Raw genomic sequence first — 115343 nt, 5'->3', positions numbered from 1 at the left:
ATTTTTGAAAATAAATAATTTATTATAAAAAGGCATCATTCCCTCCAATTTTTAAGGGAATGATGCCTTTTTCAACTTATATATAGTAGATATACATTCTATCTTCCACAACACCCTCCACGCTTAGTGTTTTTAACTACTTTTTTTCCATCTGCTAAAGTGTTTATTACGGTAGGCGTTTGGGTAGTGTTCGTAGAGGCTTTTTTAATATATTGAATACTTGCCTTATTCTTTTTCAATGTAATTCACCTCCATCGCTATGGTGTAGTATATTAAAACTAGTAAATAAAGGTAGGGCTAATATTATGTTTCGATTAAAAAAGGACATTTTGAATACGTAGGGTGTAAAATGTGGTAGCACTTTGCTTCGGGAGGTTCTGACTTAAAAGAGACAATTAGCATTTTAATATCAGAATCTGGGTGGTTTATAATATCATAACTAGAAGGTATGGCTGCAGTTGTTGGGTGGGAGTGATAGATAGCTATCACATTTTCTTTCCGCTCTGCAATTTGCTTAAGCGTTTTTTCCACCATTGTCTTTGAAACAAAAAAACGCCTATCCGATTTTAGTTCATTTTCTAATACCCAAAATGAATTTACTTTTCCATTAATACCGGCAAGTAACCCACACGATTCATACGGAAGATGATTACGTGCATGGTCTATCATTTCTTTTAAAAGAAATTCTGAAATAATCACTTGTTTTATTTTCACCTTAACTTTTCTTTAGGAAAAAATTAAAAAATGATAAAAAATCCCTATTTTTCGCTTTATTTTCTGATTGTTCCATTACAATTGATTTATCCACTATTTCATTTACCATCTCATCTTTATCTTCTGTTATCATCTCGACCGTATCTTCTATTTTTACCGCGACTTCATCCTCTACTTTTATCTCGTCTGTATCTTCTACCTTTGCCTCTACTTTCATCTCGTCTGTATCCTCTACTTTCATCTCATCTGTATCTTCTACTATAATTTCACCTATATCTTCTACTATCACTTTACCTGCATCTGTTACTTCCATCTCACTTACATCTTCTACTACCATTTCAACTGTATTTTCTATCTCTTCAATTTTCGCTTCGTTCTGTACTATATCGAAAGATTTTCCAACATTTGTATTTTCTTCAAATTGAATATCATTTGCTATAAATGAAATAGAAGGGTTTACATTTACTTTTAATGGAATAGCTTGTTTTATTACAACTCTATTTAAAGTATTCGCGGTTCTCGTATGAGAACTCCTATACTGACTATTACTTATCTGAGTAGAGTTAACTCCTAGAGATGGAAAACTTCTTCTACCAATAGTTTGTTGTTTTTCACGATTATTCCCTAAACTTAAGCTTACTATAGGTTCCTGACTAACCGAAACTTCTTGGATATCGTTTGCATTATTAAAAAAGCTCTTGAATTGTTTGTAAGATAGAGGAAGAGCCGATGTTGGGATCGGAGAAGTTAATATCTCGGTATGATTCATTTCGGTTTCAATCTCACTCTCCTCGTTTTCGTTGATGATATTTATCGAATCGTGTAAATCGACTAGCGTATTTATACTTTCAATCAGATTGTTCACTTCATTAGATTTTAGTAAATCCATAATTACAGAAATGTCTTGACTTAATACCTCTACAGTTTGATTGATAGATTCAATCTGAACTGTAATATTCTTCACTCGTTCCCCATACTCCTCTTTTGGAATTTTTTCTGTTCCATTTTTAACTTCTGCTGAATTTCCAGCTTTTAATGAATTTAATGTGTCTCTATAAATCGCGATTTTCTGCTTTAGGTTTTCGATGTCTTGAGTAGAGTATAGCTTAGAATCTTCCATTATTTTCACCCCTTTGCGATATACGACTATACTATTAAGGACGATTGCATTGGGTGACAAATTTTAATAGTTGGTATAAAGCCTTTTGGGGTTGCAAATCTACCCATACCATCCCTCCATCAATAGTTGCTTCCATATTAAGATGTGCACAGAAGTACATGCACTAGGATTTAGATGTAAATCGATTTGCCAAAAAATCATTAAAACAGTCAATTTAAATAATGCCTTGGTAAGCACTTTACCTATACGCTTGAGCACTAACTCCATATGATACTTGTGTAAGCAAAAAAATAATGGAGGTTTTCGCAAATATGCAAGCAAAAAATTTAAGTGGTGGTCAAGAACTAATATGTATAAATGTCGATAAGGTTTATGACTGGATTGTGAAAGAAAGATCGTTTGATTATGTTCTACCAACAGGTAATATTGTATTCCTTCCAACAGCTTCTGTACCTACATCCACAGCTCCACTGACACTCTCTGGTGCCGTCGTAAAATGTGAAGTGACTCCTAGTCCTGTTAGTCCGATTGTCATTGTAGATCGTGAGGATCGTCCATTTGTCATTGATGGAACACCAGTTACGCTACAACAACTTAATATTCGTAAAAACTTTGTTATAACGCTTTGTATTACTTTAGCAGACGGAACAGTTTTGACTAGTGCACCTCCAACTGCAACTGTAAATCCAAGTCTCCTACTTTCTCGTTGTGAAGTAGTAACTATGTGTGCTCCTGATGGAACGGATGTTGAAATAACGTACACAGATCTAGACTGCTTCATCTGTACACCTGGAGTACTCACAGTAGGAACTGGAGCGACACCAACTATTCCTGCTGGTTCTATCAATATTGCAGGTTTAACCCTTTCCATAGTAACTTGCCAAAGCATCCAATCAACATTCCCTGTAACGGTTGAATTCTTGGCTGAGTTCTGTGAACCTAGAGATGATTTACCAACTGAATGCCCTGCACCAGTTCGTCCTCTACAATGCCCAGTTGTTTTTCCTTAATGCCGACAATGGTGATATTAGGTATGCACCAAACATATTATGAAGAGAGGATATTTCTCTCTTCATTTTTTTGATAAAAGGAGTGCGAAGTAGTGAAATACGATACGAATGATGTTGAAGCAAAAATAGCAAAGCTACAACAACAAAAGAAATCATACTTAGATGAAATAAAAAAGTTAGTAGTTGAGCTTAATAATTCTGGTAAACCGAATATAATAAGCTATTTTACTTATTCATTGGATATATCCCATGATCCTACACAGGAAAGCTTATGCCTTGGGTCTTACCATGTAATGAATACAGGCAATAAGTCGATTACAAATCCGTATTTATGCATTAAAATCTCAAATGAATCGCCTTTTTCTTTTTCTGGGAAGTACGTTTATGAAGATTTTAAACAATCACTAAAGGGTCCAGGAGGATGGCAACGCATAAATGAAAAAACGAATAAAGAGGAATTTTGGTTGAAACCTTTAGGTAAATCTTCCATTGAACCTAATGAAATCATTACTTTTTCCAATTTCCAGATTACTTGGACTTCTGAAAAGTCTTATGGAGGCAGTATTATGGGGTTTACATATAGTGACCAAACAAAAGAAGGAGTAACTGCGATTAATCCCATCAGTTTGAACGGGACTATCCTTAAACAGGAGGATGAAAAATGAGAGACCTGAATGGAAATGAACACGAAACTTCAATAAAAAATTTAATACGTCGATTAATGAAGGAACAACTAGACGAGCAACAAGAAGAAAAAAAGGAAAATGACAATAGTTTTATCTTTTTAGAAAGCAATACATTGAATAACCTTATTAATTATCTGTTAATAAACCAAAATAATCGAAAGAATACAGAAATGGTAGACGATAAAAGTATGCTTTCTCAAGAGAAAATTTTGGAGGAACTGGACCGTATCATTGTAGATAACCAACAGGAATTTGAAGAAGTCATCACTCTACTAAAAGAAAAGTTATAATTTTTCTTTCTTCAGGAACATTTGTGATGGGAGGTACTGACATGAACAGTGAAGACATCCAAAGTTACGATACGAAACAACTTCAACAAACGATTATTTACTTAAAAGCAGAACTAGCTAAATCTACTGATCGACTAAAAAAATATGATGATACGCCTGAATATGTATTAATAGAAAAACTAGAGCAAGAAATTTTTCAATTATCAAATGAAAAAGATGCACTATCTGATGAGTTGAATAAATTACAGGAAGAAATGGAAAAGCAGACGCTGGATTATAAAGATCGTATACATTTATACGATATGCAAAGAAAAACATCACTGACTACTATTAATCACTTAGAGAAAACTGCCACTGATTTACGGCAAATGAACAAGCAGTTGACGGAAGTTATTAAAGTATTAAAAGACGGTTTCAATAACGATAAATATAGAATGCAAAAGTATGACAAGCAAGTCTCTTCCCTTCATCAAAAGCTCGCGGAATACAAGCCGACCATTGAGCTGCTAGAGCATAACATTATTCATTTCGTGGAAGATGCAAATAAACAAGTATACTCCCAAATAGAAAAATTAGATACTACCGTCAAAGACTATACTCAATACCAAAAAGAAAGGCTGCACTTAATACGTGAAATAGAACAGAAAGATATAACTATAGAAGAACTCCAACAGGAACTATTGACTATAAAAAAACAAAATGAAAATGAGTTGGACCAAAAACCTATTACTCCAGCGGTTATAGATGAAGACTCCCTTTCTTCCACAAGTATTTCTACTACAGCCCCTGAAACATTTGTGCAATTAGAACATCAAATAAAAGAAGTATTAGGTAAATCGTTAGATTTCGAAGAAAAGTTGGATGCCAAGTTGATCATTATTAATGATTTAGAGCATAAACTAAATCAACTTGCTACAGAAATTGACAACAGAACAAATCCTCGTCTCTAGTATTCAAAAAACACTTCAATAAAAGAGGACTGCCCTCAAAAGACATTTTTCAATGTCTTTTGAGGGCAGTCCTTTTTCTGTTACTAAAAATAAATTATTTCACTTTCTTGTAACGATTCATTTGCTGTGTTAAAAATAAGAAAACACCAAGCAAAACAAGCAATCCACCTACAATTTGCCAGCCAACAAGACGTTCACCTAAGAAGATAGCTGCAAGAATGGTTGCTCCGACTGGTTCTCCTAAAATACTCATGGAAATGGTAGTAGCATTTACATAGTTTAACAACCAATTATTAATCACATGGGAAATGGTTGGTACAATGGCAAGCAGAACAAAGATTCCCCATTCTTTCGCATCATAGCCACCCATCGCTACATTTGTTACTAGGTTATAGACGACTAATGCAATAGCTGCAAACCCAAAAACACAAAAACTATAAATCCAGTGAGATACTTTTTTCACTGCATTTTGCCCGATTAACAAGTATCCGACAACGGCAATAACACTTAAAAAGGAAAGAATGTCTCCAATAATTGCATTTTTACTTAAACCGAAATCACCCCAACCAACCATTACGGCTCCTACAACAGCAATACCCATCGTTGTCAATGCTGCAGTCGTTGTTCTCTCTTTGAATAATATTGCACCACCAACTAACGCTATTATCGGTTGCAATGCAAGAATAATCGTTGAACTTGCGACTGTTGTTAGCTTGAGCGAACCAAACCAAAGTGCAAAATGTAAGGCTAAAAAGAGTCCCGAAAAAAGTAACAAACTCCACTCTCTTTTTCCTATGTTTCTAAATTCCTCTCGCTTAATCCATACAACCGGCACTAATAATAAGCACGCTAAAATCATCCGATACATACTTAAAATAGTCGCTGGTGCGCTAGACCATTTCACAAAAATTGCCGCAAACGATATTGCAATAATGGAAATGATTAAGGGTAACACTATAGACTTTGATGTATTTCCTTCGTTCACTTTTAGACCCGTCCTTTAACTTCCGTTATTTCTATATGTTTTATACTCATATAAATATACTGTATATGAGCAAGAATAGGAAATAGAAGTTATTTAAAGTGAGCCCGCTTCCGCTTTTTATATCGATTCAAAATTCCTTTTACTCCTGTGGATACAAGTAGAGCTACAGATAATCCTATTCCTGTTATGGCCGTTACGAGAGTAATCCACTCAAAAAAGGTATAACTGGCCATTTGAGACCAACTAAAATCTTCTTTCCAGTCTTCTATTACTAAGTTCATCCCGTAAATCCCCGAGACAACCGTGTAAACAGTTAATATGAACAACAGCATATTTTGGCGTTTACCTGCTTGCTTATCTTGCGAACGGTATAAATCATCGACCGTTCGTTTCACCTCTTCAAAAAGCGGATTTAGATGAAAAGCTTCACGCAACATATTTGTAAACTCTTTCCCTTCCGATCGAACCGATACTTCTTCAAAATAATAACGTGAATCAAATTTAGAAATAAGTTGGATTAACTCCTCTACATATCCCCTATCTTTCGCCCAACTCACTTCACTATGTTCAAAAGACAATCTTAACAGCATAATTTTATAATAAAAATGGAGCAACAAATTATAATAATGAATACTCATAAACTTGGCAATATCCTTCTTTAAGAAGTCTTTACTTTTTATCGAAATAGTCGTTTGCGTATGCAAAGAAGTAATTGTATAAGTATTAGGTGCCCATCTGTCATGTAACCACTTCTTCAAATAGCGCTCAATATATATGGGGTTAGTACTTGATATAAATTCCTCTCCATCAGAATTTTTTCCATCCAATTGTCCCATTCGGAATAATTGATCATTCGTGATAGATTGACCCTCATCACCTATTAAAAATGCGGATGAAAGCATGCGCTCATCTTCAAAAAACGGTAGACTCCCATAATAACCTTCCATCTTTTTATTTTCTCTTATAAACGGTTTTAAAAAAGGACATAGGTACTCTAAAATAAGTTCACTTGTTGTTCCGAATCTCTTATGACCCTGATGAATATTAGTTCCTTTTTCTTCTTCCAGTTTAGGCTCCAATACGCGAAAATGACTCATAAAATCTAGCACGTTCGTTAAGCTTTCTTGCTCTTCAGTCATTTCTGTTCGAACGGTGACAAGTCCAATACCAAAAGGACATAATATGATATCCAGACTATTTAGGATAAATCCAAATTCATATGTTTTCGCTTCTAAAGTAAATGGTTTCTTTATTTCTTTTGAGTACCGCAGAAAGCCTCTTTCGTTCACAGAGTGTGGAAATAATTTATCTTCTATAAAAGGTAAAAAAAATTGATCTAATTCTTCATGATTTATTTGAATATCTTCCCCATAATAAAGGTCTTGAAGCTCATGATTATCTAAATCGAAAAATACAAAATGATGTTTTTTCAATTGTTCCATTAGTTCTTTCCGTTCCTTCTCACGAAATGAAAAGGGGAATAAGAAATTCATGAAAGCACCGGTTATGTCTAAATGCTGAATATCTTCCTTTTTCACCACTTGGATACCTCCATATACTTCAAGTTAGCTCTATATACCACCAAGGAATAGACTTTAAACAAAAATACAGTCCTCCCTAATATTTAACTTAGGAAGGACTGGACGTAAGATTATTTAATATTATTTTGATTGTTTTGGTTATTACGATTGCTATTGCGGTTATTTTGGTTATTGTTATTATTTTTTTCTTTACGTTGTGGATTATTTAGATTTTCAAAGTTGAAATCCTCTCCGAACTCGACCTCATTGTTTGGGTTGTTTTGGTTGTTATTACGGTTATTATTGTTTCCCATGGCTGTTCACCTCCTTGACCATATTAGAATGGTCAGAACGATTTGGATTATACTCATTCAGTTGAAAAGTTTTTTATCTTTGTTTCACTTCTTTTTGTTTACTTTTTCTATATCCACTTCTTCTGCAAACTCAGTTTGTAAATTTGTGCGCTGGTAATATCCGGTTTTTTCTTCCGGATTTTTTTTTCGTGGTTCAAAAATATGGTTAGACATATATCGATGCAAAAATAATTCACCCATCATGATGACTAAAGCAGATACAAAGGCAGCTGTTAATAATGCAATCGGTACATCATATACATTGGCCGCAAACAGCCAGACTACGACCAAGGCAAGGAAGAAATCAACAATCGCTGCTAGAACATTTCCAATTCGAGGTAAAACGAACATATCTCCAATAAAACCAACAACAGTCAATACGACGCTTGTCATAAGTATGTCGGTGAATTTTATCTCATAAAAAACACCTAAGATAATCCATAAAACCGCAGTCGTCATCCCAAATTTCATTAAAAAAGCTTTAATATGCAATTGCCTCTACACCTCTCGCTCTTTGTTTGGATCAAACTTATTACTAGGAACATCTTTCATACCTTCACGCTTATACTTTTCGGCAAACCACTCATTTAGTTCGTTATAGCTCATACCTGAATTGGCATTAAGTCTTTTTACTTCGTCAATATCTGTCCCGACAACTGTCAAATTTGCATGTCTATTTTCCATATAAACCATTTCCTTTCTATTATTTGAAGTTTGTATATCAGTCCATTTCACACTAGATCGAGTGCTTCTAAACCATTGGTAACAGAGGATACAAACTAGTCCTACTTCTATAGCATCTCCACCATAATACATAATCATCCCACCGGATTTCGCTTGAGTGGCCAATACGTTCCCTGGAGGATGCGCATAAATATATTTAGACAATATAGAGTGCGCTGCTAAAGCAGTTAATAATACAAGAGACCGATAAACAAAGGATTTTTGAAAAGGAATAGGATCAATATAGATTATTGATATTGTAAAAAGATAACCTGCTAGGAAAATGTGAAGATGAATGAATATATGTAGTACAACATGCTCATGCATGATAGAAAATAATTCAGTTGTATAGAGTAGCCATAAGCCTCCGACATTTATAATAGAAGTGAAAATAGGATGATGTAAAACATTTACTAGACGATTACGCAAAAAACGCGTAAGATTTCTTGCCAACCGAACAGGAAGCGCGCGTAAGAGAAGCGTCATAGGAGCACCTAATGCCATAAGTAGCGGGGCAAGCATACCAAGAAGCACATGACCCACCATATGTGCAGAAAAATCTGCATGAGAACGATCCGCTATTGGTCCAATAACCGATAAAGATGCACATACTACACCCATTGTCCATAAAAGTATGCGGTAAAAGGGCCATTGTTTTTTCTTCTGATTAGATGTATTTACTGCAATGAAATAAAAAATAAGAGCTAGAACAAACGGTGCTACTAGTATCAGTTGGCTAAGAAAAATTTCATTGGAATCATCATGAATATGCATATATAACAGCTTCCTTCATTTAACTTTGTGTTCGATACAATAGAACAATGCCAATGACAATCATAATAACAGCTGTAATATTCCACACTAAATCATATGGAAATACATCGACATGATAGCGAATTTGATGCAGCCTCATTAGTTTATGTTGGATAATACCATCATAAAGTTGAAACACTCCGGCCCCTAAAAATATACCGCCAATCCATCTCTTGAGCCAAAATGCATGCCGTCTATGCAGGTCAGCCAACAAAAAAGAAGATCCAATCGTTGCAAAAAAGCTAAAAGCATGGAATAGACCATCAGAAACTAGTCCTATTTCAGTTGTAGATTTATCATAAAAATGATGCCAATGTAAAAGCTGATGAAATACTGCCTCATCGATAAAAGCCACTATCCCAAAACCAAATAAAATACCTGTCCACATATTACGCTTTGCGTATATCAATTGATTATTAGCCTTGGTAGTATCTTTAACATTGCTCATTGTGGTATTCATTAGAACCTCCGTGTAGTAACTATTTAAATTTTTGTTTAGTTTTCCCTTGAATAGTCCTGTTTAAACGTTTACCAACTAAAACCTAATTTCTGAATTAAACATCTAAAAAAGAAAAGTGAACGGAATATTACTCCGTCCACTTTTCTGAGTTATTCTATACTGCCTTTGTATTTTAATTCTTCAACAGACAGATGATCCATTTTTCTGTCTAAAATAGACTCTACATCCTTAAGTGTTTGTGACATAGAAACTGCTTTTCCCTCTTGGCCAGTGAATGCTTCTGCAACAAAGAATGGTTGTGAAAAATAGGCTTCCAAACGCTCTCCTCTTTCGTATATTCCCAATTCTGTATCTGGAATTTTATTAATCCCATGAACAATAACAATTGAGCGCAATTCACGATAGCGGCGTAGAAGCTTCTGTGCCCGTTGCCTTAAGTTGAAATGGCGTTCATCTAAGTCCACACCTTCAATTATAGAGGATGTTGAATACAGTGGATGGATAGCTGGATAAAGATGACGTGTTGCAAGATCTGCATCCAATTGCCAGACAGTTTCTAAAGGCCCATAAGGCATATCTTCATCGACCACTTCGCCAGAAAGGTCTAATAAAATGGTTGTGATGTTATGAATACTTTCTGCTACCAACTTTTCTTGTAAATCTAAAAGCTCCCCAGATACTATAAAACTCTTATCAGTAATAAAAATAATATTCCCCGTTAGCTCTGCTAATTTTGCAAACGTCTCATCTATGGAGACCGTAATAAAGTCGGCTAACTCTGTAGTACCATCTAACTCACTATGCTCAGTAGTTGGCAATAAAAAAACAGTTGTATAATCACTTTCTTTAAAACGATGCATTAGCTCAGCCAGAATAACAAGTTGCCCCATTCCTGGACGAGCCACTAATCCTGTTGTACCTCCTTTTACTAGTGGTGCAAAAAAATCCAATGTTTTAATTTGCGTTTCAATCATATTTAACTTCTCCCCCCGTATGATTAATTCATCCACTGTACAATTAGCAAGCGTTGCCAGACCAACAAGCGTTCTTACTTCTGCTTTACCTAAATCAATTTTTCCTGTACACAGATTGGATACTGTTGCAGGTCGAATTCCAATCGATTTTGCGGCAGTCGTTAAATTTGGTACTTTTCTTCTAAGTAAAGCGACATTTAAACGAATATCGTCCATTACTCCCCCTCCTTAAGTTACTTTTATAGTAATTTATTTTACCATTAAACGCAATATATTTTACCTTAAAAAGTAATTATTTTTACGTTATAGATAATTAAAAGCACCCGGTTCATCTACAATTAATAAATTGTAGATGAACCGGGTGCTCCATATGATTATCTAATTATTATATTGTAATCGCACTCAACGATTTATTTAGTAAGTATAATACTTTTTCATTAAATTGTGATGGTGCTACTCTAGACATCTCTTCTATTGATTTATATTGGATTTGATGAAACTCCGGATGATTTTCGATACCTCTTAAAACACTATTCATCGCTTGGCGTGCCTTTGGATTCATCATTATATCAGAAAAAGTACTGTTTATAGAAAAAGCGCCGCTAGCTATAGTGAGCTCTTCTACTGTTACATTTTGAAGGTCAGGCATTGTAAACCAATTTGAAACCGAGTAGATGTCTACTATAACCGGTTCTGGTGGAGCACTGGCAACTGGTTCTTCTACAGTAGGTTCCGTAGATTGAATTGATTCCGGATTTGTCTCTTTGATTGGAGCTTGCTCAACATTTTCCCCACTTCCATGTACAGGTGTAATTTCCGGATTTGGTGTTGGTGTCGATACAACTGGTTCTTCCGTTTGTGACATTTCTGGGATTGGTATAGGAATTAGTTTTAACTCAGCTGCTTGTTCGTCCATTTGTGCTTTTGCTTGATTTATTATTGCATCTAAGTTGGCTAACACCGCTGCTTCTTGCTCACTGTTATCGATTTTCATGTTTGATTTTAAGTTGTTGGCGTATGCTTGTAGTGCTTCTAGGCGGCTTTGTTTTTGACTAGCAGTGAAATTTGCAAGTTCATTTTGTGCATTTTTCATTTCTTCTTGTAGGTCTATCTCCAAACTTTTCATAAGACGATCGGTTTCTGAAGCAACTGCACCATCAATTTCTTGAACGGATTCCGCTTTTTTATTATTAAACCAATTAGTGAGTAATCCTTGGATATCTTGATCAGCTAAGGCAGTTTTCACACCAGTTCCCAGGCTAATACTTAAAAATAGGGCTCCAACTATAATTGTTATTTTTTTATAAGGACGTAGTTTTTTATATTTTTCCACTCTACTTAGCATTCTGATTCCTCCAATCTAAAGAATAAGAACCTCTTAACAGAGGTCCCTATAGAATAATGAATAAACTTATATTCCGTTAACTGCATCCTGCATCGCTTGTTTCGCTTCACCCTCTATCTTTTTTGCAGCAGCGGTAATAGCCTCTGTTTGTTCTTGCACCATATAGTTAGTCATAAATTGAGTCCAAATTAGTAAATCAGATACTTCTTTATCCACTATTTTCTTAAGATCTTCAGTTTTTGTTGATACATTGCTATCCAACTTTTCTTCTAATCCTGATTTAGCAACTCTTATCGCTTCTTCCAAATCTGCAACAGCCTTATTTGTCGTTTCTTGAAGTTCCATATTTAATGTTCCTAGGGCAGCTTTTCCTTCTGCTGAGGTATGAGCACTCATATCTGCATCTGCCTGTCTTGCAGCCTCTACACCTAGGTCATGGAGTTTTTTCTTTTCAGCTTCAAACAGTTTGTTAAATTCCGTATCCGCATAACCTTCTAGTTCTTTTCTTTTCTTTGCAAGGGCTGCTTTATGGTCTTTAAGCTCCTTTTCAATGTTACTGTTTGCAACAGCTGTAGAGGTTTCTCTCCCAATGTCAATACTATTACTAGCCCCTGTTTTCATTTTATTATATTCTACCATTGCAACAGTTGTTTTCTCACCTACGTAATTATCTACATTAGTACTCAATTCAGATTTCGATAAGTTAAGTTGCCCAGTGAACCAATTCCCTAGTTTAGTCCCTGCATCAGAAGCTCCAAATGCTATACCAGAACCTGCTATTAATGTTACCGCTACTGTTCCTGCTACTACTTTACCTTTTAGTGTTTTAATCATTTTAATGTCATCCTTTGTTTTCATAGTTTTTTAGAATATCTCTATATTGTTACTGCTAAATTATTTTTCGTTTAGCAATTCTTTTACACGATTTTCTAATTTTAACTTAGAAGCCACTTCTAGTTCTGCCGCTTTATTGCTGATAGCTGTTTGATGCGAAGCTACTAATTGCTCTGTTTTAGTAGTGATTAAACCAAGAATTCTTGTAATCTCATCGTCTACAGCTTTATTAATTTTTTCAACCGTCGCTCCACTCTTGTTATTCAAAAGACCTTGCAAATAGGACTTAGTACTACGAATTTCCGTTTCTAGTTCCGATATTGCCGCATTTGTAGTTTCCTCAATTTCTGTATTTACATGAGCTAATGCTGCTTTTCCATCTTTATCAGTTTGATTCTTCAAATCAGCTTCTGCCAAATTCTTTGCAATAAAACTTGCACCATTTAGTGCTCTATTAGCGTCTTTTTCAATTTTATTAAACTGACTGTCTATTTTATTTTCAATATCCGTTTTTGTAGATTGTACAGAAGCTATATATTTATCCTTTTCAGCTTTAATACCATCTGTTGCAGTACCAGTTGCAGTATCTCTTGTTTTATTAATGTCATCAGTAGCATCTCTTTTCAGCTGATTCTTTCCATCGTTAAACTCGATAAACTTTTGAGCAGAATGTTGTGCTGTTTCCAAAGCAACCTCAGTACTTGCTTTTCTGAACTTTGCATCATACCAATTCTTTATACCAGCACCTGCGTCTGTTGCTCCAAAAGCTACCCCTGTACTCGATAAAAGTCCTACTACAACTGTTCCTGCGATTACTTTACGTTTTACTGTTTTTTTCATATTAATTTCTCCCTCGTCTTATAGTTTTAGATGAATAACTAGATTTAATAACTGAATGAGTGCTTATTTACTTAGTACATCTGCCAATATTTTTTCAACATCTCGGAGAACTTCTTCTTCGATTTCTACTTTGTCCACATATTCATCAAAGTTAACTTTCTCCAACTCGTTAACGGTCTCATCTATACGATTTTTTATATCGCTCGATTTAGCGTCAATGTTTGAATTTACTTCTTTGACTTGGCCATTCAAAAACTGTGTAATGGCGCCAGTAAAATTCTCTTTCGAGTCTGTTAGAAAGCCCTTCATTTCATTTAGTACTTCTAGTACGCCTGACGAAGTAGCATCCTTAAACTTTTCACTCTCCTTATGAAATGATTGTCCATACCATTTAGAAAGGGAGGTTTGTGGTAGACCACTAGCATAAATAGTACTGGATCCTAATAGAACACAAAAAACTAAAATAATTCCTGCAACTTTTTTCAACGTTAGCACCCCTTTCACGTTGCTCTCAACCACTATACCCATATACCTATTCTTTTATAACTAAATTTTTAGAAATAAAAACCTCCTTTTTGATTCTTTTATTGATTTTCTCATTACTTCTCATTCACATTTAGTTAGTTAGTGACAGAAGATTAACATAACTATACTTCTGCTAATTTTGCGGGCAACATTTTCTTCATAACTTCTACTTTTTCTACAAACAAAGTCACAAGTTTTAAGTATATGACCATTTTTAGGGGTATAAAGTTACAATTAACACACTTTTTTTCTTCATATTATTCCAACAACCACAACTAATTACTCACTAATAGACAAATAACAAATTAAAATATCCAATTATAGTTCTTTGTACCTTATTTTATATATTTCTTTTCTCTCACTAATTTTCAACATAACAAATGCCTGGAGCATATCTCAGTTTAAAGAAATAGGATGGTATCTACATCTATACAAGTGCAATTCTATTGAAAGTATTAGAAAAACGATAAAAAAAAACTCCTCATCTAGTTAGATGAAGAGTCCACTTTTTATACAATTTGATCAATTATCCCATAATTCATCGCTTCTTCTGCTGTCATGAAATAATCACGATCGGAGTCTTTTGCAATTTTGTCAATTGACTGGCCGGTTCTCTCAGAGAAAATGCGATTTATGCGTTCTTTTATTAAAAGAATACGCCTAGCACTAATTTCGATATCACTCGCTTGGCCTTGTGCCCCTCCTAGTGGCTGATGTATCATAATTTCACTGTTCGGCAAGGCAAAACGTTTTCCCTTTGTACCTGCTACAAGTATGGTAGCTCCAAAAGATGCTGCTAATCCAGTGCAAATCGTACGTACATCAGGCTTAATGATCTGCATTGTATCATAAATTGCAAATCCTGCACTTACTGATCCACCAGGGCTATTAATATATAGAGAAATATCCTTTTCCTTATCCTCTGCCTCTAAAAACAACATTTGCGCTACGATATTGTTAGCCACGACATCATTAATTTCCGAACCAAGAAAAATTATCCGGTCTTTCAATAATCTTGAATAAATATCATAGGAGCGCTCCCCGCGACTCGTTTGCTCCACCACATACGGAATAAGATTAGACATTGAAAATCCCCTTTCTATGCTACAGTCGAAAATTCCTTTTGCTTCAACCAAGCTATTTGCGACAATAGTGCAGATAACTCTAATTGATAAAATGGAACGAAAAGGAATCCCCCATTTTTCTTCGGAATTGAGATAAGTACATAAGGAGTACTGCCACTCACAAAAGTATGAATAATTGGGAAAGAGTGGATAATAGACTGATTGCTTCTAGCATACATAGATGGTTCTTGTATTTCTTTTTGGTATAGCCGTAGGACAGCATTTGAATTTTGATTACTTAAAGCAGTTACATATGGCAATAAGTTATCTTCATCCAAGTCATAGGAATAGTCATGAATGTTCACTTGTTTTAACTTTTTTCGTGCACGATGAAGAGCTGCTTTTATAGATCCTTCACTATCAGAAAGTAAGCTTGCGGTTTCTTTTATTGTGTAATCGAATCCTAATACGAATAAAACTACCGCTCTTTGTTTAGCCGACAGTTCGCTTAACAATACCATAATTGCCGGAAAAACTGACTCCATTTTAGGCTCATTTTTTTGTGCAAATTGAGATAAATCTTGCCCCATGTCTTCCTCTATTTTTCGTTTACGGTGTTTATCAATCCATGTATTAGAAGCAATGCGGAACAAATATGCCTTAGCCATTTGCTTAGGGATTTTCATCCAGCTTTCATAGGCCTTTGCTAAAGTTTCCTGCATTAAATCTTCTCCATCCCATTTAGTTCTCGTTAGGGAAAAGCAATACTTCTTCAAATCATGCATATAAGGCATAATTGCCATCTCAAATTCTTCTGTTACTTCAATGGGAGTTTTTTCAACAAGCGGCCGCATGTTTTCCCCTCCTCCAAATTTGTCTTTCACTTATATAAACGAAAAAACTTATTGAAAAGGTACGGGTAAGGATAAATAAATGTACTTTCTTTTTAGTCTCGATACGTATCGTGTGTTGGTTGAAACAAGTCCTCATTCGCATATCTTACAATCGAGAAATTATCCACATTATAATGTCCATGTAATACTTTATTATGATGATTGATAATTTGCTCAGCGGTTAATACGGAACTATCCGTTGTGGAGTGTCCATTTCCAACTAATGTCACATCCAAATGATTTACTGTTGCAGTTCTGACGGCTGTATCGATGCAGTGTTCTGTTTTGCATCCCATTATTACCACATGTTTAACCTCGTTTTCTTCTAAGAAACTTTGCAATCCTGTGCCATAAAACGAATTCGTTGCTGCTTTATCAAATACTTCAGAATGAGGTGGTATTGTAATATCTTGATGTATTTGAAAGCCTTCACCTTTACCTTCAGCAACATCCGTATCTCTCACAAACAGTATTAATGCCTTTGCTTCTATAGCTCGGTCGATAACAAAGTTAATATTAGAAACTAACGCTTCTTTCTTAAAAACACTTTTCTCATTTTGATTTCCTTCAATTAATTCCTGTTGCGCATCGATGATTAATAAAGCCTGTTTCAATAAAAACACTCCTCTTCATTTTCAATAAATTTCGCTATTTATTACAATATCCGCGTTTTCGATAGGATTTTCTTCTTGCAAATAATACTCCTCCGCTATCCAATATCTTCGCTTATATTTTTCCAATCGTTCACTCATATTGCCAATGTATGCATCTCTTTGTAATACTCTTTTATAACGTATATTTTCTGGACAATCCAAGTAAATCATAAAATCAAAAAACTTTTTCCAATCTTTTCGTTGAAGAAATATTCCTTCTATCAAAAGGACGTTACATTGCTCTAGATTTATACTTTTCATATAACATCGGTCGTTTTCTTTATCGTAATACTTTAAATTCAAGTGAGAGAACTCTTTATATACTGCTTCCAAAAGCTTTTCTTTTATCTCTTGCACATCCCATTGAAGCGAGTAGTATTCATACCATTCAGGGTGGCCCGTGTTATACCTTTTCGCCCGTTCCACTATTAAATCGTCGATATGAATGACTGCTACCTCATAGGCTGCATTAGTCAGTTCTTTTATAATAGTTTCCGTTATCGTCGTTTTACCCGCTCCGCTTAATCCGTCAATTCCAATAATGCGTGGCCGATTCAGTTCCGATAAGTGTTTCATTCTTTCCAATATGCTATTTGTAATTTGCATAGCTATTATCCATCTCTTTCTACTACTAGCTTTTTAATATTGTCTATCAAAATTTTGGGTTCTTCTAGGTGGATTGAATGACCTACTTTCGTTTGTATATGTTCTGTCTTATTCGTTAATGTCGATAAAAGTAGTTGTTGCTGCTTCCATTGCTCGGAAGGATTTTCAGCGCTTACTACAATTAATGGTAAGTCTTCCCGCAATGGTTTTGATTCTAGTAACTGTTTTGCAGAAAGAGAACTATCTATGTACTCACGATACATAGCTTTATAAGCACCTAATGTGTATCCTATATATTTTAAGTGTTTATCATATTCCTTTGATAAAAATTTCCTTCCCACTTTCTGTTTAACTAGCCTCGGAATCCCCATTAACGATGTGACATAACCAAATATGATAAGCATTTTAAACTTTTGATTTTCATTACCGGCAATGTACTGGTTTTCATGCACTGCGTCCTCTAGTACTAATCCGATTACTTCATCCGGGTACATACTAGCAAACAACCTCATAGAAAGTCCTCCAAAGGAATGCCCTACTAATAGATAGGGTGGCTGTAGATTTAATTTCTCTAATACTTCTTTTATTTCCTCCACACTATCAAGTGAAGTAAGTCTTTTTCTGCTCGTTCTGCTCCAGCCGTAATTCCCTCTGTCATAAGATATAACTTTAGCAAACTTCGAAATCTCTGGTTGAACGTAACACCAATCAATAGATCCTGAACCTAACCCTGCTTCTAAAATGACCGTAACTTCTCCTTTCCCAGATACAATGGTATGTACGTTGGAATGCTTAGTTTGGATCATTTCTCCCGGTGGAGCAGTTTCGTTTATCTTATTCATCGCTAAATTCCATGAAGTTAACGGAAATGCTAAAACCCCTAATATATTTCTTAAAACGGTCGTAATCTCCATTCTATTTCCTTCCTAATTAGAATTTATCCCAAAGAGCTTTTGTATAAGCTAGTTTTAGTCCCGCTCGTTCCATATTCCGATGACTAGCACTTCCAAAAGCAGCCTCACTCATAATATGCTTTGCTCCTTTTTCGATTGCTACCTGAATTCGTTTCTGAATTAATGTTGTTTGCACACCTTTCCCGCGATATTCTGGCAATGTGGTTGCAGCTGCTAGCGTTGCAATTTCATTTTGAATATATAACACAGCAACTCCAACAGGGATATTCTTCACATACGCTACGTAAAATTCCCATCCCGGCACATCAAATAAAACCTCATTATTTTGCTTTATACCATTTTGAATGAAAGAAGGAAGGCCAAAGCCCTGCACATAAATAGACGCAAACAAATCAAACTCATCTTTTTTTAATGGAACGATTTCAATTTCAGGTGGAGGGCTCTGCTCATTTATTTTCATTGCTTCCCCGATAAAAGATGCGTGAAAACCCGACTGGTAAAATCCTCGTTCAGTTAAGGCTCTGAACAATGACTTCGAACTATTGGTTGGTATGATTTCTATACGAAAGTTTATGGAAAGCTTCTTATAAAATCCCACTATTTCTTCTAAATGCGGGATATCACTTTCATTTAACCCTCGAACGGTATTGAACGCTGGTCCGGGAATATTTTCGACTGCAAATGCATTTGTCCTACCTTTAACTAATTGATGTACACCCATCGGATTTCCTTCTATTGCTTGGATTGCTGAAAGTCTAGAATGCAAAGTTTGTATTTCTGTTTGGTCTATTAGAAAAAAATCCATTTTAATGTCCTCGTTTCATCTATTCTATTTATATAATTTCGTCACTAGTTGTTTATTTCCTTTTTATATAATTGTTCCAACGACAAAAAAGGCAACTCGTATGTTCTCGAGTTGCCTTTTTACCATACAAATAAACCAACAATCATTGCGCTTAACAACGAAACAGCCATCCCACTTACGAGAAGCTTCCAAACGTTTTTACCAATAATCGCCGACTTTCCTTCTGATAAAACGGAATTATAGGTTCCATAAATCATGCCAATTGTACTGAAATTGGCAAATGACGTTAAGAAAGTTGTTGCAACAGCAATCGTATGTGGTGGAAGCGTAGCTAAATTATTTTTCAAGTCCATCATCGCTACAAACTCATTCGTAGCCAGTTTAATGCCCATCAATTGCGCGACATACATAGCATCTTGGACGGGCAAACCAAGTAAAAAAGCAAATGGACTGAAAAGAATGGAGAAGATCTTTTGTATCGTAAGTCCATTAACAAAAACACCCAAGATCCCATTTAGACCAGCTGTAAGTGCTACATAACCAATAACCATGGCTAAAATAACAATAACCATATTCATCCCGACTAACATACTATTAGAAATCGTCGAAAAGAAATCCTTCTTTTCCGATTTTGGAGGTACATAAATAATGTCTTCTTCTTTTGTCACATGGACAGGATTTAAAATACTCACCAATATTAACGCATTCAAACAGTTTAATGGTATGGCACTAAACACGTATTCCGCTGGGACCATTGATAAATACGCACCAAGAATAGATCCACTAATACTGCTCATACTCATAATTCCAAAAGTGAGCAATCGATTATCCTTTAATACAGAAAGCTGATCACGAATGACAGCCAATGCTTCTGTGTTACCCAAGAACATCATTTGAATAGAGAAAAAGCTTTCCAATTTAGGCAGGCGGGATACTTTGGATATAACCCAACCACCTTTATCAATAACCCAAGTTAAAATGCCAAAGTAAGATAAAATATCGAAAAAAGTTACGATGAAAATAATGGGAAGTAATGCACTAAAGAAAAAGTCTATTGTTTCATTTGCCATAACAGTTGGGAAAGCAAATGCGATTCCTTCACTGGCACAAGCGATTAACCACGTAAAGAACGAGGCAATTTTATTGATGACCCAACTGCCGATTGTGGTTCCCAACATAAACCATGTAATGAGCAATTCCAAAATAATCAGTGAAGCAATTGGTCTCCATTTCACTGCCTTTTTGTTAGGTGAACATAGAAATACGATGCCCATCACAACAAAAACACCTAAAATATTTAATATAAAGTACATAAACGCAACTCCTAATCAAGACTTCAAAACATAGAAATTCCTTATTCGGAACCACTGAATACACAGAAATATTGAATACTCATATTCAACCTAGTATGAACAAAACTCCTATTTTCATTCGAATTAGGTTAACATTGTATTTAGCATTATTCTTTTCTAAAATAATATCGATGACACTGGAGGTACTAAAATGAAAAAAGGTTATTTAGCTAACGGGTTATTTGGTTTAGGGGATAGATTGATCAATGAATTAGTCGCAAAAGAGGTGCGAGCGGCGATCCCAGGAGTCGATCTATATGTGCCACAAGAAAATATGGCCATTAATGATAAAGCTGCCTATGCAGACAGCCTTGCCATTGCGAGAGCGGATATGAAAGCATTAAAAGAAAGCGATTTTTTAGTAGCTGTTATTGATGGCGTGGAGATTGATGCTGGTGTGGCTGCTGAAATTGGCGCGTTTTCAATGTTAGATCGTCCTATTTTCGGTCTTTATACAGATACACGCCAACAAGGTCGTGACAATACGAAAAAAATTGATGCATTAGTGGCGGATGGAACCGAAAACCAATTTATGTATCGCAATTTATTTGTAGTTGGTTTGATTAAACAAAATGGGATGATTGTAAATTCTGTTGAGCAATTAGGAGAAGCTTTAAAGAATACGAAGTTATAATTTATACAACTTCTACTGGGCTATATACAATTACAAAGCCCTTTTCTGCTATACCATTATTTGAATACTTAGATTATAATAGATTATACATACTTGAGAGGAGTGTTAAAGATGAAAAACGTACAAATGGTGATTGGAAAGTAAAAGGCATACGCCATCTCTTTTCAGTCCAATTCATATACCTAAAACTATGAAATGAAAAGAGGAATTTGATGTTTTATCAAGATAATGAATTGATCATTCGTCCACTTCAAACAGATGATTTACCTAGACTGTGGGAACTAGCTTTTAAGGATGCAACCCCTGAATGGAAAAAATGGGATGCACCTTATTATGAGCATAAAGCAATTCCATTAGATACATTTATGGAAAAGGCAGATTCATATATTGCTCAAGATCGTTTTTGGGCCATTGAAGTTGCAGGCGTCTTCTGTGGAACTGTTTCGTATTATTGGGAACACGAACCTTCCAAATGGCTTGAAATGGGAATCGTATTCCATGAAGCTCCTAACTGGGGAAAAGGTTTAGGGACACGTGCCTTAAAACTTTGGATGGCACATTTGTTTAACACAATGCCTCTTGTTCGAGTTGGCTATACAACATGGTCTGGTAATAAACGCATGATACGTGTTGGAGAAAAGCTAGGAATGACAATGGAAGCCCGTATTCGAAAAGTTCGTTTTTATAATGGTCAATATTATGATTCGATTCGAATGGGTATTTTACGTGAGGAATGGGAAACTTTAAGAACAGAAGTTGCAACAAACATGGAGATAAAATAATAGTTTGCTTTATACGAAGACTAAGTTAGGGCTATCTAACCTAGTCTTCTTTTTTATGAACATTGGGAATAGCACTCGGCTTTCTGTTAGTACGTGCACTGATGTTTTGCTATACTACATAAATAAAATTTATTTTTGTAGGTGAACCAATATGTTGTCCTTTATATTAACTGTCAAACGATTTTTAGAAGCGCTTATAAAAGCTTTCAAGGAACCAATCTTTCTCTCCCTGTTTACTACTTTATTTTTTATCCTTCTTTCTGGTACTCTTTTCTATACGAAAAAAGAAGGATGGGACGTATTGGACGCTATTTATTTTTGCGTGGTAAGTCTGATTCCCACTGGTGTGGAAACAAACCTTTATCCAGCGACGGATTTCGGAAAAGTGTTTACAATGATTTACTTAGTGGTAGGAACTGGCGTCATGTTTATCACCCTACTTACTTTAGGTAAGACAATGATAAATGCGGAAGCTTTAGAAGAAAAAAGAAAGAAATTACGTAGTAAAACGAAAAAATAATAAACTAGCATTTTTGTTATACATTACAAAGCTGAAGATTTTGTGAAGTCTTCGGCTTTTTATTAGTTTCTTTTATGAAATAGTTATTGACTAGTCTGAAATATTATATTAATATTATAACAATTTACAAGTAGTAAGAGATTCAAGTTTTTCAAAAAAGTACTCGAGCTTTATTCTAAGCGCTCATCTTATTGGAGTGCTTTTTATTTTTTAAAAATTCGCAATATATTTAATGCAATATATTTGGAGGTATTTAGAAATGAAACAAACGACAAAACAATATATTATCGAACGGATGTATAAAGCCTCGCAAGGACTAGCAAATGCTGTTCTTGTAACATTAGGTATCGGCCTGCTTATTGAAACTTTCGGCACCTTTACTGGTTGGGAAGGTTTTACAACTATCGGAAAAGCTGCCCAACTAATGCTAGCACCTGCAATCGGTGCAGGTATCGCCTATCAGCTTGGTGGAAATACATTAGTTATTTTCAGTGCAATGGCCTCTAGTACGATCGGTGCCAATGCGCTTCATATGAATGCAGAAAGTGCCTGGGTTCTTACTACAGGACAGCCGATCAGTGCTGTGTTGGCTACCGTCATTGCAGTGTGGGTTGGAAAACGCATTGCTGGTAAGACAAAATTAGATATGCTAGCAATTCCGTTTGCCGCTATTTTAGTAGGAGGAGTCGCAGGTGTTGGATTAGCAGCGGTTACTACTCCACTTTTAGAGCGGTTAAGTAGTTTCATAGCGAACTCTGTTTCAGGATCTCCGCTTATGGGGTCAATAGTTATTGGACTTGTTTGGAGTATTTTCCTTATGTCCCCTGCCTCTTCTGCTGCTATTGCAATTGCTCTGCAACTTGATCCAATTTCCAGTGCCTCCGCATTAATAGGATGTACAGCTCAATTTGCTGGATGGACGGCGATGTCATTCAAACAAAATGATTTAGGTGCAAATATCGCCCAATCATTTTTAACACCGAAAGTACAGGTGCCAAATATCGTTAAAAATCCGCTTCTTGTCATAGGACCATTTCTATCTTCTGTTATTTGTGCACCAATTGCGATATTAATGTTTCATTTTGAAGTCCCTTATACATTAGCAGGCCTTGGTCTTAATTCTTTTATTGCACCTTTAAATATTCTTGCCAACCAAGGTGTAATGGTTCTTTTAATGTATATTGTTTTAGGCGTGATTTTACCCGCACTCATTTCCCTCACGATTTATCATTTGCTAAAAGCTAGAGGATTAGCTAGAACTGGTGATTTACGTATGGAAATTCAATAGTCCATTTTATATTAAAGAGATAAGCCAGAGATTTCTGAATGAATTTCTGGCTTTTTTATTCACTTTCATTCGATTGCTTATCCAAAGTTCCAAGTTTACTTTCAAAGTCACCAGGGTAAATAGATCTTAAGAGGAAATAGACTAGGAGTGATTAATAATGGATGAAGAAAAACGCGTTGAAGTACGTCGAGAAGAAAAGTCAGATTCGGGTTTGGTAGGCGCAACATTTATTAAATACGCTGCCTATCTAATTATCTTTTTCGGCATTCTCTGGTTTTTAATCTCGTATGTTTTTCCAAAGTTTTAATGAATATAAAAATCCCACATTTGCCTTTTCGGATAGAATGTGGGATTTTTATATTCATATTTTATAAAGCATAAACTTTTTGCAGCGTATATGTAGTCTACAAAAGTTTGTAATTTTGCTGGAATGGTTAGGTAACATAATGGGAATACTTCTATTGCGAATGTAGTATACAATTTGAGGGGGAACTATCACTTGTTAGATGCTAAAACAATCGAAATCGTTCAGTCTACGGCACCTGTTCTAAAAGAACATAGTAATGCAATTGGAAAGAAATTTTATGAATTATTATTTTCCAAAGCTCCTGATTTGTACAATCTATTCAATCAAACCAATCAAAAAAGAGGAATCCAACAAGAAGCGCTAGGCTTTGCAGTGTATGCAGCAGGTGAACATATTACAAATTTAGAAGCAATAAAACCTGTCATACAACGAGTGACAGAAAAGCACCGAGCAATTGGTGTTGTACCGGAGCAATATCCCGTTGTAGGGGAAACATTACTGGAAGCAGTAAAGGCTGTACTCGGTGATGCTGCAACAGATGAAATTATAGAAGCTTGGGGAAAAGCTTATGGTTATATTGCGGATGCCTTCATCGATATCGAAAAGAATTTATATGAGGAAGTAGAACATCAGTCTGGAGGTTGGGAAGGATTCCGTAGCTTTGTAATCGATCGAAAAGTAGAAGAAAGCGATACAGTTCGTTCTTTTTATCTAAAGCCACAAGATAGAAAGTCCATTCCTTCTCACGAAGCGGGGCAATATTTAACATTAAAAGCGGAAATTCCTGGTGAGAAATACAACCATATTCGACACTATAGTCTCTCAGATTCGCCAGGGAAAGATTACTACCGTATTAGCGTTAAACGGGAAGATGCCCATAATAATGCGCCGGCAGGAATTGTCTCTAACTTCTTGGCAAATCAAATAGATGTTGGAGATATGCTTCAGTTCTCTGCACCAGCAGGTGATTTTGTACTGGATAAGACAGATTCTCCAGTCGTCCTTATTAGTGGTGGGATTGGAATTACACCGCTCATTAGTATGTTAAATTCTATCGTCGAAAAGCAACCGCAAAGAGAAGTCACTTTCATCCATGCAACAGAAAATAATGCGACACATGCCTTTAAAGAACATGTGAAACAATTAGCGAAGAATCATTCCAATGTGAAATCACTCGTTCTTTACAATATGCCAACAAAAGAGGAACTCGACGCCGCTGACTTCGACAAACAAGGATTTGTTGATTTGGACTTCTTGCAAACGAATGTCCCATCGAAAGATGCACATTTCTATTTTTGTGGACCTATCCCCTTCTTAGAAGCAGTTAATAGAGCATTGCATGAATGGGGAGTAGCAGAGGATCATATTCATTTTGAAGTATTTAATCCTATTGCCATTTTGGGTGGTCAGAAATAGTACATCCTGTCCCTCCCTAACTTACTGTACAATTTTTAGTATATTATATACATCGAACCAATAACGCTTGACAATATTTTGAATTGCGCGTAAATTAATTGTTATAAGTAAAAGCGATGAAGAGAAAAAGTAAAGTGGTTGGATTTCTTACAAGAGAGCTTCGGTAGCTGAAAAGAAGCAGAAATACTCCGTTTGAACAATGGCCTCTGAGCTCTACATTGAACACGCAGTTAATTTGCGCTTGAGATGTAAGCGGGATTTGGTACCCGTTATCAATACCACGGTTTAGAATTCATCACGACAGAATTCTGTACTTGCTGAGGCTATTTATGTGAGTAAGTGGCGAATAAAGGTGGTAACACGAGTATAAATCTCGTCCTTTTCAATCTATACGATTGATGAGGACGGGATTTTTTTATGCTTTAATTCAAAACTTTAAACAAACAATATAAGAGGAGAGTGTCTGACATGACAGAAGGTTTATTAGTTTTACAATCAGATTTTGGAATTAGCGATGGTGCTGTTAGTGCAATGCATGGGGTGGCAAATTCCGTTCAACGTGGCTTACCTATATTCGACTTAACACATCAAATACCACAATATAATATTTGGGAAGCTTCTTATCGTTTATTACAGACGATTAATTACTGGCCTGAGCAAACGGTGTTCGTTTCGATTGTCGATCCTGGTGTTGGTTCCGATCGAAAAAGCGTTGTTGTGAAAACGGCCAAAAACCAATATATCGTCACACCTGACAATGGAACATTAACTCATGTGAACAAATTCATCGGTATTAAGGAAATACGCGAGATTGATGAAACAATAAATAGACTTCCAAACTCTGGCGAATCACATACTTTTCATGGTCGGGATATTTATGCCTATACAGGTGCGCGTCTTGCTTCAGGTTCTATACAATTTGAGGAGGTTGGTCCATCACTTCCTGTATCTTCTATTATTCAGTTTCCATTAAAAGATTCGACATTTGTAAATGAGGAACTTACTGGTATTGTCGATATTATCGATCGTCCATTTGGAAATATTTGGACAAATATTAGTCGGTTGCAATTTAAACAATTAGAAGCGGATTACGGCGAGTCATTCCAAGTTGTGATATCCACAAATGACCACGTAATTTATGAGAACATATTGACATACGGTCGCTCGTTCGCGGCAACTAATATTGGCGAGCCTCTTTTATATGTAAATTCTTTAGACAATATCGCCATTGCCATCAACCAACAATCTTTTGCTGAGACTTATGGAGTGGGTACGGGAATGAACTGGAAAGTTACTATTCGCAAAGCACCTCAAATTGTATATAATTAATTGTCTCTAATATTTATAACCTGAGATTATATTGCAATTGGTATTACTCTACTTTTATTTTCTCTAATGATTGTGTTTATGTTTATTAACAATGGTCGGTTTTACAATCCTTTTGTATAATTTTCAACAATAAAAACTACGAAAAGCCAATGATTTCTTCTTGAAATCATTGGCTTTTCAATTGAACATAAACAGAACAACATTCAGCGGTAATATTTTACAATACAATAGAAATTTCAAAAATTTAGGCGTATAGTTATTTATGGAAAACATTGAAGATATGATGCCATTTGAAGGAGGTTCTCTAATTTGCGCAAGTTTTCTTTTAAATCATCTTTAGCAATTGCTTTTTTAGTTCTCATTTGGGGAATTTCCTGGTCTATCTACAAAATGACTCTAGAATATACTCCCCCGATTCTTTTTGCTGGTTTGCGTTCATTTTTGGGAGGACTATTATTAGCTATTTTCATCTTGCCTACTTGGAGAAAAATAAAGTGGCGGTAAAACTGGACAAGATATTGTATATCCGCCCTATTAAATGCTGTTCTCTTTTTTGGAATTCAAACAGTGGGATTAAACTATTTGCCAGGAGGATTATTTTCAGTTCTTGTTTATTTCCAACCAGTACTTATCGGACTTTTTGCTTGGCTATGGCTAGGCGAGAGTATGACAAGACTAAAGATCATCGGATTAATTGTGGGCTTTATTGGTATCATTGCTGTTAGCGCCGATGGATTAACCGGTAAAGTATCTATTATCGGTGTGGTGTTGGCCTTATCAGCAGCAGTAAGTTGGGCACTTGGGACAGTTTATGTGAAAAAAGAAAATGGAAACATAGACTCCATGTGGATGGTTGCCTTACAGTTCATGATTGGTGGGTTTGTACTTTTAGTTATTGGAAGCGGATCTGAAAACTGGACAGATATCATATGGAACGGACAATATGTAATCGGATTAGCATATGGGGCTACACTAGGAATACCAATCTCCTTTGTGCTCTACTTTAAACTAATGAATTCAGGCGAATCTAGTAAAGTAGCATCTTTCACTTTCCTAGTACCACTTATTGCAGTACTAACTGGTACGATTTTTATGAATGAACCTTTCACTTGGACATTGCTTGTTGGGTTAATCTTAATCGTATTAAGCATTTATCTTGTCAATTATAAGAAAGCTATTAAAAAACCTCATTCATAAAGTGAGTTTTCTAAAGTACAAGAAGCCCATATTCTACATGTAGAATATGGGCTTCTTGATTTTTTTAGCTGTATTAAGCGTTAACAGTTTCTGCAGATAATGATTTTGCAACCGCAGTTACTTTTTCAAGACCTTCTGCAATAATTTGTTCTGCTTTATCTGGCATTGCATTGTGACCTTCGATAATTACTTCTTCTACAGACATACCGAATACGCCACCAAATACATTGCGCATATAAGTAGCTGCCATCTCCATTGGTGCTGACTCAGGTGTAGAGTAGATTCCTCCACGTGCACTTAATAGAATTGCTTTTTTCTCCGTCATTAAGCTGATTAACTGACCTTCTGGGCTGTATTTAAATGCGTATCCTGCTTGATACGTATAATCTACAAATGTTTGTAATTTTGCTGGAATTGTTAAGTTCCATAATGGGAATGCAAAAACAACTACGTCTGCTGCAGATAAAGCATCCATTGCTTTTTGCTTAGCAGCAAGTAAGCGTTGCTCTAAATCTGTTAACTCTTCCCCATTTTGTGTTTTGCCAAATGCATTAAACAAATCTTGCCCAAAATAAGGCATATCTTCTGCAAACACGTCAAAAGTTGTTACATTTAAATCTTTTGCGTCTTTAACAGTTTCCATAAATGTTTCATACATTTTACTTGATATTGCTTCCGTCGCTGGACGGTTATTTGCTTTTACTACTAAAATATTCATTGATTTCTTTCCTCCAAAGCTATTTCTCGCTACGGTTACCTTTAGTAACTTACATAACGTTTTTTATTCTAGCACATACTATAATTAGAAATCTATTTTAATGCTCAATAAAGTTAGTGCCTGTATTAAAAACTATTTATAATGCTATTTTATTAGCATTCACTTCGCTTTTCTCTAGCCACACTAATGTTTCTTCAAACAATTGCTCTTCGAAAGAATAACTCGCAAATGTATGATTAGCATCTTTAATATAACGGATATTGATTGTACTGCCGCGTTTCAAAGATTCCGAATAGTAAACAGCATTCTCTTTTGGAACATCTTCATCTTTCGCTGCATGAATGACGAGTAGTTGCCCTTCATAAGAATGAACGGCTTCGAGTGGGCAATGATTTTTTAAATCCTCTAAAAACTGCTGACTTACATAAAAACCGTGATAATCAAAGACACCTAGCTCCTCAGCAGTTTGTAAAGCTGTATCTCCCACAATAGCCGCAATGTCTTCATACGGTTTAGCAACCGGCGACCACAAAATCGTTTTACGGATTCGCTTATCTACAGATGCCGTTAAAGATGCAACCGCTCCTCCTAAACTATGACCGATCAAAATGATATTATTAGTATCTACTTCTTTTAGCTTCGATACATAATCCAGTACTGCTTGAACCTCACACAATTGCTTTGTAACTGTGACGTCAGCATAATCTCCATCACTTTCTCCACAACCACTAAAATCAAAACGAAAAACAGCATAGCCTTCTTCTGTAAATTTCCGGGCAGCTTTCACAAATAGTCGATGCTCTCCTACCTTGCTCCCCACAAACCCATGTAAAAGAACAATAATTGGAACTTTTTCGTTTTGAGTTTCACGAGGGAGATGAAGTACTCCAGAAAGACATACATTATCAAAAAGAATTGAAATCGATTGAGTCATATTATCCTGCTCCCTTTTTTAATTTTTACTATTCTAACTTGTTTACTAGGTATTATAAATTAGTGATATCATTAGGTCAATTCATAATGTAAGGTAAGTTTATTTTCTCTCTCCTTGTTTCTGCTATAAATGACTGTTTTTCTTCTTGCATAAGTGAACTAATTCCCTCTTTCTGCCTCAATATGGGAAATGGAAATAATTGATCCATCGGATATCTCTTATAGTAGGGATAATTCGTCCTAACAAGTTCCATTAGGAGGGTGCTAGGCAAGTTGTGACGAGCCGCTACGCCGCTAACTCTCTTGCAGGGTCTTACACCTTCGAGCAAAATTCCAAAGAATGGTTATGGGCAATCAAAAAGCTATTGAAAGCAACTAGTTTCATTACGAAAGCGACTAACATCGGCATGAAAGCAACTAAATTGCGGATGAGAGCAACTAGTTTCTTACAACAGCAAGTTAACTTGTATTGATACGAACATAACTTAGGGATTTTATAGGAATAATATGACAAAAAGCCCGCCGAACTCGCCTAGCCAGCATCTGCTCAATGAGTTTGTCGTGTTCGCAGTGTATATTATCTCGTTCAACCACTTATTGTTAATTCCGGACACTGATAAATTAGTGTTTTCCATTGATTTTCACTGCAGGTCGGCGACTCCGAAGGAGGCCAACAGGAGGTTGGTCACAAAGGTGTTGCCACACGATGTGGTGTTCTTAGCCTTTGTTCCTCTGCCTGAGTAAGATGAGACTTCACAACGTACGCCTAAGCGGCGGTGAAGGCACATCACTCACCCCACGGAAAGCGTCCGTCCTGCAGCGAAAATCACGGCGGTCACCTAATAAAACTCACTACGACGCATTCCCCCTATACGTCGTTTCATTAAAAAATGTTCTAACTTACTTATGTTAAATTTAAATAGTTATCCACATGCGTAGAATTTTATGATTTCCTCAAGCACAAAAAAGCCATCTTTTTTATAAAGATGACTGATTTATCCTATAAGAATAGTAATAGCACTATAAACTAATAGCAAAGCCATTACTAGATTGAACTGATTTCTATACTTCGATATAAACTCTTTAAAAATGGAACCAAACATACTCCAGCTACTAGTTGACATGATGGCTATAGAAGCTAGAAGCAATGAATAAAAAAGTAAGCTGAGATGGGTATTATTATACGGAAGAACAAAAGTTGACATGGCGGTTATACCATATAAGATTGCCTTGGGATTTATAAATTGTAATACCACTCCTACAAAAAAACTATTATTATTACCTCCATCATTGTCATTACCACTATTTTTACTATTAACAATTTTAATAGCAAGATAAAGCATATAAGCAGCACCTATGAGCTTCATTATAAATTCTATTTTAGGAAGAAAATTATGAAGCAGTAAATTAAAATATGCACTTAAGATCAATATAATCAAAAAACCTACGCCTACACCTAAACAAAACTTAAATGTTTTCTTGAAACCATATTTGTTCGCAAATAACATGGCCATAATATTATTTGGACCTGGGGTAAAACTAGAAACAAATGCATATAAAAGCAGTGAAAATAACGGCATAAAAGGACCCCTTCTCTTTCGCATGTTATAATGTCCTATATGGTCAGTATAACGATTTACGCTTTATTGTACATTATATACGTTATATAGTGCAATGAGAAAAGGAGTGTTTTTATGGAAGAAATACATCTTATATTAGCAAAAAATTTGAAGGCTTTAAGAGAAGATAAGAAACTAAGCCTCGAAAAAGTTGCAGAGTTAACTGGAGTGAGTAAAACGATGATTGGTCAAATTGAAAGAGGAGAATCGACGCCAACGATAACAACTATTTGGAAAATAGCAAATGGGTTAAAGATTTCTTTTTCCTCCCTTATAAATACACCACAAACAGATACAAAGGTTATTTTACGAAATGATCTACAGATCTTATCTGAAGATCATGGAAAATACCGTGTCTATCCTAACTTTCCTTTTGAGGATAATAGACGCTTTGAAGTTTATTCTGTGGAAATCGAAAAAGGTGGATTCTTAAGTGCGGAAGCACACCTAGAAGGGACTGAAGAGCTCATAACTGTTTTTGAAGGAGAACTAACTGTACGCGTAAATAACAATGAATACACAGTTAGAAATGGTGATTCAATCCGATTCAAAGCCGACAGACCCCATACTTATCATAATTCAGGAGAAACCTTAACCCGCTTAAGTATGATCCTATATTATCCAGCCTAACATTGGCAATCACACAAGTAACAAATCTGCTACTTGTATGATTGCCCTCCTTTTGTAATCCTATCTTCAATTATATTTATCTCACGAACTCTGATTTGTCCACACTCCTTATTAATTAAATGTGGGTAATCTCGCTTAGAAACAGGAGAACACTCCTCTAACATCGAATGATTACTTAGAAGCTTTGTATAGATTGTTTAGGAGGAAATTCAATGACACAAATACTAACAGACCACACTGGAAGGCAAGTAAACATCTCCATTCCGCCAAAACGCATCATCACAATCTGCCCAGCCATTACAGAAACGCTCTTTGCGCTTGGTCTGGAGCATGAAATAGTTGGTCGCACTAAATTTTGTATTTTTCCAGAAGGAATTGTCGAAAACGTACCGATTGTAGGGGGAACAAAAGAAGTAAACATAGATAAAATACAAGCATTGCAGCCCGATCTCATCTTAGCTGAGAAAGAAGAAAACACATTAGAAATAGTACAAGCTCTTGAAAGAATTGCACCCGTGTTTGTCCTAGAAGTTCAGTCAATCCAAGATTCTTATCGATTTATAAAGACACTTGGCACACTAACAGATAAAGAGTCCGAAGCGAATTTGCTCGTTGACTCTTGTAAAGTTGTATTCCCTTCTGCACGTAAACAAGTGAAAAACGCTGCTTACGTAATTTGGCGAAAACCATATATGGTCGTCGGCGGAACTACTTATATTAATGATGTTCTACATACGCTTGGTTTGCATAATCCTTTTGCAAATGAAGGGTCAAGATACCCTGCTGTCACCAAAGAAGAGTTAGCAGCTGCAAACCTTGATGTTCTTTTACTTGCTTCCGAACCATTTCCTTATCAAGAAAAACATATAGCAGAGTTTCAAGCCTTTTTGCCAAACACCAAAATCATCTTAGTAGAAGGTGAAATGTTCTGGTATGGATCTAGAATGGAAAAAGCTGGGGACTACCTGAAAGAATTAGTTGAGCATAATTAGGAAGATGAAAGAAAATGCTGTAATTTAAATTGCGAGGGACATTCTTGATACTTTTTTAGAATAAAACCCCAGTTGGATGGAGTGGAAAAAACCTGCTGTTCGGCTTATAATTAGTAGTATAGAGAGGAGTCGTTTCCATGAAGCAAATTCAATTGAATTCTCCTGAGTTTGACCGTGTATTAAGAAATATGCAGCTTGAAAATCTGTACTTAAGCCACTCTCTTCAGTTAAATGTTCTTGAAATCGTCAATTCCGGTAAGAACGTGACATCAACCTTAATCAAGGAAGCTTTGGCAGATGGCAAAGTACGATGACTTTGACAACGACAAATATTTATTAAAAATAAATCTTTTAGATATAAGCGATTTCGATGAGCTTGAACATGCAGAAGCTTTTACTTTTTCCATTCGTGCCTCAAATTGAACAAGGTGCTTACAAAATAGCCGCCTTTTCAAAAGAGGATTTTGTCGAACTTCACTATCACCTTTTTCAGGACATATATCCTTTTGCAGGTCAATTTCGAAAGGTACAATTAATGAAGGGTGCTACTCGATTTTGCCAAGTGCAATTTTTGAATCTATACACTTCCGACCTATTCAATCAATTAGAAAATGAAGCTAACTGGGACTCCTTGGAACTTGCAGCCAAAAGATTGGCTTATTTTAAATCTGAGTTAAACATGTTGCATCCATTTCGTGAAGGGAATGGCCGCACAACTCGTATTTTTCTACAAGAATATACGAAAACTTAGATCGCACTGAATACATGCAAGCTATGATTCGTTCAGTGACGAGCGTAGACTTACTTCAAAAGCTACTTTTAAATACTTTAACACGTTTAGATTAATTATTAACGAACTTCCGAAATGGGCAGTTCGTTTTTTATATTAATTTACTCTGTAGAACACATAATAAAAGGAATCAAGAAGCCTCCCTAGTTCACGAATTTCTCGATTCCTTTTTATCCATTTATTGCTCAAATAAGTTTTGTTGCTCCTGCAATGCTTTTTTACGTCTAAGTATTATTACTATTGGAATCAATATAACAATCGCAGCAATAAAACTGACTACACTTAAGTATGGAGCTGCTTGAGAGATTGCTAAGTTGATTATCCCAAACATTAGGTTGACAAGAAAAAGAGCTATGAAAACAGATAGTATTCGATTAAAGTAGGACACCTTGGAACTAGTATCCGTATAAATCTCAAAAGGTCCCTTTGATGCTTTTCTACGAAAATATGCCCAGCCACCAAATTTATACACAACTTCGATGTCACTCTCTTTTAAAAACTCTATATAATTATTTTCTTCCTCCACAGTCCGTCCACCGAGAAATTCATTTCTATAAATATAAGAACCTTGCTCGCCTTTTTCAAAGGTAAAACGAAAAAACATAAACTTTTTTAAATGCCAACCTTCTTGTACCATGTCATTTATCCACTGTTCTTCTTTTTCATAGTCTAGGTACAAGCGATTTTTAACTTTTTTCATAAAAGTTTCTCCCCTTTCGTTAGCTGTAAACCATTTTCATATAACTCATATAATCGCTTCATCTCATATTCCACCATTGTTTTCCCTAAATCTGTAATAATATATTCCTTTTTACGTCCGTCATCGTCTAACGCAACAATCCATTTCCGCCCTACTAATGTTTTGATCGCCCCGTATATGGTTCCTGCTCCAAGTTGAACGCGTCCTTTACTTAGTTCCTCTGTCAACTGCATAATTCCATAGCCATGACGTGGTTCATAAAGTGATAAAAGAATATAATACACACCCTCTGTTAAAGGTAGATGTTCCTGTCCCATGCATGTACCTCCTATCGTCTGATGATATATCGCCTTCCGATACACTAAATATATCAGCCGTCGATATAGTTGTCAAAGAAAATTTATGAAGTTTATACAATAAAAAAAACCACCAGTCGTCTGAAAGGTGGCTTGGTTTTAGAAACTGCTAGATATTAAACTTAATTTGATTTCAAACTATAAAGAATGAGGAAGATACCACCAAAAAGACATATCATTCTTGTTAACGAAATCTTTTCAGCTAGTCCAAATAGAGCGATTCCTGTCGTAATGATTAAAATGCATGGACCTACTAAAGCTAGTAATGTGTTAATGTAAAAGGCTTTTTCCAAATCATTAAATTTTAACATCAGCATCGCGGCACCTATATCAATACTTCCGGAAAAAATTCTCAATATAATTATCAAAAGAAGTGCTTTTTCAATCAGTATTAACTACCCTCTTCCCTATAAGTTACCTTATCATCTCCTCTAAATTGTATGCACGCTTATCCACTTTTATATGTTGAAAACAAGGATATCATTAATGGCATGAAATATAAAAGCAAGCACCTGTCAGTGCCCCGATATTGCAAAAGAAATGATTTACATCAATGGGATGTTGCACATAATAGGGATAGTGCGTCTTAGCGACCGCAGTGATTTTCGATGCAGTCGTACGCCTGAGATGGCTCATTTTGCTCAGTCAGAGGACCAAAGGCTAAGAACGCCACATCGTGTGGCAACGCCTTCGTAACCAACATCCTGTTGGCCTCGGCTGGAGTCGACGCTTGCAGCGAAAATCAATGGAAATCACTTGCTTATTCAATATTTGCATGCTAATAACAAAGCTTCCTACATTTTATGGCCCTATTTTATCCAGTAAATGGCTTAGAGCAACCAACCATTCATTGAAAGCAATCAATTCCATTCTGAAAGCAATCAAATCATCACGAAAGCAATCAAATAGCCGATGAAAGCAACTAAATCCTTAAATCAGCTCTTTACTTAGGGTGAGACGACTATAATTTCTATATATTATTGGAACAATACGTTATAAAGCCATCTGAGCACGCAAGCTAGTATCGGATAGACTGGGGTTGTCGTGTTCAGCTGCCATGTTTTCTCTTTCGGGGTGAGCATTGTAATGTTCGGAGTTGTGATTGTCACGCACACTGTTGAAATTGGCTCATTCAACCACTTATTGTTAATTTCGGACACTGATAAGTCAGTGTTTTATCATTGGATTTTCGCAGCAGGGCGGCGACTCCGAAGGGATTAAGTGAGTAAGATGAGACTTCACAACGTACGCGCGTAGGCGCGGCGGTGAAGGCTCATCACTCACCCCCCGGAAAGCGTCCGCCCTGCTACGAAAATCCCTGCGGACACTGCATACAACTCACTATGACGTATTTTCCCTATACTGCGATCTTTCAAAAATAGCATAACTTGCTTAGATTACATATAAACACTTATCCACGTAAGTTTTCGAATTTCCTAGGACATGAAAAATCCTATGTATAATTTCTACACAGGATTTTTCATGATTATATTAAGATTGAAGAATTTCCTTGTCTCTTTTACCATGCAGCGCATAATAAACGAAAATCCCAATCACAATGAGCGCCACTAACGATAAATATAATCCTCTAAAGCCAACTACAGGAACCAAATAACCTAATAAGAAAGGTCCTAATCCAAGACCCAAGTCTAGGAAGATAAAATACGTAGAATTCGCCAGTCCCATGCGGTGAGGTGGTGTTACTTTGATGGCAAGTGCTTGCGTAGTCGATTGAAAATTACCATAACCTAATCCTATAAACGCAGCTGCCAACAAGAAAATGAAACTGCTATGCGCTTGGCTAAGTAATAGCATTCCGACTGCAAATAATACTAACGCCGGATAAGCGACACTATTACCACCTCTACTATCCAACATCTTGCCTGTAAACGGACGTGAAATTAATATAATAAGTGCATAAACGAGGAAGTAAAAACTTCCTGCTTTCACTAGATCAATTTCTGCAGCATATGTCGTGATAAAAGATAGGATACCAGAATAAGCCAAGGCCATGACTAACATAGCAATTGATACCGGCATTGCTCGGGATTCAAAAAAGCTAGATAACTTAAATCCTGTACTTTCAGCACTTGCTACATACTCAATTTGTGGTGCCTTCACTGGAAGTGCAAGGAGTAAACTAATAATCCCCATCACTAATGAAAATATAAAAATACTCGTGTAACCAAAAGAAGCTATTAGTGCAAGCCCGATCAGTGGCCCAATAGCTGTGGATAAAACTGCACTTAAACTAAAATAGCTGATTCCTTCCCCACTTCTGCTAACGGGGATAACTTGGGACACAATTGTACCGGTTGCAGTAGTGGCAAGACCTACACCAATACCATGTAAAAGTCGAATAAGTATTAATACATAAAGATTAGTAGGGATAAAATAAAATACCGTCACAATACTAAAAATAATAATCCCACATATAAGCATTTTCTTACTACCTATTTTTGCAATTTGTTTCCCACCAAATAATCGGCCTATTAATGAACCGATGATAAAAATACTAGCAACTAAACCTGCTGTACTTGCCGAAGCATTATATGTTTCCGTTGTATATGTCGCCATCGTCACTAATAGCAAATACATCGAAAGCATCAAGACGAAATTGACTACTGTTATAGAAATAAAATCCTTCGTCCATAATTTTTCTTTTTGCATCCATCTCATCCTTTATTTACTTATAATTTACTAGAAATTTCTTTTAAAACTCGTGCCACGACCAGTCTCTCCTCATCTGATATACCTTCTGATAAGTCTCTTTGGAAATGATCAATTTTTACCCGTACTTGACCATATACGTTCAGTCCCTCATCCGATAACTGAACAATTTTTACCCTTTTATCACTTCCAACTTGAATTTCTACATATCCAAGTTCGACTAATTTTTGAACCAGTTTTGTCGTGGTCGGCTTTTCCACGTTTTGATGTAGCGAGATGTCGCCGATTGTCTTGGCTCCTTCTCGAAAAATGAGAAACATGATAGACCATTGGGCAGTTGTTAGATTAAATGATGTTAATAATCCATTCAATCGATTTATATATGGTCGATACATATTTATATATTCATTAAAAAGTTGTTTGTATGGCTCCATGAAATCACCTTCTTTTTAATTAGTTAGTGAAACTAACTAATATTATATAACGTTTAATTGGAATTGTCTACCCTACTTCAACTAAATAAAATTCACTTTTCTACTCATACTAATCTTTTACAACTCAATATACAGGAATATCCGCTATTAGTTAACTTCATCTTTAGGAGGAATATAGCATTGAAAAGGCTACTCAAAATAAAAGCTACTTGGACACCCATTTGGATGGTTGCATTTCTTATGTTATGCATGATTAGTATTTATTTACCTGTATTTGGCGGACCTTCGCAAAGGTTAACTAATTTTCCTCTTATCATTGTCGATGAAGATACTGGTACATCTTCTTTCACTACAGCCAAGGAAATTGGAGATAGCCTTATTCAAACGCAAAACGGACATACTTTTTATTGGAGAATCGTAGCAAATAAACAAATGGCATTAAAAGAATTAAAGGACAATCAAGCGTATGGTGCGTTAATCATTCCTTCTAACTATTCTCAAGGACTCACGGAGTTGCATAATGCTCTAATGTTAGGAAAAACAGAAGGGCAAGCCGTTCAAATAGAAATTTTATTAAATGAAGGCGGAGGTCAGTCGACAACCATGATAGCGACAAACGCACTTAAAATGGTGGCTAACGCTGCAACCACCAATGTGAGTCAACATTTACAAAGGGAATTAATCAAAAAAGATATACGAGTTCATCCTAAAATGGCCTCTTTAGTAGAAAATCCAATTCAATTTAAGATGAAAAACGTGCTAGGTCTTCCCGAAAACTCCAATAAGGGAATGACGCCATTTATGCTTATTCTAATTACATCCATTTCAGGACTTATGGGTGTCAATATGGTCTCTGCCTACGTCAAAAATATTGTCGCATCACTTAGAAGTAAAGATCATCTATTAAGCAACTCAAAAGTACTTATAACAGAACTCATTCTAGGAGTATTTTTGGCTGCTATTGTTGCTTTCATATTGCAAATAGCAGTATTTATCTTTTTCGGAAGCTCCCATACTACAAGTATTTGGCTAATTTTCTTATTTACTTTCTTATGTTGCATGACGATGTATTTCCAATTCAAACTTATTGGATTGTTTCTTGGTAGGTGGGGGATTCTAGTTATGTTCCCAATCAATATCATGGGTATTTTTTCGAGTGGAGGCGCAGTTCCTATAACCACATTACCGTTTGTCCATCGTTTCTTCAGTACAATTTTACCTACACGCTATATGGTCGATGGGATGAGAACACTGCTTTATTACGGTGGGAAATTACAAGCGGGACTTGGGCATGCCTTAATAGTCCTTACAGTATTCTTTATTGTTTTCCTAAGCGTCTGTTTATTAGTTGCTTATCATACTTATCGAAAAGAACTCGCATGATGAAACACTTCTTTTTCTATTACAACTAACTGTCTTTCCCTTTTATTCGTCTGAGTATTCTTACAATTTTCGATATAATTATTTCCCAAGAAATAATCTTGTCGAAAAACAAAGCCCAACAAGACGATCTTTCATCTTGTCGGGCTAATATATTAGTTTTCTTCTATTTCTTTACGATTTTTCTTGAATAGTTTGGATAGCATCTCATACACAATTGGTACAACGATTAATGTTAATAAAGTGGAACTTACTAACCCACCGATTACCGTAATACCTAACCCTTTCGAGATGAGACCGCCTCCGCCACCAGATCCAAGTGCTAACGGGATTAATGCACCAATAGTTGCAATTGCCGTCATAAGGATTGGACGTAAACGAGTGCCACCCGCTTCTAAAATCGCTTCGCGCATTGTCATACCATCACGCTCCATATGCACAATACGATCCACTAAAACAATCGCATTCGTTACAACGATACCGATTAACATTAATAGACCCATCATAACAGATACAGAGATTGTTTCGCCTGCGATTAATAAGCCTACAAACGAACCAATTACTGCAAATGGTAACGAGAATAGAATCGCAAACGGTGCAACACCTTCACGGAATGTAACAACAAGGATAAAGTACACGATCGCAATTGCTGCAAGCATTGCAACAATCAGTTGTGTAAATGTCTCTTCCATATCTGCAGCCGCACCTGCAGTGTCAATCGTAACACCTTTAGGCAAATCTAATTTATCAATTGCCTTATCCACTTCTGATGTAGCTTTAGAAATGTCCGCTCCTAGAATCGTACCTGAAACTGTTGCGTAATACTCCCCTTTACTTCGTGCAAGTGTATTCAATGTTGTACCTTCTTCAACAGTTACAAGCTCAGAAAGTTTCATCGTTGTACCAAGTGCTGTAGGTACTTCCGTTGCTAAAATATCATCGACAGATTTAGGTTGAGTAGCTTGTTCTTGCTGAACAATTACTTGTAATGTATCTCCGTCTTTTTCAACAGTCGTTAAAACGTCTTGTGTTTTGTTTGGGTTTAACATCATGACAATTTGACCAGTTGTTAAGCCATATTGCAGAAGTTCGTCTTGCTCTACATTGAATGTATATTCAACATATGCATCCTCTGCACTTGAAGAAACGTCTTCTAAGCCGTCATTTTCACTCATAACGTCTTCTACCATTTTTACTGCTTCATTTAGTTTATCTAAATCTTCACTGTAGAAAGTGTAGCTAACTTCGTTTGTAGACATCGACATAGAAGTGAAGTTTTGGCTCTTCCATTCGCCAGTTTGACCAATGTTAAACACATAGTCTTCAATTTCCGTCCGTACTTCTGGGAAGTCTTTCATGTCAGGGTCAAAGATTAGGTACATTAATGCACCGCCTGCTCCTCCACCCATCATCGCTGTCATCTGATCAGCACTATCCGTAATAGATAATTGAACGATATCAATATCATCACGTTTTAATAGTTCTTCCTCGACTACCCCTACGTTTTCCAAAGTTTCTTCTTTTAACTCGCCCGCTTCTGGCGTATATGTTAGATACATTACTTTTTCTTCTTCACTGCCCATGAAACTGAAACCGATTAATGGCGTTAGTGCCACACTTCCAGCTAATAGAACAATGGCAATAAGAGAAGTAATAACTTTATGATTTAAACTCCAGTTAAGAATACCTTTGTAGCCGTTCGCCATTTTACCTGCTTCTTTATGGCTACTTTCTGTTTTTTCACCATATAACTTTTTCTTAAATAAGAAGTGAGATAAAGCAGGAACTATCGTAATCGCAACTACTAATGATGCTGCAAGTGCAAATGTCATCGTTAATGCGAAAGGCATGAACAACTCACCGACCATACCACCCACGAAAATAAGTGGTGCGAATACCGCTACGGTTACTAATGTAGAGGACATGATTGGTTTGAACATTTCAATCGTTGCTTCCCGTACAAGGGCACGACCAGTTAATTTCTCTGACTTCAAATGTAGACGACGATAGATATTCTCCACTACTACGATAGAGTCATCTATTACACGTCCGATTGCAACCGTAATTGCACCTAACGTCATCATATTTAACGTAATATCCATCCAGTTTAATAGTAGTAATGCCATGAAAATCGAAACTGGAATGGAAACGATAGAAATAATAGTAGATTTAAAATCACGTAGGAATAGCAGAATGATTAATACTGCAATCAAACCACCAAATAACGCTTTTTCAATCATCGTACTAATCGAAGCTTCAATTGGCGCACCTTGATCTAGTGATATATCGATGATAATCCCATCGATAGCTGCCTTTTCTTCTTCAACTAAATCCTTCACAGCGTTTACAACGTCTACTGTATTCGCTTGTTGTCCTTTAACTATTTGAATAGCAATCGCATTTTCACCATTTGTACGTGAAACAGATTGTACTTTACCTACTACTTCGATCGTAGCAATGTCAATAAGTTTTACGAATGGAGATGGATTTTCGGCTGTTGGCGTAACAGGGATAAGCATTTCTTTTAGCTCATCAGCTGTCATAAACTTACCATCTACCGCGACTGCTTGTTCACCTTCTTCAAATTCATATAAACCTAATGAAACAGCTAAATCGCTCGCTTGAATCATTTGTTTGACATCATCTTCTGATATACCAAGTTCGGCCATCTTTTCTTCATCATAGGTAAGCTGAACTTCTTCAATATGTTGACCTGTAATAGTAGCAGATGCAACGCCATCAATTTTTTCGATTTTTGGAAGCAATAGATCTTCTACCGTTGATGTCAAGTCAACGATATCTTCTGTAGTGCTACTCACACTTAATGCCACAACCGGCATCATATTCATGCTAATCGCAGTAATAGATGGTGCTTGTGCCCCTTCTGATAAATCCACTGCATCTAATGCAGATTGCAAAGCACGTTTCGCTTCATCCATATCTATCCCATATTCGTACTCTACTTGAATATTTGCCATATTCGAGTAAGAATTAGAATAAACAGATTTTACATTTTCTAAGTTCTCCACCGCTTTTTCTAACGGCATCGATATATCTTCCATTACTTGTTCAGGAGTTGCCCCTGGATATACGTCCATGACCATTAAGAATGGAATAGAAATATCCGGAATTGTCTCCGTTTTCATTTGTGTACCCGAATAAATACCGGATACTGTAATAATTATCGTAAGTAACCATACTGCTAGCTTATTTTTTAATACAAAGTTAACTAAACCTTTCACTTTTACACCTACCCTAAATTGACTTATCTAGCTCCGTTAATTATACTAATGACTAATCGGTCAATTGTCAACGATATTACCTAGGAGCGATACAAAAACTATGAGTAAAAAACAATTAATAATGGAAAAAGCATTAGAGCTTTTTGCGAAACAAGGTTTTGAAGCAACTTCCGTTCAACAAATAACTGATCATTGCGGTATTTCAAAAGGGGCATTTTACTTGTCCTTCAAGTCAAAAGACGAACTGATTTTTTCATTAATCGACTATTTTATGACACAACTTATTTCAGATATTGACTACAAGGTCAAAAACACACAAAATAATGAACTTTTGTTCACATATTTCTATACTACTTTTCAAACCTTTTCTCAACATTCGGACTTCGCCAAAGTTCTTATGAAAGAACAAGCCCAAACATTTCACAATCAAGAACTAATTGAAAAGATGTATATGTACGATAGATTAGTAGATAAAGCTACTTTATCTATGGTGGAGCGTTTATATGGAGAAGAAATAATCAACACAAAATATGATTTAGTTTATTGTATTAAAGGATTAATGGGCAATTATTCAAAGCTTATGCTATTCTCTAATGTTCCTCTAGATTTGAAGTTGCTATCTGAATCACTTGTCGAAAAAATAAACTTACTTGCCGAGCATGCTACTATTGCATTCATCTCAGAAGATTTTATTCGGTCGATGGAACAACCCGCTCTGAAAGAAGTAACAAACGAACAGTTATTAGAGATGCTTACACAAAAAATTGAGGAGATGGAGGAGTCCATTGAAAAAGAATCATTGATCCTACTAAAACAGCATCTGCTTGATCCCTCATTAAATCTGGCAATCGTAAAAGGATTAATCGAAAATATTCGCAATCATCCTCATTGCAAATGGATTTCTTATTTACTTCTTAGTTACTTTAATTTTTAAATAGTGAAGGGCAGAATGCATTTTGCATTCTGCCTTTTTTAATTTTGCATGGTCCATCATTCGCTCGCACTGTAAAAATATTTTGACATTTTTCTAGAGTTGATGTACAAATTACTTTAGGCTTTTTACAAAAGGAGGATACATATGGAATATCGTTCAATTGAAGTTAACGGCGGTACACTTACTTATGCTGACTATGAGGGATCAAAAAATGTAATAATCGGTGTTCATGGTTTAACAGGAAATAATAAACAACTACATTACTACGCGGAGTTACTTAAAGATGATTATCGCTTTATTTCTGTCGACTTGCGAGGACGCGGCAATAGTTCTTCTGCTACAGAAAATACCGGTATCGAGCAACATACCCAAGATATTATTGCGTTGATAGATGCATTAAATATACAAAATCCCATTTTAATGGGCTACTCGATGGGCGGATTCATTATGGCGAATGTTGCTAGCAAACGCGATGATGTAAAAGGTGTCATTTTACTTGATGGCGCTGCCACTTGCACGGATCATCAACGTCAAATTGTCGAGCCTTCTCTAAGTCGTATTAGTAAACATTATGAATCTGCTGAAGGATATTTAGAGGAATTAAAAAAAATCTATAGCAATCTCGGAGTAGTTTGGGATGAGCATATGGAAAGTGTAGGTCGCTATGAAATAGCTGAAGTAGATGGACATTGGGAGAATAAATCCGATGAAGCTAAAATTCGACAAGACTTCCAAAGCTTTTATGATTACAAACCTGCTGATATATTCACAAATGTAAAATGCCCTGTTTTATTAGTACACTCAACAGGCGGCATAGGCACTATGCCTGCCTTATTTTTAGCTGAATCCTATATTGAAACACAACAATACGCAAAAAATATTCACAAAATCACATCCAACAGCAATCACTATACGCTTGTTTTTGAAGAACGTAGCGATATAAACCCAACGATAAAAGATTTTATAAGAAAATTATAAAAAAAGGTTGAAATTTGTTGAGTTTTATGTGAATAATTAAATAATCTTAATATACAGCCTATCAAGTGGCTACAAGGAAATACCCTTTCTTTGTTTTCCCCACTTGACTGTTGGCCACACTTATCTCAAAAGACACCACTACCCGTGTCTATGAGCATAGGGTGGCCTTTTTATATTCTTAAAAGGAGCGAACATAGTATGACAACTGGATTAGAGTACTTTAAAAAAGTTTATGACGTTGTCCCAGGTTGGGTACAAAAAATGCATGACTACAACCCAGCAATGTTAGATCATTACACAGCATTACGTGGCGCGGCGATGGCTGAAGGTGTACTTTCTGTAAAAGAAAAAGATATTTTACTAGTAGGCATGAATTCCGCTCGATATTATGCACGAAGCATGGTTTATCATACAAAAGGCGCAATCGATGGAGGCGCTACACTGGAAGAATTGGCCGAATATTTACTGGTAGCCTATAACTACGGTGGAGAGAAAGCATTACAAATTGGTCTTCAATCTTTTGAATATGCACTTGAGTTAACTGACACTCAGCATGATAGGATTTCACACGATGCAACAACTCAGGATATTGTTCGTTATTATGCACATTTTGCTTCCACTGATGAAAGCAAAAGTTACTACGAACAACTAATCTCTCTTGTTGAATCAAGAGATGAAAACGCTTTAATGGATAAATTACTAGCATCAAATCTAGTAGACGAACAGATGAAATATATTTTAATGACAGGCATCTACACCACTGTTTTAAAAAATAAAGAAACAGATTACTGGGCAAAACAGGCGCGTGAAAAAGGAGTAGATGAAGCTCGTTTAGCTGAACTTGGATACATTTGTCTCCTCACAGCAGGTATCCCTTCTTGGTTCGAGATCAGTGACGCACTTATTCAAAAATAACGGAGTGAAAAAAATGATAGTTTATAATTCAGCAGAACAAGCACTAGATTGTGTACAAACTGGTCAAACGATAATGGTTGGCGGCTTTGGTCTTGTCGGCGGGCCTTTGACACTAATTGATGCTTTAGTAGATTTGGATGTAAAAGAATTAACGATTATAAGTAATAATCTCGGGGAGCAAGGTAAAGGACTAGGAAAATTACTAGAACAACAAAAAGTAAAAAAAGCAATAGGATCTTATTTCACAGGAAATCGCGATGTAGGTGCTGCCTTTGGGCGTGGGGAAATTGAGATTGACTTATTACCTCAAGGTACATTAGCCGAGTCTATTCGAGCGGGTGGTGCTGGGATTGCTGGCTATTATACAAAAACCTCTTTCGGCACTAACTTATCCAAAGGTAAGGAAACTAAGGTGTTTAACGGCGAAGAATATGTTCTTGAGGAGGCATTACACGCTGATGTCGCAATCATTAGAGCCCACAAAGCGGATACATTGGGTAACCTTGTATATTACAAAACCGCTCGCAACTTTAACCCTCTTATGGCAACGGCCGCTAAAACCGTTATTGTCGAAGTGGATGAAATTGTAGAAGTAGGCGAACTAAAAAGTGATGAAATCGCTACACCTCACCTATTCGTCGATCGCATCATTTTGGCTAAAAAGATTCTGACAAAGGAAGGTGTCATCGAACATGGCTAATCCAATTCAAGAAGCTATCGCCAAGCGAGCTGCTCAAGAGTTAGAGAATGGGCAAATTATTAATTTGGGTATTGGAATTCCAACACTTGTGGCTAACTATGTAGAGCAAAATCACGTTTTCTTCCATACCGAAAACGGCATGCTTGGTGTCGAGGATGTAAACGAAGAAGATATTGATCCAAATATCGTCAATGCCGGGAAATTTGCAGTTGGGGAGGCTATAGGTGCTTCATACTTTGATAGCGCTGCATCCTTCGCAATGATTCGCGGTGGACATGTAGACGTAGCTATTCTAGGAGTTCTCCAAGTGGATGAACATGCACGTATTGCTAACTGGGCAGTACCAGGAAAAAACATTATCGGTGTAGGCGGTGCAATGGATTTACTAGTAGGTGCACGCAAGGTCATTGTAACAATGACTCATACATCAAAAGATGGGAAAAGCAAAATTTTGAAGGAATGTAATTACCCTATTACCTCCACTCGTAGCGTAGATACCATTATTACCGATCTAGCGGTTTTTAAATATATCGACAATCAATTACATCTAGTTGAATTAATGCCTGGAGCAGACTTAGAAACAGTTGAAGCAAATACCGAGGCAAGTTTCATCAATGCATTGAATTAAGGAGGTAGCAACATGAAAGAAGTAGTAATTGTAGAAGGTGTTCGGACAGCAATTGGAAAGCTTGGCGGCTCACTAATGAATCAGACCGCCGACTACTTAGGTGCTGCTGTAATAAAAGAATTATTGGCCCGCACACAAATAGATCCTAATGAAGTGGATGAAGTAATTTTAGGTCAAGCAAAACAAAGTGCAGACCAATCCAACGTGGCTCGCCTTGCTTCATTACGTGCAGAACTCCCGCTTGAAGTACCAGGTTACACAGTACATCGTCAATGCGGTTCTGGCTTACAATCCATCAATAACGCCGCGCAGCAAATCGCCCTTGGGTTAAGTGATGTAATTATTGCTGGTGGTACAGAATCAATGAGTACAGCCCCCTACTACATTCGCAATGCACGATACGGTCTTAATGTAGGGAACGGCCAAATATTAGATCCAAATACGGAAAGTCAGCCCGGCTCTCAACCCGAATCTTATGGTATAAAAACAATGGGTGAAACAGCTGAAAACTTAGCAGAAAAATACTCCATTTCTCGTGAAGCACAGGATGCATTTGCCTATCAAAGTCAATTACGCACTGAAAACGCTATTAAAAACGGCTACTTTGAAAAGCAAATTGTCCCTTACGAAATTAAAACACGTAAGACAACTGAAATATTCAAGGTGGATGAGCACCCACGATTAACACCTATCGAAAAACTAGCTACTTTAAAACCTGTTTTTCGGGAAGGTGGATCTGTAACTGCTGCTAACGCTAGTGGACGTAATGACGGAGCGGCTGCCCTTCTCGTAATGTCAAAAGAAAAAGCAGAAGGGCTAGGACTTCAGCCAAAAGTGAAGATTATCGCCCAAGCAGCTGCTGGTGTAGACCCTTCGATAATGGGTATTGGACCTGTCCCAGCAACACGAAAAGCATTAAAACAAGCTGGCCTTTCCATTGATGATATCGATGTCATTGAACTAAATGAAGCTTTTGCTTCTCAAGCATTAGCCGTTATTGAAGAACTGGGCTTAGACCAAAGCAAAGTAAATCCTAACGGTGGAGCTATTGCAATGGGACATCCGATTGGTGCAACTGGAGCCATTTTAATGACGAAGCTAATACACGAATTGGAGCGTACTGACAAGCGTTATGGGTTGGTTACACTATGTATTGCCGGTGGACTTGGTATAACAACTATTGTGGAAAATTGCCAAGCACAATAAAAAGAAAATTCTCTTAAGAGAATTCTCTTTTTATAAGTAAAATGTAACCGCTTTAATTTCTACAAGTACTTTAAATAATCTATTTAGTTATCTTTTCTAAATATCTTTTCTGAGCAGATTTTAAAGCGACTACAACTGCTCCACTTGAAGGGGCCATGTAATGGTCTTCAATACGCTTAATCAAAATATTGATATCGGATGTAAAGTCAAAATTTATTAACATACGTTTAAAGAAATTTTGTGCTAACTCCGTTATAAAAGTAAATTCAGCATCGACTATTTTATGTGTTTTTTCATCAATTTCGAGCACAATTCCTGCGTGTTTGTATATTTCATACATTGCTGTGCCTTGGGGAGCTTTTGCATACGCAGTCACCAATACAGTATTTAATTTTTGCATAGATAGGAACCTCCGTTAATTTAAACTAAATATAGTTTAGCATAGTTAATCTGAAAATTAGCTATTGTCATGCAAGTTAAGGTCTAATTGTTCCATTTACACAAAAATTTATATGGGAGTAATTGTTGCTTTTTAAACAATTTTAGGGGGATTTTATCATGGAAGCATTAACTAATTTTTTCACTTCAATAATGAGAAAGTATTTACCAGATCCATTCGTATTTGCAATTGGTTTAACCATTTTGACATTTATTCTAGCGCTTTTAATCGAGGATATTTCATTTCTCAATTTAACCACTTCATGGGGTGATGGTTTTTGGAACCTTTTAGCCTTCACTACCCAAATGGCCGTTATTTTAGCTATGGGTTATGTATTAGCAACAGCGCCAATTACGGATCGCTTGTTAAATAAGATTGCTAGCATGGTACATACACCAAAAGCGGCAATTATTGTAGCTACACTAGTAGGTGGAATCGGGAGTTACTTAAACTGGGGATTCGGACTAGTCATCGGTGGCATTATCGCAAAAAAATTAGCAACAAAAGTAAAAGGCGTCCATTATCCATTAATTATTGCAGCTGCATATTCTGGTTTTACATTTTACGGATTAGGCCTTTCTGCTTCTATTCCAATTCTAATTTCAACACCAGGTCATTTCTTAGAGGAAAATATGGGTATTATCGCTTTATCTGAAACTATTTTTAGTTTGCCAATGATTCTTACAGCTATTTTCTTAATGATCACATTACCATTATTTAATGCTATGCTTCATCCGAAGGACGCAAAAAACGTTATCGAAATTGATCCTGCTTTACACTCAGATACGAAAAAACCAAAAATAAATGTATTGGAAGAAAATACATTTGCCAACAAGCTAAATAATAGTCGCACACTTTCTTATTTAATAGGTGTTTTAGGTCTGATTTACGTAGTAATACATTTCGCTAATGGGAAATCATTAGACTTAAATATTCTTAACTTCATCATCTTATTTGTAGGGATTATTTTACTTGGTACTCCTGCAAAATATACAGAACATTTATCAGATGGTATCAAAACTGTGTCAGGTATCATTCTTCAATTCCCGTTCTATGCAGGTATTATGGCAATCATGGCGGCGTCTGGACTAGTAGATACAATAGCAAAAGTATTCGTTGATATTTCTACTCAGCATTCATTACCATTCTGGGGGTTGATTAGTTCTTTCTTCATTAACTTCTTTGCACCATCTGCCGGCGGTCACTGGGCAGTACAAGGTCCTTTCATGATTGATGCTGCTAAGGCACTCGGAGCTTCGCTTGGAGAAACTTCGATGTCCGTTATGCTTGGTAATGCTTGGAATGATTTAGTACAACCATTCTGGATTTTACCAGCACTTGCACTATCTCGTTTAAAACTGAAAGACATTATGGGTTTCCTTGTAATGATTATGTTCTATGTAGGAATTGTTTATATCGTCGCTACACTAGCTTGGTCTTACTTATATTAATAAAAAAGGAAAGAGCCCTTGTTTCATAACATTGGCTCTTTCAATTAGATGGAGGTTTCGTCATGCACTCATTACTACAGAGTTCTTCACTATCAAAAAAAGACAAGTCTTTGCTATTAGTAGGGTTATTTGCTGCTCGTCGCGAGGAACAGGCTATGCTCCACTTTACAGAAGTGGCCATTGAGGCTGGTAACACGGTACAAGAAATTGCAGAACTAATTTCTGCTGCCATTATTTCTCGCGGGATCCCAGCTTGGTTATCGGGCATCGATGCTATTTCTAAAGCAATTGAACTGTCTGGAAAAGCTGAATCTAGCATAGAGTCACAAAATACTTCTGCTTTCTCCACTCAAGAAGCGTGTATTAGCTATTATCAATCAGAGTTTGAGCAGCTTCCTAAATGGATTGAGTATTTAGTGGACTATGCGCCTGATACACTATTAAAGTATAGCAATTTACGCACTACTGTCCTCCGTGACGGGGTAGTATCCCGTTACTTAAAGGAATTACTTTTATATGCAATCAACATTTGCGATCAGTATCCAAAAGGTATTGATATTCATAAAACAAACGCTATTACTTTAGGTGCAACAGATGAAGTACTTCTAGATACTCGAACTATCTGTATTTATGTAGTGGGCATTCAAGCCATGTTTAACGATTAAGGAGATGTTAAGTTTTGCAACATGTATGTATAATTGGCGGTGGTTTTATGGGAGCCGCTCTAGCTAAATATTTTTTAAACGCTCATGTCAAGGTGTCACTATTCGAAGAATTTACAACCCGTCGTCAAGAACTAATGGCAGATAAAACTTTTCAAGAAGTACATTTTATAGAAAGAATAGAGGAATGTAAGGAAGTAGATTTTATTATCGAAGCAATTACGGAAAATTTACAGGCAAAACAGCAGCTATTTGAAACCATAGATGATTACTTCCCTGCTTCCACTACCTTTTGTACAAACACTTCTAGCTATCTGATTAGTTCTATTGTAGAAAACGTCAAGAATAAAGAAAGAGTGATTGGCACACATTTCTTTTCGCCCGCGCACATTACTCCTTTAGTAGAAGTTGTGCCTAGTGCTTTTACGAATAGCAATCATATTCAAAAAACAATGACCTTTTTACAATCTATTGATAAAAAGCCTGTACTACTGAAAAAAGAAATCCAAGGGTTTGTGGCTAATCGTCTCCAAAGTGCCCTTTCACGAGAGGCCATGTCGCTTGTCCAAAATGGGATTGTTTCAACAGAAGAACTAGATTTCATTGCTAAATGGAGTTTAGGGGTTCGTCTAGCCAACACTGGTCCTCTCGAACAACGAGATATTAATGGTCTCGATACGCATATGGCTATAGTAAAGTACGTTTACCCTACACTTGAAAATGGGACGGAACCATTACCTATTCATGAACAATTAATGACTAATAAACGATTTGGTATGAAGACAAACAGAGGATTTTATGATTGGTCGAAAACAGACAAAAAACAATACCTGGCCGATAAAGAGAAGGTTTTATTAAATATTATTAATGCTGTTTCGGCTCAGGATGAAGAGGTGGGAAAATAAATGCATTACGAAGCGTTAGTTAAACATTCATCAGCTCAAAAGGATGTAAAATTTGAAACATATGAAATCCCTCAATTAGAATCCCATCAAAGTTTGTTGAAAGTAAACGCTGTGGGCATTTGTGGAAGTGATTTACATATGTATGATGGACACGGGGGATACGATTGGGTGACCTATCCTCTCGTTTTAGGGCATGAGGTAACTGGTACAGTGGTCGCCGTTGGTGAAGGGGAAGTTCCTCGGCAACGAATGGTCATTAATCCATATAAAAGCTGTGGTAAATGTGAATTTTGCCTAGCAGGTGATACTAATCGCTGTGATTTTGAAGAGTATAAATTTATAAAGACACCAACAGAAGCATTGCGTTATGGATTCCGCGAAGCTGGTGGAATGGCAGAATATATGGTTGTTGACAACAATAATCTAATTCCGATCGGAGATGAAGTAACCGATGAGGTTGCTGCGATTTCAGAGGCTTTGGCCGTAAGCTATACCGCCGTAGTAAAAATAGAAAACTTTACGAAAAAGTCCATACTAGTAGTTGGTCCAGGACCCATTGGCTTAGGTGTAGCAGCAATATTAGTTGGTGCTGGCAATGAGCAGGTAGCAGTATTAGGCACTTCCGTTGATGAACAACGTCTTCAACTTGCTAAGGAGATGGGGGTTCCACTAGTTTATCAAAAGGTAGAGGATATTCCACATGAACAGTTCAAAGGTTTTGACGCCATCATTGACTGTTCAGGACATCCAACTATCCCTAATACCGCACTTCGTCTTTTAAAACGAGGTGGCGAGCTCATCTTAGTCGGCATTAATCCAGCTAATTTTTCTGTCCCTATGGATCAAATCGTTCGTGGTGAAATTAGTATAAAAGGGAGCTATGGCATTACCCAATCAAATTATGAAGCAGTATTATCGCTTGCTGCAGATGCTCGGTACCCTTTCCAACAGCTAATTGCACAGACTGTCCCTTTTAAAGACTGTCTACAAGGCTTTGAAAATGCATTAAATAAAGCAACAGGTAAAGTCGTTATTAAAATGTAAGGAGGAATATACATGAAACTCATTGATTTAACTTTAGAAATTTACGATGGACTACGTTCTTATACATCCCATCCACCAATCGCTATTGCAGAGGAATCCACTTTTGAAAACTCTGGAAATCGTTATATCTCTCCGTGTGAAGGTTTTGAGTCGCGCATGCTAAAAATGTCAGATCATAGTGGCACACATATTGATGCACCTTTGCACTTTATGCGTGACGGTGAATCCACTTCGGATATGGACCTCTCTAAAACATACGGAGAAGCTGTACTATTAGACGTTTCCGACATTAAAGATCCCTTTCAAGCTGTAACACGAGAAATGTTAGAGGAAGCTGAAAAACGCCAAGGTATTATTGTTCAGCCAAATGACATTGTCCTTACACGTACCCGTAAGCTTCAATGGGGAGAAGGATCTTTTTTTGAAGAACATGCATTTGCACCTTGTGCTGGTGATTGGCTCGTAGAAAAACAAGTGAAATGTGTTGGTTTAGATTTAGCCAATATTGATGTTCATGACAATATGATGCGCGAGGTACATCTGAAAGTTTTAAGCGTCCCTATTTATATTGTGGAGAACCTGGTCAACTTACATCAGCTTCCCTTAAATGAGCATTTCACTTTCATGGCACTTCCACTTAATCTAAAAAACGCTACAGCTTCTCCTGTTCGTGCTGTCGCATTTGTTAAATAAGGTCGTTTAAAACAGAAACCATTCTTCTATTTAGGGGATATACTGTGCATAAGTTGTATAACTTTTTTAGTGAACTCTACAACTTTTTTGTTGAAAATATAAACTGTGAATAGTTTGTGGAAAACTTTTCGGAATCATTTCGGTTAATAAAAATATAGAGTTGGTTCAAGAATTACTTGAACCAACTCTATTTTTGTTTTTATCCTTCTGTTTCTGGAAAAAACGCCTGCTCTGTATAAATATCAACGAGAGTAGGGCCAGTAGCGTGAATGGCTTCTGCAAGAATAGACTCCAAATCTTCATCGGATTCCGCTCGAAACCCTGTCCATCCGCAAGCTTTAGCTACTTGAACAAAATCTGGATTAGTCAATCGCGTTCCCAACTCCCTATCTCCTGCTGCTTGGATTTTATCACTTTCCATCTGTAGTGCTCCGTTATTAAAGACCAGAACTGTAATGTCTAGGTTATAGCGAGTAGCAGTTAATAGATCAGCAAGTGTCATCTGAAGACCTCCATCTCCGACTATGGCAACAACTTGTTTTTCAGGCTGCACCAGCTTTGCCGTGATAGCTGCTGGAAGTCCGAAGCCCATCGAGCGCCAATAACCGGAAAATAAGACGGACTGCCCGCTCGGACGAAAATTTCGATTCATCCATACCGTTATATCTCCTGTATCCAATGTAAGCACCGCATCTTCTGCGACTGTTCGTTCAATTGCGCGAACTATACGGGACGGATGGATGGGAGAACCCGTAATCTGACCTTCCTCTTCATTTTGGGTAGCCCATTTTACTTTTACTTGCTCTACTTGAGTCTCCCAAGCCACATTCTTTTGATGACCTTCTAAACTTTGTTGCAAAAGAGGGACGACTTGTTCTGCTTTCCCATTGACTCCAAGCTCTGTTGGAATTCCTTTATGAGCAGATGTAAAGTAAGGATCAATTTGAATGATTCGTGCATCATTAGGTACGTACCCCTCTGGCCACCAAGTTGCTCCTACAATGAGAACAACATCAGCTTCTTTAAAAACTTCTGCTGCGTGAGGATTCCCCCCCTCTCCAATTCCTTGAAGAAGGCATGGCGTAGATTCTTTAAACAATCCTTTACCACCTAAACTAGTCAGAATACCCGCTCCCCAAGTTTCAGCAAGTTCTTCAACAGCAGAAGCTGCCTTTTTCGCTCCTGCTCCAGCAAGGATAATTGGCTTATTTGCTGTTTTCATCACTTCCGCTACTTCTTCTAGATCTTCTATTTCAAAAGAGGCAGTTCCTTCTATTAATGTCGGCAATGCACGAGCCTTCACAGTTGTATTTACTTGAAACAAATCCTTTGGTATAGACAGATGCGTGACTGCACGCTGTTGAATCGACGTTTGAGCAGCTTTTTGAAGGAGATCAACTATTGCATCTTCACTAGCAAGATTTGCTGAATAAGTCGCAAACGGCTTGAAAAGTTCCTGTTGATCCACAAACTGTTGATAATCTGTGCCTATTTTGTTGCGTGGTGCTTGACCAGTGATTGCCAAGACAGGAGCTTTATCAGAATAAGCATCCCCAAGACCATTTAGTAAATTGGCTGCTCCCGGTCCCATCGTAGCTGTGCACACCGCAAGCTTTCCAGTCAACTTAGCCTCAGCAGAAGCCATAAATGCAGCAACGGATTCATGTTTCACAGGAATAAACTCCATCTTGTCCTGTTTGGCCATAGCATCTAACAACCCTATAATGGCATCTCCAACGACACCATAAATACGTTTGACTCCTAATAAAGACAATTGATCCAGCATCACTTCAGCAACAGTTTTATTCATAAAAAATAACCTCTCCTTTATGCATTTACTTATCAAGTAATTTCCCTTAAATGATAGTGGTAAACATCAAGCTACAGTTTTCTCTAAATTGGGGATAAGTTGTGCATAAGTTATGTGATTTTTTCGATATATAAGTGGATAACTAAGCAATAATCATGAATTGTGAATAAGTTGAGGGAAACTTTTAGAATAAATATTCAAAAACAAACCACTCCATACACAAAGCAGAATTTATTGTTTAACAATTGCTTTAATATTTTTTTGAAGATTTAAAGATAGAGGAAATAAAAATGCTTTATAAAAAGAAATTATAAAAGGCGACTACCTGTGTCCTTTCAATTCTAGTCACCTTTTAATATATGCATATTCTCATTAAATTCATCTTTCTATCATGCTTTTTAACTGCTGATGAATCGCCAATTTCTTGCCTTTAAAGTTAGTAACTGATTTAGCGTTCTCGACTTTCTACGCATTTAGTCGGATCTATTTTTGTCTCTTCCCATATTGACCCTTGCTTCCTTTTTATTAACTGAGAGACTAGCACATCTGTATCATTCGTTAATTGAACAAAGATGAACCGATAATCGTTCCCGTCCGTTCCGATTATATCAATGAATTTCACATAATCTTCTTTTTTCGTTGGTAATCTTTTTTTAATGAGTTTGCACCATCCTCCATATTCAATATCGACAACGTCCTCTCCTTTCTGTCGCCAACCATGATAAGCAGCACATAGAAAGTCTTCCCCTATCAGGTCGAGGTTGTCTATTTTGTATAGCCCATCTTCATTCCGAACAGAAATAGTCCCGTAATGATATTGGAAAGCGGAAACGCCTGTTGCTGTCCCATTTATCGTTTCGAGTTCGATAAAAAACCGAATTGGTTGGTCGGCTTTTTGATTGGGAAGTTTATATAATTTAATCAAATTTGTATGGCCAATGCCTTCGAAAGAAGCAAGATACGTTGTATAAGGCATTTTTTGTTTATAGTCTTTCGTGAAGAAATTGTACGCAATTGGAAATGGTGTCTTTGCCCACCCTACTGTCCCACAACCTCCAATAAACTGTTCTGTTAAGTTTTCAGCTTCTCGTAAAATGTTAAAGTAATGGAGAATTGCATTTTCTGGCGTATCTAAAAAGGACGTTGGAAGACTGATTTCGCTATAGGTTTTTCCATTATAGAGATGGAAAAAGTGATAATCAAATAGCCTATGATTAAGAACGGAACGACGGGATGGACGAAAATATTGTTCCACAGCTATCTGTTGGTATGTTTCTTTTTCCTCTTCATTTTCACGTTGGTGCCATTTTTGTTTTTGTCTTATCGCTCCCATCACATAAACGGATGTATCGTTACCAGCTTGCTGTCGAGACCTGCGACGCCTCATAAACTTCACTATATAACTCCCCTTCGCTTCTATTGCTATAGCATATTCTATAGCCAAAAAAGCTGCTAAACCCTTCTAGGTTTAACAGCTTTCATTTACGCGGGAAGCACTTATTTCAAAACATATGCAGCCAATACACTTTGCACTTTATATATGCTCAAAGATTTATTGAATTTCTTTTGAATTGGCGCTGCACTTCCAGATAACCAAATTTTCAATTCAGCATCTAAGTCCAAAGTTCCCGCTGTTTCAATCGAAAAATGGACGACACTTTTGTAGGGAATAGAGTGATATTCCACTTTCTTACCAGTCATTCCTTGCTTATCGATGAGCAATAGCCGCTTATCTGTGAAAACAAATAGATCTCGAATAAGCTTATACGCATGTTCTACTTTTTCAGATGGGACTAGTAAATCCTTTAGCTCTTTTTCCACTTTATCCAGTTCTACTTCTGAGGCATTTCCCATTAAACCATCTAAGAATCCCAATTTTATCTCCCCTTTTTCACTAACTTTAAACTTTTATTTTCTTCAATCATTTTATCATATAAACAGAGGTTCGATTGGAATATTCAGATTACGGTTAGTAAATTTATTTATTAACTTTAAAATTCTTACACTTTCTCACTATAGAAAACACTACAACTTCTTCTTCATTACTTCAGCCATTTGATGAGAATTTATATCTTTCTCCTCCTGAAGTTTTTGAACGATGTTAACATAATCCTTCTCATTACGATTCTGACTCATTTTATAGGCAGCTTGAACTTCGCGTATTTTAATTTTAAATCCTATAATCCCTTTCAGTTCTTTTTCCAATAATTGTGGAGAAAGCTTCTCCCATAAAACAGGATTCTCCCGATGTTTTTCATATTTCAATAGCATTTCGGAGAGTTCCTGCTTTAACGCTTCTTCATCCAAAATGCTAGCTGCTCCATATGCGTGTACCGCTTGATAATTCCATGTCGGAACGTTTTCATGCTCATACCAGGAAGAAGAAATATAGGCATGCGGTCCTTGGAACATAACGAGTACATCCTCATTCTCCTCAAACGTTCTCCATTGCGGATTGCCATAAGCCATATGCCCTGTTACGTAGTAGTCCCCGTCTTTTTCACTGAACCCTACAGGTAAATGAGTAGCAATCGGCCTTCCTTTTCTAGTTGTAACAATCGTTCCAAATGAGTTTTTTTGAATAAATTCTTTAATTTCCTCCAAGTCTGTTACCTTATAGTATTTAGGTATATACATAAAAGACTCCCCCTGCTTTAAGATTATTTTTATATTCCGATTTTATAGTATTATACAAACTGACATTTAAAAAGGTACAATTGTAAATAATTAAACATGTCAAAGGAGATCTTCATGAAGAATATCATTTTTGCTTTTAACGATAACGATGACTCCCCCAAATACAAACAAATCTATGAACAGCTTAAACTGCTTATTGAGCGAGGGGACATCCTGCCTGATGAGCAGCTACCTTCCATTAGACAACTTGCAGAATCCCTTCACGTAAGTCGTAATACGACATTAACTGCTTATGATCTCCTTGTAGCGGAAGGCTACGTTCGAGGAGAAGGAAGAAGAGGTTATTTTGTCAATGAAACAGAGCCGATTCCATTGACGGAAGCTTTAATTGTCCCTAATAAAAAGCAGACAGAATCAACGACGCCCATCCATATTGACTTTCGAGCAGGGGCAGTTGATCAAGAACATTTCCCCTTAAAAAAGTGGAGAAGGATTTCCAATCAAGTACTAACGTTACACGAAACCTTTCTATATGGGGACCCCTTTGGTGAAGAGTCCCTACGTGAGCAAATTGCTATATACTTACTCCAGTCCCGCGGGGTGAAAACAGATGCTAATTCCATCATTATCGGTAGTAGTACCCAACAAATGCTTGTTCAACTTGGGCATATACTAAGAAATAATTTCCCAAGCGTAATTGTAGAAAATCCTGGCTATGATGGTGCTAGAGAAGCCTTTCATTTTCATCGTTTTACGCTGGAAACTTTACCAGTGTATGAAACAGGAGCCGATTTTTCTTCTTTAGAACAGATGAAATCGCAAATTATTTATGTAACACCTTCCCATCACAGTCCAATAGGAGTTAGCATGTCCATTCAACAACGACAAATGCTCATCCATTGGGCGAACAAGAGGAATGGATATATTATCGAAGACGATTACGATAGTGAGTTTCGCTATACACAGCAACCATTTCCAGCTCTTGCTTCTATTGATGCGACAAGAGTCGTTTATTTAGGGAATTTCTCCAAGTCCTTTCTACCAGGTATCCGTTTAAGCTATATGGTGTTGCCGCAAACACTTTTAAACCTTTATAAACAGCAGTTTCTTCATTTTGAAAGTACCTCTTCCCTTTTAAGCCAACTCACTATGGCTAAATTTATGGAAGAAGGAGAATGGAATCGCCATATTAAACGCATGCGTCTTGTGTATAAACGAAAAATGCAGCATATAGTATCAGCATTAAAGGAACGTTTCAAGCAGCATATATCTATTATTGGTGAGCAATCTGGTTTATACGTATTAGCAAAGGTTCATTTGAAGTATTCAGAAGAAGAGTTAATTGAGCATGCTTCTTTGGCCGGAGTGAAAGTGTATCCTACTTCGCTTTACTTCATTAATAACAATACTTACGAACCAATGATCAAACTTGGTTTTAGTAATCTCTCTAGTGATGAAATAGATCGTGGTATAGAACTTTTAAAGAAGGCCTGGTTATAAAGTGAAACTTCAATCAGTGGGGTTTTTCTTCATCCCCACTGATTGTTAGTTGTGGCCCACACGAAGTGGGTCACGCAGACGTTGCAACACGATGTTGCGTATTTAGTCTGGGATCATTTCATCGGGCTTTTACGGGCAGTTGATCTCCCACTTATCTTTTCGCTTTTCTTACATCATGAAGTGGGAGTCTTACTGCCCGTTAATGCGGGAGAAAATAGTGCCAGTCACCCACACTACTTGGACGACTGGCAACTACATTTTTTTCATTTTATGAAGGGCATGCGCAGCTCCCCATTCATGCATGGCTACTAAAATGGGTTCTAACCCTCTTCCGTAATCCGTAATAGAATATTCAACTTTCGGTGGTACTTGTGGATAAACTTTACGCTCAATAATGTCCTCTTCTTCTAATTCGCGCAATTGTTTTGTTAGCATTTTCTGGGTGATTCCTGGGACTCTTCGTTTCAGTTCGCTAAATCTTTGCGTACCAGCTTGTAATAAAATTAATAATATAATTGGTTTCCATTTTCCTACTATTATTCCTAGCGCGTCTTCCACGCGACATAATTCCGGCTGCATATCCATCTACTTACACTCCTATAGTATCCTTTTGTATACTATACCACTTAAAAGTGCGTACTTAAGTTATAAATACTTTAGAATTATACTAGCTTTAATGAAAGGTAGGGATAGAACTATGGAGAAATATCGTATAGATGAAAGTAAAGGTCTAGAATTTGGGCTTTATACACTAGGAGATCATATCCCTAGCCCACTTACCGGGGAGCGAATTTCTGCTGGGCAACGTATTCACGAAATTATTGAGTTGGCAAAGCTTGCAGAACAAGCAGGTCTCGACTTTTTTAGTGTAGGAGAAAGTCATCAGGAGTATTTTACAACGCAAGCACACTCTGTCGTATTAGCTGCAATAGCGCAGGCGACTAGCAAGATTAAAATTGCGAGCTCTTCTACGATTGTTAGTACATCCGATCCTGTTCGTGTCTATGAAGATTTTGCAACGATAGATTTGATATCTAAAGGACGTGCAGAAATTATCGCTGGTCGTGCATCACGCATTGGGCTTTTTGAGTTACTAGGCTATGACGTGCGAAATTATGAAGAATTGTTTGAAGAAAAGTTTGCGTTATTATGTAAGATTAACGAAGAAGAAATGGTCAATTGGAGTGGAGAATTTCGTGCTCCTTTAAACAATGCACAAGTTATCCCCCGCCCACTAAACGGCTCACTTCCTATATGGCGTGCGGTTGGTGGTCCGCCAGCAAGTGCCATTAAAGCCGGTAATGCTGGAGTTCCAATGATGCTTGCCACATTAGGAGGACCTGCTACTAGTTTTAAAATTTCTATTGATGCTTACCGAGAAGCCGCAAAGCGGAGTGGCTTTGATCCAGCGACACTTCCAGTAGCAACAGCCGGATTTTTCTATGCCGCTGAAACAACACAACAAGCGCAAAGTGAGACATATCCTTATGTGAATCAAGGAATGCAACTAATTAATGGTCGAGGTTACCCAGAACAACAATTTGTACAAGGTGCAAATCCGCATGACGTCATGAACATAGGTAGTCCCCAACAAATTATTGAAAAAATTCTCTATCAGCATGAGCTATTTGGTCATCAACGTTATATCGCCCAAATGGATTTTGGTGGTATTCCGTTTGATAAATTATTGAAAAATATAGAACTGATTGGTACAGAGATTCTACCTGCGATAAAAAAATACACAGCAAAAAAGTAAATGCATTTATAAAGACCGCCTAATGCTAGTGCATCAAGCGGTCTTTATTATGCATATTCTACTCAGTAACTTCCTTCACTGTCGGTTTTCCCGCCTCTAGTAACACTTTACTTCGGCCTAAGAAAACACCTACTATTAAAATTAGTATCCCAGTTCCTACGAGTAGCCATTCGATTTTTACAACATCCGAAATAGGACCAAAAATGAGCATTCCAATTGGCATCATGGAGGTAGAAATCATCCCAAACACACCAAATACCCGACCAAGATAATTGCTTTCCACTTTCTCTTGAACTATAACCATCGTTGGTGTATTGAAAATTGGCATCGCCACTCCGAATATACCCATAAAGGCTAGGTAAATCCAAAACACTGGAATAATTCCGAGGGCAAACGTACAAATACCCATTAATATACTTGCCAACATCATCGTGTGGACTCTATTGGAAAAGCCTCCCCAGGTAGCAATAATTCCTCCACCTGCCATCATTCCAATCGAAAAAGCAATCTCGATTGCCGTTAAACGCCATACATCATCCCCAAAGCTACGCGCCACTTGGAGTGGAGTTAAAAATGCAGCTGGTGCCATCAATACAAAGAAAAAAGCGAAAAATAGAAAGAACTTCTTCAAAAAAGCATGTTGGTTAATATACACTAACCCTTCTTTAAAATCACTGAAATAGCTCGTTGTTTGTTTTTCAGTTGCCTTTTCATGTACGGCAATTTTTAAAAATGCTAATAACGTTATAATCGCTATTGCGGCAGTAATTACATCGATGAAGAAAATCATTTCTAATGAAGCCATTGTAAGTAACGCTGCACTGACCATTGGCGATACGAACATAATGATCGCTTGAATACTTCCATTTACTCCGTTTACTTTCGTCAATTTATCTTCCGGAACAATTTGAGGCAAAATAGCTCCAACTGCTGGAGTTTGAATACCTGTACCGATAGCTCGAATTGCCGCCATAACAAACAGTAACCAAATTGCGTCATATCCCATTAAAAATACAATGGCAAGAATAAGTGTTGAAGTCGCAATCAAACCATCCGATAAAATGATGAGTAGCTTACGGTTATATCGATCGGCCCATACCCCAGCTACTGGCGATAATATAAAAGTGGGGATAAAACCGCAAAGAATAAACAGTGTCATCATCATTCCCGATTGAGTAGTAAGTGTAATATGCCACATGATCGCATATTGGACTAAAGAAGATCCAAAAAGCGATATTGTTTGGCTACTTAAAAAGATGATGATATTTCTTTTCCAATTTTCATAAGTTGAATTCATCTTATTTCACGACCTTTTTCAAATAGAATTTTTTACTTAAAAGTAAATGGAGTAGGTCTATTTTCAGATGGAATAACTGTGAATCATTTATGTTTAAAGACAGCAAAAAAGAGGGCAGACTCGTCCCCCTCTTTTTAATTCATAAAATAAAGGTTTTCCTAAAATAGACAGACCAATCCCATTTGCTCTGCCCAGAAGCAGAGTTTTTGAACGTATTCAATTAGCGGTTCAAAAATTGGATTCTTAGTCTCATTGATGCTGTCAAAAGGAAAACCTCCATTTCAATATAGTGAATTTCATTTTACCATATATTTTTCTACTATTTCAACTATCAAAGAATAGTTGCGGTTATTATTGCATCTCTTTTGTCGGTCCCATAACGCCAGGAACAGTTAAACCTGCTTGACGTAGTAATACAGTCATTTGACCACGGTGATGTGTTTGATGATCGATTAAACCACGTAAAAGTTTACCACGCACTGTCGGTCCAACAAATCCATTCACTTCTTCTAGTAACATTTCATCCGTCAGCTTAGCTGCCTCTGTTTTAAATGCTTCATTCACCTTTTCATAAGCTTGCACAATTCCTGCTACATCTGTTGGTACTGGCTCATCTCGTCCAGGTCCTGGAACTTGTAAACCCGCAAAATGACCAAATGCTCCTGCTGCTCCTACTAAATGCCAAGCAAGCCAACCAAGCGTACTATGCCCTTCCTCTATAGCTTGGTCTAATTTGTCATTAGTCATTGCTTGAAATACCTTTAATGTTCCTGCTGCTGAAGCCGTCCAATCTTCTACAAAATCCTCTACTTTACGATACATATGTAGCCCTCCAATTTTATAAATAACCCTCTCTTTCCATCATAGCTATTGACGAATTTGTTTGCAACAAAGAGGAAAAACAGCCGAGCATTTATATTGGGTGGTTTGTCTTTAAGCATGCTAAAATTATGTACGAAGACAAATTATTGGAGGAAAAAAGATGTTAGCTAATTTCGAAGAGAATTTACAAAAGTATGCAAAACTATTAGTGGCAAAAGGTATTAATGTTCAATCCGGTGATTGGGTGAAAATGACTATCACCGTTGATCAAGCACCATTAGCACGTTTAATCACAAAAGAAGCATATGCTTTAGGTGCTGAAAAAGTCATTATTAAATGGTCTGATGATGAAATTAGCAAACTACATTATTTGCACCAATCTACAGAAGTACTGACTGACATCGCAGATTATGAAATTCAAGAATCCGAAGACCATGTGTTAAATCGTCGTGTAAGTCGTCTTTCTATTGTATCTAGTGATCCAGGTCTACTAAACGAAGTGGATCCTGCTAAAATCGCTGCTTACCAAAACATTGCAGGGAAAGCATTTCAAGCACAACGCATAGCTACTCAAAATGATGATTTGAAATGGACAGTTGCCGCAGCAGCTGGAGCAGGTTGGGCCGCACAAGTATTCCCGGACTTAGCATCTTCTGAAGAACAAGTCGATGCATTATGGGATCAAATTTTCAAAACATGCCGTGTTTATGCAGATGATCCAATTGCTGCATGGGATGAACATAAGAAAATATTAAATGAAAAAGCGGCTATATTGAATGAGAGTCAGTTCGATGCATTACATTATACTGCTCCGGGCACAGACTTAACTTTAGGTTTACCAAAAAACCATATTTGGGCGTGCGCAGAAAGTTATAATCCTAAAGGTGAAGAGTTTATCGCTAATATGCCTACAGAGGAAGTCTTTACTGCTCCAGACACCCACCGAATGGAAGGTGTCGTACGCAGCACTAAACCACTAAGTTATGCTGGTACGCTAATTGAAGGTATTGAAGTACATTTCAAAGATGGCAAAATTGTAGATATCTCGGCTGAAAAGGGAAATGAAACAATTAAAAAATTAGTTTTTGACAATGAAGGCGGCACAGGACTAGGGGAAGTAGCGCTCGTTCCAGATCCTTCTCCAATTTCTCAATCGGGTGTTACTTTCTTTAATACGCTATTTGATGAAAACGCATCCAATCACTTAGCAATCGGGTCTGCTTATCCAACGACGATTCAAGGCGGCACAAAAATGAGTCAAGAAGAATTACTCAAAAACGGCATGAACACTTCCATTGTTCACGTTGACTTCATGATTGGTTCGGATAAGATGGATATCGATGGTATCAAACAAGATGGCACGATTGTTCCAATATTCCGCAATGGTGACTGGGCAATTTAACTATTGTCTTGTAAGGAAACCATCCCAATAATTGGGGTGGTTCTTACTTGAAAGAACTGTTATACTAGATTCATAACTGAATGATAAATCGCAATACATGGAGGAGCCTGTCACTAAGGCCCCTTCATGTATTTTTTTTGTTCAGAAAACTGTTTTATGGGAGGAAACTAGTGTTTATTGTACAAATAGTTATCATTTTACTCGCAACAAAAATAGCTGGACAGTTAAGTATTCGACTAGGACAACCATCTGTTTTAGGTAAGATTATAATAGGGATTATTTTAGGTCCGGCATTACTAGGATGGGTTCATGATACGGAGATAGTTTCTATCTTCAGTCAAATTGGTGTGCTTCTTTTAATGTTCTTAGCCGGCTTGGAAACGAATATGAAGGATTTAAATCGTAATTTAAAAGCCGCATTATTCGTTGCTATTGGTGGGATAATAGCTCCAATTATTGGTGGTTACATTGGTGCTCAATATTACGGCTTATCCGTTTCGGAATCCATTTTTATCGGTTTATTATTATCCGCAACTTCTGTCAGTATATCTGTCCAAACATTAAAAGAGCTAGGGTGGTTGAATAGTAAAGAAGGATCTACCTTACTCGGGGCAGCTGTTTTAGATGACATCATTGTTGTGATTTTAATGGCCGTTGCTATGAGCTTCTTCGTAGGTTCAGATGTTAGTATCGCTTTACTAATCGGGAAAAAGATCTTGTTCTTTGTCCTAATTATTTTAGCTTCGAAATGGTTAGTTCCGAAGTTTATTCAAATATTTTCTAAGTTCAAAGTTACGGAAGGCGCATTAAGTGCTGGACTAATTATTTGTTTTAGTTTTGCATACTTTGCGGAGTATCTTGGAATAGCGGGAATTATTGGGACGTTTTTTGCTGGGATTGCCATTGCACAAACGAAATTTAAAGAAGAAATTGAACATAAGGTAGAGCCGATTGCCTATGGAATTTTCGTTCCGTTCTTCTTTGTCAGCATTGGTTTAGCTGTATCATTTGAGGGCATCGGAAACCAAATAGGATTAATAGTTGTTTTCTCCATAGTTGCTATTCTTTCCAAATTCTTAGGCTCAGGTATTGGAGCTCGTTTAGCTGGCTTCCAGACAAGGTCATCAATGGGTATTGGAGCAGGGATGATCTCAAGAGGAGAAGTCGCGTTAATATTAGCTGCCATGGGACTTGAGAGTGGTCTATTACCAACAGAATACTATACAGCGATGATTATTGTAGTTATTGTTACAACACTTGTTACTCCTCCACTATTAAAAATATTTTTTGGGAAGAGAGACTAGATATTTGGTGCCAGGAACCTATAGTGGTTTCTGGCACATTATTTTTACTTATTGACTTTACTATGAGACGGGTGGCAAAAACAGTCCAATGTATGGTCGTTTATCATCCCTACAGCCTGCATATAAGAATAACAAATCGTACCACCTACAAATTTAAATCCATCCTTTTTTAAACGTTTACTCATATAATCACTTATTTCGTTTGAGACAGGAACTTCTTTTATTGTCTTCCAATGGTTAATAATTGGTTTGTTATCGACAAATCCCCATATATAATTTGAAAATGAACCATATTCCTGCTGTATTTTCAAAAATGCTTTTGCATTTGTTACGACGCTTTGAATTTTTAACTTATTTCGCACAATCCCAGTATCTTCTCTTAGCGCTTCCAACTTTTCCTCTGTGTATTGCGCAATTTTTTCTGCCTCAAAATAATCAAAGGCTTGTCTATAATTTTCTCTTTTTTGTAAAATCGTCCACCAACTAAGTCCTGCTTGCGCACCTTCTAGGCAGAGCATTTCAAATAATAATTGATCATCATATACAGGTATTCCCCATTCATTATCGTGATACTCCTTATACAAAGGCTCTTTTGTAACTACCCACGCGCACCGTTCAGTCATTTGTAATTTCTCCCTTACACTACTTATAATAGTGAAATTATACCACACATACGTTCTATTTAATACTTGTATCTATTTAAATGTGTATACTAAAAAGCCTTCCCTATGTGAAAATAGAGAACGCCTCTTGAATTGTGTGGATATTGTGTGGGTGCCTGGCACCTTATAAAAGTGCCTGCTTAGAAATAATAACTCCGTCCTCATCCGCATATACGTACTCTCCTGGCTTCCATTCAACACTACCAAAGTGAAGGATGCTATTACGTTCGCCGGTTCCAGCTTTTTTACTTTTTAGTGGATATGTTCCTAATGCCAGAATTCCAACATTCATATTAGCAAGCTCTGCTGAATCCCTTACATAACCGTTAATAATAACACCAGCTAACTTTCTCGACTCTGCGATGCCCGCTAGACGATCGCCAAGAAGTGCACACCCTTTAGAACCACGACCGTCCACAACAATGACGGAGCCTTCCGGGACATTTTCTAGTGCTTCCACGACTAGTACATTATCCTCAAACACATTTACTGTTTCTATTTTCCCTGAAAAACATGTTTTATTTCCAAAAGAACGAAAATCAATATCACAAATTTGCAGTGAATCTGAATGGTCATCGCATAAATCGGTAGTTTTAAATTCTATCATAAGCTAACTCCTCCTAATCTTTTATATCCTATATAGCTAACTATGACAGAATCTTAAATCACATTACAATGAAAATATGTCCAAATTATGAATTCGCGTTTTAGATGGCAAAAATAACACTTACATCAAATTATTTATTTTTGTTATAGTTAAAAACAGACCGGTTGGTACGGAGAGGTGGTACTACGGAAATGGACACTAAATCGCAGATAATATACATCGCGACAAATCTTTTTCAACAGAAAGGATATAAAGGCGTAGGAGTAAGTAAAATTTTAAACACATGTAATATTACAAAAGGTGCGCTTTATCATCACTTTCCAAATGGAAAAGAAGAACTACTCATTGCTTGTTTGAAGAACATAGATCAAGCAATTACTACAGACATCGAAGTAATTTTCAAAGAATATCAAACTGCGCAAGAAGCTCTTTCTGCAATGATTGAAAAACTAGTAGCAAACTTTGAACGTGAAGGTACGATTAGTGGTTATACATTCAGCAGCATCGTTAGTGAAATGGCATCACTTAGTGAACCAGTTCGTAAAACATGTTCGAATCTTTACGCCAAAATTCAAAGTATTTATATTAAAAAATTAGTAGAAGATGGTCTTTCGAAAGAAACGGCCGCTACCATTGCGTTAATGCTAACGGCTTCAATTGAAGGCGCGATAATGCTTTGTTTAACAGATAAAACAAGTGAACCTTTGAAAGTTATTTTACATGTACTACCGAATTTATTGAAGGAGTTTTAAAAAGTGAACGCACAAACGAACATAATTCCAAGTCAACAACAAATCAAAACCGGTCCAATTATGGCTGCCCTCTTAGTGGCTGGCTTTGTCGGACTGTTTAGCGAAACGGCATTAAATATTGCCTTTACAGAATTAAGTCATATATTCAGTGTCGATCCAACAACGATTCAGTGGCTGGCTACAGGATACTTTTTAACATTAGGTATTTTAGTGCCAGTAACAGGTATTTTGATGCAAAAATTCACCACACGTCAAATGTTTATGACTTCTATATTGCTCTCCATATTCGGTACAATTTTAGCTGCTCTAGCACCTGGATTTGAGCTTTTATTAGTAGCGCGTATTATTCAAGCAGCGGGACTTGCGATTAATTTACCTTTAACGCAAAATGTGATTTTTACGATTTTCCCTCCTAATAAACGCGGAGCTGCTATGGGGATTATGGGCTTAGTGATGTTAGCTGGTCCAGCTCTGGGTCCGACAATAGCAGGACTTATTTTAGATACACTATCATGGCATTGGATTTTCTGGGCTACTATTCCCTTCTTACTATTTTCTCTTATTTTCGGGATTTTATATTTACGAAATGTGAATGAAATACGGAAGGTTTCGATAGATGCACCGTCTGTTATTCTCTCGACCATTGGGTTCGGTGGCATTGTATACGGATTTAGTGTAAGTGGCGTTTCTGGTTGGACAAGCGGTACTGTTCTTGGATCAATCATTATTGGATTGTTAGCAATTATCATTTTCGCTGTTCGTCAAATGAAAATGGAGAACCCAATGTTGAATTTACGAGCATTCAATTCTCCGCTTTTTGTTCTTGGCGTTATTATGAGTTTTATCACGTTTTTTAATATGTTGTCTATGCTAGTCGTTTTACCAATGTATATGCAAATGGCTTTGTTGATGGCTGCTTTTACAACAGGTTTAATCCTTCTACCTGGGAGCTTACTAAACTGTATATTAGCTCCAACAATTGGTCGTTTATTTGACAAATACGGCCCAAAAGCAGTTATTACACCTGGAACTATTTTAGTGGCTATTGCTTATGTGTTATATGCACAGTTTGGTACTGATACGGCTACTTGGTTGATCGTGGTCACTCATATTATCATGATGTTAGGTATCGGGGCAGTACTTGCTTCTGTCCAAACGAATACATTAAACTCACTTCCTAAACAGTATTATCCAGACGGCATTGCTATTACGCAAACGATTCAACAAGTAGCTGGAGCTATTGGTATTGCTGTTATGGTGTCTGTTCTATCCGCTAAACAGAATAGTTACTTAACTACGACTGCAAATGAATTACCGCAAGCCGCAGCTGCGGGGTCATCACTAGTCTTTATTATTAGTTTGATATTAGCCGTAATTAATATTGTGTTGTCTTTATTCATGAAAAAGCCGACCCATCAATAATCAAGAAAGCGTGTATGGCGATAGATCTCCTACACGCTTTTTTGTTTTATGATGAAATAACGGTCCCCTTCTCCAGTGCCAATTTCTTACTCTATGCCTACAGTTTTTTCACTTTTTATCTGTACCTCAGTAATAACTGTAATTGCATCGAAGAATCATACCAGTGCCCGGCACTACAATTTTTGTACAAAAAAAATATGCGAAATTTATTTTGTCCATTGAATGTGTCTCCGTTATAATCTATTATTACACCAAACGATAATGATTCTCAATTTCATTATTGAACATTGATTGATTTGGAGGAAATGTCAGATGAGGTTTTCAAAAGAAAGCATATTTTTATTTTGTATCTTATTAGTGGTAAGTATATTGACTGCTTGTAGTTCAACAAACGAGGAAGGAAACAGCGAAGCAGTTCAAACAGAGGAAAAAGTAAAACAGACAAGAAGCTATAAAGATTACATAGGCCATGAAGTTGAGATTCCTGTTTCTCCCGAAAAAGTTATATATCACGGGGAAAACTATGGAGATTTGTTACCACTACAAGTGGAACCAATTGGTGCATCGTATTCTTGGATCAAAAATTTTATTTTTGAGGACAAAGTGTCCAATGTAGAAGAAGTAGGATTTCCTATCAATACAGAAAAGGTTTTAGAATTACAACCTGATCTAATCATTATAGCAACTACCGATGAAAAAACGTACGAACAACTCTCTAAAATTGCTCCAACTATTGTCTTTGATACATTCGCTCCTTTAGAAGCACGTTTAATAGAACTTGGTGACATACTTGATAAAAAACAAGAGGCTGCTGACTGGTTAAACGAATACGATAAAAAAGAAGAAAATATGTGGAAACAGCTCGTGCAAGACGGGACTATCAAATCTGGGGAAACAGCTTCGGTACTTACGTATTATCCTGGAAACCGATTATTTGTCATGGCCTCTACAGGATTATCACAAGTTCTTTATGATCCAGATGGATTTAAACCTGGAGAAAAAATTCAGCAAATACTCGATGCAAAAATGGGATTTGAGGAAATTTCGTTAGAAACGCTCCCTGAATTTGCAGGAGATCGAATATTTATATTAACTCCCGAAACTGATGAGGCTATTCAATCGACTAAGGATATGTTGGATAGTAGCATATGGAAAGGTCTTCCTGCTGTCAAAAACGAAAACGTGTACACTTTGGAGATTCAAAAAAGTTCTAGCGACGCTTCTACAAGAGATTGGTTATTAGAAGAAATCCCTTCCTTATTAAAAAAATAATTTAAAGAGCCATTTCAGCCTTTTGTTGAAATGGCTCTTTATCTTTTATAAAATAGTAATTGATAATCATTTTCATTTAATTGAAAGGAGAGAAATAATGGATGATACAAAAGCAAGATTCCAATTTATCATCATTGTTTTTTCATCTATTACATATAGATTATATTATTAATCCAAATCATTTCGACTTTTCTAATTCGACTTCTTTACAGTATACTTTAATTGTTTTTATGAACACTGAAACTGGCTCTTTGTCTATAGACGATAAACCATACTTCGTAGCACATGGTAAGACTTTATTGTTACCACCTGGAACTATTGTGGAACTAAATAATATGGATGAAAATAATCTTTGTTATTATAGACTTACATTCTCAGTTATTTCTATTGAGCAACAAATCCCTACTTATTATGAAGAACAATTATTTAATAATCAGCTAGAATTTACACTTTACCCATTTTCACGTTTTAATCGACTAATTGAAGAACTCTACGAACTACAAGATACTAAGAACGACCAGTATAATTTAAAAAAGCAAAGTCTATTCAATGAGTTACTTAGTATTCTTTTCGAACAGCAGCAAAAAGATCGACAACTAGATGCACCCAATACAGTAGAACAAACAATCAAATATATTCACCAAAATTACCGCCAGCAACTAACAATTAAACAATTAGCAAAACTTGCTCATGTTGCGCAGTGGCAATACGGTTCGATTTTTCAGGCAATTACCGGACAAAAACCACTTGATTATTTAACAGAATTGAGAATACAACATGCAAAAGACTTACTCCAGCATACAGAAAAAACTTTGAAAGATATTGCCCTTCATGTTGGATTCAATGATGAATATTATTTTAATAGACGTTTTAAACAAATTGTTGGCATACCACCTAAACAATTTGCCCGTATAAGAAAGCAAAAGATTTACGTCAAGGATTGGACTGGACATGAAGTGGAGATTCCTTCTTACCCTAGCCGGGTCATTTACCACGGAGAAACTTTTGGGGATTTGCTCGTTTTTAATGTGCAGCCTATCGGTGGAGATAAAACAAATATTGATAAGACTTTTTATAAAAATTACGTTCCTTACGTACAAGATGTTTCCTTTCCACTCGACATTGAAAAGTCTTCCAAATTAAAACCTGATTTAATCATTTTTACAAACCCTGATGAACATCAGTATAATAAAATTGCTAAAATTGCACCGACAGTAACCCATAACTCATGGGATAGCCTAGAGAATCGAATTTTAACATTAGGGAAATGGCTCGGTCAAAAGAAAAAAGCCGAAGAATGGCTTACCTATTTTAGAAACAAAGAAAAAATAATGTGGCAGCAGCTTCAGCCAATTGTAAAATCTGGTGAAACAGCATCTGTTTTTATATTTGACCATGGTAACCGGTTATTTGTAATGGGTAATACTGGCTTACCAGCCTCACTGTACCACCCGCATGGTTTTCAACCAGTAGATTTAATCCAAAAAATAATAGATGAAGAGCTAGGATACAAGGAAATACCAGTAGAATCACTAAACGATTATGCTGGTGATAGAATATTTATGCTCGTTTCAGAGAATCCAGTATCCAAGCTTGCTACCGAAGAATTAATGAAAAGTTCGTTGTGGAATAGTCTTCAAGCAGTTAAAAACGGACATGTTTACTTAGTTGATGCAGCAAAATGGAATTTTAGCGATGCCTTTACCCGGGAAAAACTGCTTGGAGTATTACCACGTATACTTGGGCATATATCATAACGGAAACAATTATTAATTAGATTCCAGTTCACAAAACAATAAAAAGATACTTCTATATAATAAAACATAAGAATTATCTTTTTATTCCTTACACTTGAAGGCTGTAAACATGCCGATTTTATCGTTATCGGCATGTTCACCCTTACTTATTGTCAGAACCCACATCGTTGATATTAAAAGTTATTTATTATGTGCTTTTGCTTTCAATGTTTCTAACTCGAGTTCGATTTTTTTCACATCAATGCGTTCATATAATGGCTCGATATCTGTAATTTGTGACGGCAGCTTTTCAATCACATTCCAAGTGTTGAAAGATGTATTTAACATCTTTTCGATTTCTTTACTACTAAACGGTAAAAAGGGCTGTAAAAGTTGACCAAAGTTTTGAAGGATGTAAACACATGTAGCTAATGTTTCTTCGCAATGTGCTTTGTCATCATTCACTGTAACCCACGGCTGTCTTTCATCAAAATAACGATTTGCAGCACGGACAGCTTCAAAAATTGTTTCAATTGCTTTTTTGAAGTGGCCAGTTTCGATTAACTCTCCTACTGATTGATATAAAGAAGATATGTCATTTTGTATAGTCATTGCTACCTTAACTTGAGGCACCATTGAATCAAAGCTTTTTTCGATAAATTTTAAGTTACGATTCACAAAATTGGCGAAAGCTCCAAGCAACTCACTATTATGACTGTAAATAAACTCACGCCAAGAGAAATCTGTATCCCGATTTTCAGGAGCGTTAACTGTTAAAAAATAGCGTAGCGAATCGGGATGATAATCTTGTAGAATGTCCGGCACCCAAACCGCCCAATTTTGACTGGTGGATATTTTTCGCTTCTCTAGTGTTAGGTACTCATTCGAAATAATATTAGTTGGAATACCTGAATTTCCGAGTCCCATTAAAATGGCTGGCCAAATCACTGTATGGAATGGGATATTATCTTTCCCGTGTATATAATAGGATGTCGCAGTAGAGTTCCACCATTTTGAAACATCTGCATTATGCTGTTTCCCCCATTCTAAACTCGCTGTATAATATCCAGCTACCGCTTCCATCCACACATAAATCTTTTTTCCTTCAAAGCCAGGCACTGGTACATCAATTCCATTTGGCAAATCCCTTGTTACAGCACGATCTGGTAGCCCCTCTGCTAAATAACGTTTCGTTAATGCTATAGCATTATCTCGCCAATGTTTTTCTGCCTCCGCTTTTGCAACAAAGTTTTCTAGCCTTCTTTGGAATTTACTAAATGAAAAATAAAAATGCTCTGTCTCTCTGATTTCAGGTTCATTCCCGCAAATTTTACATCTCTTTTCTAGTAAATCGAGTGGGTCTAAAATCGTCGAACAGTTGTCACATTGATCGCCACGAGCTTTAACACCACAATTCGGACAAACTCCTTCAACAAAACGATCCGGTAAAAATTGTGTATCTGTTGCACAGTATGCCTGCTCTATTTTCTTTTTGTATAAAAATCCATTTTTAAGCAATGTTAAAAATATTTTTTGTACGGATTTGTGATGATGTTCAGCATCGGTTCGTGTGTATAAGTCGTAGCTAAAACCAAGCTTACCGAATGTATCTTCAAATTGTTGATGATAATAATCCGCAATCGCTTTTACCGTTGTATGTTCTTGGTTAGCACGAATCGAAATTGGTGTTCCGTTACAATCACTCCCTGAAACATATAGTACCTCTTCTCCTTTTTGACGAAAGTATCTTGCTAAAATATCTCCTGGTAAAAGTGCTGCAATATGTCCTAAGTGCAGCGATCCATTTGCGTATGGCCAAGCACCACCGATTAAAATTGTCATATATGAACCCTCCTTTAAAATAAAAAAACGCCCTAATCGTAAAAACGATTAGGACGAGTAGACTCGTGTTACCACCTAAATTCGCAAATAGCTCACACTATTTGCCTTACCCAGTACGTGTTCATACTGCTGCTGTTATAACGAGTGCCATTCTCGTCGTAGCCTACTATCAGTTCGGTACGAAAGCTCAAAGGTCATATTCAGTAAGGTTCATTTGCCTCTTTTCCACCAGCAGAAGCTCTCTTTGAAATATCCACTTACTTACTCTTCCTTTTCAACGCGTTATTGTTTAGTTGAAATTTATTCTATCAATTCAGAAATCAAATTGCAATATTCAAATTTTCTAAATACCCAGCGTTGTTATCTGATATTCTTATACGTCTTCGTCACTTCTGTACTCCAAAATATCACCTGGCTGACAATCCAATGCTTTACATATCGCTTCTAAGGTTGAAAAACGCACTGCTTTTGCTTTGCCATTTTTTAATATAGAAAGGTTCGCCATCGTAATTCCAACCCGCTCCGTAAGCTCCGTAACGCTCATTTTTCGTTTTGCTAACATCACATCAATATTTATAATAATCGCCATATCCTCACCTCAGACCGTTAAATCATTTTCAGATTTTATATCTATGGCATTTTTAAGCAATTTTTGAAGAACTGCCGCAAAGACTGCAATTACAATAGTAGCAAAAATGAGGACCATTCCAATTAGGATAATACCTGGAGAATCGTCCATCTCAGCAATCATATAGAAAAGCGGCATTCCTAACACAAACAAAATACTAATGGTGTTTGCACTATATTTTATCTTCTTTAATGCCGTTATAGATAATTCTGAAAAAGCTTTGTTTTCGTCAATATAGCCTAATAATTTAAATGCTTGATACAGGGCAAAGTAAAAAGGGATTGCTGCAGCAAACAAATCGATTACAATGAGATACTTCACATATGCGTGATCTGGATATAGTTCTGCTGCAAAGCTCGCTATCTCCGGCACCAAAAAGATACATAAAGCAAGAACTGGAATTCCCATAACAATAAGCGCTGACTTTAAAAATAATGTTGTTCCTTGTTTCAAAAAAGACACCTCACTTATTTATTGTCCATTTTAATTTAACACAACTTTTATCGCTTTACAATAAATATATATTTATTTTAGATATAATTTTATTGCTCTGTAATTTCAGTTTCATTTCATACTTAAGATGTATTTAAACTCATCCTGGAGGCTTACAAAAAATCTTTGTACAAATGCTATATTTACATATGAAAGAAGAATCTACTGAAAGGAGGGGTAAAATCGTATGAAAATGACCAAAAAAGTAATAAAATATGTCGGATTAATTTTGATAATATCGCTAGTAATAGCACTTTTTTCTCCAACATGGACGCAGCAGATTAAAGGGGAGAGCAGCATCAGTGAATTAGAACAAGTAGAGATAAATGGAAGTAAACACGAAATTATGATACGTGGTAATGATAAGGATAATCCTGTCATACTTGTTGTACATGGAGGACCTGGGACCCCAGAAATTCCATACGTAGATACATACCAAGACACATTGGAAACGAGCTTTACAGTCGTGCACTACGACCAAAGAGCGAGCGGGAAATCCTATCATTTTTTGGAGGACTATTCTAATCTATCAACAGGCTTATTAGTAGAAGACTTGTTGGCTATGACCGACTACATATCAGAACGTCTAGGAAAAGAAAAGGTCATCCTGATGGCCCATTCGGCTGGTACATATATTGGAATGCAAGCTGCCGAGATAGCCCCTGAAAAATATGAAGCATATATTGGAATCGGGCAGATGAGCGATACCGTTGAAAGTGAGATCAATGGTTTGAACTATGTGATTGGTCAAGCTCAAAAGGAAGGCAACACGGAGGATGTTTTATATTTACAAGGATTAACGGAGCAAATCAAAAACGGTCAAATGGTTACCCCAAGAAATTATGTCATGAAATATGGTGGATCTACAAGGCTTATTGAAAATCCTGGAGATAACTTAAGTGTTTTAATGAGCAGTGAATATAATTTATTAGATGTCATTCGTTATAACTATGGAATGTCCTTTACTCAACAAAAGTTGCTAAAAGATATATTAGATAACCCCCTCCCAACTATCGTAACAAGTCTTGAAATCCCATTCTATTTCGTTATGGGCAAACATGATTATATGACTTCGTCTAATGCAGTGAAAAATTATTTTGATAAAATCGAAGCCAATCAAAAAGAATTTATTTCTTTTGATCAATCAGCGCATTATCCACAATTTGAAGAGAAAGAAAAGTTCTATGAATGGATGGTTGATACATTTCTTCAATAAATACAAATAAGGATGATGCTTCCCTTCAAAGCATCATCCTTTTACAAATCTACCCTTTATTTCTCCTCGTACGCTTGCTGTAATTCGGCCATGTTTAGTTTTTTCATTTTTAGAAGCACTTGCATAACATGGTCAATCTGCTCCGTTGTTCCGTTTTGCATCATCTCATCCATTATGGTCGGTACGATCTGCCAAGACAAGCCATACTGATCTTTCAACCAACCACATTGCTCCGACTCAGGAACAAAAGAAAGCTTTTTCCAATAGTAATCGATCTCTTCTTGCGTGTCGCAATACACCATAAATGAGATCGCTTCGTTTAAACTGAATTTATGTTCATGTGCACTGTCCATTGCTACAAACCAATAATTTTCAAGCATCATATCAGCAAACATAACAGTTCCATCTTTATCAGGTTCCATTCCTTTAGGGTAACGCGCAAGATTGCCTTGTTTTGCATTCTTAAAAACGGACGTATAAAATTGAATGGCTTCTTCCGCTTTGCCACAATTTTCTCCAACAAATAAAAGAGAAGGCATAATTGCAGGTCGCTGTTCCCCTTCAGGATTAGTCAAGATTAACTGCCACGACAGTCCATATTTGTCTTGGATCCAACCATACTTTTTACTGAATGGATACTCACCAAATGGCATTAACACTAAACCACCCTCGGACAACTTGTTCCAAACCTCATTAATTTTCACTTCCGCGTCTTTCTCTTGCGACGGATCGAAATTCACCATAAAGGAAATAGATGGATTAATCTTGAAAAAAGGTCCCCCATCAATAGCCATAAACTTCTGGCCCCAAATCTCAAAAGAAACTTGATCACAGTCACCGGATGGTGTATCACGTAATGTTGTAATGTCTGTAACTTTAGAATACGGGAATATAGACGTGTAAAATTCTGCTGCTTCTTTTGCCTCTTTGTCGTACCATAAATGCGGAACAATTCTTTGGACAGTTTTGGTCATAGTTATTCCTCCTGATATATTAGATAAAATCGTTTCTTTTCGAATACTTCATACAATATTATATAATTTTTATCTGATAATTTCGAATTATTCCACAAAAAACGAGACAACGTATAAAGATACGTGTCTCGTTTCTGGTTTCTAACATCCACTATTCAGATTCCTATTTCCCTTATTTTTACCGTAATCTCTTCCTCCCTTACAGCAATATCCGTCCCAACAAATTTCGGAAGCCGCAACTCGCTCACTAAAATGGAAAGGTTAACGAATAACTTATAGTTTAGAAAAAATATGAGTTTTTAAAACGACTCTTCGGGTAACACTAATCAATTATTTCTTCAAAACAGGAATCCATATTTCACTTTTAAAAGTCGGGGAAGTTACATCTTTACTTTCATTCCAAAGGATTTCTGGACCCTCTATTTGTTCATAGTTAGAAGAAGGAAACCATTCTGAATAAATTCGCCCCCATACATTTTGTAGTGTTTCAGGAAAAGGTCCAACTGCTTCAAATACGGCCCATGTGGATGCTGATACTTCAAGACTTGTTAAATTATCAGGACATTCTTTTGTTGTCGCTACACCAATATAATGGTCTAATTCCCCTTTTTCCTCCATCCTACCTTCAGAGAAATTTGTAGATGCACTCAACAGACCTACTGGCTCGACATTTGATAGTTCTTTCAGTTTATCAATCATTTTCATATCCAAGCTTTTCCACATAGAAGCAATCTCTGGATTAACACCTTTAAAAATAATGGGGACCCTTTTTTTAATTCCTATAATACGAAATGCTTCTTTTTCTTCCATTCGATAGTTCATTTCACTGCCTCCTTGTATAGATAATTGGAAGGACATTGATGGATAGGCTTTTAATGAATGACCATTCTTTCTAGCTTCGGATGGAGTGATACCATGCAATTGTTGAAACGCTCTAGCAAAAGAATCTGGTGAATTGTATCCGTATTTGATCGCTATATCAATGACCCTTACGTTGCTATCTCTTAGTTCAAATGCCGCAAGCGTAAGTCGTCTTCTGCGAATATACTCAGATAGTGTAGTTCCTGCAAGGAATGAAAACATCCTTTTAAAATGGTATTCAGAGCAATAAGCTCGCCTAGCAACTTCTGTAAAATCAATATCATCAGTAAGGTTTTCCTCAATAAAATTAATGGCACTATTCATATTTTTGAGCAAATCCAATTTAATGACCTCCTTATTCTCCATAGAATACCAGTAAGTGAATTCAATCATCCGACATTTTGTGCACTAGTTTGTAGGGTTTTCTTCGTTCTCACTTTAACTGTTTTGTTGCTCTATATTTTTTACATTATTGATTATTAAATCTAAAAACCCCTTCCAAAAGTTAATCATGGAAGGGATTCTAATTAAACTTTACTACCGCCAAAACGTTGAACATTCTGCCTTATCGAAAATGTTAAATTCAATCATTTTCTCAAGCAATGAATAATCTACTGGACCATTCCACGGAATACGTACCAAACCCTTGGTATGATCATAGCCAGCCTTCGCAATATCCTCTGCAAAATGATTTATCCCTGCTTCCTCAGGAGCAACAGCTAAATGCTTTTTAGATACGCTAAATCCAATAATATATGTACCATGGTCGGTGAACATCGGCTGTTTCCATTTAATCTCCTGCTTTAGACTAGGAAATTTTTCAGATACCCAAGTCAAAACCTCTTCCGTTCGTTCCCGATGTTCTGGGTTATCAATACCTGCTAAATATTCTACAAAAGCTTCTATGTCATTCACTCCTTATATAGTAACTTTATCGTTATATTACCAATTCTTTATCCTTCTTGATAATGCATTGAATACAAGTCATTCAATGTTACTTTCCCAAAACTAAACTCGGTTAGTTGGTTTACCTTTAGAAACTCTACAATATGTGCTAATTTCTTTGAATCATATCCCCGTACATCGATTAAAGTAATGCCATTAGGCAATGTCAGTACATTTGTTTCTGTAAATTTATTTGAAAACCTCTCCTTCAAATCATCTGTTATTCCTATTACCCGAACAGTTGTTATTTCTCTCTCTTTGAGCTCTTCACTAATAAGCATTAGCTGACCATTTTTCATAAAGTAAATACGATCTGCATACTTTTCTAGGTTTTCTAATAAATGAGAAGCTACTATAATCGTTTTTCCTTCCGACTTCTTTTTCACTAATATTTGCGAAATCAGCTCGACATGCGTTGGGTCTAAGCCATTCATCACTTCGTCCATTAACATGACTTGAGTATTTGATACAATTTGCATGGCAAAACAGAGTCTTTGGCGCATTCCTAAAGAATAAGTACCTGTACGCTTATTTATATAGGAATCCATTCCCAGTTCTTTTATTGTACTTTCTATTAGTGTTGCGTCACTTTTCCACATCGAGGAAAAAATCTTTAAATGCTCTTTCCCGGAAATTTGATCGTATAAGTCACTTTGATCCGGCATCATAGATACGAGCTGATGGATTTTTACTTCATTCTTTTTATTTGTATACTCCAATGTATCGTTTAGAATAACTTTCCCTTTGTTTGGATTGATATAATTCATGATAACATTCATAAGCGTTGACTTCCCTGTTCCGTTAGGAGCTACTAGGCCAATTATTTCACCTGGATGGAACATCACCGAGATATCTTTTAAAATATCTCTCCCAGAAAACCGGACACCAACATTTTTCAGTTCAATCATAACTTCCCTCCATCCCTATAAAACTAGAATAACTTAAACTTTCTTCGACGACTGATCAAGAAAGTGATACATAGAAAAACACAGGCACAAACTCCAATTACGAACATTCCAGTTCCAAAAGTAAGTGCTTCGGTTCCATAGAGATAGTTGCGATAGCCTGAAAGAACTTGGCCTGTTTGCACATAACTTGTTGGATACCAATGGACATCTCGAATAGCACCTATTCCTCTAACGTAGTACATAAATTCAGCAATAACGAACACACAACCTACCAATAGATTGGCAAACTCATTTTTTATCGTTACACTTACAAGCATTGTCAACGAAATAAAGAATAAAAACCAGCAAACTAGAAGTAGTGTGTTTTGTATGAGATAGTCGCGCATCAATATATTTGAAAATACTTTTTCCCCCGCGGAATAAATCGGAACTGGTAAATCAAAATCACCAAAACCGTATCGGGCGCCTATTATAAATAAGCCTACGGTAAGCGGAATAATTGCTAGCAGGCTTCCTAATAAGGAAACCCCTCCTTTAACTATTAACTTCTGCCAATCTGAAAGGGGTAACCCTTGTAGTAACGTTGGATTCCTTCGATCCTTTAGCACAACATCCACTGTGAAAAGTATGCAACTCACGATGAGAACCAGTGGTAAGTAGGAATGGAGCAAACGTTGTACTGTTTGTAACACAGTCCTTTCCTCGAAAACATTTACAGATAAATCCGATTCCCCTTCAGTATAGCCTTCGTAACGACTGGCAGAATATAAATACCCATAGTGCCCGTCCATCCTTGCGTAATCATTACCATACGTGTAATACCCTGGATTATAGAAGAGAAATTCGCCTCCCCAGTTAAAAATTATATTATCTGAGTACGCATACCATTTAAATGTGGCCTCCGCATAATCTTTTAAATTATGCTGTTTAATAGCATCTAATCTTTCTTTTTCATATTCATTCCATTCTGGGTATATGGAAGCGGCAAATCTTGTTAAAGGATGGGTCCAATCATTAATCACTACATTATTTAGAAACTCTTCTTTTGTTAAATACCTTGCCTCTATTTCACTTACATCTACTTTTTCAATAGGATCATATGCCGGAGCTATTATGAGCGCATAGTAACAAGAGAAGAAAAGTAGAAGAACGTAAATTGCGATATTCTTTTTATTGCTCATAAATTGTAAAAACTCCATCTTAAAATACGCGCGCATCACCTCGCCCCCTACACCTTTTTTAGTTTTCCAGTAGTCAAAAATAACTTTACAGCAACGATCATTAGGACAATACTTATCCCAATATACATAAGTCCATATGTGCTATTTAAGGTGACTGGGTCGGCAAGATCGAGCGTTTGTCCATTCAATACGCTAGTAAAATTCATATAATTAAAGGGGTTAAATGGTAGAAAATTCATCATGCTTGGAAATAAGATAGGGAATACAAATAATAACAATTCCAAGAACAAGGTCAAATACATATTCTTCAATAAAACATTTAAAATGACTGATAAGAGGATTGTAAAAATAGAAATACAAATCATATAAAGAATAGCTAAACCTATGTATTTGTAAATCGGGTAAACATCAAAAGTACCATTAAAGATAGCAATAGGATATGTAGGGTCTCCTAACCCCTTAAAGTAAATCAATGGTAGGCTGCAAATAAATAACTCTAATAGAAATACCCCTACTAGAAGCATAGATGAAATACATTTAGCCATCACATACTTATCAAACGTTGTTGGATACCCCTTAATTAATGACGTATGCCGGAAATCTTCTACCATGATCCCACAGGAATAAATGCTCATAAAGATGAACCAAAGGGAACCTAACATGCCAAACAAATAAGCGAGAAACGGAAAAAAAGATAAAGAATCCAAAGATAAAGGAGTTCCTGTTTTCTTTATATGTTTATAAAATACACTTTCCAATTCGTTCTCCGTTTTGGTAGGTAGATTACTGGCAACCTTATCAAATCCTTCCATATCAAATGCGCTAGCCCTTAGATTCACCACCTCTAATGCGGTATCCAAAAACCATTCTGGTCGATCCACTTTTACCGCCATTCTTTGCTTAGCTATTAATTGTTGCTGCACTACTAAATTCTTATATAAATCACTGCCTTTTCCTTCTTCTGTTGCATCCACATTTTGAAACTTAGTAAGCGCCAAAGAAAGTGACTGATATTCTCCCGATTTTTCTTTTATGGAGTTCCCCAAATCCTCCGTTTTCACAAAAAACATCAAACCAAAAACAAAAGCCGCTACAATGATACAAGCAAATATATTTTTTTTATTTGATTTTTCTAGAATAAAAAAGGTCTTTAAAATCCTCCACATAGACATCCCCCAAGTAAAAACTTTGTAGTAAAAAAGTAGACTATTCTATTCTCTCTATTAGCATAAGTAGTAAGGCTTGTGCTATTTCACACAACACAAATAAAATTGAATGAATGTTCAGTCATTAACATCCATTCTTTTTCCTTTAAATAAAAAAACTCTTTAGATAATCATATCTAAAGAGACTGAATAATTCAACTTCTTTCCAAATATTTAAGCATTATTCAAAACGGCTCCTCTTTATAGAGGAACATTATTGCCTTATTTCTAAAAGGAACTTTAATTCTTTTATTTGTTCGATATGTCGCTGTTCATGTAAATATATATGTTCCACCCATTGATCCAGAGGTAGTTCACCAAAGGCTGGATGGTACATTGATTTGTCAGCTAATGTTGATTTGTCCTCTAGAGTGTTAAGAAAAGCTATCAATCTTTTTCTAGTCTCATTTAGCAAATCCAGTATTTGCAGCACTTCAAATGGTTCTGCATAAGGTTCCACTATTTGGGGAGCCTTAATCTTTTTCCTTCTATCTAATAATATTAGCTGAATTTCTTTACGCTCTTTTTTCGTGCTAACATTCTCCTTTAATCCCCATGCAATAGCCTTTATAGATGCTTCTTCTGTTAAAACGAGGTGATGGACAACTTGCGCTATACTCCACTTATTGGGGTCAAGCTTAGTATTAAATTGGGCATCACTTAATTCGGTAATCTCCTTAACTAGCTCTTTTCTTGTTTCATACAACTTGTCATTCACTATTTCATTCATTGGATTTCTCCCTTCACTGGAAAGTGCACCATTAGTATATATGCCCCACGAGGAAAAGTATTCTTCTTAGTACTTTATTATAGTTCACTAAATTCATTACACTGAGTTTAAGTCCAGGTTCTCACTGGATCGAGCTTTGTGTTAGCAGCCTTTAGTTGCTTATATGTCTTTATAAAGAAATGGTCACTAGTTTATAAAACAGCAAAATTAAAAAACAGGTAGCAATAATTGCTACCTGCTTGAATTTATTTCAATACACGGTCAAGAAAACCAAATACTTCTTGAAGGTTTTCCTCTGAATTAAAAGGTTGTCCTCCATGGACAGCGCCTTCCAAAAGTGTAAGCTCCACTTTTTCATCTCCTAAAACATCTATAAGTTTTTCAGAGAAATCAATGGACTGTTGGGTAGGCACATTCGGATCAGCCGTTCCATGTTGGATAAAAAAGGCTGGATCATTTTTTGTAATATAAGTTGTCGGATTCGCTTTTTCTACTTGTTCTATATTTTCCGTAATGTTTCCACCGATGTACTTGCTTTCCGGAGAATCAGCTGCGCTTCGTTCTCCCATTTTCGACGTGATACCAGATTCCTTAAATTGCTCATCTAGTTTCAAAAAGTCAATTTGTCCATACCAATCAACAACAGCTTGTACTTCAGAAGTATATTCCATGTTTTCAGGATTTTCACCATTTAAAGAGTTGGAATCTCCACTAGTACCTATTAGTGCTGCTAAGTTTCCACCCGCACTACCTCCCCATGCCACAACTTTCTCAGAATCCATGTTGTATTCTTTTGCATTGGCTTTAACATAACGAATTGCTGCTTTTATATCACTAATCGCTGCAGGAAATATTGCTTCTCCCGAAAGTCTATAGTTAACTGCTACCACTGCATATCCGTGATTCACACCCTCGATCATAGCAGTCAGGTCCGTACCTGTTTTATCTCCCTGCATGAATCCGCCACCATGGATTGCAATTATAACTGGAAATGGTCCTTCGCCTTCATTCGGCCAATAAATGTCTAGCTTCTGGGCTTCAGATTGGTTTCCATACTTTATATCTAATTGCTTATTCTTAATGAAAGAAGTATCAATTGCCTCAGGCTTTGTTTCTGCTTGTTGAGTTGTTTCTGTTTCAACATTCGTTTTTGGAGCCGTCTCTTTGGAATCGTTTGTTGAACAACCAGCTAATAATCCAACTGCAATAGACATTGATAAAATAGTTGATATAGATTTTTTCATTGTGCATCACTCCTAATTATTTTGTTTGTTCTTTTGATAAGTTGATCATAACAAAACATTGTGGCACAAAAATGGCAGAAAAACGATGTAAAACGAACGTTTTTCTGCCGAAAATATTATGCTTTTTTTAAGGTGATAGTAAATGTAGTTCCTGCATTAGCCTGGCTTTTCACACTGATTCTTTCCCCAAGCTGCTCCATTATTTCAAGCGCAATGGAAAGCCCTAAGCCACTGCCTATACTTGTATGGGATAAATCTTCCTTGTTAAACCGACCGAAAATATGTGGAAGAACTTCTTTAGAAATTCCCGGTCCATTATCCATTACCATGATCTCCGCTTTACGTGCAGTTGTCTTGGCATCGATCGTCACTTGGCCATGTTCCGGTGTGAACTTAAATGCGTTATCTAGCAAGATGGTAAGCACTTGTGTGATACGATCTTCATTTGAATAGGTCGCAGGCAAACTTTTTGCCCGCTCTGTGATTTGAAATTGAAGATCCATGTCATCTGCCAATATAGCAAAAGGCTCTGAAACCTTGGCTATGATCTCTTTTGTGTTCATAACTGATTTGGTATATGTCGTTTTTTTATACTGCAGCCTAGATAATTCCAGCAAATCAGAAATAAGTTTTTCCAAGCGAACACTTTCCCTCAAGATAATGCTGTAGTATTGATCAATTTTTTTCTGATCGGTGACGACATGGTCCGCCAGTGTTTCTGTCAATGCTTTGATAGATGCAAGAGGTGTTTTCAGTTCATGGCTAATATTGGCGACATAGTCTTTGCGCATTTGTTCTAGTTGGTTTTTCTCTTTGATAAACATTGCAAGAAAAACTAGGATAATGACGGTTCCAATCGCCAAAGTAACGAAGAATACAAGGTAGAAACCATTAAGCGCCGCTTGATAAGCACGTGCCTCTTTTAACAGATAGATACCACCTGTTACTTTGTTGTCTTGGACCAGTGGTTGTCCAATCATAATTGCTTTTGCTGAATATCCCGGTACTTCGTGGATTTCCACCACGGTTTTGCCACTGATGATTTTCGGCAAGTAGGAGGTTAACTTTTCATTCACTTTCGTTTCAGAGGTAATTTTTGAGGCAGAATCGTCTTTGTAGACATCGATTTCCTTTCCATGGACATCATATGCCTTTATAAAATAATCATCCGTTCTGCTTATATTTTCACCGCTTGCAACCTCTTCTCCAATTAATGTGAGAGGTGGCTGTAGTTCTTCGATTTTTGATTGGCTAAAGTAATGTTTGATGGCAAAAGCCCCCAACAGCTGACCTGAGATAAAGATTGCTAGGATGACAATTGCAATACACAGCTTGCTTGAAAATAACCGTTTCATACACTTACCTCAAATTTATACCCGACACCGTAGACAGACTTTATGGAGAAATCGGTAGAAGTTTTTGCGAATTTTTGTCGGATTCGTTTGATCAAAGTATCAACTGCACGTGTGTCTCCGATATAATCATATCCCCAAACTTTGTACAGCAATTCCTCACGGCTGACCACTTTTGCTTTATTTTTTACTAGAAATGCCAATAACTCTACTTCTTTTGCAGTAAATTCAATTTCTAGATTATTGACCAGCACTTCATATCCCTCCACATCAATGGATAAATTTCCTGCTTTCAAATACTGGGGATTTTCTTTTTTCGGTTGCACTCGTTTCAGTATCGTCTTGATCCTCACAACTATCTCACGGGGAGAGAAGGGCTTGGTGATATAGTCATCCGCACCAATTTCAAGTCCAACAATCCGGTCTATTTCTTCGCTTCTTGCACTTAACATAAGTATAGGGATATCGCTGGTTTTGCGTATTTCCTTACATACTTCTGTCCCAAAAAGACCAGGCATCATAATATCAAGTACTACTAAATCATAATTATTTTCTTTAAGGAGCTTGAGTGCCATCTCTCCGTCGTAAGCAGATACACTATTCATACCTTCAGCTTGTAAATAAGCATTGATACTTTCATGCACTGCGACATTATCGTCACAGATTAATACGGTTATGTTATGTTCCATTACGGCATATCCCTTCAATCTCTATAGTTCCATTTTTATTTAACTACAATAAGCTTTTTCGAACTCTATATTTTCATACATTAATCAAAAAAGCAATTCGAATAACTTTTTTACCAATTAAGAATAAAAGCGCAAGCGACGAGCTGTGCGCTGGAATCTGGACGTAGGACCTCCTATAGAAAGCTATCCATATGTAAAAAACTTTATTATTCCCTAAACTACAAAAAAGGTATTGGTTTCCCAATACCTTTTGTATGCTTGTCGATACATCTAATACATCGACAATAATTAATATTTATAAGATTGACCACCGTCGATTGGCACAACGACACCATTAATGAAATCTGCTTGATTAGAAAGTAGGAAGGCAACTAAGTAACCAACCTCTTCTGGTTTACCGAAGCGACGCATTGGGTTTGGTTTTACGAACTCTTTTCCTACCTCTTCCCAATTATCCCCACCTATTTGACGTAATGAGCCCTCTACCATTGGTGTCATAATTGCACCTGGAGCGATTGCTTTAATTGATACGCCGAATTGTCCATATTCAATGGCAGAGTTACGTGTTAACCCTACTACACCGTGTTTAGATGCTGCGTAACCAGATTGATTACCTACCCCGCGAATACCACCAACAGAGGCAGTATTTACAATTGAACCAGTGCCTTGTTCTTTCATTACTTTTAATACATATTTCATGCCGTAGAAAACACCATTTAAGTTAATAGAAACAACTTTTTGGAATTCTTCGCTGCCGAAGTCTTCTGTTAAGTTTTGTTTTCCTTCGATTCCTGCATTGTTAAAGAAGCCATCAATTTTGCCAAACTTTTCAACCGTTGCATCTACATAGCCTTTTACAGCTTCTTCATCTGCTACGTTTGCTGCTATTAATAATGTTTCAGCTTGTGGTGCAATGGCTAATACTTTTTCTTCTGTTTCTTTTAAGCCAGCTTCGTTTAAGTCCACTAATACTAATCTTGCACCCTCCTCTGCTAATTGAAGAGAAGCTGCTTGTCCAAGACCGGAGCCTGCACCTGTTACGATTACTACTTTTTCATCAAAACGTTTCATGTTGTTTCCCTCCGTCGTTAAATGTTATATAATGCACCATCGATTGTGTAAGATGAAGAACTAACATAAGAAGCTTCATCTGATAGTAAAAATGCAACGACATTCGCTACCTCTTGTGGTTCACCATATCGTTTCATTGGAACAGCATCTTGATATGCTGAACGTGCTGCTTCTGCCGCTTCTGGAGCAACTTTTGATTCAATCTGACGCATCATTTGTGTATTGATGACACCAGGGTTCACTGTGTTAACGCGTACATTATACGGAGCAGCTTCTAACGCCGCCACTTTATTCATACCCATTAATGCGTGTTTGGAAGAGTTATACAGCATCATATTTGGCGAGCCAATTAATCCGGCTACGGAAGCGCTGTTAACGATTGATCCTGCTTGTTGCTGTTTCATGATTGGTAATACATATTTTAAACCGTAAAAAGCACCTTTTACGTTAATGCTATATACAAAATCGAAATCTTGTTCTGTAATTTCTTCTAAAGTTTTTGCCGGTCCTTCAACCCCAGCATTATTTGCAAATCCATCAATACGACCGAATGTTGCCATTGTTTGGTCTACATAATTTTTTACATCTGCTTCTTTTGAAACATCTGCTTTTAGTGTAAGGACACGATCTTTCCCTAAGTTAAGTTCTGCTGCAACAGCTTGCACTGCTTCTTCATTTAAATCAACAAGTGTTAAATTTGCTCCCTCACTAGCAAGCTTACGAGCAATCTCTTTACCAATGCCACCTGCAGCACCTGTAATAATTACGACTTTGTTTTCAAATCTCATTGTCAGTACCCCCTAATGATTCTAAGTCACTTACAAGTATATTTTACTAAATCTTCTTTACTATAAACCATCCGTAAAAGTTGCTATAATGTTGAATAAACCAACACTTTCATTAAATTTGTCTAATAGGGGAGAAATAGTTTATGAAACCCAACTCCGCCCAAGCTTTACGTACAAAGCATTTCTTAAAAAATGCCTTTATTGAAATGGTACATAAGAAAGGATTCAGTGCTGTTACGGTAATAGATATTGTCGACTATGCGCAATACAATCGAACAACTTTTTATGTGTATTATCAGAATATAGACGATCTTGTTAAAGAGTTGATGGATGAAATGTTTGAAGCTATTCAATATTACAGCGTGTCTAAGTACAAAAGCGATAATAGGATGAAAGTAACGGAGTTAACACCTGACTCATTCGAATTACTGTATTACATTTACGATCATCGTGATTACTTCAAATTATTATTAGTAGAAGATACATTGCCACATATTCACCGTCAGTTACCTGAAGCGATTTTTCACTTATTGAAAGTTAAATTCAATTTTCAATATGAAACTGCTTTTGTTGATGATCATGCACAAAAGCGCTATATGGCCTACGGTACGGCTGGTTTAATAATGGACTGGATTGCACAGGATTTTGATGTAACCCCTGCCGAAATGACGAAACGCCTAATTAATATTTTAAACACCTTTGCAAAAGGTTTTATAATCAATGAGATGGAAACTTAACTGGGATATAACCAAGATTTAACAATTATAAAAATTGATATTGAACTCAATAAATTATCAGCAGACTAAGAGATTAGATTCGATTGACTTGCTAAAATAGAAAAAGGAGTGCCAGGCATCAACCTGCACTCCTTTTCTATTTCATTCACCCTTCATCCCAAATACATACAGTGAATCCTGCAGTCGGTGGATTTTTAACGCGGATCCCCTCTTTTTAATTAGCCATTAACTATTTATACCGCTGAAACTGTATATGATACTAAGCAAACGAACCTAAGATGTTATTCCTGATTAAACCAAAGTGGATCTTTATCATCTACATCACCATTATAATTGATTAGAATTTCATCACCCGCTTTTATATCTGTGAAAGCGTAAAAGTCAAATGTATGGTTTTTAAAGTTAATATCATAACTTGCATTAGGTTCATAAGAGTGGTTAAACAACATCCCATACCCAAGAAGGATTGCCGATTTATTTGTTCCATATTCAAAAGCATAATCACCGAGTATCGTTTGCTCAATGTACTGATGTTCTTCGTTTGGATAAGCAATGACAGGGGCCTCATGTAAAAGTGCTCCTTTTTTAATATCACATGTCGCAAATACTCCTCTATTGAATTCTCCATCACTTAATGTAGATGTTTTTATCTCAATCATGTTTGTTCTCCTACTCATGTTAAAAATTTTCTTTCTAACTGTAACATTAATTTGCACATGAGGCTCTTTTAAATGGTTATTTTAAACAAATTTCTTGAAAAAGGATCTTATAAAAATTATATCCATGACTATTGTAGGTACAATTCTTATATTAATGATTCCTTTTTTCTTCGTTCTTTATTATAGAAATTAAAAGAAAAAAATCATCTATCCCCTAAAATAGCAATAGAGGATAGATGATTTAATACAGTGCCAGGCTTAAATATAAATTGTTGGATTAGTTCTATATCGTGAAAAAGTTACTGCTGTATTATCTGAATAAGGTTGCCGCATGTATCATCGAAGACTGCTATTGTAACTTCTCCCATTTTGGTCGGCTCCATAGTAAACTTTACGCCCTTTTCCATTAATCGCTCGTACTCTTTCTTAATATCTGCAACTCCAAACATCGTTACTGGTATGCCTTCTTCAAATAACTTATTTTGATACTCTTTGGCAGCCGGATGATTATTTGGTTCGAGCAAAAGCTCAGTACCTGCTTGCTCCTCGGGAGAAACAAGCGCAATCCATCTATATTCTCCAGCTGGAACGTCGTGCTTTTTTATAAAGCCTAACGTTTCTGAATAAAACTTTAATGCTTCGTCTTGATTTTCTACAAATATACTAGTAACGATAATTTTCATATTGTTTTTTCCTCCCTGGTATTTGCGATGAATGGTGCTTGTAGCTTTAAGCAAAAAACTACTTGTTTGTCCGAAATCCTGTTCCTATCATGCCATTTTTACTGGTCCATTCAAAACACACTAAGTGACTTTATCTACTTTTTATAACCTTACTTACGCCTGCAGGATATTTTATTTTAATAAAATTAATCTACCCATCCTTTCAGCAAGTTTTTAAGTGGTTCGTTGTCGAATATGAGCACTCGATATTTTCCCTTTCGTTTTGATTGTACAAGCCCTGCATCTTCCAATACAGAAAGATGTTTGGCTATCCCTTGTCGCGATATGGTAAGGTTGTGCTTCATAATGAGACGTGCCGTTAATTCATATAACGTTATTTCGTTACGTTCAGATAGCTCGTCTAACATCAGTCGCCGAGTTGAGTCACTGAGTGCTTTGAATATAGCGTCTTTGTCCCACATGCATCTATTATATGCAACTTTTTAGTTGCTCGTCAAAGGATTGATATTTAAGATTGTAGTACTTTAATTAAACAATGTTGCTAGAGGTTAAAGAACTAAAAAACTGCACTCCAATTGTTAGATTATGTCTAATAATTAGAGTGCAGTTCCTGTATACCCGTTTTTTAACGGAAGGTGCTTTTAAGTGACTTATTTCTGTAGGACAGTGCCATCCCAGTGCTAATGACGGGGTTAGAAATATAACTATTTAGTTTTCTTTTATAGAAACCTAGTTGTATTATGCTTTAACTAGTATTCCACCTTCATTTAAATATTTTTGAATTCCTTCAGATGCACGGTACGAAAGTGCACCAAGTGTGCCAGTTGGATTGAAACAACTATTATGTGGGAATGCAGATGCACCAACTACAAATACGTTTTCAGCTTCCCACATTTGTAGGTATGTGTTTACAGCAGATGTTGCTGGGTCAGCACCCATAATAACACCGCCTGTGTTATGTGTGTTGGAATCTTTGTTTACGTTGAATGGCGCTTGTTCTTCATTTGTATCAATAATATCTGCGCCAATTTCTTCTGCAATTTTGCGCGTAATAGTTGACATGTATTTCCCCATCGCACGGTCATTATCTGTATATTCATATGTCATACGTAATAATGGATATCCAAATTCGTCTTTAAATTCTGGGTCAAGATCCAAGTAATTTTCTTTATGCGGTAAAGAAGCACCTTGTGTTTTAACTGGGAAATTTGAGTTTGCATATTTAATAGATTTTTCTTTAAACTCTGCACCCCAGCTTGGTGTTCCAGCAGGCACACGATTTGTTGCAATTGGACGGTCACCATATTGTGTCGAACGAATGCCCGCACCGTGTATGAAGTCTACTTCAGAATGATCAAAGTTATCCCCCATGTATTCAGCAATCTCCATACCTAATGCACCAGCACCACCATATAAGTTAAACTCTCTGTCCTCGAAGAATAGCTGAGAACCTCCAGCAGTTATTTGATAACAATAGTTTTTTCCGACTGTCCCTTTACCTGTTGTCGGGTCATAAGGTGTACCAATACCAGAGTTTAGAAGTAAACGAGCATTGTTGAAAACATAACTTGCAACTACAACTACATCTGCAGGCTGCTCAAATTTCTCTCCCGTCAACATATCAACATAAATAACTCCGGTTGCTTTGCCACCATTTTTAGTTAGTTCTAAAACGTTAGAATGTGTGCGAAGCTCTAGCTTACCTGTTTGTTTCGCAACCGGAATTACTGTTACAGCAGGATCACCTTTCGCTCCATATTCACATCCAAAGTTTTCACAATATGCACAGTATTGACATGCAGCACGAGAGATGCCATCTGGATTTGTATACGCTTCAGAAAGGTTGGCTGCAGGCATAACGAAAGGTTTGTAGCCTAAGCTTGCTGTTGCTTTTTCAAACTCTTTCATTAATGGCGTTTTCACTAATGGAGGCGTTGGATATGGATTCGTACGTTTCCCCCATAGTTCTACTGTTTCTCCTGAAATACCAGCCATTTTTTCGAATGTATCGTAATATGGTTCCATTTCATCATAAGTTAGACCCCAGTCGTTAAGACCTTCCATCCACGCAGGAATTTTGTCGATTCCGTATCGTTCAATTGTTTTCGTACGAATTTCGAAATCATAAGGCAAGAAACGATAAGTTTGTCCATTCCAGTGACTACCCGCACCGCCAACTCCATCCCCTACTATGAATGTACCGTATTGGCGCATCGGCAAAGCTTTACCTGATACTGTATTGCGGTAAGTAATTGTTTCTTTCGAAAGATCTTGCATTAGCTCTGTTCGGTGTTGGTAACGAAGTTCATCATGTCCCATCGTATAATCAGCTGTTGTCCGGTCTTTACCTCGTTCTAATCCAACGACGTTTATTCCTGCTTTCGTTAGTTCAGCTGAGACAATTCCACCAGCCCATCCCATTCCTACTACTACGACAGGTACTTTAGGTAATTTTGTAACCATTTATATGTCAGTCCCTTCTATTATTAATGTCCCATATGAGAATTTAAACTTTGTGGTTCAAGTTCGATAAATTTCTCATCTTGTATTTCAGCCACATATTGCATACGAGAACCTGGATATTTACGCATACTCCAGCCAAGCATTTTATCATTACCTCCATACATTGGGTCTGCATACACACCCTCTAAAGTTAATGTACGTAGCAAACTGAAAAATTGCGAAGAAGAAACTTTTCCGTATAATTCAACTTTCCCTTCACTAAAAGCATGTAGAACTTCATCTTGTTGAGTAGCCTCTAACTCTTTAAAGTCAGCTTCAAATTGTTCGTTACTATACTTGTTTAAACTATCTAAACCAGCTAGGAATAGATCTTTACGAAGAATTTTCGTTTGTGGACCCTGGTTTTCTTCTGCTTTATAAAAAGCGCCTAAACGGTAATCTTTTACGTTAGAACCCCATGGGCCAGCCAATTGGTGGTCAATATAAATAGCAGCGTTCAATTCTTTAGCTCCAGGACCATTTGAATCTGCTGGGAAAATACGTTCCACTGCTGCTTGAGTAACTTGATATTGGTTTGGTGTAAAGAACATGAGAGCTACATTTGGATTAGCGGTAGGTGTTGCTGCGTGATTGTGAGTTTCAGTAGTTGTTGTTGATTTATCATCTTTTATGAAAAGACTTCCTAAAGCTCCACCTAAAACAACTCCACCTACTGTCAAACCAGAATTTTTGATAAAGGTACGTCTAGACGAGCGGTTGTCTAATACGGAATTTTTCTTTTCTTGTTCTGACATAATAAAACCTCCTATAAAATTAATAATTTACTATTTAGCTAATTAAATAAAAAACGGGAAAAAATTACTCTTCCTTTAATGCACAATAGAGCTCCAATTATAAACAATCGTATGAAGAGCTGAAAAAACAAGTAATGAAGCTATAAAAATGGTGTATTTTCTTCCTGACCAACAAAGAACAATGATGGCTAAACCAATACCAGAACCTAAAAGGGCAAACCAAGGGAATGGACTATTATAAAAAAAGAGTAAAAGTGCAAAATCAGCTACGATAAAAAGGGCAAGTAGCACCTGATTGAGCATCCTCAATTCTTCTAAGTTATACTGCGTCATCCTTATTCTCCTTTCCTATTCAATGATTAGAACTATTTTAAAAGAATATTTCTGCATACAAAATCATAATTTCTGTATGCAAAACAACATCCTTCATTTTACTACATTCTTTTGTTATTTGTACACATTAAAGATTAAGTAAATGAGGATATATAATCATTCACTATTTCATTACTATCAACTTAGTTGTAATAAGATTTGTCTTTTAAACTTGTGAAAAAAGAAATAGATATGCCATTAAATGCCGCATTCCATAGTATGGATTTGAGGTTTTTGTATGAAAACTACTTTCTTGAACAAAGCATTTAAAGAAATTGGAAGAGATTGTTCAGGTTAATAAAAGGGGATTATTGCTTTAGAATATAAAGAAGTGAACAGAAAACTGTTAAAGCAATTTAGTTATTGCTTTAGTCGGAAATGGAGTATATTGGACATTCTTAGTTATGAAGAGGTTACCGAAAGAAGAATATTTCACAGAAGAGACATCGCCTGATGGAAAATACATCGTAAAAGCATATGCGATGGAGGTGCTGCAATGTCTTTTGCTGTTCGCGGTGAGTTATGGGAATTATGGAGAAAGTAATGTAACGGGCATACATTAGGTGCACCTAATGATAAATTTTTTAAAGGTTATTTGGAAGGTGAACAGCAATTCCAGATGAGATCTGGCATTATTATGGTGATAGTTATTTAAGTTTAAACCACTTAAAACTCTAATACTGTCCATTCCTTCCAATAACCTCTAAAGTAAAATTCATGTCTTTATATAAGTGTTTGGTCATGAGTTCGCCAGCAAGTTCTTCGTCCCTATTCTTAATAGCTTTGTAAATTTCCTCATGCTCATCTATTAAATTTGGACGATTATATATATCCAGCCTCAGGCTAAACAAATAGAAAATTGTCTGAGCTTTTTCTAATCTTTCAATCATTATTGGATTTTGGCATTCATCTATAATTAATTCATGAAAGTGCTGGTTTGCATTGTATATTTTTTTGGACTGTCCTTCCTTAAGCAAATTACGAGATTCTTTTATGGTATTTTCAAGTTCTACTATCTTTTCAGATGTCATATTTTTTGCAGCTCTTTTTGCCGCAAAACTTTCTAGAACTATGCGCATCTCATATATGTATATCAAATCTTGTGCTGTGGGACTATAGATAAGCTTATTTTTAATTAAACCTTCTTGCTCTAGTCTTTTAATCGCTTCTCGAATGGGCGTACGACTAACACCGACCTCATCTGCAAGACGTTCTTCTACGAGCTTCATGCCACCTTGATAAGTTCCATCCAACATACGTTCTTGAATGTATTCATAAGCCAATTGTTGGGCATTCATTTTGTTTGAAACCATGTCTAAACCCCTTGAAATTATTTTAATTAATACACACCTATTATACTTCATAAATTATTGTATTTGAAGAATACTACATCCTCGATTAAAAATACCTCGAGAAACTATATTTTACGTTAAACAAAAAGACCCTGTTTTGAAATACGATTGATCAAAACGGGGTCATTCTATTTTGTTTCATTTAAATGGACAATTCAAATGATAAAAACTCAGATAGTTTGTGTTCATGTTTATCGAGCATAATCTGCTCTGGCTTGATGCCCTGCTCACGCAGTACTTCAATGTTCTGCACGAGGAATTCATCGCTACCGACAACATAGAAAAGTCCCTCCTTGTCTGCAGCAAGTTTTTTCACTTCTTCATAATAGTCTTTGCGGTTATCGACGAACTGTGATGTGAACTTTTTATCAGATGCGGATTCAAAAATATTAGTGAATAAGAAATCTTTTGATGAATCGATGTTCAAGGAATGAATTTGATTGACGTTGTCAGCACGTTCCAAATAATCTAGTACAAGCGGTCTGAAAGTCGCCAGGCCAACACCTGATGACAAAAGGTAAACATTTTTGTCTTCTCTTTTCAGCGGTACATTCGAATGTGTTTTAAATATCGCAACTTCATCGCCGACGCTAAGACCTTTTAAAATCGTTTTGAACTCAGAACACTGCTCCCTGATGCGCGTTGTGATACCGATTGAATTTTCATGCGGTAAAGTGGAAATAGACATATGGCGAATCAGGCTGCGGTTTGGTTTTTCTCCAGCATTAAAACCTTTCAGTGCGAAGTGGGTGTGGGATCCTTCTTCCCATGTAAAGCCTTCCGGACGGTCGAGCAAGTACGTTTTAACCTCAGGTGTTTCTTCAATAATCTTATTTATTTTAGTCCAATATATTTGCATTATATATTCTCCCTACTCAGTTATATGTATTGTTAATATCTAGTATACAATAAATGATAACTATTCTCAATTAATTAGTTTATTAGTTTAGTGAAATCCTTCGCAATATATAGTTACTTTAACATAAGCATTCAATAAAAAATCATCTTTCAAAAAACTAGAGAGGTGAAAGAAGCTTTTAACTTCATATATGTAGCTTTCTACTGTGCTTAAGGCATCAGCCCTCTCCATTTACTAACATAATGGAGCTCAATCCCTTCAACCATTTGGCTCTCGGCCCGCCACCTAACTGTCTACGCTTAAAGGCTAATGTTACCATTAGCCCTCCCAGACTCGCTACGAGTGAATGGCTAGTTCTTTCTCGACGGGAATCCCACCCGCTATATGATACGACCTAGGCTCGGACGCACAAGCACCTGTTAGCTTAATATAAACACCCCTGCAACTTAGGAACCAACTTTTTATAATCATCAATAAAACCTATTATTGGAAGCACAGCAAAATAGGAAGATACTTCTGTTGTGGCTAATAGACATTCCCATTTTGTCCTTCCATTTGTTTTATGGATCGCCTTTGATTTCTTGGGTTGTTAAGGGTGTGCCCCTGCATCTTATTAGTTTAGTTTCGTATATTTTAAACTTAAAAAGCTAACAATGGAATTAGTACGTAATTTTACCGTTCTTCCAAAAATGCTTTTTTTATATAGAGGTGAGGGATGTACATGTTTTGGAAAATACAATCAAATGAAAATAGGCCTGTTTCTCAATCAAACGCAGAATCAGAATTATCAATAGAGACTCTAAAAAAAGCCCTCGTTCAAATGGATGATGCGGAATTTGTGGAGATCAATATTTCTGAAAATCAAAATGTTGATCTTATCTACATAAGAACCCTGATTGACCAAGAAAGATTAAATGAAAGCATTGTAAAACCTTTATCTAACTGTTCCAAACAATCCATTCAGGAATGTAATGTTCAGTCAACAATAAACTCCATTTCCACTATTAATGAGGCAAAAAAGCAGCTGTTTAAAGGATCAGTCTTGTTATTTGACTCTTCGTCAAACCTTTGGTTCGCTATCCCTTTAAACAATCCACTTGGACGTGCAATTGAACCATCCGATACTGAAACCATCCTTTTAGGAGCAAAAGACAGCTTCAGTGAACAGCTAGAACAAAATATTACGCTCATTCGTAGACGTCTTCCAACACATGATCTGAAAACAGAGAAGTTCACCGTTGGTTCTTTAAGTGAGACAAATGTGGTCTTATTGTACATAGAAGGGCTGACCAATCCAGAATTTGTTTCAACCGCCAAAAAGAAAATTTCAGAAATTAATTATGATCTCTTCTTTGAATCTTCTCAAGTAGCTGCATTCATAGAGGAAAATCATGCCAGTATTTTTCCTCAGTTTCAGCAAACTGACCGACCTGATGTTGTTGCTTATTCTCTGGGATTAGGAAAAATTACGATTCTGGTAGACAATACACCTTTTGCTCTCGTTGCCCCAATTACTATTTTTCATTTGTTCCAATCACCAGAGGATTATATTAATCGATGGGTAGTTGCCAGTTTTTTGCGCATCATCCGATATGTAAGTTTTATTCTATCTATCACATTGATCCCATTCTACGTGGCATTAACAACTCATCACTATCAAATGATTCCTTTACAAACACTTTTCGTCTTGGTGGAGTCAAGAAGCAAGCTTCCGTTCACTCCTTTTTGGGAAGCGTTTATCATGTTGATTTTTATTGAAATTATAAAAGAAGCAAGTTTAAGGATGCCAACAAAGACTGGTCAAACGCTTGGGGTTATTGGGGGCATTGTAATTGGTCAAGCAGCAGTTGAGGCTGGTTTGGCAAGTAAAGTGTTAATTGTCATGGTAGGGATTTCAACTATCGGATCCTTTCTTGTTCCTAATTACCTTGTGACAAAGGCGAATTCATTGATTCAATTCATTCTTCTTGTATTTTCTTCGTTTCTTGGGATAGTAGGGATTGTTCTGGCAATGATTATCATTTTAGCCCACCTTAATGGCTTGTCTTCACTCAAGCAGCCATATTTATCCCCTGTTGCCCCTTTCTACGGAAAAGATTGGCTTGACCTATTCGTTCGAGGTCCTTTAGTCAAAATGAAGGAGCGTCCAGAACATCTTAAACCACTGAAGAAGAAGAGATATCAAACTAGGAGATGAACTGATGAAAGCCCTTCAATTATTTAATAAGAATGAAACTTATAACGGGTTGTATGTCATGTTGATGGTAAATCGCCTCCAAATGCTTTACTTCTATTTGATTATGCCAAGGTCTTTAATCCATTCATATATGATTTGGGTGATTATAGCGGTCGGCATATTGTCTCAACTAAACATTCTTCTTTTATCTAAATGGTTTTTAACCCGGTTTTCTAGCGACGGTTACAACGGATTTGTCCAATTATTCGGAAAAAAACTTGTGCGCCTCCTCTCATTCATCGGGTTGTTCTTTATCATGCTTAAACTTTTCGTGATTATGTTAGGATTCTCGGAAATGGTACAAATATTTATGTTTCCAGCTACAGATTCAAATTGGCTTATCTTTTTTATACTGTTGTCTTGTTTGTATGTAGCATGGAAGGGTGTCGAAAAAACTATTCGTTTTGTCGTAATTTCATTTTTGTGTACATTTTGGATGTTCTTATTCTTTGCTTTTTTCTTCTTTCCTCCAATAGCTCAACTCAGTGATTTGTATCCGATTATTCCAATGGAATTAAGTAGGGATTCCTGGAAAGGAATATTATTAATTTTATCTTCATTTTCAGGGCCTGAATTTCTGGTATTTTTGGGACCGTGGTTTAAAACAAATAAAAAGACATTTCGTTATTTGTCTTATGGGAATGCTCTAACCGTTATAGAATATGTATTCATTTATATGGCGTCCTTATTCTATTTCGGTTCCAATTATTTAAGCAAAAGTCCATTTCCAATTGTCACTATGGGCCGTTATTTTCAAAATCCAGTAATTGAGCGTATTGATATGGTCATGCTTTCTTTGGAGTTATTTAACATCGTCTTTGCGGGTTCAATTTTTCTTCTGTTGTTTTATGGAGCATCTAAAATAGCTAATGGGAAAGTGGATAAACCACCCAGTCGAGTAGGCTTTTTATTCAGTGTATTCATTATTTTAATTGGAATGATTCTTGTGAATGAATGGATTTGGAAGTCAGATGAAAAGCAGGTTATTTTACTTAATCTTCAAATTTTAGCAGGAAGCTTAAGTTATTTAGTGGTTCCAATTATTATGATCGTAGCGATGAAGATAAAGGGGGTTAATAAACATGAGATTACGAAAGAAAATGGCTAAAAAATTTTCAATTATATTTATTGCATTATGGTTAACTGGATGTGCCCCTTTTACTGAAAATAACATTATTGAAGAGCTTGCTCCAGTCACATTTTTATCACTTAGTAAAGGGGATGAAGGTAAAATAAAAATCAGTACGATATTGCCACCTCTAAGCAAAGAAAAAAAGAGTGTAATGACGCAAGAAGTAAGCTTTTTAAAGGAGGGATTAATGGATTTTAATTTAAACTTCTACCAGGAAATGAAATCTGGGCAAATGCGAATGCTGATAATTAATGAAGACCTCGGAAAAGAGGGGATTATGTCCGTTATTAATGTGTTATTGAATGATCCGGATATTTCTTTGAGAATCTATTTAGTTATCGTAAAAGGAAATTTTGAAAAATACTTGGAAAATCAATTGGACAAACAAGAAAATCTTGATTACTCTTTTTACCGAATGCTGAAGCATTATGAGGAAAAAAATCAGGGCGAAATTAGTGTTGTTAATCTACATGAATTTAAAAATTTGTTATATACTCCTTATTCAGATCCTTTCTTACCTGTAATCAAAATAGAAAATGACGCTATAAGCTATGAAGGTACAGCCCTGTTTCAAAATGATAAACTAGTTGAAATAATAACAACTTTTGATGATCGCATCTTCCAGCTGTTAAACAACGGTCACTACTTATCAGTTTTACCGATCCCAGAATTAGAAGTTGTTCTAGGTCATGTTAGGTCTAAAACGAAAGTGGATATCAATAAAAGCTTGTCTACAATGACCTATACAGTGAATATAGACTCAAGAATTGAAGAATACCGGGGAGAAAAGCAAATATTTGACCCAAAGAATTTAGAAGATTTAAAAAAAGAAATCCAATCCAATCTTGAAAAACAAACACAAGAACTAGTAAAAAAGATGCAAGAATTGAATGTGGATCCATTACAGCTAGGCATTCATACATTAAAACCATTTTCAAAACCAATGGATGAAAAAATATGGATTGAACTATTCAAGAAGATGGACATTAAGATTGATTATCAGCTTAATCTTGAGCCTTTGACGAATTCAAACGCAAAAAGTTAATTATAATAAAAGAAAAAAACGCACTCACTTGAATGGTAAAGTCTTTTAAAAAAACTACTGATTGCTTATTAGAGAATAAAAAAGCGATTTAAATCCCACCGTAAAACCAAATAGAAAATACTATAAATGAAAAATCATTCTCGGTAAAGATTTGAGAAGGACCTTCAACAATAAGATTCCCTTTTACTGCACGTATTTTAAATTCGGCAGAGTTAAAAGAAATGACGATCAAATAAGTCACGTCAAATACCTATGTATACATCATAGCTGCTAATTGTCCTGTCGAGCAAGCGAAGCGCAGTTGGAAAGAAGAACAATACTTGCATAACGAATAATAATCGTTTTATATTTTTTTCTTCTTGCAAAATTGTTAGATCCTCAGTACCCAACCTCATATTGTTTAAATCCAGATTTACCACAGTTAGGACAATATAAGTGTGCAGCTATATCTTCACGGTACTTTTCAAGACAGTTAAGATTTTCGAGAATTTCTTCAATAGTAGTTTCGTTTCCCATTATCCAAATGTAATCACCGCCGTCATAAGGCTGACAGATAATACAATTTTTTAATTCTTTCTGTACTTTATCTTTGTATTTTTCTGCTGACTTATTAAGTATCGATAATAAGTCCTCGTATTCCATGTATGTATCATTTCCTTTCAGTTATTTTATAGAAGGTAAATATACCATCATCTTTAAAGAAGTTCCCTTACAATTCAAATATGAAATCAATGGAAAATTTAAAAGTCAATTTAGTGACATTGGGGAAAAAGAAACATTGCTGGATATGAAAATAATCATTTTCATAGCAAATAAAAAAGCTGGTTAGGATAATACCTAACCAGCTTAACATCACGATAAAGTTGTGTCAGAACAACAACTCTTATATTTAACATCAGCTTATGATGTAAAAACGTAACCCGTATCCCAATAACCTTTATAGTTTTTTCTTGTCTATTTTTATCAGGAACAATCTTTTTTCTATACAACAACACCAACTATTATAACTGGACAATAATTTTATACATTACTCTTAGTTAGTATGTTCTTTTTTTGTAAAGTACATTATTGTAACTTCACAACATCAGTTACCCACTTTAATGTAAAGTTACCAACTATAATATAACTGGACATATACAGTTGAAGTTGAAACCTATCCTACTCCACCGTAACCGACTTAGCTAAATTTCTCGGTTTATCCACATCACAATCTCTATGCAACGCAGCATAATAACTAATCAACTGTAAAGGCACTACCGATACTAAAGGTGAGAATAGCTCATGTACTTTTGGAAGTACATAGCGGTCTCCGTCTTCTTCCAAGCCTTCCATTGCAATAATGCATGGGTTTGCACCGCGTGCTACAACTTCTTTTACGTTACCACGAATGTTTAGGCTCACTACTTGTTGGGTTGCTAGAGCGAAAATTGGTGTTCCGTCTTCGATTAGAGCAATTGTGCCGTGTTTTAATTCCCCTCCTGCAAATCCTTCTGCTTGAATATAGGAAATTTCTTTAAGTTTTAAAGCACCTTCCAAACTTACATAGAAGTCTATGTTTCGTCCAATGAAGAATGCATTTCTTGTTGATTCTAAATACTCTTTAGCGATTATTTCCATCTCTTCTTTTGAATCGACGATTGCTTGCACGGCATTTGCAGTAATACCTAACTCTTTTACAACATCAAAATCTAATATCTTTTCTTGAGATTGTGCATATACAGCAGCTGTCACCATTAGCACTGCTACTTGTGCAACATATGCTTTTGTAGATGCAACGGCGATTTCTGGACCTGCATGCAGTAAAAGTGTATGGTCTGCTTCACGAGACAGAGTCGAACCAGGAACATTTGTCATTGTAATGGTTGGGTATCCTTGTTCTTTAATTTTCACTAGCACTTGTCTGCTGTCTGCTGTTTCACCTGATTGTGTGATGAATAAAAACAATGGCTTCGCTGAAAGAAGTGGCATATTGTAGCCAAACTCGCTAGAAATATGCACTTCTACTGGAATTCCTGCGATTTTCTCAAAGTATTGTTTTCCGATAAGACCAGCATGATAGCTTGTTCCTGCAGCAATAATGTACAGACGATCTGCATCATGAAGTGCTTCTAAAATAGCTGGATCAATCGTTAGCTCGTCTTGTTCATTCTGATACGCTTGAATAATTTTACGGATAACAGTTGGCTGTTCATCCATTTCTTTCAGCATGTAGTGAGGATATGTTCCTTTTTCGATATCGCTCATATCTAGTTCCGCTTTATATGCAGGACGCTCCACAATCGAACCATCTAGTTTTTGAATTTCAACTGAATCCTTATGCACAATAACAATTTCTTGGTCATGAAGCTCTACATACTGCTCCGTCACTTGTAGCATCGCCATCGCGTCAGATGCAACTACATTAAATCCTTCTCCAAGCCCTACAAGAAGTGGTGATTTGTTTTTTGCTACATAAATTGTTTCTGCATCTTCTCTATCCAGAAGTGCAAGTGCATATGATCCGTGGATTAGATGCAATGTTTTTCTAAGTGCATCTATTGTAGATAATCCGTCTTGTGAAAATTTTTCGATTAGCTGTACAATGACTTCTGTGTCTGTGTCGGAAGCCATTTCTACATTAGATAAATACGCCTTTTCCATTAGGTGATAGTTTTCAATAACACCATTGTGCACAAGCGTAAAACGTTTCGTTGTACTTTGATGCGGGTGCGCATTTAATTGGTTTGGTACACCATGCGTTGCCCAGCGAGTATGCCCAATGCCAAGTCTTGCATCTACGTCTTCATCGACTACGTCACGTAAATCCGCAATTCGACCTTTTTCTTTGAAAACGACTACGCCTTCGTCATTGAGTACAGCTATTCCTGCTGAATCGTATCCACGGTACTCCAATTTTTCTAATCCTTTTAACAAAATTTCCTTTACATCTGCTTCTCCAATATATCCTACAATTCCACACATATTCATATTCCTCCGTTTACATTCATGTCAAAATAAACGTCCTGTTTTTTCACAGTCGCTCATTAAACTAAGAATGCCTTCTTTTCCCCTCTGTCATACAATCACTCGTATGGTTTCTGAAAAAGAATAACAACCGGGCAAATACGGTCGGGAGGCATCCGCCGAATTTTCGATAACCTCCACCTCGTCTGCTGAAGATACATTTCGTCCGATTTCTTCAGCTCTGGCGCTATAATTGTTTTCCTCATTTTTACGCGTTTACCTTTCCTCCTTTTTTACGCGGCTACTTTTCAATTGACATTAAAAGTAACTTTTTCATTATATACGTTCATTATATGCACGTCAATTCAGTAGGTTAGAGGTTAATAGACTCATAACAAAAGAGCCCCTAATAGAGGCTCTACTACCAAACTGCTATTGCACCATCTGTACGTGACTCCGTACCCCCTTGGAGAACTCCTGTCTCTAGATTTCTCCAAATAATTTGCCCGCGTCCAAAATGCCCTGCGTCTGTTACTTGAATTTTATGTCCCTTCCTTTCTAAACTTTGTACTAAATAATTCGGGAATTCATGTTCAACGTGAACAGTTTTCCCATTTATCCATTGCCAACGTGGAATGTCCAGTGTCGCCTGAGGGCTTAATAAGTAATCTACTGTGTTCGTCACAACTTGGAAGTGTCCTTGCGGCTGCATATACCCACCCATTACTCCAAATGGTCCAACGGCTTTGCCGTCTTTCGTTAAAAAGCCTGGAATAATCGTATGAAATGTTCTTTTACCAGGTTGCAAAACATTTGGATGAGCTTCATCTAATGAAAAATCATGCCCTCTATTTTGTAAAGCAATTCCTGTATTAGGTATGACAATTCCAGAGCCAAACCCCATATAGTTACTTTGAATGTAAGAAACCATATTTCCTTCTTCATCCGCTGTTGCTAAATATACAGTTCCTCCTCTTGGCAAATCATATGGCTCAGGATTGCTTGCTTCTTCATCAATAGCCGTAGCTCTAGATTTAGCATATTCCTCTGATAATAAGTGTTCTACGCTAATAGGCATGACATCTTGTTCTGTAATGAACGCTTTACCATCTGTAAATGCTAATTTCATCGATTCGATTTGTTGATGGAATGTATTTGCATTTTGCCATATCGGGACTTGAAGATTTTTGTATATATTTAGTGCCATTAAAGCTATCATTCCTTGACCATTCGGTGGTATTTCCCAGACGTCATAGCCTCGATAATTAACAGAGATTGGCTCTACCCATTCTGCCTTGTATGTAGATAAATCACTTTTGGATAAATAACCTCCGTGTTTTTTCATAAAAGCATCGATTTGATCTGCTATTTTTCCATCATAAAAATCGCGAGCGTTCGTTTCCCCAATTGCCAAAAGCGTTTTGGCATGAGCCGGGGAAGACCACATCTCCCCTATTTCAGGTACTTTTCCATTTGGTGCAAAGGTTTCAAACCACGTAGTAAATTCTTCCGTTGTACAAGACTCTTTAAATTTTGCATAGGCTAGCTTCCAATACTTCCCGAGGATTGGTGTTAATGGGTAGCCTTCTTCCGCATAGCGAATGGCAGGTAGCAGCACCTCTTTAAGTGAGAGTTTACCAAACCGTTCTGATAGGGCTGCCCATGCTGCGGGAACCCCAGGAACTGTGACGGGTATGACCCCATATACAGGTATTTTTTCATATCCCTGTTCTTTTAGTTTTTGTGCAGAAATGGATTGTGGTGCAGGACCTGAAGCATTCAACCCGTGCAACTTATCCTTCGTCCAGACTAAAGCAAATGCATCTCCGCCTATACCATTTGAAGTGGGTTCTACTACTGTAAGAGCTGCGGCTGTTGCAATGGCAGCATCAATTGCGTTTCCCCCTTGTTTTAAGATGTCTAATCCAGCTTGTGCTGCTAGTGGCTGAGATGTTGCAACCATCCCCTTCTTTGCAAACACGGTATGTCTTTTAGCAGAAAACGGGTGGTATAAGTAATCCATGACGATTTCCCCTCTACGTAATTATTTCATTCTCTTTATAGAATAACAGAAAATTGTAATAATTAACTGACAACTTTATAAATACAAAAAGAACACCTTCGATTGAAGGTGCTCCACTCATTTTCTGTTATTTTTCTAATAACTTGACGATTTCTCTATTAAAGGCTGGCAAATCATCTGGTGTTCTACTAGTGACGAGTTGATTGGCACAAACGAATACTTCTTCGTCATGGTATGTTGCCCCGGCATTTTCTAAATCGACTTTAATCGATTTATAGCCAGTGGCATCTCTTCCTTCTAATGTTTTAGCAGTAATTAGAAGTTGGGGACCGTGACATATTGCAAATACTGGTTTCTTTGCATCCATAAACGCTTTTGCAAAAGCGACAAATCGATCATCCGCTCGTAAAATATCTGGTGAAAATCCTCCAGGAATGAATAATGCGTCAAAGTCTTCCGGTTTGACATCATCAATACCATAATCTACTGTAATTTTCGTTTCACCTTGTTTACCGGTTACTTCATTTCCTGCTTTTTTTTCAATCGTAAATACCTCATGTCCTGCATCATTTAACGCTTGCGCTGGACTTGTGTATTCTACATCCTCAAACATATTCGTGATTACTGTTGCTACTTTAGCCATTTCCTCACTCCTTATTTGCTTGTTCTCTCTTACTATTCCACTAAATTAAAGTAGTAAACATTTATAAGGTAGATTGAATTTTTTTATTCCATATTTGAGATGTGGTGAAAATAGCTAAGCGCAACTAATATCATGTAGGTTTTCTGTATTTAAAAAAATCCAGCGCATGGCTGGATTTTTATATTTATCCCGCATTAACGGGCTGTAAGACTCCCACTTCAAGATTTAAGAAAATCGAAAAGATAAGTGGGAAATCCACTGATCGAAGTTTCACTTTATTATTCAGCTAAGCCCATTTCTGCTTTTACTACTTCCACGATTCGATTTACATAGTTTTCGCAATCTGCTTCTGTAGCTGCTTCTACCATAACACGCACAAGTGGTTCTGTGCCTGAAGGTCGGACTAGAACGCGACCATTGCCGGCCATCTCTGTTTCTACTGTTTCAATAATTGCTGCTACTTTCGCATTTTCTGTCACTGCATGCTTGTCTGTGACGCGTACATTGACCAGTTTTTGAGGAAAAATTGTCATTTCGGATGCAAGTTCTGAAAGTTTTTTCCCTGTTACTTTCATAATATTGACTAGTTGTAGACCCGTTAATAGTCCATCACCTGTCGTATTATAATCTAAGAAAACAATATGTCCCGATTGCTCTCCACCAAGGTTATAGCCATTCTTTTTCATTTCTTCTACGACGTAGCGGTCTCCAACTGCTGTTTTCACACTTGTCATACCATGTGTTTCTAATGCTTTATAAAAGCCCATATTACTCATCACAGTGGAAACGACTGTGCTTTTGTTTAGTCGACCATGTGCGTTTAAATATTTGGCACATATATACATGATTTGATCGCCATCTACAATTTGTCCTTTTTCATCCACAGCGATTAGGCGGTCCCCATCACCATCAAAAGCGAGCCCAACATCTGCTCCTTTATCTAGAACAAATTTCGCTAACTCCTCCGGATGGGTAGAACCTACACCTTCATTGATATTCAACCCATTCGGGGACGCTCCCATTGTAGACAAATCTGCATCTAAATCCGCAAATACATGTGTACCAAGGGATGAAGTTGCACCATTGGCACAATCTAACGCGACGTGAATACCTACAAATTCTTCATCTATTGTTTGTTTCAAGTATTGAATATATTTTTGTCCGCCTTCGAAATAATCAGATACGGATCCAACTCCCGCTCCAGTAGGACGTGGAATTTCATCCAATTCTGCATCGAGTAATTGTTCGATTTCCTCTTCCTGTTCATCTGAAAGCTTGAATCCATCTGGTCCAAAAAACTTAATGCCGTTATCCGCGACAGGATTATGAGAAGCAGAAATCATCACTCCTGCATTCGCACTCATTACTCTCGTTAAATAAGCAACACCTGGTGTACTAATGACTCCTAAACGCATTACTTCCACTCCAACAGAAAGAAGTCCAGCAACGAGTGCTCCCTCTAACATATGACCAGATATACGAGTATCGCGACCGATTAACACTTTCGCTCTTTCCTTTGCTTCTTTCGTTAGAATATATCCTCCAACGCGTCCTAATTTAAAAGCAAGTTCTGGTGTTAATTCTGAATTCGCTACTCCTCGAACACCATCTGTACCAAAATATTTTCCCATTTCTTCTTCTCTCCTTAAAAAACCTGTTGTCCTACGTATTAAGCTTCTTTTATCGTTAGTTTTGCCTCAGATGCTGACGTTGCCCACTCTATATTAGCTGGACCATCAACTTGAATAGGAAGGGTTACTTCCCCAATCTCTACACTCTCGGCATCTACGTATACGGAAACATTGTTTAGTTGAACATTTTCCAAAGCCTCGGGTGTTCCTTTTGCTACGACAGAAACGATTCCATCTGCGGGTGTTTCAAAATTACTAACGAGCATCTCTGGTAATCCCTTCACTGCAACTGTAACTTTTTCAAATGATTTCTCTTCCACTGTTGAAACAGTTTCTGCTTGATCTTCTTCTGTATCAGGTGGTGGAGCTGGTGTGACATCTGCTGTTATTTTAATCTTATCGAGCGATAGTCTGGTCACACCATCTGGTATTGCTAACTTCAAGTCAAAGCTACTCGTATCTTCTAGTTTACTCACGTCTACATCAACTTGTAACTGCCCTATTTTATCTAATACTGTTCGTGGGCCATATAGTCTAATATTTTTGTCATCAGTTGTAAGTCCATTCACTGTTACCCCTTCTTTAGGTACACCTTTTGGAACTAAAACTATCGGGACTTCCTTGCTATATTCTTCTACTTTTACTTTTACTTGTGTCGTTTTTGGTTCGACAGTTACATCTAATTTATTTAGATCCGAGTCGAGTACTCGTATGCTTGCCTCTTGTTCAAAGGATTTATTTATTCCTTGGTCTCTAACAATAGTGGCTTTTACATAGCCTATGCTATCTATTATACTTTTTGCTCCTGTAACGATAACTTTTTTGGGTTCCATATCATAGGACTTGACGATATAATTTTCTGCTAACAAGCTTTCATTCATATCTAACTCCACATTAAATTCTTGGGAAACCCGTTCTTCAATGACAACATCTACATTAACAGGGTCAATCCTCACTTTTAATTTATCTGAAAAGTTTTCAGTTGAAAATGGTACTGTATGTTTGCCAAACGTTACCTCTCGAAGATCAATAAATACTTTGTAATCCTTCATCACTTTCGTAGAAAATACTTGTTGTGATGGCCCTTCTATATTCACCGTAACAGTTTCTGGAACCCCTGTTACAACAGAATTCTCATCGTCATAATATACCTCTACTGGTACATCCCGAAGAACTTCTACGGACGTAGTCGTTGTGTTCATATTATTTTTATCCATATCCGATTTCACAGAAACGAATAACAAAATGGCGAGTACCAATGCAATTATTCGTAAAAACCATGGATTGCCCATCATTTTATCCATTCTGTTTCCCCCTCCACAACCATTTAGAAGAAGTTACTTGTTCCTCTGTTGGTCCAAACCAAAGGCGCTTCAAGTGATTTTCAAATTCTTCCATGGATAAATTTCGATGGAGATCTCCATTAGATGTTAAACTGACCGCACCGGTTTCTTCTGATACAACAATCGTAATTGCATCCGTTACTTCACTCAAACCAATTGCTGCACGGTGCCGCGTTCCAAGCTCTTTGGAAATGAAAGGACTTTCAGATAACGGCAAATAACAAGCCGCCGAAACAATTTTATTTTTTTGTACAATTACTGCTCCATCATGTAAAGGTGTATTTGGTATAAAGATATTAATCATTAACTCAGAAGTAAGATGCGCATTTAACTGGATTCCGGTTTCAATGTATTCTGTTAAACCCGTCTCTCTTTCAATGGAAATCAATGCCCCAATCCGACGTTTCGCCATATAGCTTACGGACTTTTTCATAGCCTCTATTAAACGATGTTTCTCTTCCTCTTCTTGCATCGATGAACTTCTTGCGAAGAGCTTACCTCTACCTATTTGTTCGAGCGCTCTTCTTATTTCAGGTTGGAATATAACGATAATGGCAAAAAAACCAATACTAATTACATTTTCAAGCAACCAGCCAAGCGTATCCATTCCTATAAAGTCAGTCACTACTCGAGCAATTATAATAACGAATATTCCTTTTAATAGTTGAACTGCTTTCGTACCTTTTATTAAAGTTATTAATTTATATATTACAAACCATACAACTAAAACATCTAAAATATTTACAATAACGTTTACTGGCATTAAACTCGTAAACTGCTCCATAAACGACATGTGGCATCCCCCACTTTTCATCACAAATCCATTTAAGGTAAGTATAACATAGTTGCCCAATTCTCTACATTTTGGGGCGAAAAAAGTCTATCCGACTTACTGGATAGACTTTCTACTATTTTGTCTCTTCTTTTTCAAAGAAAGACACGACTTCTTTTGCACCGTCTTTTATATTAAACCAAAGCCAATCAAATACTTCGTTAATCTCTTCCGTTTTACCAGTAATAACGGCTGTTGAAGCCATATATTTCGTACCATTAATGACGGTTAAATTACCGTCCAGCTCCCCATCAATTCGAACATCACCATTTCGGACAACTAAATCGCCTTTTACGACTTGTCCTTCGGGGATAATAACCGTTTCACCTTCCACTACAACATTTTCTTGCTTAGTAAAAGAGAATTGCTTCTCTTCATTGAAATTACTGAATATCGCACTACTCATAAATAAAAAGAATAAAGCTGCTGCAGTCAGAATTGGATGACGCCGCAACCATCTACTTACACCAGCATGTGATTTTTCTTTTGGCAGTCTCGCCATAACCGCTTGACTAAAATTAGACGGTGCCTCCACATGAGCTGCTCCTTTTACAAAAGCAACCACATCACTTAACTCATGCATATGAGCCTGACAATCCACGCATGACTGCAAATGAGATTTTAACTCAAGCTCATGTTCACGGCTAATTTCACCATCTAGATATTCATGCATATAGTGAACAATTCGCTCTGGACACGCATTCATCGTGATTCCCTCCTATAAAAAATTGGGCTGCCTGCTTAACTGTTTTCTAAGTAGCTCTCGGCCTCTATGAATTCTTGTTTTTACTGTTCCAAGTGGTAATTCTAATATCTCACTGATCTCTTGTAAAGATAATTCTTCCATATACTTCAAGACAATAGCCGATCGGTATTTATCCGGTAGACGGCTTATCTCATATTGTATTCGATCTTGCAGCTCAAGCTTCATGAGTTCCTCTTCCGGCAGTTCATCTGCTGCTGCAATTTGAGAATACATATCGAGTCCTTCTGTGCCTTTTACTTCTGCATCTAAATAATAATCCGGCTTTTTTTTCCTTATACGATCAATACACAGATTGGTTGCAATACGGTAAAGCCAAGTTGAAAATTTTCTCTTTTGATCAAATGTGTGAATGTTGATAAAGGCTCGCACAAATGCTTCTTGTGCAATATCTTCCGCTTCATGGCGATTTCCCAGCATTCGAAAACATACTTGAAATAGCCTATGCTGATACAGGTCGACAATCTCCGCGAATGCGTCTTTATCGCCTTTTAACACTTGTTTTATTCGTTTATTCACTAACGCATCCATCGTGATTTTCCCCTCCGCCTCGTGCGGCTGTCTTACCTATACGTATGAAGGTAGCAACAGGTTTCATTTTTTTATCTATATATTTATTTTACCAAATATTCCATGCTTTATGTTGATAATAAAAAAAGAAAAGCAGACTATTTGCCTGCTTCTTAATCAATTTGTATTATATTAGACTTTCACCAAACAGTGAACCCATTAATCCAACCGCAACATCTGCTGTTTTATTCTTTTCATCCAGAATTGGATTTACTTCTACGAATTCAGCTGAAGTGATTAAATTGGACGAATAGAGCATTTCCATCGCTAAATGGCTTTCACGATAACTAATACCACCAGGTACAGGTGTACCAACCCCAGGTGTATAAAGTGGGTCTAAACCATCTAAATCGAGTGATAAATGGACACCATCTACATTACGTTCCTGAAAATAGGCAATTGTTTGATTCATTACTTCTGTCATTCCATGCTTATCAATTTCATGCATGGAAAATACTTTAATGCCCTTTTCTTTTATTAATTCACGTTCGCCTGGATCTACAGAGCGAGCACCAATAATGACTACGTTTTCTGGTTTAATCTTTGGAGCGTAAGCGCGTATATTCACTAAGTCTTCATGACCTAAGCCAAGACTCGCAGCTAGGGGCATTCCATGAATATTCCCAGAAGGCGAAGTTTCAGCTGTATTCAAATCGGCATGTGCATCGTACCAGATAACCCCTAAGTTTTCATAACGATCCGCAAGACCCGCAAGTGTTCCGATTGCAATACTATGATCTCCACCCAGTACTAGAGGATACCTTCCTTCAGAAAGTACTTCATGGACTTTGTTTGCTAGTTTTGTATTTCCTTCTATTACAGCTTCCAAATTGCGTAAATGAGTATTTGGCGATTGTTCTTTACGAGTATGACTAATCGCAATATCTCCCTCATCTTTAACGGTGTGACCAAGAGCCTTCAGGCGTTCCTCGACGCCAGCATATCGAATAGCACTAGGTCCCATATCAACCCCACGTCTATTTTGCCCAAGATCCATAGGTACTCCAATTATTGAGATATTTAACTTATTCATGATTTTATACCCCCTTCATACGTCTATTGTAAATCCTAAAGGGGAAATGGCTCAACTCGGCATTTTTATGAATATTTATTCATTAACTGAACAAGGTGGCTTTTTACTTCCGACCACTCACTCTCAATGATCGAGTAAACTACCGCATTTCTCACCGTTCCATTCGAGCGAATTCTTTCATTACGAAGAACTCCCTCTTTTATTCCTCCTATGCGTTCAATCGCCCGCTGCGAGGTAACATTCAACTCATCCGTCTTAAACTGGACACGTATCATTCCTAAATGTTCAAAGCAGTGTTTTAAGAGCAAGTATTTACATGTGGTATTCACATGTGTCCGCTGAAACTTTTTACCATAAAAAGTAGAACCGATTTCACAGGCATGATTGGTGTGATCCATCCCATAAATACGCGTCGTGCCCATTATTTCCTGTGTATCAGCATTTTCCACTACAAATGATAGTGCCGTTTTTTCTATATCCATTTGATAAATACCAACTTGTAGCCAATTATTAAGCTGTTCTTTGTTTTCAATTTTATTCAACATAAATTCAAATATTTTGGGATTATAGAGCTCCCATAAAAACGGAATGTCACTCTCTTTTAACGGTCGTAATGTCACATCTCCATATACGATTGTTTCAGCCAAACTCAACACCTCACTTTTTATTTCATCATAATTGATAGGAGGGTGCATTGAAAAGTTTTTTATCTCAGAAACTTTGAAATTAATTAATAGAAAAACTGACTTGTTCAAAGAGCCAAAATTTTAATTTAAGAAGGAACAAAGGCGCCTATTTTTACCTAGAAACTGCAAGTGGATGTTATTAAGATTTATAGGGTGCTATAGAGATAATATGTCTTAGAGAGTTCTATTAGGCGAGCGACGAGTCGCTACGTCGCTATCGCTCCTACAGGGTCTCACACCATCGTGAAAAACCCCAAAATTATGTAGTTATCAATTAGTAAATTCCAAAGAATGGCTAAGGACAATCAAACAGCTAGTGAAAGCAACGAACTTCATACTGAAAGCAACTAAAATGAGCATGAGAGCCACTAAATTGCCAACGAAAGCAACTAATTCTTAAAACAGTAAGTTTACTTGAAGTGTGACGACTATGATTTCGACATATTATAAGAATAATATGTCTTAAAGCCCGCCTAACTCGCCAGCTAGCATCTGCTAGATAGGTTTTTCTTGTTCCACCATTTATTTTTATTTCCTAATTCTATTTTGTTAGTAACCCCCATTTTCCTTATAACTTTATTATTTGCCAAAACAAAAAAATCTTTCCAGTAAATACGGAAAGATTTTTTATAATATATAAGTTATGGAGCCTAGCGGGATCGAACCGCTGACCTCCTGCGTGCAAGGCAGGCGCTCTCCCAGCTGAGCTAAGGCCCCGTGAAAATTGAAATTAAAAAGTAGTTTGTGGCTGGGGTACCTGGATTCGAACCAGGGCATGACGGAATCAAAATCCGTTGCCTTACCGCTTGGCTATACCCCAATAAACTGGTGGAGGGGGACGGATTCGAACCGCCGAACCCTAAGGAGCGGATTTACAGTCCGCCGCGTTTAGCCACTTCGCTACCCCTCCAGGCTATGGATATAAATGAATGGTGGAGGATGACGGGCTCGAACCGCCGACCCTCTGCTTGTAAGGCAGATGCTCTCCCAGCTGAGCTAATCCTCCTGGGTTATAAATCACGATTACCAATGCAGTTCTGCAAGAATCGGACAAGAACTATAATAACATATTTGTTGCTGTTGGGCAAGTAGTTGTCTAGGTTTTTTTACATTCATTTTTCAAAATGTAAGCTTCCAAGCGGGTTCGAACCGCTGACCTCTTCCTTACCATGGAAGCACTCTACCTGCTGAGCTATGGAAGCACAGACAAAAAAATGGCTCCGAAGGTAGGACTCGAACCTACGACCGATCGGTTAACAGCCGATTGCTCTACCACTGAGCTACTTCGGAACAATGCATCTAATTAAAGTACAAATATAATTATAACAATTATATTTTATATTTCAAGTCTTTTTCTTCACATTTTTAAAAGATTCTAATCCAGATCATTCTTTAGTTATTTTTAATGTTTTGGATTGAGTTATGTAAATTTTTTAGACTATCATTAGAACGATTTTCTAACTAGAACATTACTAGAAAGGTTGCCAATATTACTATTAGAAAACTAATTATATACCTGAAGTAGATTACTACTAAGCTACTACTTCGTAAAATAGAATATTTATATAAAAAGAGAGGTTATTTGCACTCCTTACTGTTTACTTGTATATAGAGTGTTCTTCTAATCGATTTACTTGCACTTTATCACTTTTAGTTATAAGTAAGAAGCTGATTTTATCAAAGAACAAAAACACAAGTATCTATCTCTTCCCCCGCAGGAAGATGGAGCAAAAACGCATGAAGACTGCTCTCACCTAATACAAGTGATTTTGTTTGTGAAACGAGCAGTGTAGGAGCAAAATGTTGGCTTATAGAGGCGGAATTGGTCACGTGTAGAAAGTTATCCATGTTTCTTAGATTTCATAGTTCCTTAACGTAATAAAAAGCGCTAGAGAAGCCTGCGCGCGAAATTCAACTGAAACTGTCCAATTATCAATATCAACTAGCTAAAAAGATGATTTTATCCAGTTTTTCCATTGAATGAATTCGGTAAATAGCTTAGGGCAACCAATTGATCATTGAAAACAACCCGTTCTACTTGAAAAGCAATCAAATCAGCACGAGAGCAACTAAAATAATGGTAAAATAAACTAATTCTTAAAATAGAAATTTTACTTGAAGTGAAATAACGATGATTTCAACATATTATAAGAATAATATTGTTTTAAAGCCAGTGGAACCAGTCTAGCATCTTATTATGATTCTACTGGTTTGTCATGTTCAACCACTTTTTTGTTAATATTGAATCTTCACCACAAAAATAACAGGTGTCACTTAATAGAACCCTCTACGTCCTTATTATGACCAATATAAAAAATGCGATGCCTTATATTACGTGAAAAAGTTATCCACATGACTAAATTTTTATAGTTTCTTAATATAAAAAAGTCGCTACCGATTACTCGGTAACGACTTTTTTATTGGTGCCCAGCGACGTCCTACTCTCACAGGGGGAAACCCCCAACTACCATCGGCGCAAAAGAGCTTAACTTCCGTGTTCGGTATGGGAACGGGTGTG

General features: G+C 36.7%; 116 protein-coding genes, 6 tRNA genes, 1 rRNA gene, 1 pseudogene and 2 other annotated features (1 of these 126 running past the window's edge). Of the genes and pseudogenes, 44 read left to right on the top strand and 80 right to left on the bottom strand.

From position 1 onward, the window contains the following. On the top strand, positions 1–18 hold the 3' portion of the coding sequence (locus ACIQ38_RS12125) for an ABC transporter substrate-binding protein (RefSeq protein ID WP_402822904.1). 975 nt of this gene lie to the left of the window's left edge; the window shows 18 of its 993 coding nt (coding positions 976–993); its start codon lies beyond the left edge, outside the window; its stop codon occupies positions 16–18. Positions 19–303: 285 nt separating this feature from the next. Here the strand turns inward: ACIQ38_RS12125 and ACIQ38_RS12120 are convergent, their stop codons facing one another. Together ACIQ38_RS12120 and ACIQ38_RS12115 are read right to left on the bottom strand one after the other, a co-directional pair. Beyond that, positions 304–714 carry a M67 family metallopeptidase gene (locus ACIQ38_RS12120; protein WP_402822901.1) on the bottom strand — a complete coding sequence of 137 codons (411 nt, stop codon included), beginning with the start codon at positions 712–714 and terminating at the stop codon, positions 304–306. Between the two features lies 1 nt (position 715). Then, on the bottom strand, positions 716–1834 hold the full coding sequence (locus tag ACIQ38_RS12115; protein WP_402822898.1) for a hypothetical protein: 1119 nt from the start codon (positions 1832–1834) through the stop codon (positions 716–718). A gap of 311 nt (positions 1835–2145) precedes the next feature. Between ACIQ38_RS12115 and ACIQ38_RS12110 the strand changes: the two genes are divergently transcribed. From ACIQ38_RS12110 to ACIQ38_RS12095, 4 genes are all read left to right on the top strand, one after another. Then, positions 2146–2844, top strand: coding sequence for a BMQ_0737 family morphogenetic spore coat protein (locus tag ACIQ38_RS12110; protein WP_402822895.1), 699 nt, complete (start codon positions 2146–2148; stop codon positions 2842–2844). A 92-nt stretch (positions 2845–2936) separates the two neighbouring features. Beyond that, positions 2937–3509 (top strand): hypothetical protein, encoded by a 573-nt coding sequence (locus ACIQ38_RS12105; protein ID WP_402822892.1) that lies wholly within the window; start codon positions 2937–2939, stop codon positions 3507–3509. Continuing rightward, entirely contained in the window at positions 3506–3820 is a 315-nt protein-coding gene (locus ACIQ38_RS12100) for a hypothetical protein (protein WP_402822889.1), read from the top strand. Before ACIQ38_RS12105 ends, ACIQ38_RS12100 begins: the two co-directional genes overlap by 4 nt. A 41-nt stretch (positions 3821–3861) precedes the next feature. Continuing rightward, positions 3862–4770: a coiled-coil domain-containing protein gene (locus tag ACIQ38_RS12095; RefSeq protein WP_402822886.1), complete on the top strand. Its 909-nt coding sequence runs from the start codon at positions 3862–3864 to the stop codon at positions 4768–4770. Positions 4771–4864: 94 nt separating this feature from the next. Here the strand turns inward: ACIQ38_RS12095 and ACIQ38_RS12090 are convergent, their stop codons facing one another. From ACIQ38_RS12090 to ACIQ38_RS12005, 18 genes are all read right to left on the bottom strand, one after another. Beyond that, positions 4865–5755, bottom strand: coding sequence for a DMT family transporter (locus ACIQ38_RS12090; RefSeq protein ID WP_402822883.1), 891 nt, complete (start codon positions 5753–5755; stop codon positions 4865–4867). Positions 5756–5844: 89 nt separating this feature from the next. Further along, positions 5845–7296, bottom strand: a complete 1452-nt coding sequence (locus tag ACIQ38_RS12085) for a magnesium transporter CorA family protein (RefSeq protein ID WP_402822880.1) — start codon at positions 7294–7296, stop codon at positions 5845–5847. Positions 7297–7406: 110 nt separating this feature from the next. Next, entirely contained in the window at positions 7407–7589 is a 183-nt protein-coding gene (locus tag ACIQ38_RS12080; protein ID WP_402822877.1) for a histidinol-phosphatase, read from the bottom strand. Between the two features lie 84 nt (positions 7590–7673). Next, positions 7674–8120, bottom strand: coding sequence for a YndM family protein (locus ACIQ38_RS12075; protein WP_402822874.1), 447 nt, complete (start codon positions 8118–8120; stop codon positions 7674–7676). 6 nt (positions 8121–8126) lie between these two features. Beyond that, positions 8127–9125 (bottom strand): cytochrome c oxidase assembly protein, encoded by a 999-nt coding sequence (locus ACIQ38_RS12070; RefSeq protein ID WP_402822871.1) that lies wholly within the window; start codon positions 9123–9125, stop codon positions 8127–8129. A gap of 19 nt (positions 9126–9144) precedes the next feature. Next, on the bottom strand, positions 9145–9612 hold the full coding sequence (locus ACIQ38_RS12065) for a DUF2243 domain-containing protein (protein WP_402823545.1): 468 nt from the start codon (positions 9610–9612) through the stop codon (positions 9145–9147). A gap of 161 nt (positions 9613–9773) precedes the next feature. Further along, positions 9774–10814 (bottom strand): ATP synthase beta subunit C-terminal domain-containing protein, encoded by a 1041-nt coding sequence (locus ACIQ38_RS12060; RefSeq protein WP_402822868.1) that lies wholly within the window; start codon positions 10812–10814, stop codon positions 9774–9776. A gap of 169 nt (positions 10815–10983) precedes the next feature. Beyond that, positions 10984–11943 carry a hypothetical protein gene (locus tag ACIQ38_RS12055; RefSeq protein WP_402822865.1) on the bottom strand — a complete coding sequence of 320 codons (960 nt, stop codon included), beginning with the start codon at positions 11941–11943 and terminating at the stop codon, positions 10984–10986. A gap of 66 nt (positions 11944–12009) precedes the next feature. Further along, positions 12010–12777, bottom strand: coding sequence for a hypothetical protein (locus ACIQ38_RS12050; protein ID WP_402822863.1), 768 nt, complete (start codon positions 12775–12777; stop codon positions 12010–12012). Between the two features lie 60 nt (positions 12778–12837). Next, the gene (locus ACIQ38_RS12045; protein WP_402822860.1) at positions 12838–13617 is read right to left on the bottom strand and encodes a hypothetical protein; all 780 of its coding nucleotides are present in this window, start codon (positions 13615–13617) and stop codon (positions 12838–12840) included. Between the two features lie 63 nt (positions 13618–13680). Beyond that, positions 13681–14103 (bottom strand): hypothetical protein, encoded by a 423-nt coding sequence (locus tag ACIQ38_RS12040; protein WP_402822857.1) that lies wholly within the window; start codon positions 14101–14103, stop codon positions 13681–13683. Positions 14104–14651: 548 nt separating this feature from the next. Next, the gene (gene clpP, locus ACIQ38_RS12035) at positions 14652–15227 is read right to left on the bottom strand and encodes an ATP-dependent Clp endopeptidase proteolytic subunit ClpP (RefSeq protein ID WP_402822854.1); all 576 of its coding nucleotides are present in this window, start codon (positions 15225–15227) and stop codon (positions 14652–14654) included. 14 nt (positions 15228–15241) lie between these two features. Continuing rightward, the gene (locus ACIQ38_RS12030; RefSeq protein WP_402822851.1) at positions 15242–16060 is read right to left on the bottom strand and encodes an RNA polymerase sigma factor; all 819 of its coding nucleotides are present in this window, start codon (positions 16058–16060) and stop codon (positions 15242–15244) included. Positions 16061–16152: 92 nt separating this feature from the next. Beyond that, positions 16153–16713, bottom strand: a complete 561-nt coding sequence (locus ACIQ38_RS12025) for an isochorismatase family protein (protein ID WP_402822848.1) — start codon at positions 16711–16713, stop codon at positions 16153–16155. Between the two features lie 21 nt (positions 16714–16734). Continuing rightward, the gene (locus tag ACIQ38_RS12020) at positions 16735–17358 is read right to left on the bottom strand and encodes a kinase (RefSeq protein ID WP_402822845.1); all 624 of its coding nucleotides are present in this window, start codon (positions 17356–17358) and stop codon (positions 16735–16737) included. 5 nt (positions 17359–17363) lie between these two features. After that, entirely contained in the window at positions 17364–18272 is a 909-nt protein-coding gene (locus ACIQ38_RS12015) for an alpha/beta fold hydrolase (protein WP_402822842.1), read from the bottom strand. 16 nt (positions 18273–18288) lie between these two features. Beyond that, positions 18289–19077, bottom strand: a complete 789-nt coding sequence (locus ACIQ38_RS12010) for a GNAT family N-acetyltransferase (RefSeq protein ID WP_402822839.1) — start codon at positions 19075–19077, stop codon at positions 18289–18291. Between the two features lie 119 nt (positions 19078–19196). Continuing rightward, entirely contained in the window at positions 19197–20390 is a 1194-nt protein-coding gene (locus ACIQ38_RS12005; RefSeq protein ID WP_402822836.1) for a nucleoside transporter C-terminal domain-containing protein, read from the bottom strand. Between the two features lie 190 nt (positions 20391–20580). Between ACIQ38_RS12005 and ACIQ38_RS12000 the strand changes: the two genes are divergently transcribed. The 8 genes and pseudogenes from ACIQ38_RS12000 to ACIQ38_RS11965 all read left to right on the top strand — a co-directional run bounded on the left by ACIQ38_RS12000 (position 20581) and on the right by ACIQ38_RS11965 (position 27902). Next, positions 20581–21063: a nucleoside 2-deoxyribosyltransferase gene (locus tag ACIQ38_RS12000; protein ID WP_402822833.1), complete on the top strand. Its 483-nt coding sequence runs from the start codon at positions 20581–20583 to the stop codon at positions 21061–21063. A 212-nt stretch (positions 21064–21275) separates the two neighbouring features. Beyond that, the gene (locus ACIQ38_RS11995; protein WP_402822830.1) at positions 21276–21845 is read left to right on the top strand and encodes a GNAT family N-acetyltransferase; all 570 of its coding nucleotides are present in this window, start codon (positions 21276–21278) and stop codon (positions 21843–21845) included. Between the two features lie 151 nt (positions 21846–21996). Next, the gene (locus ACIQ38_RS11990; protein ID WP_402822827.1) at positions 21997–22365 is read left to right on the top strand and encodes a potassium channel family protein; all 369 of its coding nucleotides are present in this window, start codon (positions 21997–21999) and stop codon (positions 22363–22365) included. A gap of 259 nt (positions 22366–22624) precedes the next feature. Next, the gene (locus ACIQ38_RS11985; RefSeq protein ID WP_402822824.1) at positions 22625–23653 is read left to right on the top strand and encodes a PTS sugar transporter subunit IIC; all 1029 of its coding nucleotides are present in this window, start codon (positions 22625–22627) and stop codon (positions 23651–23653) included. Positions 23654–23810: 157 nt separating this feature from the next. Then, positions 23811–23960 carry a hypothetical protein gene (locus ACIQ38_RS11980; RefSeq protein WP_170206507.1) on the top strand — a complete coding sequence of 50 codons (150 nt, stop codon included), beginning with the start codon at positions 23811–23813 and terminating at the stop codon, positions 23958–23960. Between the two features lie 192 nt (positions 23961–24152). Then, positions 24153–25376 carry an NO-inducible flavohemoprotein gene (gene hmpA, locus ACIQ38_RS11975; protein WP_402822820.1) on the top strand — a complete coding sequence of 408 codons (1224 nt, stop codon included), beginning with the start codon at positions 24153–24155 and terminating at the stop codon, positions 25374–25376. Between the two features lie 107 nt (positions 25377–25483). Next, positions 25484–25760: a binding site (T-box leader), on the top strand. Positions 25761–25844: 84 nt separating this feature from the next. Further along, positions 25845–26705, top strand: coding sequence for an SAM hydrolase/SAM-dependent halogenase family protein (locus tag ACIQ38_RS11970; RefSeq protein ID WP_402822818.1), 861 nt, complete (start codon positions 25845–25847; stop codon positions 26703–26705). Between the two features lie 309 nt (positions 26706–27014). Next, a pseudogene (locus ACIQ38_RS11965) lies at positions 27015–27902 on the top strand (DMT family transporter). 73 nt (positions 27903–27975) lie between these two features. On the opposite strand, the gene ACIQ38_RS11960 reads toward ACIQ38_RS11965, so the two are convergent. After that, on the bottom strand, positions 27976–28620 hold the full coding sequence (locus ACIQ38_RS11960; protein ID WP_402822815.1) for an FMN-dependent NADH-azoreductase: 645 nt from the start codon (positions 28618–28620) through the stop codon (positions 27976–27978). A 136-nt stretch (positions 28621–28756) separates the two neighbouring features. Beyond that, positions 28757–29554, bottom strand: coding sequence for an alpha/beta hydrolase family protein (locus ACIQ38_RS11955; RefSeq protein ID WP_402822812.1), 798 nt, complete (start codon positions 29552–29554; stop codon positions 28757–28759). Positions 29555–29828: 274 nt separating this feature from the next. Here ACIQ38_RS11955 and ACIQ38_RS11950 point away from each other — a divergent pair, with 274 nt between their 5' ends. Next, the gene (locus ACIQ38_RS11950) at positions 29829–30026 is read left to right on the top strand and encodes a hypothetical protein (RefSeq protein WP_402822809.1); all 198 of its coding nucleotides are present in this window, start codon (positions 29829–29831) and stop codon (positions 30024–30026) included. A 522-nt stretch (positions 30027–30548) separates the two neighbouring features. On the opposite strand, the gene ACIQ38_RS11945 is transcribed toward ACIQ38_RS11950, so the two are convergent. Next, positions 30549–31133: a LysE family transporter gene (locus tag ACIQ38_RS11945; protein ID WP_402822806.1), complete on the bottom strand. Its 585-nt coding sequence runs from the start codon at positions 31131–31133 to the stop codon at positions 30549–30551. A 114-nt stretch (positions 31134–31247) separates the two neighbouring features. On the opposite strand from ACIQ38_RS11945, the gene ACIQ38_RS11940 reads away from it, so the two are divergent. The 4 genes from ACIQ38_RS11940 to ACIQ38_RS11925 all read left to right on the top strand — a co-directional run bounded on the left by ACIQ38_RS11940 (position 31248) and on the right by ACIQ38_RS11925 (position 33545). Then, a complete protein-coding gene (locus ACIQ38_RS11940) occupies positions 31248–31802 on the top strand; it encodes a helix-turn-helix domain-containing protein (RefSeq protein WP_402822803.1) in 555 nt (184 codons plus the stop codon). 212 nt (positions 31803–32014) lie between these two features. After that, positions 32015–32794 carry an ABC transporter substrate-binding protein gene (locus tag ACIQ38_RS11935; protein WP_402822800.1) on the top strand — a complete coding sequence of 260 codons (780 nt, stop codon included), beginning with the start codon at positions 32015–32017 and terminating at the stop codon, positions 32792–32794. A gap of 137 nt (positions 32795–32931) precedes the next feature. Then, on the top strand, positions 32932–33108 hold the full coding sequence (locus tag ACIQ38_RS11930) for a hypothetical protein (RefSeq protein ID WP_402822797.1): 177 nt from the start codon (positions 32932–32934) through the stop codon (positions 33106–33108). A 68-nt stretch (positions 33109–33176) separates the two neighbouring features. Continuing rightward, positions 33177–33545, top strand: coding sequence for a Fic/DOC family protein (locus ACIQ38_RS11925; RefSeq protein WP_402822794.1), 369 nt, complete (start codon positions 33177–33179; stop codon positions 33543–33545). Between the two features lie 217 nt (positions 33546–33762). Here the strand turns inward: ACIQ38_RS11925 and ACIQ38_RS11920 are convergent, their stop codons facing one another. From ACIQ38_RS11920 to ACIQ38_RS11900, 5 genes are all read right to left on the bottom strand, one after another. Continuing rightward, on the bottom strand, positions 33763–34284 hold the full coding sequence (locus ACIQ38_RS11920; protein ID WP_402822791.1) for a DUF2812 domain-containing protein: 522 nt from the start codon (positions 34282–34284) through the stop codon (positions 33763–33765). Further along, positions 34281–34601, bottom strand: a complete 321-nt coding sequence (locus ACIQ38_RS11915; RefSeq protein ID WP_402822788.1) for a PadR family transcriptional regulator — start codon at positions 34599–34601, stop codon at positions 34281–34283. The genes ACIQ38_RS11920 and ACIQ38_RS11915 overlap by 4 nt, the downstream gene beginning before the upstream one ends. Before the next feature lie 161 nt (positions 34602–34762). Continuing rightward, positions 34763–35029 carry a YqhV family protein gene (locus ACIQ38_RS11910; RefSeq protein WP_402823542.1) on the bottom strand — a complete coding sequence of 89 codons (267 nt, stop codon included), beginning with the start codon at positions 35027–35029 and terminating at the stop codon, positions 34763–34765. A 1102-nt stretch (positions 35030–36131) separates the two neighbouring features. Next, entirely contained in the window at positions 36132–37310 is a 1179-nt protein-coding gene (locus tag ACIQ38_RS11905) for an MFS transporter (protein WP_402822785.1), read from the bottom strand. Between the two features lie 20 nt (positions 37311–37330). Next, the gene (locus tag ACIQ38_RS11900; protein WP_402822781.1) at positions 37331–37744 is read right to left on the bottom strand and encodes a MarR family winged helix-turn-helix transcriptional regulator; all 414 of its coding nucleotides are present in this window, start codon (positions 37742–37744) and stop codon (positions 37331–37333) included. Positions 37745–37924: 180 nt separating this feature from the next. Between ACIQ38_RS11900 and ACIQ38_RS11895 the strand changes: the two genes are divergently transcribed. Further along, positions 37925–39127, top strand: a complete 1203-nt coding sequence (locus ACIQ38_RS11895) for an ABC transporter permease (RefSeq protein WP_402822778.1) — start codon at positions 37925–37927, stop codon at positions 39125–39127. Between the two features lie 152 nt (positions 39128–39279). On the opposite strand, the gene ACIQ38_RS11890 is transcribed toward ACIQ38_RS11895, so the two are convergent. Continuing rightward, positions 39280–42366, bottom strand: coding sequence for an efflux RND transporter permease subunit (locus ACIQ38_RS11890; protein WP_402822775.1), 3087 nt, complete (start codon positions 42364–42366; stop codon positions 39280–39282). A gap of 100 nt (positions 42367–42466) precedes the next feature. On the opposite strand from ACIQ38_RS11890, the gene ACIQ38_RS11885 reads away from it, so the two are divergent. The 6 genes from ACIQ38_RS11885 to ACIQ38_RS11860 all read left to right on the top strand — a co-directional run bounded on the left by ACIQ38_RS11885 (position 42467) and on the right by ACIQ38_RS11860 (position 47727). Continuing rightward, positions 42467–43300, top strand: a complete 834-nt coding sequence (locus ACIQ38_RS11885; RefSeq protein WP_282241052.1) for a TetR/AcrR family transcriptional regulator — start codon at positions 42467–42469, stop codon at positions 43298–43300. A 144-nt stretch (positions 43301–43444) separates the two neighbouring features. After that, complete coding sequence (locus tag ACIQ38_RS11880; protein ID WP_402822771.1) at positions 43445–44278, top strand: alpha/beta fold hydrolase; 834 nt, start codon at positions 43445–43447, stop codon at positions 44276–44278. A 198-nt stretch (positions 44279–44476) separates the two neighbouring features. After that, the gene (locus tag ACIQ38_RS11875; protein WP_402822768.1) at positions 44477–45193 is read left to right on the top strand and encodes a carboxymuconolactone decarboxylase family protein; all 717 of its coding nucleotides are present in this window, start codon (positions 44477–44479) and stop codon (positions 45191–45193) included. Between the two features lie 13 nt (positions 45194–45206). After that, positions 45207–45893 carry a CoA transferase subunit A gene (locus ACIQ38_RS11870; protein ID WP_402822765.1) on the top strand — a complete coding sequence of 229 codons (687 nt, stop codon included), beginning with the start codon at positions 45207–45209 and terminating at the stop codon, positions 45891–45893. Next, on the top strand, positions 45886–46521 hold the full coding sequence (locus ACIQ38_RS11865) for a 3-oxoacid CoA-transferase subunit B (RefSeq protein ID WP_402822762.1): 636 nt from the start codon (positions 45886–45888) through the stop codon (positions 46519–46521). Before ACIQ38_RS11870 ends, ACIQ38_RS11865 begins: the two co-directional genes overlap by 8 nt. Positions 46522–46533: 12 nt before the next feature. Then, positions 46534–47727, top strand: a complete 1194-nt coding sequence (locus ACIQ38_RS11860; protein WP_402822759.1) for a thiolase family protein — start codon at positions 46534–46536, stop codon at positions 47725–47727. A gap of 79 nt (positions 47728–47806) precedes the next feature. Here ACIQ38_RS11860 and ACIQ38_RS11855 read toward each other — a convergent pair whose 3' ends face one another. Next, complete coding sequence (locus ACIQ38_RS11855; protein WP_402822756.1) at positions 47807–48127, bottom strand: DUF3870 domain-containing protein; 321 nt, start codon at positions 48125–48127, stop codon at positions 47807–47809. Positions 48128–48285: 158 nt separating this feature from the next. On the opposite strand from ACIQ38_RS11855, the gene ACIQ38_RS11850 reads away from it, so the two are divergent. The 5 genes from ACIQ38_RS11850 (at position 48286) to ACIQ38_RS11830 (ending at position 52921) form a co-directional block, all read left to right on the top strand. Further along, positions 48286–49617, top strand: a complete 1332-nt coding sequence (locus ACIQ38_RS11850) for a short-chain fatty acid transporter (RefSeq protein ID WP_402822754.1) — start codon at positions 48286–48288, stop codon at positions 49615–49617. Between the two features lie 62 nt (positions 49618–49679). After that, on the top strand, positions 49680–50282 hold the full coding sequence (locus ACIQ38_RS11845) for a carboxymuconolactone decarboxylase family protein (RefSeq protein ID WP_402822752.1): 603 nt from the start codon (positions 49680–49682) through the stop codon (positions 50280–50282). 14 nt (positions 50283–50296) lie between these two features. Next, positions 50297–51184, top strand: a complete 888-nt coding sequence (locus ACIQ38_RS11840; protein WP_402822749.1) for a 3-hydroxyacyl-CoA dehydrogenase NAD-binding domain-containing protein — start codon at positions 50297–50299, stop codon at positions 51182–51184. After that, positions 51185–52228, top strand: a complete 1044-nt coding sequence (locus tag ACIQ38_RS11835) for a zinc-dependent alcohol dehydrogenase (protein WP_402822746.1) — start codon at positions 51185–51187, stop codon at positions 52226–52228. It abuts the gene before it with no gap. Between the two features lie 12 nt (positions 52229–52240). Further along, positions 52241–52921: a cyclase family protein gene (locus ACIQ38_RS11830; protein ID WP_402822743.1), complete on the top strand. Its 681-nt coding sequence runs from the start codon at positions 52241–52243 to the stop codon at positions 52919–52921. 199 nt (positions 52922–53120) lie between these two features. Here ACIQ38_RS11830 and ACIQ38_RS11825 read toward each other — a convergent pair whose 3' ends face one another. From ACIQ38_RS11825 to ACIQ38_RS11810, 4 genes are all read right to left on the bottom strand, one after another. Beyond that, entirely contained in the window at positions 53121–54731 is a 1611-nt protein-coding gene (locus tag ACIQ38_RS11825; protein WP_402822740.1) for a thiamine pyrophosphate-binding protein, read from the bottom strand. Positions 54732–55179: 448 nt separating this feature from the next. Further along, positions 55180–56118 carry a hypothetical protein gene (locus tag ACIQ38_RS11820; RefSeq protein WP_402823539.1) on the bottom strand — a complete coding sequence of 313 codons (939 nt, stop codon included), beginning with the start codon at positions 56116–56118 and terminating at the stop codon, positions 55180–55182. A 110-nt stretch (positions 56119–56228) separates the two neighbouring features. Continuing rightward, entirely contained in the window at positions 56229–56606 is a 378-nt protein-coding gene (locus ACIQ38_RS11815) for a PH domain-containing protein (RefSeq protein ID WP_402822737.1), read from the bottom strand. 150 nt (positions 56607–56756) lie between these two features. Beyond that, entirely contained in the window at positions 56757–57368 is a 612-nt protein-coding gene (locus ACIQ38_RS11810) for an FMN-binding negative transcriptional regulator (protein WP_402822734.1), read from the bottom strand. Positions 57369–57482: 114 nt separating this feature from the next. Here ACIQ38_RS11810 and pdxR point away from each other — a divergent pair, with 114 nt between their 5' ends. Continuing rightward, positions 57483–58868, top strand: a complete 1386-nt coding sequence (pdxR, locus tag ACIQ38_RS11805) for a MocR-like pyridoxine biosynthesis transcription factor PdxR (protein ID WP_402822731.1) — start codon at positions 57483–57485, stop codon at positions 58866–58868. A 252-nt stretch (positions 58869–59120) separates the two neighbouring features. Here pdxR and ACIQ38_RS11800 read toward each other — a convergent pair whose 3' ends face one another. Continuing rightward, positions 59121–59453, bottom strand: coding sequence for a winged helix-turn-helix transcriptional regulator (locus tag ACIQ38_RS11800; protein WP_400789408.1), 333 nt, complete (start codon positions 59451–59453; stop codon positions 59121–59123). A gap of 112 nt (positions 59454–59565) precedes the next feature. Between ACIQ38_RS11800 and ACIQ38_RS11795 the strand changes: the two genes are divergently transcribed. After that, complete coding sequence (locus ACIQ38_RS11795) at positions 59566–60624, top strand: LLM class flavin-dependent oxidoreductase (protein ID WP_402822728.1); 1059 nt, start codon at positions 59566–59568, stop codon at positions 60622–60624. Between the two features lie 58 nt (positions 60625–60682). Here the strand turns inward: ACIQ38_RS11795 and ACIQ38_RS11790 are convergent, their stop codons facing one another. Together ACIQ38_RS11790 and ACIQ38_RS11785 are read right to left on the bottom strand one after the other, a co-directional pair. Then, positions 60683–61921, bottom strand: coding sequence for an MFS transporter (locus tag ACIQ38_RS11790; RefSeq protein WP_402822725.1), 1239 nt, complete (start codon positions 61919–61921; stop codon positions 60683–60685). A gap of 351 nt (positions 61922–62272) precedes the next feature. Then, entirely contained in the window at positions 62273–62743 is a 471-nt protein-coding gene (locus tag ACIQ38_RS11785; protein WP_402822722.1) for a DinB family protein, read from the bottom strand. A 160-nt stretch (positions 62744–62903) separates the two neighbouring features. On the opposite strand from ACIQ38_RS11785, the gene ACIQ38_RS11780 reads away from it, so the two are divergent. Continuing rightward, on the top strand, positions 62904–64145 hold the full coding sequence (locus tag ACIQ38_RS11780; RefSeq protein WP_402822719.1) for an aminopeptidase: 1242 nt from the start codon (positions 62904–62906) through the stop codon (positions 64143–64145). A 170-nt stretch (positions 64146–64315) separates the two neighbouring features. Beyond that, complete coding sequence (locus ACIQ38_RS11775) at positions 64316–65449, top strand: cation:proton antiporter (RefSeq protein WP_402822716.1); 1134 nt, start codon at positions 64316–64318, stop codon at positions 65447–65449. A gap of 44 nt (positions 65450–65493) precedes the next feature. On the opposite strand, the gene ACIQ38_RS11770 is transcribed toward ACIQ38_RS11775, so the two are convergent. Both ACIQ38_RS11770 and rraA read right to left on the bottom strand, forming a co-directional pair. Beyond that, complete coding sequence (locus ACIQ38_RS11770) at positions 65494–66072, bottom strand: DNA-3-methyladenine glycosylase I (RefSeq protein WP_402822713.1); 579 nt, start codon at positions 66070–66072, stop codon at positions 65494–65496. Positions 66073–66235: 163 nt separating this feature from the next. After that, positions 66236–66718, bottom strand: a complete 483-nt coding sequence (gene rraA, locus ACIQ38_RS11765; protein WP_402822710.1) for a ribonuclease E activity regulator RraA — start codon at positions 66716–66718, stop codon at positions 66236–66238. 191 nt (positions 66719–66909) lie between these two features. On the opposite strand from rraA, the gene ACIQ38_RS11760 reads away from it, so the two are divergent. From ACIQ38_RS11760 to ACIQ38_RS11745, 4 genes are all read left to right on the top strand, one after another. Beyond that, positions 66910–67470 (top strand): TetR/AcrR family transcriptional regulator, encoded by a 561-nt coding sequence (locus tag ACIQ38_RS11760; protein ID WP_402822707.1) that lies wholly within the window; start codon positions 66910–66912, stop codon positions 67468–67470. Positions 67471–67530: 60 nt separating this feature from the next. After that, positions 67531–68892, top strand: a complete 1362-nt coding sequence (locus tag ACIQ38_RS11755; RefSeq protein WP_402823536.1) for a DHA2 family efflux MFS transporter permease subunit — start codon at positions 67531–67533, stop codon at positions 68890–68892. A gap of 312 nt (positions 68893–69204) precedes the next feature. Continuing rightward, positions 69205–70164 carry an ABC transporter substrate-binding protein gene (locus tag ACIQ38_RS11750; protein ID WP_402822704.1) on the top strand — a complete coding sequence of 320 codons (960 nt, stop codon included), beginning with the start codon at positions 69205–69207 and terminating at the stop codon, positions 70162–70164. A gap of 101 nt (positions 70165–70265) precedes the next feature. Further along, positions 70266–71921 carry an ABC transporter substrate-binding protein gene (locus tag ACIQ38_RS11745; protein ID WP_402822701.1) on the top strand — a complete coding sequence of 552 codons (1656 nt, stop codon included), beginning with the start codon at positions 70266–70268 and terminating at the stop codon, positions 71919–71921. Between the two features lie 180 nt (positions 71922–72101). On the opposite strand, the gene metG is transcribed toward ACIQ38_RS11745, so the two are convergent. From metG to ACIQ38_RS11730, 3 genes are all read right to left on the bottom strand, one after another. Beyond that, on the bottom strand, positions 72102–73742 hold the full coding sequence (gene metG / locus ACIQ38_RS11740; protein WP_402822698.1) for a methionine--tRNA ligase: 1641 nt from the start codon (positions 73740–73742) through the stop codon (positions 72102–72104). A gap of 46 nt (positions 73743–73788) precedes the next feature. Continuing rightward, positions 73789–74029, bottom strand: a binding site (T-box leader). A gap of 86 nt (positions 74030–74115) precedes the next feature. Beyond that, positions 74116–74331, bottom strand: coding sequence for a helix-turn-helix domain-containing protein (locus ACIQ38_RS11735; protein ID WP_402822695.1), 216 nt, complete (start codon positions 74329–74331; stop codon positions 74116–74118). Positions 74332–74340: 9 nt separating this feature from the next. Further along, positions 74341–74823: a DUF2975 domain-containing protein gene (locus ACIQ38_RS11730; RefSeq protein ID WP_402822692.1), complete on the bottom strand. Its 483-nt coding sequence runs from the start codon at positions 74821–74823 to the stop codon at positions 74341–74343. Between the two features lie 226 nt (positions 74824–75049). On the opposite strand from ACIQ38_RS11730, the gene ACIQ38_RS11725 reads away from it, so the two are divergent. Beyond that, positions 75050–76078: an alpha/beta hydrolase gene (locus tag ACIQ38_RS11725; protein ID WP_402822689.1), complete on the top strand. Its 1029-nt coding sequence runs from the start codon at positions 75050–75052 to the stop codon at positions 76076–76078. 56 nt (positions 76079–76134) lie between these two features. On the opposite strand, the gene ACIQ38_RS11720 is transcribed toward ACIQ38_RS11725, so the two are convergent. The 12 genes from ACIQ38_RS11720 to ACIQ38_RS11665 all read right to left on the bottom strand — a co-directional run bounded on the left by ACIQ38_RS11720 (position 76135) and on the right by ACIQ38_RS11665 (position 88026). Further along, on the bottom strand, positions 76135–77052 hold the full coding sequence (locus tag ACIQ38_RS11720; protein WP_402822686.1) for a VOC family protein: 918 nt from the start codon (positions 77050–77052) through the stop codon (positions 76135–76137). Between the two features lie 330 nt (positions 77053–77382). Next, a complete protein-coding gene (locus tag ACIQ38_RS11715; protein ID WP_402822683.1) occupies positions 77383–78255 on the bottom strand; it encodes an AraC family transcriptional regulator in 873 nt (290 codons plus the stop codon). Between the two features lie 195 nt (positions 78256–78450). Beyond that, the gene (locus ACIQ38_RS11710; RefSeq protein ID WP_402823533.1) at positions 78451–78819 is read right to left on the bottom strand and encodes an iron chaperone; all 369 of its coding nucleotides are present in this window, start codon (positions 78817–78819) and stop codon (positions 78451–78453) included. A gap of 47 nt (positions 78820–78866) precedes the next feature. Further along, positions 78867–79766, bottom strand: coding sequence for an ABC transporter ATP-binding protein (locus tag ACIQ38_RS11705; protein ID WP_402822679.1), 900 nt, complete (start codon positions 79764–79766; stop codon positions 78867–78869). Positions 79767–79789: 23 nt separating this feature from the next. Beyond that, complete coding sequence (locus tag ACIQ38_RS11700; RefSeq protein ID WP_402822676.1) at positions 79790–80983, bottom strand: ABC transporter permease; 1194 nt, start codon at positions 80981–80983, stop codon at positions 79790–79792. Between the two features lie 11 nt (positions 80984–80994). Further along, positions 80995–82113, bottom strand: coding sequence for an ABC transporter (locus ACIQ38_RS11695; RefSeq protein ID WP_402822673.1), 1119 nt, complete (start codon positions 82111–82113; stop codon positions 80995–80997). Between the two features lie 253 nt (positions 82114–82366). After that, entirely contained in the window at positions 82367–82882 is a 516-nt protein-coding gene (locus ACIQ38_RS11690; protein ID WP_402822670.1) for a DinB family protein, read from the bottom strand. A 245-nt stretch (positions 82883–83127) separates the two neighbouring features. Continuing rightward, positions 83128–84126: an alpha/beta hydrolase fold domain-containing protein gene (locus tag ACIQ38_RS11685; RefSeq protein ID WP_402822667.1), complete on the bottom strand. Its 999-nt coding sequence runs from the start codon at positions 84124–84126 to the stop codon at positions 83128–83130. A gap of 116 nt (positions 84127–84242) precedes the next feature. Beyond that, the gene (locus ACIQ38_RS11680; protein WP_402822664.1) at positions 84243–85481 is read right to left on the bottom strand and encodes a sensor histidine kinase; all 1239 of its coding nucleotides are present in this window, start codon (positions 85479–85481) and stop codon (positions 84243–84245) included. Then, positions 85478–86167 (bottom strand): response regulator transcription factor, encoded by a 690-nt coding sequence (locus ACIQ38_RS11675; protein WP_402822661.1) that lies wholly within the window; start codon positions 86165–86167, stop codon positions 85478–85480. Before ACIQ38_RS11675 ends, ACIQ38_RS11680 begins: the two co-directional genes overlap by 4 nt. A gap of 288 nt (positions 86168–86455) precedes the next feature. After that, positions 86456–87238 carry a glucose 1-dehydrogenase gene (locus ACIQ38_RS11670; protein ID WP_402822658.1) on the bottom strand — a complete coding sequence of 261 codons (783 nt, stop codon included), beginning with the start codon at positions 87236–87238 and terminating at the stop codon, positions 86456–86458. Between the two features lie 17 nt (positions 87239–87255). Continuing rightward, positions 87256–88026 carry an SDR family NAD(P)-dependent oxidoreductase gene (locus ACIQ38_RS11665; RefSeq protein WP_402822655.1) on the bottom strand — a complete coding sequence of 257 codons (771 nt, stop codon included), beginning with the start codon at positions 88024–88026 and terminating at the stop codon, positions 87256–87258. Between the two features lie 143 nt (positions 88027–88169). On the opposite strand from ACIQ38_RS11665, the gene ACIQ38_RS11660 reads away from it, so the two are divergent. Continuing rightward, the gene (locus ACIQ38_RS11660) at positions 88170–88763 is read left to right on the top strand and encodes a TetR/AcrR family transcriptional regulator (RefSeq protein WP_402822652.1); all 594 of its coding nucleotides are present in this window, start codon (positions 88170–88172) and stop codon (positions 88761–88763) included. 281 nt (positions 88764–89044) lie between these two features. On the opposite strand, the gene ACIQ38_RS11655 is transcribed toward ACIQ38_RS11660, so the two are convergent. The 6 genes from ACIQ38_RS11655 to ACIQ38_RS11630 form a co-directional block, all read right to left on the bottom strand. Further along, positions 89045–89422: an SET domain-containing protein gene (locus tag ACIQ38_RS11655; protein WP_402822649.1), complete on the bottom strand. Its 378-nt coding sequence runs from the start codon at positions 89420–89422 to the stop codon at positions 89045–89047. 299 nt (positions 89423–89721) lie between these two features. Beyond that, a complete protein-coding gene (locus ACIQ38_RS11650) occupies positions 89722–90105 on the bottom strand; it encodes a VOC family protein (protein WP_402822646.1) in 384 nt (127 codons plus the stop codon). Between the two features lie 185 nt (positions 90106–90290). Further along, positions 90291–90566 carry an ArsR/SmtB family transcription factor gene (locus ACIQ38_RS11645; protein ID WP_402822643.1) on the bottom strand — a complete coding sequence of 92 codons (276 nt, stop codon included), beginning with the start codon at positions 90564–90566 and terminating at the stop codon, positions 90291–90293. Between the two features lie 277 nt (positions 90567–90843). Beyond that, positions 90844–92568, bottom strand: a complete 1725-nt coding sequence (locus ACIQ38_RS11640) for a GMC family oxidoreductase (protein ID WP_402822640.1) — start codon at positions 92566–92568, stop codon at positions 90844–90846. A gap of 23 nt (positions 92569–92591) precedes the next feature. Further along, positions 92592–93362: a gluconate 2-dehydrogenase subunit 3 family protein gene (locus ACIQ38_RS11635; RefSeq protein WP_402822637.1), complete on the bottom strand. Its 771-nt coding sequence runs from the start codon at positions 93360–93362 to the stop codon at positions 92592–92594. Positions 93363–93437: 75 nt separating this feature from the next. After that, the gene (locus ACIQ38_RS11630) at positions 93438–93695 is read right to left on the bottom strand and encodes a hypothetical protein (protein ID WP_402822634.1); all 258 of its coding nucleotides are present in this window, start codon (positions 93693–93695) and stop codon (positions 93438–93440) included. 443 nt (positions 93696–94138) lie between these two features. On the opposite strand from ACIQ38_RS11630, the gene ACIQ38_RS11625 reads away from it, so the two are divergent. Then, positions 94139–94297, top strand: coding sequence for a DUF5412 family protein (locus ACIQ38_RS11625; RefSeq protein WP_402822631.1), 159 nt, complete (start codon positions 94139–94141; stop codon positions 94295–94297). 111 nt (positions 94298–94408) lie between these two features. Here ACIQ38_RS11625 and ACIQ38_RS11620 read toward each other — a convergent pair whose 3' ends face one another. Then, entirely contained in the window at positions 94409–95047 is a 639-nt protein-coding gene (locus ACIQ38_RS11620; RefSeq protein WP_402822628.1) for a GntR family transcriptional regulator, read from the bottom strand. Positions 95048–95228: 181 nt separating this feature from the next. Then, entirely contained in the window at positions 95229–95945 is a 717-nt protein-coding gene (locus tag ACIQ38_RS11615; protein ID WP_402822625.1) for a dihydropteridine reductase, read from the bottom strand. A gap of 721 nt (positions 95946–96666) precedes the next feature. Here ACIQ38_RS11615 and ACIQ38_RS11610 point away from each other — a divergent pair. From ACIQ38_RS11610 to ACIQ38_RS11600, 3 genes are read left to right on the top strand one after another with little or no spacing between them, the layout of a single operon-like run. Beyond that, positions 96667–98142 carry a spore germination protein gene (locus ACIQ38_RS11610; RefSeq protein ID WP_402822622.1) on the top strand — a complete coding sequence of 492 codons (1476 nt, stop codon included), beginning with the start codon at positions 96667–96669 and terminating at the stop codon, positions 98140–98142. Between the two features lie 4 nt (positions 98143–98146). Beyond that, on the top strand, positions 98147–99289 hold the full coding sequence (locus ACIQ38_RS11605; RefSeq protein WP_402822619.1) for a GerAB/ArcD/ProY family transporter: 1143 nt from the start codon (positions 98147–98149) through the stop codon (positions 99287–99289). Continuing rightward, positions 99264–100358, top strand: coding sequence for a Ger(x)C family spore germination protein (locus tag ACIQ38_RS11600; protein ID WP_402822616.1), 1095 nt, complete (start codon positions 99264–99266; stop codon positions 100356–100358). Before ACIQ38_RS11605 ends, ACIQ38_RS11600 begins: the two co-directional genes overlap by 26 nt. Positions 100359–100736: 378 nt before the next feature. Here ACIQ38_RS11600 and ACIQ38_RS11595 read toward each other — a convergent pair whose 3' ends face one another. From ACIQ38_RS11595 to rrf, 18 genes are all read right to left on the bottom strand, one after another. Next, positions 100737–101000 carry a hypothetical protein gene (locus ACIQ38_RS11595; RefSeq protein ID WP_402822613.1) on the bottom strand — a complete coding sequence of 88 codons (264 nt, stop codon included), beginning with the start codon at positions 100998–101000 and terminating at the stop codon, positions 100737–100739. 516 nt (positions 101001–101516) lie between these two features. Continuing rightward, the gene (gene glmS / locus ACIQ38_RS11590) at positions 101517–103319 is read right to left on the bottom strand and encodes a glutamine--fructose-6-phosphate transaminase (isomerizing) (protein WP_402822610.1); all 1803 of its coding nucleotides are present in this window, start codon (positions 103317–103319) and stop codon (positions 101517–101519) included. A 403-nt stretch (positions 103320–103722) separates the two neighbouring features. Next, positions 103723–105324, bottom strand: coding sequence for a gamma-glutamyltransferase family protein (locus ACIQ38_RS11585; protein ID WP_402822608.1), 1602 nt, complete (start codon positions 105322–105324; stop codon positions 103723–103725). Positions 105325–105451: 127 nt separating this feature from the next. Then, the gene (locus tag ACIQ38_RS11580) at positions 105452–105967 is read right to left on the bottom strand and encodes a type 1 glutamine amidotransferase domain-containing protein (protein ID WP_402822605.1); all 516 of its coding nucleotides are present in this window, start codon (positions 105965–105967) and stop codon (positions 105452–105454) included. Positions 105968–106245: 278 nt separating this feature from the next. Then, on the bottom strand, positions 106246–107598 hold the full coding sequence (gene glmM / locus ACIQ38_RS11575) for a phosphoglucosamine mutase (RefSeq protein WP_402822602.1): 1353 nt from the start codon (positions 107596–107598) through the stop codon (positions 106246–106248). Positions 107599–107636: 38 nt separating this feature from the next. Continuing rightward, positions 107637–108902: a CdaR family protein gene (locus tag ACIQ38_RS11570; RefSeq protein ID WP_402822599.1), complete on the bottom strand. Its 1266-nt coding sequence runs from the start codon at positions 108900–108902 to the stop codon at positions 107637–107639. Continuing rightward, positions 108895–109734 (bottom strand): diadenylate cyclase CdaA, encoded by an 840-nt coding sequence (gene cdaA / locus ACIQ38_RS11565; protein WP_402822596.1) that lies wholly within the window; start codon positions 109732–109734, stop codon positions 108895–108897. Before cdaA ends, ACIQ38_RS11570 begins: the two co-directional genes overlap by 8 nt. A gap of 115 nt (positions 109735–109849) precedes the next feature. Further along, positions 109850–110479, bottom strand: coding sequence for a zf-HC2 domain-containing protein (locus ACIQ38_RS11560; RefSeq protein WP_402822593.1), 630 nt, complete (start codon positions 110477–110479; stop codon positions 109850–109852). Between the two features lie 12 nt (positions 110480–110491). Beyond that, entirely contained in the window at positions 110492–111067 is a 576-nt protein-coding gene (gene sigW / locus ACIQ38_RS11555) for an RNA polymerase sigma factor SigW (RefSeq protein ID WP_402822590.1), read from the bottom strand. A gap of 166 nt (positions 111068–111233) precedes the next feature. Further along, entirely contained in the window at positions 111234–112139 is a 906-nt protein-coding gene (rocF, locus tag ACIQ38_RS11550) for an arginase (RefSeq protein ID WP_402822587.1), read from the bottom strand. A 65-nt stretch (positions 112140–112204) separates the two neighbouring features. After that, the gene (locus tag ACIQ38_RS11545; protein WP_402822584.1) at positions 112205–112795 is read right to left on the bottom strand and encodes a GNAT family N-acetyltransferase; all 591 of its coding nucleotides are present in this window, start codon (positions 112793–112795) and stop codon (positions 112205–112207) included. Positions 112796–113469: 674 nt separating this feature from the next. Further along, positions 113470–113542, bottom strand: a tRNA-Ala gene (locus ACIQ38_RS11540). Between the two features lie 28 nt (positions 113543–113570). Then, positions 113571–113645: transfer RNA gene (locus tag ACIQ38_RS11535), tRNA-Gln, on the bottom strand. A gap of 6 nt (positions 113646–113651) precedes the next feature. Further along, positions 113652–113735: transfer RNA gene (locus ACIQ38_RS11530), tRNA-Tyr, on the bottom strand. A 20-nt stretch (positions 113736–113755) separates the two neighbouring features. Next, positions 113756–113831: transfer RNA gene (locus ACIQ38_RS11525), tRNA-Val, on the bottom strand. Between the two features lie 123 nt (positions 113832–113954). Further along, a tRNA-Thr gene (locus ACIQ38_RS11520) sits at positions 113955–114027 on the bottom strand. Positions 114028–114040: 13 nt separating this feature from the next. Next, a tRNA-Asn gene (locus ACIQ38_RS11515) sits at positions 114041–114115 on the bottom strand. A 1135-nt stretch (positions 114116–115250) separates the two neighbouring features. Next, positions 115251–115343: ribosomal RNA gene (rrf, locus tag ACIQ38_RS11510) — 5S ribosomal RNA — on the bottom strand; the annotation flags it as partial.

This window comes from Psychrobacillus sp. NPDC096389 (assembly GCF_044762855.1).
Classification (GTDB): domain Bacteria; phylum Bacillota; class Bacilli; order Bacillales_A; family Planococcaceae; genus Psychrobacillus.
Note: the sequence above shows the minus strand (reverse complement) of the source record. Positions and strands in the feature narration are given on the sequence as shown.

What these genes read in the sequence shown, in the direction of transcription:
- ACIQ38_RS12115 (WP_402822898.1), bottom strand. Translation starts at nt 1,834, where the DNA reads ATGGAAGATTCTAAGCTATACTCTACTCAAGACATCGAAAACCTAAAG.
- ACIQ38_RS12110 (WP_402822895.1), top strand. Translation starts at nt 2,146, where the DNA reads ATGCAAGCAAAAAATTTAAGTGGTGGTCAAGAACTAATATGTATAAAT.
- ACIQ38_RS12100 (WP_402822889.1), top strand. Translation starts at nt 3,506, where the DNA reads ATGAGAGACCTGAATGGAAATGAACACGAAACTTCAATAAAAAATTTA.
- ACIQ38_RS12095 (WP_402822886.1), top strand. Translation starts at nt 3,862, where the DNA reads ATGAACAGTGAAGACATCCAAAGTTACGATACGAAACAACTTCAACAA.
- ACIQ38_RS12080 (WP_402822877.1), bottom strand. Translation starts at nt 7,589, where the DNA reads ATGGGAAACAATAATAACCGTAATAACAACCAAAACAACCCAAACAAT.
- ACIQ38_RS12070 (WP_402822871.1), bottom strand. Translation starts at nt 9,125, where the DNA reads ATGCATATTCATGATGATTCCAATGAAATTTTTCTTAGCCAACTGATA.
- ACIQ38_RS12065 (WP_402823545.1), bottom strand. Translation starts at nt 9,612, where the DNA reads ATGAGCAATGTTAAAGATACTACCAAGGCTAATAATCAATTGATATAC.
- ACIQ38_RS12060 (WP_402822868.1), bottom strand. Translation starts at nt 10,814, where the DNA reads ATGGACGATATTCGTTTAAATGTCGCTTTACTTAGAAGAAAAGTACCA.
- ACIQ38_RS12055 (WP_402822865.1), bottom strand. Translation starts at nt 11,943, where the DNA reads ATGCTAAGTAGAGTGGAAAAATATAAAAAACTACGTCCTTATAAAAAA.
- ACIQ38_RS12050 (WP_402822863.1), bottom strand. Translation starts at nt 12,777, where the DNA reads ATGATTAAAACACTAAAAGGTAAAGTAGTAGCAGGAACAGTAGCGGTA.
- ACIQ38_RS12045 (WP_402822860.1), bottom strand. Translation starts at nt 13,617, where the DNA reads ATGAAAAAAACAGTAAAACGTAAAGTAATCGCAGGAACAGTTGTAGTA.
- clpP (WP_402822854.1), bottom strand. Translation starts at nt 15,227, where the DNA reads ATGTCTAATCTTATTCCGTATGTGGTGGAGCAAACGAGTCGCGGGGAG.
- ACIQ38_RS12030 (WP_402822851.1), bottom strand. Translation starts at nt 16,060, where the DNA reads ATGCGGCCGCTTGTTGAAAAAACTCCCATTGAAGTAACAGAAGAATTT.
- ACIQ38_RS12020 (WP_402822845.1), bottom strand. Translation starts at nt 17,358, where the DNA reads ATGCAAATTACAAATAGCATATTGGAAAGAATGAAACACTTATCGGAA.
- ACIQ38_RS12015 (WP_402822842.1), bottom strand. Translation starts at nt 18,272, where the DNA reads ATGGAGATTACGACCGTTTTAAGAAATATATTAGGGGTTTTAGCATTT.
- ACIQ38_RS12010 (WP_402822839.1), bottom strand. Translation starts at nt 19,077, where the DNA reads ATGGATTTTTTTCTAATAGACCAAACAGAAATACAAACTTTGCATTCT.
- ACIQ38_RS12005 (WP_402822836.1), bottom strand. Translation starts at nt 20,390, where the DNA reads ATGTACTTTATATTAAATATTTTAGGTGTTTTTGTTGTGATGGGCATC.
- ACIQ38_RS12000 (WP_402822833.1), top strand. Translation starts at nt 20,581, where the DNA reads ATGAAAAAAGGTTATTTAGCTAACGGGTTATTTGGTTTAGGGGATAGA.
- ACIQ38_RS11995 (WP_402822830.1), top strand. Translation starts at nt 21,276, where the DNA reads ATGTTTTATCAAGATAATGAATTGATCATTCGTCCACTTCAAACAGAT.
- ACIQ38_RS11990 (WP_402822827.1), top strand. Translation starts at nt 21,997, where the DNA reads ATGTTGTCCTTTATATTAACTGTCAAACGATTTTTAGAAGCGCTTATA.
- ACIQ38_RS11985 (WP_402822824.1), top strand. Translation starts at nt 22,625, where the DNA reads ATGAAACAAACGACAAAACAATATATTATCGAACGGATGTATAAAGCC.
- ACIQ38_RS11980 (WP_170206507.1), top strand. Translation starts at nt 23,811, where the DNA reads ATGGATGAAGAAAAACGCGTTGAAGTACGTCGAGAAGAAAAGTCAGAT.
- ACIQ38_RS11970 (WP_402822818.1), top strand. Translation starts at nt 25,845, where the DNA reads ATGACAGAAGGTTTATTAGTTTTACAATCAGATTTTGGAATTAGCGAT.
- ACIQ38_RS11960 (WP_402822815.1), bottom strand. Translation starts at nt 28,620, where the DNA reads ATGAATATTTTAGTAGTAAAAGCAAATAACCGTCCAGCGACGGAAGCA.
- ACIQ38_RS11955 (WP_402822812.1), bottom strand. Translation starts at nt 29,554, where the DNA reads ATGACTCAATCGATTTCAATTCTTTTTGATAATGTATGTCTTTCTGGA.
- ACIQ38_RS11945 (WP_402822806.1), bottom strand. Translation starts at nt 31,133, where the DNA reads ATGCCGTTATTTTCACTGCTTTTATATGCATTTGTTTCTAGTTTTACC.
- ACIQ38_RS11940 (WP_402822803.1), top strand. Translation starts at nt 31,248, where the DNA reads ATGGAAGAAATACATCTTATATTAGCAAAAAATTTGAAGGCTTTAAGA.
- ACIQ38_RS11935 (WP_402822800.1), top strand. Translation starts at nt 32,015, where the DNA reads ATGACACAAATACTAACAGACCACACTGGAAGGCAAGTAAACATCTCC.
- ACIQ38_RS11930 (WP_402822797.1), top strand. Translation starts at nt 32,932, where the DNA reads ATGAAGCAAATTCAATTGAATTCTCCTGAGTTTGACCGTGTATTAAGA.
- ACIQ38_RS11925 (WP_402822794.1), top strand. Translation starts at nt 33,177, where the DNA reads ATGCAGAAGCTTTTACTTTTTCCATTCGTGCCTCAAATTGAACAAGGT.
- ACIQ38_RS11920 (WP_402822791.1), bottom strand. Translation starts at nt 34,284, where the DNA reads ATGAAAAAAGTTAAAAATCGCTTGTACCTAGACTATGAAAAAGAAGAA.
- ACIQ38_RS11915 (WP_402822788.1), bottom strand. Translation starts at nt 34,601, where the DNA reads ATGGGACAGGAACATCTACCTTTAACAGAGGGTGTGTATTATATTCTT.
- ACIQ38_RS11905 (WP_402822785.1), bottom strand. Translation starts at nt 37,310, where the DNA reads ATGCAAAAAGAAAAATTATGGACGAAGGATTTTATTTCTATAACAGTA.
- ACIQ38_RS11900 (WP_402822781.1), bottom strand. Translation starts at nt 37,744, where the DNA reads ATGGAGCCATACAAACAACTTTTTAATGAATATATAAATATGTATCGA.
- ACIQ38_RS11885 (WP_282241052.1), top strand. Translation starts at nt 42,467, where the DNA reads ATGAGTAAAAAACAATTAATAATGGAAAAAGCATTAGAGCTTTTTGCG.
- ACIQ38_RS11880 (WP_402822771.1), top strand. Translation starts at nt 43,445, where the DNA reads ATGGAATATCGTTCAATTGAAGTTAACGGCGGTACACTTACTTATGCT.
- ACIQ38_RS11875 (WP_402822768.1), top strand. Translation starts at nt 44,477, where the DNA reads ATGACAACTGGATTAGAGTACTTTAAAAAAGTTTATGACGTTGTCCCA.
- ACIQ38_RS11870 (WP_402822765.1), top strand. Translation starts at nt 45,207, where the DNA reads ATGATAGTTTATAATTCAGCAGAACAAGCACTAGATTGTGTACAAACT.
- ACIQ38_RS11865 (WP_402822762.1), top strand. Translation starts at nt 45,886, where the DNA reads ATGGCTAATCCAATTCAAGAAGCTATCGCCAAGCGAGCTGCTCAAGAG.
- ACIQ38_RS11860 (WP_402822759.1), top strand. Translation starts at nt 46,534, where the DNA reads ATGAAAGAAGTAGTAATTGTAGAAGGTGTTCGGACAGCAATTGGAAAG.
- ACIQ38_RS11855 (WP_402822756.1), bottom strand. Translation starts at nt 48,127, where the DNA reads ATGCAAAAATTAAATACTGTATTGGTGACTGCGTATGCAAAAGCTCCC.
- ACIQ38_RS11850 (WP_402822754.1), top strand. Translation starts at nt 48,286, where the DNA reads ATGGAAGCATTAACTAATTTTTTCACTTCAATAATGAGAAAGTATTTA.
- ACIQ38_RS11845 (WP_402822752.1), top strand. Translation starts at nt 49,680, where the DNA reads ATGCACTCATTACTACAGAGTTCTTCACTATCAAAAAAAGACAAGTCT.
- ACIQ38_RS11835 (WP_402822746.1), top strand. Translation starts at nt 51,185, where the DNA reads ATGCATTACGAAGCGTTAGTTAAACATTCATCAGCTCAAAAGGATGTA.
- ACIQ38_RS11830 (WP_402822743.1), top strand. Translation starts at nt 52,241, where the DNA reads ATGAAACTCATTGATTTAACTTTAGAAATTTACGATGGACTACGTTCT.
- ACIQ38_RS11825 (WP_402822740.1), bottom strand. Translation starts at nt 54,731, where the DNA reads ATGAATAAAACTGTTGCTGAAGTGATGCTGGATCAATTGTCTTTATTA.
- ACIQ38_RS11820 (WP_402823539.1), bottom strand. Translation starts at nt 56,118, where the DNA reads ATGAGGCGTCGCAGGTCTCGACAGCAAGCTGGTAACGATACATCCGTT.
- ACIQ38_RS11810 (WP_402822734.1), bottom strand. Translation starts at nt 57,368, where the DNA reads ATGTATATACCTAAATACTATAAGGTAACAGACTTGGAGGAAATTAAA.
- pdxR (WP_402822731.1), top strand. Translation starts at nt 57,483, where the DNA reads ATGAAGAATATCATTTTTGCTTTTAACGATAACGATGACTCCCCCAAA.
- ACIQ38_RS11800 (WP_400789408.1), bottom strand. Translation starts at nt 59,453, where the DNA reads ATGGATATGCAGCCGGAATTATGTCGCGTGGAAGACGCGCTAGGAATA.
- ACIQ38_RS11795 (WP_402822728.1), top strand. Translation starts at nt 59,566, where the DNA reads ATGGAGAAATATCGTATAGATGAAAGTAAAGGTCTAGAATTTGGGCTT.
- ACIQ38_RS11790 (WP_402822725.1), bottom strand. Translation starts at nt 61,921, where the DNA reads ATGAATTCAACTTATGAAAATTGGAAAAGAAATATCATCATCTTTTTA.
- ACIQ38_RS11785 (WP_402822722.1), bottom strand. Translation starts at nt 62,743, where the DNA reads ATGTATCGTAAAGTAGAGGATTTTGTAGAAGATTGGACGGCTTCAGCA.
- ACIQ38_RS11780 (WP_402822719.1), top strand. Translation starts at nt 62,904, where the DNA reads ATGTTAGCTAATTTCGAAGAGAATTTACAAAAGTATGCAAAACTATTA.
- ACIQ38_RS11770 (WP_402822713.1), bottom strand. Translation starts at nt 66,072, where the DNA reads ATGACTGAACGGTGCGCGTGGGTAGTTACAAAAGAGCCTTTGTATAAG.
- rraA (WP_402822710.1), bottom strand. Translation starts at nt 66,718, where the DNA reads ATGATAGAATTTAAAACTACCGATTTATGCGATGACCATTCAGATTCA.
- ACIQ38_RS11760 (WP_402822707.1), top strand. Translation starts at nt 66,910, where the DNA reads ATGGACACTAAATCGCAGATAATATACATCGCGACAAATCTTTTTCAA.
- ACIQ38_RS11755 (WP_402823536.1), top strand. Translation starts at nt 67,531, where the DNA reads ATGGCTGCCCTCTTAGTGGCTGGCTTTGTCGGACTGTTTAGCGAAACG.
- ACIQ38_RS11750 (WP_402822704.1), top strand. Translation starts at nt 69,205, where the DNA reads ATGAGGTTTTCAAAAGAAAGCATATTTTTATTTTGTATCTTATTAGTG.
- ACIQ38_RS11745 (WP_402822701.1), top strand. Translation starts at nt 70,266, where the DNA reads ATGATACAAAAGCAAGATTCCAATTTATCATCATTGTTTTTTCATCTA.
- metG (WP_402822698.1), bottom strand. Translation starts at nt 73,742, where the DNA reads ATGACAATTTTAATCGGTGGTGCTTGGCCATACGCAAATGGATCGCTG.
- ACIQ38_RS11735 (WP_402822695.1), bottom strand. Translation starts at nt 74,331, where the DNA reads ATGGCGATTATTATAAATATTGATGTGATGTTAGCAAAACGAAAAATG.
- ACIQ38_RS11725 (WP_402822689.1), top strand. Translation starts at nt 75,050, where the DNA reads ATGAAAATGACCAAAAAAGTAATAAAATATGTCGGATTAATTTTGATA.
- ACIQ38_RS11720 (WP_402822686.1), bottom strand. Translation starts at nt 77,052, where the DNA reads ATGACCAAAACTGTCCAAAGAATTGTTCCGCATTTATGGTACGACAAA.
- ACIQ38_RS11705 (WP_402822679.1), bottom strand. Translation starts at nt 79,766, where the DNA reads ATGATTGAACTGAAAAATGTTGGTGTCCGGTTTTCTGGGAGAGATATT.
- ACIQ38_RS11700 (WP_402822676.1), bottom strand. Translation starts at nt 80,983, where the DNA reads ATGCGCGCGTATTTTAAGATGGAGTTTTTACAATTTATGAGCAATAAA.
- ACIQ38_RS11695 (WP_402822673.1), bottom strand. Translation starts at nt 82,113, where the DNA reads ATGTGGAGGATTTTAAAGACCTTTTTTATTCTAGAAAAATCAAATAAA.
- ACIQ38_RS11690 (WP_402822670.1), bottom strand. Translation starts at nt 82,882, where the DNA reads ATGAATGAAATAGTGAATGACAAGTTGTATGAAACAAGAAAAGAGCTA.
- ACIQ38_RS11685 (WP_402822667.1), bottom strand. Translation starts at nt 84,126, where the DNA reads ATGAAAAAATCTATATCAACTATTTTATCAATGTCTATTGCAGTTGGA.
- ACIQ38_RS11680 (WP_402822664.1), bottom strand. Translation starts at nt 85,481, where the DNA reads ATGAAACGGTTATTTTCAAGCAAGCTGTGTATTGCAATTGTCATCCTA.
- ACIQ38_RS11675 (WP_402822661.1), bottom strand. Translation starts at nt 86,167, where the DNA reads ATGGAACATAACATAACCGTATTAATCTGTGACGATAATGTCGCAGTG.
- ACIQ38_RS11670 (WP_402822658.1), bottom strand. Translation starts at nt 87,238, where the DNA reads ATGAAACGTTTTGATGAAAAAGTAGTAATCGTAACAGGTGCAGGCTCC.
- ACIQ38_RS11665 (WP_402822655.1), bottom strand. Translation starts at nt 88,026, where the DNA reads ATGAGATTTGAAAACAAAGTCGTAATTATTACAGGTGCTGCAGGTGGC.
- ACIQ38_RS11660 (WP_402822652.1), top strand. Translation starts at nt 88,170, where the DNA reads ATGAAACCCAACTCCGCCCAAGCTTTACGTACAAAGCATTTCTTAAAA.
- ACIQ38_RS11655 (WP_402822649.1), bottom strand. Translation starts at nt 89,422, where the DNA reads ATGATTGAGATAAAAACATCTACATTAAGTGATGGAGAATTCAATAGA.
- ACIQ38_RS11650 (WP_402822646.1), bottom strand. Translation starts at nt 90,105, where the DNA reads ATGAAAATTATCGTTACTAGTATATTTGTAGAAAATCAAGACGAAGCA.
- ACIQ38_RS11645 (WP_402822643.1), bottom strand. Translation starts at nt 90,566, where the DNA reads ATGTGGGACAAAGACGCTATATTCAAAGCACTCAGTGACTCAACTCGG.
- ACIQ38_RS11640 (WP_402822640.1), bottom strand. Translation starts at nt 92,568, where the DNA reads ATGGTTACAAAATTACCTAAAGTACCTGTCGTAGTAGTAGGAATGGGA.
- ACIQ38_RS11635 (WP_402822637.1), bottom strand. Translation starts at nt 93,362, where the DNA reads ATGTCAGAACAAGAAAAGAAAAATTCCGTATTAGACAACCGCTCGTCT.
- ACIQ38_RS11630 (WP_402822634.1), bottom strand. Translation starts at nt 93,695, where the DNA reads ATGACGCAGTATAACTTAGAAGAATTGAGGATGCTCAATCAGGTGCTA.
- ACIQ38_RS11625 (WP_402822631.1), top strand. Translation starts at nt 94,139, where the DNA reads ATGAAGAGGTTACCGAAAGAAGAATATTTCACAGAAGAGACATCGCCT.
- ACIQ38_RS11620 (WP_402822628.1), bottom strand. Translation starts at nt 95,047, where the DNA reads ATGGTTTCAAACAAAATGAATGCCCAACAATTGGCTTATGAATACATT.
- ACIQ38_RS11615 (WP_402822625.1), bottom strand. Translation starts at nt 95,945, where the DNA reads ATGCAAATATATTGGACTAAAATAAATAAGATTATTGAAGAAACACCT.
- ACIQ38_RS11610 (WP_402822622.1), top strand. Translation starts at nt 96,667, where the DNA reads ATGTTTTGGAAAATACAATCAAATGAAAATAGGCCTGTTTCTCAATCA.
- ACIQ38_RS11605 (WP_402822619.1), top strand. Translation starts at nt 98,147, where the DNA reads ATGAAAGCCCTTCAATTATTTAATAAGAATGAAACTTATAACGGGTTG.
- ACIQ38_RS11600 (WP_402822616.1), top strand. Translation starts at nt 99,264, where the DNA reads ATGAGATTACGAAAGAAAATGGCTAAAAAATTTTCAATTATATTTATT.
- ACIQ38_RS11595 (WP_402822613.1), bottom strand. Translation starts at nt 101,000, where the DNA reads ATGGAATACGAGGACTTATTATCGATACTTAATAAGTCAGCAGAAAAA.
- glmS (WP_402822610.1), bottom strand. Translation starts at nt 103,319, where the DNA reads ATGTGTGGAATTGTAGGATATATTGGAGAAGCAGATGTAAAGGAAATT.
- ACIQ38_RS11585 (WP_402822608.1), bottom strand. Translation starts at nt 105,324, where the DNA reads ATGGATTACTTATACCACCCGTTTTCTGCTAAAAGACATACCGTGTTT.
- ACIQ38_RS11580 (WP_402822605.1), bottom strand. Translation starts at nt 105,967, where the DNA reads ATGGCTAAAGTAGCAACAGTAATCACGAATATGTTTGAGGATGTAGAA.
- glmM (WP_402822602.1), bottom strand. Translation starts at nt 107,598, where the DNA reads ATGGGAAAATATTTTGGTACAGATGGTGTTCGAGGAGTAGCGAATTCA.
- ACIQ38_RS11570 (WP_402822599.1), bottom strand. Translation starts at nt 108,902, where the DNA reads ATGGATAAAATGATGGGCAATCCATGGTTTTTACGAATAATTGCATTG.
- cdaA (WP_402822596.1), bottom strand. Translation starts at nt 109,734, where the DNA reads ATGTCGTTTATGGAGCAGTTTACGAGTTTAATGCCAGTAAACGTTATT.
- ACIQ38_RS11560 (WP_402822593.1), bottom strand. Translation starts at nt 110,479, where the DNA reads ATGAATGCGTGTCCAGAGCGAATTGTTCACTATATGCATGAATATCTA.
- sigW (WP_402822590.1), bottom strand. Translation starts at nt 111,067, where the DNA reads ATGGATGCGTTAGTGAATAAACGAATAAAACAAGTGTTAAAAGGCGAT.
- rocF (WP_402822587.1), bottom strand. Translation starts at nt 112,139, where the DNA reads ATGAATAAGTTAAATATCTCAATAATTGGAGTACCTATGGATCTTGGG.